This window comes from Cupriavidus sp. 2TAF22 (assembly GCF_052115045.1).
Classification (GTDB): Bacteria; Pseudomonadota; Gammaproteobacteria; order Burkholderiales; family Burkholderiaceae; genus Cupriavidus.
In genome coordinates, this window is sequence record NZ_JBFRFX010000023.1 from 54681 (window position 1) to 166531 (window position 111851).

The 111851-nt window shown below is 65.6% G+C and carries 103 protein-coding genes, 2 pseudogenes and 1 riboswitch (2 of these 106 cut by a window edge); of the genes and pseudogenes, 49 read left to right on the forward strand and 56 right to left on the reverse strand.

What is annotated here, in order from left to right; all coding sequences use genetic code 11:
- From AB4Z48_RS25305 to hpaH, 5 genes are all read left to right on the forward strand, one after another.
- Positions 1-201: the end of a fumarylacetoacetate hydrolase family protein gene (locus tag AB4Z48_RS25305; protein WP_441619030.1), read on the forward strand. It extends 561 nt beyond the left edge of the window; only the last 201 of its 762 coding nucleotides appear in the window; its start codon lies off the left edge, out of view; the stop codon is at positions 199-201.
- A 41-nt stretch (positions 202-242) separates the two neighbouring features.
- A complete protein-coding gene (gene hpaE, locus AB4Z48_RS25310) occupies positions 243-1703 on the forward strand; it encodes a 5-carboxymethyl-2-hydroxymuconate semialdehyde dehydrogenase (protein ID WP_441619032.1) in 1461 nt (486 codons plus the stop codon).
- 63 nt (positions 1704-1766) lie between these two features.
- Entirely contained in the window at positions 1767-2615 is an 849-nt protein-coding gene (gene hpaD / locus AB4Z48_RS25315) for a 3,4-dihydroxyphenylacetate 2,3-dioxygenase (RefSeq protein ID WP_441619034.1), read from the forward strand.
- Between the two features lie 54 nt (positions 2616-2669).
- Entirely contained in the window at positions 2670-3062 is a 393-nt protein-coding gene (locus AB4Z48_RS25320; RefSeq protein WP_441619035.1) for a 5-carboxymethyl-2-hydroxymuconate Delta-isomerase, read from the forward strand.
- A gap of 49 nt (positions 3063-3111) precedes the next feature.
- A complete protein-coding gene (hpaH, locus tag AB4Z48_RS25325) occupies positions 3112-3915 on the forward strand; it encodes a 2-oxo-hept-4-ene-1,7-dioate hydratase (protein ID WP_441619037.1) in 804 nt (267 codons plus the stop codon).
- Positions 3916-3999: 84 nt separating this feature from the next.
- Here the strand turns inward: hpaH and AB4Z48_RS25330 are convergent, their stop codons facing one another.
- Complete coding sequence (locus tag AB4Z48_RS25330) at positions 4000-4788, reverse strand: SDR family NAD(P)-dependent oxidoreductase (protein WP_441619039.1); 789 nt, start codon at positions 4786-4788, stop codon at positions 4000-4002.
- Between the two features lie 112 nt (positions 4789-4900).
- Here AB4Z48_RS25330 and AB4Z48_RS25335 point away from each other — a divergent pair, with 112 nt between their 5' ends.
- The gene (locus tag AB4Z48_RS25335) at positions 4901-5470 is read left to right on the forward strand and encodes a TetR/AcrR family transcriptional regulator (protein WP_441619041.1); all 570 of its coding nucleotides are present in this window, start codon (positions 4901-4903) and stop codon (positions 5468-5470) included.
- 95 nt (positions 5471-5565) lie between these two features.
- Positions 5566-5841 (forward strand): hypothetical protein, encoded by a 276-nt coding sequence (locus AB4Z48_RS25340; protein WP_441619043.1) that lies wholly within the window; start codon positions 5566-5568, stop codon positions 5839-5841.
- Between the two features lie 142 nt (positions 5842-5983).
- Here the strand turns inward: AB4Z48_RS25340 and AB4Z48_RS25345 are convergent, their stop codons facing one another.
- The gene (locus AB4Z48_RS25345) at positions 5984-6223 is read right to left on the reverse strand and encodes a hypothetical protein (RefSeq protein ID WP_441619044.1); all 240 of its coding nucleotides are present in this window, start codon (positions 6221-6223) and stop codon (positions 5984-5986) included.
- Between the two features lie 552 nt (positions 6224-6775).
- Here AB4Z48_RS25345 and AB4Z48_RS25350 point away from each other — a divergent pair.
- Complete coding sequence (locus AB4Z48_RS25350) at positions 6776-7147, forward strand: BON domain-containing protein (protein ID WP_441619046.1); 372 nt, start codon at positions 6776-6778, stop codon at positions 7145-7147.
- A 70-nt stretch (positions 7148-7217) separates the two neighbouring features.
- Here the strand turns inward: AB4Z48_RS25350 and AB4Z48_RS25355 are convergent, their stop codons facing one another.
- Positions 7218-7850, reverse strand: a complete 633-nt coding sequence (locus tag AB4Z48_RS25355; protein WP_441619048.1) for an AraC family transcriptional regulator — start codon at positions 7848-7850, stop codon at positions 7218-7220.
- A 110-nt stretch (positions 7851-7960) separates the two neighbouring features.
- Complete coding sequence (locus AB4Z48_RS25360) at positions 7961-8707, reverse strand: Crp/Fnr family transcriptional regulator (RefSeq protein ID WP_441619050.1); 747 nt, start codon at positions 8705-8707, stop codon at positions 7961-7963.
- 149 nt (positions 8708-8856) lie between these two features.
- Here AB4Z48_RS25360 and AB4Z48_RS25365 point away from each other — a divergent pair, with 149 nt between their 5' ends.
- Positions 8857-10494, forward strand: a complete 1638-nt coding sequence (locus AB4Z48_RS25365) for an acyl-CoA synthetase (RefSeq protein WP_441619052.1) — start codon at positions 8857-8859, stop codon at positions 10492-10494.
- Between the two features lie 41 nt (positions 10495-10535).
- On the opposite strand, the gene AB4Z48_RS25370 is transcribed toward AB4Z48_RS25365, so the two are convergent.
- The 3 genes from AB4Z48_RS25370 to AB4Z48_RS25380 all read right to left on the reverse strand — a co-directional run bounded on the left by AB4Z48_RS25370 (position 10536) and on the right by AB4Z48_RS25380 (position 16365).
- On the reverse strand, positions 10536-11852 hold the full coding sequence (locus AB4Z48_RS25370) for a D-amino acid dehydrogenase (RefSeq protein ID WP_441619054.1): 1317 nt from the start codon (positions 11850-11852) through the stop codon (positions 10536-10538).
- A gap of 48 nt (positions 11853-11900) precedes the next feature.
- A riboswitch (glycine riboswitch) is annotated at positions 11901-12027 on the reverse strand.
- Positions 12028-12310: 283 nt separating this feature from the next.
- Complete coding sequence (locus AB4Z48_RS25375; RefSeq protein WP_441619056.1) at positions 12311-14032, reverse strand: GTPase domain-containing protein; 1722 nt, start codon at positions 14030-14032, stop codon at positions 12311-12313.
- Positions 14029-16365, reverse strand: a complete 2337-nt coding sequence (locus AB4Z48_RS25380) for a hypothetical protein (protein WP_441619058.1) — start codon at positions 16363-16365, stop codon at positions 14029-14031. The genes AB4Z48_RS25375 and AB4Z48_RS25380 overlap by 4 nt, the downstream gene beginning before the upstream one ends.
- A gap of 747 nt (positions 16366-17112) precedes the next feature.
- Between AB4Z48_RS25380 and AB4Z48_RS25385 the strand changes: the two genes are divergently transcribed.
- On the forward strand, positions 17113-17754 hold the full coding sequence (locus AB4Z48_RS25385; RefSeq protein WP_441619060.1) for a CoA-transferase: 642 nt from the start codon (positions 17113-17115) through the stop codon (positions 17752-17754).
- Positions 17755-17931: 177 nt separating this feature from the next.
- Here the strand turns inward: AB4Z48_RS25385 and AB4Z48_RS25390 are convergent, their stop codons facing one another.
- Positions 17932-18213 (reverse strand): transcriptional regulator, encoded by a 282-nt coding sequence (locus tag AB4Z48_RS25390; protein ID WP_441619061.1) that lies wholly within the window; start codon positions 18211-18213, stop codon positions 17932-17934.
- A 657-nt stretch (positions 18214-18870) separates the two neighbouring features.
- Here AB4Z48_RS25390 and AB4Z48_RS25395 point away from each other — a divergent pair.
- On the forward strand, positions 18871-19767 hold the full coding sequence (locus AB4Z48_RS25395; protein WP_441619063.1) for an alpha/beta hydrolase: 897 nt from the start codon (positions 18871-18873) through the stop codon (positions 19765-19767).
- Between the two features lie 198 nt (positions 19768-19965).
- On the opposite strand, the gene AB4Z48_RS25400 is transcribed toward AB4Z48_RS25395, so the two are convergent.
- Positions 19966-20121, reverse strand: a complete 156-nt coding sequence (locus AB4Z48_RS25400; RefSeq protein WP_441619065.1) for a hypothetical protein — start codon at positions 20119-20121, stop codon at positions 19966-19968.
- Positions 20122-20963: 842 nt separating this feature from the next.
- Between AB4Z48_RS25400 and AB4Z48_RS25405 the strand changes: the two genes are divergently transcribed.
- From AB4Z48_RS25405 to AB4Z48_RS25430, 6 genes are all read left to right on the forward strand, one after another.
- On the forward strand, positions 20964-21296 hold the full coding sequence (locus AB4Z48_RS25405; protein ID WP_441619067.1) for a hypothetical protein: 333 nt from the start codon (positions 20964-20966) through the stop codon (positions 21294-21296).
- A 121-nt stretch (positions 21297-21417) separates the two neighbouring features.
- The gene (locus tag AB4Z48_RS25410; RefSeq protein WP_441619069.1) at positions 21418-21810 is read left to right on the forward strand and encodes a hypothetical protein; all 393 of its coding nucleotides are present in this window, start codon (positions 21418-21420) and stop codon (positions 21808-21810) included.
- Between the two features lie 1329 nt (positions 21811-23139).
- Positions 23140-24099, forward strand: a complete 960-nt coding sequence (locus AB4Z48_RS25415) for a GlxA family transcriptional regulator (RefSeq protein ID WP_441619071.1) — start codon at positions 23140-23142, stop codon at positions 24097-24099.
- 377 nt (positions 24100-24476) lie between these two features.
- Positions 24477-24728, forward strand: a complete 252-nt coding sequence (locus AB4Z48_RS25420; protein WP_441619073.1) for a hypothetical protein — start codon at positions 24477-24479, stop codon at positions 24726-24728.
- 491 nt (positions 24729-25219) lie between these two features.
- Positions 25220-26491 (forward strand): dicarboxylate/amino acid:cation symporter, encoded by a 1272-nt coding sequence (locus AB4Z48_RS25425; protein WP_441619075.1) that lies wholly within the window; start codon positions 25220-25222, stop codon positions 26489-26491.
- A 212-nt stretch (positions 26492-26703) separates the two neighbouring features.
- Entirely contained in the window at positions 26704-27432 is a 729-nt protein-coding gene (locus tag AB4Z48_RS25430) for a DsbC family protein (protein ID WP_441619077.1), read from the forward strand.
- 607 nt (positions 27433-28039) lie between these two features.
- On the opposite strand, the gene AB4Z48_RS25435 is transcribed toward AB4Z48_RS25430, so the two are convergent.
- The 4 genes from AB4Z48_RS25435 to AB4Z48_RS25450 all read right to left on the reverse strand — a co-directional run bounded on the left by AB4Z48_RS25435 (position 28040) and on the right by AB4Z48_RS25450 (position 31653).
- Positions 28040-28312: a hypothetical protein gene (locus AB4Z48_RS25435; protein ID WP_441619079.1), complete on the reverse strand. Its 273-nt coding sequence runs from the start codon at positions 28310-28312 to the stop codon at positions 28040-28042.
- A 106-nt stretch (positions 28313-28418) separates the two neighbouring features.
- Positions 28419-29036, reverse strand: coding sequence for a hypothetical protein (locus AB4Z48_RS25440; RefSeq protein WP_441619081.1), 618 nt, complete (start codon positions 29034-29036; stop codon positions 28419-28421).
- A gap of 401 nt (positions 29037-29437) precedes the next feature.
- The gene (locus tag AB4Z48_RS25445) at positions 29438-30397 is read right to left on the reverse strand and encodes a GlxA family transcriptional regulator (RefSeq protein WP_441619083.1); all 960 of its coding nucleotides are present in this window, start codon (positions 30395-30397) and stop codon (positions 29438-29440) included.
- 266 nt (positions 30398-30663) lie between these two features.
- Positions 30664-31653, reverse strand: coding sequence for an SLAC1 anion channel family protein (locus AB4Z48_RS25450; protein ID WP_441619085.1), 990 nt, complete (start codon positions 31651-31653; stop codon positions 30664-30666).
- Positions 31654-32393: 740 nt separating this feature from the next.
- On the opposite strand from AB4Z48_RS25450, the gene AB4Z48_RS25455 reads away from it, so the two are divergent.
- Positions 32394-32720 (forward strand): DMT family transporter, encoded by a 327-nt coding sequence (locus AB4Z48_RS25455; RefSeq protein WP_441619087.1) that lies wholly within the window; start codon positions 32394-32396, stop codon positions 32718-32720.
- Positions 32721-32769: 49 nt separating this feature from the next.
- On the opposite strand, the gene AB4Z48_RS25460 is transcribed toward AB4Z48_RS25455, so the two are convergent.
- Entirely contained in the window at positions 32770-33774 is a 1005-nt protein-coding gene (locus AB4Z48_RS25460) for a GlxA family transcriptional regulator (protein WP_441619089.1), read from the reverse strand.
- A 532-nt stretch (positions 33775-34306) separates the two neighbouring features.
- Between AB4Z48_RS25460 and AB4Z48_RS25465 the strand changes: the two genes are divergently transcribed.
- Positions 34307-35539: a class I SAM-dependent methyltransferase gene (locus AB4Z48_RS25465; RefSeq protein ID WP_441619091.1), complete on the forward strand. Its 1233-nt coding sequence runs from the start codon at positions 34307-34309 to the stop codon at positions 35537-35539.
- 218 nt (positions 35540-35757) lie between these two features.
- Complete coding sequence (locus AB4Z48_RS25470; RefSeq protein ID WP_441619093.1) at positions 35758-36159, forward strand: C40 family peptidase; 402 nt, start codon at positions 35758-35760, stop codon at positions 36157-36159.
- Between the two features lie 214 nt (positions 36160-36373).
- On the opposite strand, the gene AB4Z48_RS25475 is transcribed toward AB4Z48_RS25470, so the two are convergent.
- From AB4Z48_RS25475 to AB4Z48_RS25485, 3 genes are all read right to left on the reverse strand, one after another.
- The gene (locus AB4Z48_RS25475) at positions 36374-37174 is read right to left on the reverse strand and encodes a MipA/OmpV family protein (protein WP_441619095.1); all 801 of its coding nucleotides are present in this window, start codon (positions 37172-37174) and stop codon (positions 36374-36376) included.
- 92 nt (positions 37175-37266) lie between these two features.
- Positions 37267-38574 (reverse strand): ATP-binding protein, encoded by a 1308-nt coding sequence (locus tag AB4Z48_RS25480; protein ID WP_441619097.1) that lies wholly within the window; start codon positions 38572-38574, stop codon positions 37267-37269.
- Positions 38575-38579: 5 nt separating this feature from the next.
- Positions 38580-39284 (reverse strand): response regulator, encoded by a 705-nt coding sequence (locus tag AB4Z48_RS25485; RefSeq protein WP_441619099.1) that lies wholly within the window; start codon positions 39282-39284, stop codon positions 38580-38582.
- A 622-nt stretch (positions 39285-39906) separates the two neighbouring features.
- On the opposite strand from AB4Z48_RS25485, the gene AB4Z48_RS25490 reads away from it, so the two are divergent.
- Entirely contained in the window at positions 39907-40302 is a 396-nt protein-coding gene (locus AB4Z48_RS25490; RefSeq protein ID WP_441619100.1) for a CoA-binding protein, read from the forward strand.
- Between the two features lie 414 nt (positions 40303-40716).
- Positions 40717-41712: a GlxA family transcriptional regulator gene (locus tag AB4Z48_RS25495; protein WP_441619102.1), complete on the forward strand. Its 996-nt coding sequence runs from the start codon at positions 40717-40719 to the stop codon at positions 41710-41712.
- A 112-nt stretch (positions 41713-41824) separates the two neighbouring features.
- Here the strand turns inward: AB4Z48_RS25495 and AB4Z48_RS25500 are convergent, their stop codons facing one another.
- The 8 genes from AB4Z48_RS25500 to AB4Z48_RS25535 all read right to left on the reverse strand — a co-directional run bounded on the left by AB4Z48_RS25500 (position 41825) and on the right by AB4Z48_RS25535 (position 53611).
- On the reverse strand, positions 41825-42577 hold the full coding sequence (locus AB4Z48_RS25500) for an alpha/beta fold hydrolase (protein ID WP_441619104.1): 753 nt from the start codon (positions 42575-42577) through the stop codon (positions 41825-41827).
- A 269-nt stretch (positions 42578-42846) separates the two neighbouring features.
- Complete coding sequence (locus tag AB4Z48_RS25505) at positions 42847-44271, reverse strand: HDOD domain-containing protein (RefSeq protein WP_441619106.1); 1425 nt, start codon at positions 44269-44271, stop codon at positions 42847-42849.
- An 8-nt stretch (positions 44272-44279) separates the two neighbouring features.
- Positions 44280-46061, reverse strand: coding sequence for a putative bifunctional diguanylate cyclase/phosphodiesterase (locus AB4Z48_RS25510; protein WP_441619108.1), 1782 nt, complete (start codon positions 46059-46061; stop codon positions 44280-44282).
- A gap of 345 nt (positions 46062-46406) precedes the next feature.
- The gene (locus tag AB4Z48_RS25515; protein ID WP_441619110.1) at positions 46407-46997 is read right to left on the reverse strand and encodes a DUF1294 domain-containing protein; all 591 of its coding nucleotides are present in this window, start codon (positions 46995-46997) and stop codon (positions 46407-46409) included.
- 93 nt (positions 46998-47090) lie between these two features.
- A complete protein-coding gene (locus tag AB4Z48_RS25520) occupies positions 47091-47501 on the reverse strand; it encodes an FKBP-type peptidyl-prolyl cis-trans isomerase (protein ID WP_441619111.1) in 411 nt (136 codons plus the stop codon).
- A 140-nt stretch (positions 47502-47641) separates the two neighbouring features.
- Positions 47642-49087 (reverse strand): short-chain fatty acid transporter, encoded by a 1446-nt coding sequence (locus tag AB4Z48_RS25525; RefSeq protein ID WP_441619113.1) that lies wholly within the window; start codon positions 49085-49087, stop codon positions 47642-47644.
- 49 nt (positions 49088-49136) lie between these two features.
- Positions 49137-50075, reverse strand: coding sequence for an ornithine cyclodeaminase family protein (locus tag AB4Z48_RS25530; protein WP_441619115.1), 939 nt, complete (start codon positions 50073-50075; stop codon positions 49137-49139).
- A gap of 71 nt (positions 50076-50146) precedes the next feature.
- On the reverse strand, positions 50147-53611 hold the full coding sequence (locus AB4Z48_RS25535; RefSeq protein ID WP_441619117.1) for a molybdopterin-dependent oxidoreductase: 3465 nt from the start codon (positions 53609-53611) through the stop codon (positions 50147-50149).
- 96 nt (positions 53612-53707) lie between these two features.
- Between AB4Z48_RS25535 and AB4Z48_RS25540 the strand changes: the two genes are divergently transcribed.
- From AB4Z48_RS25540 to AB4Z48_RS25550, 3 genes are all read left to right on the forward strand, one after another.
- Entirely contained in the window at positions 53708-54619 is a 912-nt protein-coding gene (locus AB4Z48_RS25540) for a LysR family transcriptional regulator (RefSeq protein ID WP_441619119.1), read from the forward strand.
- Between the two features lie 169 nt (positions 54620-54788).
- Positions 54789-56516, forward strand: coding sequence for a ubiquinone-dependent pyruvate dehydrogenase (poxB, locus tag AB4Z48_RS25545; RefSeq protein ID WP_441619121.1), 1728 nt, complete (start codon positions 54789-54791; stop codon positions 56514-56516).
- Positions 56517-56938: 422 nt separating this feature from the next.
- Entirely contained in the window at positions 56939-58171 is a 1233-nt protein-coding gene (locus AB4Z48_RS25550; RefSeq protein ID WP_441619123.1) for a bifunctional alpha/beta hydrolase/OsmC family protein, read from the forward strand.
- Between the two features lie 87 nt (positions 58172-58258).
- Here the strand turns inward: AB4Z48_RS25550 and AB4Z48_RS25555 are convergent, their stop codons facing one another.
- A complete protein-coding gene (locus AB4Z48_RS25555; RefSeq protein ID WP_441619125.1) occupies positions 58259-58660 on the reverse strand; it encodes an OsmC family protein in 402 nt (133 codons plus the stop codon).
- Between the two features lie 420 nt (positions 58661-59080).
- Here AB4Z48_RS25555 and AB4Z48_RS25560 point away from each other — a divergent pair, with 420 nt between their 5' ends.
- The gene (locus tag AB4Z48_RS25560) at positions 59081-59983 is read left to right on the forward strand and encodes a glutamate/aspartate ABC transporter substrate-binding protein (RefSeq protein WP_441619276.1); all 903 of its coding nucleotides are present in this window, start codon (positions 59081-59083) and stop codon (positions 59981-59983) included.
- 49 nt (positions 59984-60032) lie between these two features.
- On the opposite strand, the gene AB4Z48_RS25565 is transcribed toward AB4Z48_RS25560, so the two are convergent.
- Positions 60033-60926, reverse strand: coding sequence for a MurR/RpiR family transcriptional regulator (locus tag AB4Z48_RS25565; protein ID WP_441619127.1), 894 nt, complete (start codon positions 60924-60926; stop codon positions 60033-60035).
- 200 nt (positions 60927-61126) lie between these two features.
- Between AB4Z48_RS25565 and AB4Z48_RS25570 the strand changes: the two genes are divergently transcribed.
- The 8 genes and pseudogenes from AB4Z48_RS25570 (at position 61127) to AB4Z48_RS25605 (ending at position 67427) form a co-directional block, all read left to right on the forward strand.
- Complete coding sequence (locus AB4Z48_RS25570; RefSeq protein ID WP_441619128.1) at positions 61127-62452, forward strand: aspartate aminotransferase family protein; 1326 nt, start codon at positions 61127-61129, stop codon at positions 62450-62452.
- Positions 62453-62648: 196 nt separating this feature from the next.
- Entirely contained in the window at positions 62649-63299 is a 651-nt protein-coding gene (locus tag AB4Z48_RS25575) for a VTT domain-containing protein (protein WP_441619130.1), read from the forward strand.
- A 226-nt stretch (positions 63300-63525) separates the two neighbouring features.
- Entirely contained in the window at positions 63526-64362 is an 837-nt protein-coding gene (gene phnC / locus AB4Z48_RS25580; RefSeq protein ID WP_441619132.1) for a phosphonate ABC transporter ATP-binding protein, read from the forward strand.
- Between the two features lie 97 nt (positions 64363-64459).
- On the forward strand, positions 64460-65455 hold the full coding sequence (gene phnD / locus AB4Z48_RS25585; RefSeq protein WP_441619133.1) for a phosphonate ABC transporter substrate-binding protein: 996 nt from the start codon (positions 64460-64462) through the stop codon (positions 65453-65455).
- Positions 65456-65474: 19 nt separating this feature from the next.
- Positions 65475-66089 (forward strand): annotated as a pseudogene (gene phnE / locus AB4Z48_RS25590) (phosphonate ABC transporter, permease protein PhnE); the annotation flags it as partial.
- A 67-nt stretch (positions 66090-66156) separates the two neighbouring features.
- On the forward strand, positions 66157-66699 hold the full coding sequence (locus AB4Z48_RS25595) for a phosphonate degradation HD-domain oxygenase (RefSeq protein ID WP_441619135.1): 543 nt from the start codon (positions 66157-66159) through the stop codon (positions 66697-66699).
- A gap of 22 nt (positions 66700-66721) precedes the next feature.
- Positions 66722-67222 (forward strand): GNAT family N-acetyltransferase, encoded by a 501-nt coding sequence (locus tag AB4Z48_RS25600; RefSeq protein WP_441619137.1) that lies wholly within the window; start codon positions 66722-66724, stop codon positions 67220-67222.
- Positions 67223-67274: 52 nt separating this feature from the next.
- Entirely contained in the window at positions 67275-67427 is a 153-nt protein-coding gene (locus AB4Z48_RS25605) for a hypothetical protein (protein WP_441619139.1), read from the forward strand.
- Positions 67428-67461: 34 nt separating this feature from the next.
- Here AB4Z48_RS25605 and phnN read toward each other — a convergent pair whose 3' ends face one another.
- The 4 genes from phnN to phnF all read right to left on the reverse strand — a co-directional run bounded on the left by phnN (position 67462) and on the right by phnF (position 70932).
- Complete coding sequence (gene phnN / locus AB4Z48_RS25610) at positions 67462-68085, reverse strand: phosphonate metabolism protein/1,5-bisphosphokinase (PRPP-forming) PhnN (RefSeq protein ID WP_441619141.1); 624 nt, start codon at positions 68083-68085, stop codon at positions 67462-67464.
- Positions 68082-68828: a DUF1045 domain-containing protein gene (locus AB4Z48_RS25615; RefSeq protein ID WP_441619143.1), complete on the reverse strand. Its 747-nt coding sequence runs from the start codon at positions 68826-68828 to the stop codon at positions 68082-68084. The genes phnN and AB4Z48_RS25615 overlap by 4 nt, the downstream gene beginning before the upstream one ends.
- Positions 68829-68839: 11 nt before the next feature.
- Positions 68840-70033: an alpha-D-ribose 1-methylphosphonate 5-triphosphate diphosphatase gene (locus AB4Z48_RS25620; RefSeq protein ID WP_441619145.1), complete on the reverse strand. Its 1194-nt coding sequence runs from the start codon at positions 70031-70033 to the stop codon at positions 68840-68842.
- 164 nt (positions 70034-70197) lie between these two features.
- Positions 70198-70932, reverse strand: a complete 735-nt coding sequence (gene phnF, locus AB4Z48_RS25625) for a phosphonate metabolism transcriptional regulator PhnF (protein WP_441619278.1) — start codon at positions 70930-70932, stop codon at positions 70198-70200.
- 198 nt (positions 70933-71130) lie between these two features.
- On the opposite strand from phnF, the gene phnG reads away from it, so the two are divergent.
- The 7 genes from phnG (at position 71131) to AB4Z48_RS25660 (ending at position 77273) form a co-directional block, all read left to right on the forward strand.
- On the forward strand, positions 71131-71643 hold the full coding sequence (gene phnG, locus AB4Z48_RS25630) for a phosphonate C-P lyase system protein PhnG (RefSeq protein ID WP_441619147.1): 513 nt from the start codon (positions 71131-71133) through the stop codon (positions 71641-71643).
- 73 nt (positions 71644-71716) lie between these two features.
- On the forward strand, positions 71717-72295 hold the full coding sequence (gene phnH, locus AB4Z48_RS25635; RefSeq protein WP_441619280.1) for a phosphonate C-P lyase system protein PhnH: 579 nt from the start codon (positions 71717-71719) through the stop codon (positions 72293-72295).
- 1 nt (position 72296) lies between these two features.
- The gene (locus tag AB4Z48_RS25640; protein ID WP_441619149.1) at positions 72297-73448 is read left to right on the forward strand and encodes a carbon-phosphorus lyase complex subunit PhnI; all 1152 of its coding nucleotides are present in this window, start codon (positions 72297-72299) and stop codon (positions 73446-73448) included.
- The gene (locus AB4Z48_RS25645) at positions 73445-74422 is read left to right on the forward strand and encodes an alpha-D-ribose 1-methylphosphonate 5-phosphate C-P-lyase PhnJ (protein WP_441619150.1); all 978 of its coding nucleotides are present in this window, start codon (positions 73445-73447) and stop codon (positions 74420-74422) included. Before AB4Z48_RS25640 ends, AB4Z48_RS25645 begins: the two co-directional genes overlap by 4 nt.
- A complete protein-coding gene (phnK, locus tag AB4Z48_RS25650) occupies positions 74419-75201 on the forward strand; it encodes a phosphonate C-P lyase system protein PhnK (protein ID WP_441619152.1) in 783 nt (260 codons plus the stop codon). Before AB4Z48_RS25645 ends, phnK begins: the two co-directional genes overlap by 4 nt.
- A gap of 2 nt (positions 75202-75203) precedes the next feature.
- Positions 75204-76001, forward strand: coding sequence for a phosphonate C-P lyase system protein PhnL (gene phnL / locus AB4Z48_RS25655; RefSeq protein ID WP_441619154.1), 798 nt, complete (start codon positions 75204-75206; stop codon positions 75999-76001).
- Between the two features lie 42 nt (positions 76002-76043).
- On the forward strand, positions 76044-77273 hold the full coding sequence (locus AB4Z48_RS25660) for an alpha-D-ribose 1-methylphosphonate 5-triphosphate diphosphatase (RefSeq protein WP_441619156.1): 1230 nt from the start codon (positions 76044-76046) through the stop codon (positions 77271-77273).
- Positions 77274-77420: 147 nt separating this feature from the next.
- Here AB4Z48_RS25660 and AB4Z48_RS25665 read toward each other — a convergent pair whose 3' ends face one another.
- On the reverse strand, positions 77421-77693 hold the full coding sequence (locus tag AB4Z48_RS25665) for a hypothetical protein (protein ID WP_441619158.1): 273 nt from the start codon (positions 77691-77693) through the stop codon (positions 77421-77423).
- Positions 77694-78084: 391 nt separating this feature from the next.
- Here AB4Z48_RS25665 and AB4Z48_RS25670 point away from each other — a divergent pair, with 391 nt between their 5' ends.
- Positions 78085-79248 (forward strand): AGE family epimerase/isomerase, encoded by a 1164-nt coding sequence (locus tag AB4Z48_RS25670; RefSeq protein WP_441619160.1) that lies wholly within the window; start codon positions 78085-78087, stop codon positions 79246-79248.
- On the opposite strand, the pseudogene AB4Z48_RS25675 reads toward AB4Z48_RS25670, so the two are convergent.
- The 8 genes and pseudogenes from AB4Z48_RS25675 to AB4Z48_RS25710 all read right to left on the reverse strand — a co-directional run.
- A pseudogene (locus AB4Z48_RS25675) lies at positions 79239-79654 on the reverse strand (porin); the annotation flags it as partial. The gene AB4Z48_RS25670 and the pseudogene AB4Z48_RS25675 overlap by 10 nt on opposite strands.
- Positions 79655-79662: 8 nt before the next feature.
- Positions 79663-80373: a YoaK family protein gene (locus AB4Z48_RS25680; protein ID WP_441619162.1), complete on the reverse strand. Its 711-nt coding sequence runs from the start codon at positions 80371-80373 to the stop codon at positions 79663-79665.
- A 1-nt stretch (position 80374) separates the two neighbouring features.
- The gene (locus tag AB4Z48_RS25685; RefSeq protein ID WP_441619164.1) at positions 80375-80647 is read right to left on the reverse strand and encodes a XapX domain-containing protein; all 273 of its coding nucleotides are present in this window, start codon (positions 80645-80647) and stop codon (positions 80375-80377) included.
- A 37-nt stretch (positions 80648-80684) separates the two neighbouring features.
- Positions 80685-81131, reverse strand: coding sequence for a DoxX family protein (locus AB4Z48_RS25690; protein WP_441619165.1), 447 nt, complete (start codon positions 81129-81131; stop codon positions 80685-80687).
- A 40-nt stretch (positions 81132-81171) separates the two neighbouring features.
- Positions 81172-83037: an amidohydrolase gene (locus tag AB4Z48_RS25695; protein ID WP_441619167.1), complete on the reverse strand. Its 1866-nt coding sequence runs from the start codon at positions 83035-83037 to the stop codon at positions 81172-81174.
- A 136-nt stretch (positions 83038-83173) separates the two neighbouring features.
- On the reverse strand, positions 83174-83860 hold the full coding sequence (locus tag AB4Z48_RS25700; protein WP_441619169.1) for a hydrolase: 687 nt from the start codon (positions 83858-83860) through the stop codon (positions 83174-83176).
- A 525-nt stretch (positions 83861-84385) separates the two neighbouring features.
- Positions 84386-85408, reverse strand: coding sequence for a helix-turn-helix transcriptional regulator (locus tag AB4Z48_RS25705; protein WP_441619171.1), 1023 nt, complete (start codon positions 85406-85408; stop codon positions 84386-84388).
- 16 nt (positions 85409-85424) lie between these two features.
- Positions 85425-86156 carry a Crp/Fnr family transcriptional regulator gene (locus AB4Z48_RS25710; RefSeq protein ID WP_441619173.1) on the reverse strand — a complete coding sequence of 244 codons (732 nt, stop codon included), beginning with the start codon at positions 86154-86156 and terminating at the stop codon, positions 85425-85427.
- Positions 86157-86500: 344 nt separating this feature from the next.
- Here AB4Z48_RS25710 and AB4Z48_RS25715 point away from each other — a divergent pair, with 344 nt between their 5' ends.
- A complete protein-coding gene (locus AB4Z48_RS25715; RefSeq protein WP_441619174.1) occupies positions 86501-87022 on the forward strand; it encodes a copper resistance protein CopQ in 522 nt (173 codons plus the stop codon).
- Between the two features lie 63 nt (positions 87023-87085).
- Here AB4Z48_RS25715 and AB4Z48_RS25720 read toward each other — a convergent pair whose 3' ends face one another.
- Positions 87086-87946 (reverse strand): LysR family transcriptional regulator, encoded by an 861-nt coding sequence (locus tag AB4Z48_RS25720; protein ID WP_441619176.1) that lies wholly within the window; start codon positions 87944-87946, stop codon positions 87086-87088.
- A gap of 181 nt (positions 87947-88127) precedes the next feature.
- On the opposite strand from AB4Z48_RS25720, the gene mdtD reads away from it, so the two are divergent.
- Positions 88128-89531 (forward strand): multidrug transporter subunit MdtD, encoded by a 1404-nt coding sequence (gene mdtD, locus AB4Z48_RS25725; protein WP_441619178.1) that lies wholly within the window; start codon positions 88128-88130, stop codon positions 89529-89531.
- Positions 89532-89540: 9 nt separating this feature from the next.
- Here the strand turns inward: mdtD and AB4Z48_RS25730 are convergent, their stop codons facing one another.
- From AB4Z48_RS25730 to AB4Z48_RS25745, 4 genes are all read right to left on the reverse strand, one after another.
- A complete protein-coding gene (locus tag AB4Z48_RS25730) occupies positions 89541-89924 on the reverse strand; it encodes a hypothetical protein (RefSeq protein ID WP_441619180.1) in 384 nt (127 codons plus the stop codon).
- Between the two features lie 125 nt (positions 89925-90049).
- Positions 90050-90733 carry an alpha/beta hydrolase gene (locus tag AB4Z48_RS25735; RefSeq protein ID WP_441619282.1) on the reverse strand — a complete coding sequence of 228 codons (684 nt, stop codon included), beginning with the start codon at positions 90731-90733 and terminating at the stop codon, positions 90050-90052.
- Positions 90734-90900: 167 nt separating this feature from the next.
- Positions 90901-91188 (reverse strand): hypothetical protein, encoded by a 288-nt coding sequence (locus AB4Z48_RS25740; RefSeq protein WP_441619182.1) that lies wholly within the window; start codon positions 91186-91188, stop codon positions 90901-90903.
- A gap of 182 nt (positions 91189-91370) precedes the next feature.
- Positions 91371-93137 carry an FAD-dependent oxidoreductase gene (locus tag AB4Z48_RS25745; protein WP_441619184.1) on the reverse strand — a complete coding sequence of 589 codons (1767 nt, stop codon included), beginning with the start codon at positions 93135-93137 and terminating at the stop codon, positions 91371-91373.
- Between the two features lie 607 nt (positions 93138-93744).
- On the opposite strand from AB4Z48_RS25745, the gene AB4Z48_RS25750 reads away from it, so the two are divergent.
- From AB4Z48_RS25750 to treF, 3 genes are all read left to right on the forward strand, one after another.
- On the forward strand, positions 93745-94272 hold the full coding sequence (locus AB4Z48_RS25750) for a hypothetical protein (protein ID WP_441619186.1): 528 nt from the start codon (positions 93745-93747) through the stop codon (positions 94270-94272).
- Between the two features lie 556 nt (positions 94273-94828).
- The gene (locus AB4Z48_RS25755; protein ID WP_441619188.1) at positions 94829-97015 is read left to right on the forward strand and encodes a putative bifunctional diguanylate cyclase/phosphodiesterase; all 2187 of its coding nucleotides are present in this window, start codon (positions 94829-94831) and stop codon (positions 97013-97015) included.
- Between the two features lie 234 nt (positions 97016-97249).
- Entirely contained in the window at positions 97250-98932 is a 1683-nt protein-coding gene (gene treF / locus AB4Z48_RS25760; RefSeq protein WP_441619190.1) for an alpha,alpha-trehalase TreF, read from the forward strand.
- Here the strand turns inward: treF and AB4Z48_RS25765 are convergent.
- The 9 genes from AB4Z48_RS25765 to AB4Z48_RS25805 all read right to left on the reverse strand — a co-directional run bounded on the left by AB4Z48_RS25765 (position 98929) and on the right by AB4Z48_RS25805 (position 109457).
- On the reverse strand, positions 98929-99702 hold the full coding sequence (locus AB4Z48_RS25765) for an alpha/beta fold hydrolase (RefSeq protein ID WP_441619191.1): 774 nt from the start codon (positions 99700-99702) through the stop codon (positions 98929-98931). The two genes, treF and AB4Z48_RS25765, sit on opposite strands and share 4 nt — an antisense overlap.
- Entirely contained in the window at positions 99699-100727 is a 1029-nt protein-coding gene (locus tag AB4Z48_RS25770) for a M14 family zinc carboxypeptidase (protein WP_441619193.1), read from the reverse strand. The genes AB4Z48_RS25765 and AB4Z48_RS25770 overlap by 4 nt, the downstream gene beginning before the upstream one ends.
- A 165-nt stretch (positions 100728-100892) precedes the next feature.
- Complete coding sequence (locus AB4Z48_RS25775) at positions 100893-101579, reverse strand: HAD family hydrolase (protein WP_441619195.1); 687 nt, start codon at positions 101577-101579, stop codon at positions 100893-100895.
- Positions 101580-101701: 122 nt separating this feature from the next.
- On the reverse strand, positions 101702-102571 hold the full coding sequence (locus tag AB4Z48_RS25780; RefSeq protein WP_441619197.1) for a LysR substrate-binding domain-containing protein: 870 nt from the start codon (positions 102569-102571) through the stop codon (positions 101702-101704).
- Between the two features lie 130 nt (positions 102572-102701).
- Positions 102702-104834, reverse strand: coding sequence for a phosphocholine-specific phospholipase C (locus AB4Z48_RS25785; protein ID WP_441619199.1), 2133 nt, complete (start codon positions 104832-104834; stop codon positions 102702-102704).
- An 80-nt stretch (positions 104835-104914) separates the two neighbouring features.
- Positions 104915-105094, reverse strand: a complete 180-nt coding sequence (locus AB4Z48_RS25790; protein ID WP_441619284.1) for a hypothetical protein — start codon at positions 105092-105094, stop codon at positions 104915-104917.
- 24 nt (positions 105095-105118) lie between these two features.
- The gene (locus tag AB4Z48_RS25795; protein ID WP_441619201.1) at positions 105119-107149 is read right to left on the reverse strand and encodes a hypothetical protein; all 2031 of its coding nucleotides are present in this window, start codon (positions 107147-107149) and stop codon (positions 105119-105121) included.
- 317 nt (positions 107150-107466) lie between these two features.
- Positions 107467-108786, reverse strand: coding sequence for an MFS transporter (locus AB4Z48_RS25800; RefSeq protein ID WP_441619203.1), 1320 nt, complete (start codon positions 108784-108786; stop codon positions 107467-107469).
- Positions 108787-108860: 74 nt separating this feature from the next.
- Positions 108861-109457 (reverse strand): TetR/AcrR family transcriptional regulator, encoded by a 597-nt coding sequence (locus AB4Z48_RS25805; protein WP_441619205.1) that lies wholly within the window; start codon positions 109455-109457, stop codon positions 108861-108863.
- A gap of 138 nt (positions 109458-109595) precedes the next feature.
- Here AB4Z48_RS25805 and AB4Z48_RS25810 point away from each other — a divergent pair, with 138 nt between their 5' ends.
- Positions 109596-110360 (forward strand): SDR family NAD(P)-dependent oxidoreductase, encoded by a 765-nt coding sequence (locus tag AB4Z48_RS25810; RefSeq protein ID WP_441619207.1) that lies wholly within the window; start codon positions 109596-109598, stop codon positions 110358-110360.
- 107 nt (positions 110361-110467) lie between these two features.
- Complete coding sequence (locus AB4Z48_RS25815; protein WP_441619209.1) at positions 110468-111472, forward strand: D-cysteine desulfhydrase family protein; 1005 nt, start codon at positions 110468-110470, stop codon at positions 111470-111472.
- 130 nt (positions 111473-111602) lie between these two features.
- Here AB4Z48_RS25815 and AB4Z48_RS25820 read toward each other — a convergent pair whose 3' ends face one another.
- Together AB4Z48_RS25820 and cydB are read right to left on the reverse strand one after the other, a co-directional pair.
- On the reverse strand, positions 111603-111758 hold the full coding sequence (locus tag AB4Z48_RS25820) for a DUF2474 domain-containing protein (RefSeq protein WP_441619211.1): 156 nt from the start codon (positions 111756-111758) through the stop codon (positions 111603-111605).
- Positions 111758-111851 carry the 3' portion of a cytochrome d ubiquinol oxidase subunit II gene (gene cydB / locus AB4Z48_RS25825; RefSeq protein WP_441619213.1) on the reverse strand. The gene runs 914 nt beyond the window's last position, so only the last 94 of its 1008 coding nucleotides appear in the window; its start codon lies off the right edge, out of view; it ends in the stop codon at positions 111758-111760. Before cydB ends, AB4Z48_RS25820 begins: the two co-directional genes overlap by 1 nt.

A 111851-nucleotide genomic window follows, 5' to 3' on the forward strand; every position in this document is an offset into this window, starting at 1 on the left:
CGCGACATGATCTTCGGCATCCCGTGGCTGATCGAGTACCTGAGCAGCTTCATGACGCTCGAGGCGGGCGACATCATCCTCACCGGCACGCCCGAGGGCCTGGCCGATACGCAGCCGGGCGACGAGGTGGTCACCGAGATCGAAGGCGTGGGGCGGCTGGTCAACACCATCGCCAGCGCCAGCGAATACCGCAACGAGTAAGGCCGCGCGCAACGACGCGCGCCACTACGGAGACAGCAGACATGATCAAGCACTGGATCGACGGTAAGCAGGTCGGCAGCCAGGACACCTTCGTCACCTGGAACCCGGCCACCGGCGAGGAGATCGCCACCGTGGCCGCCGGCGGCGAGGCCGAGGTCAATGCCGCCGTGGCCGCCGCCAAGGCGGCCTTCCCCAGGTGGGCCGGCACGCCGGCCAGGGACCGCGCCCGCATCATGCGGCGCCTGGCGGACCTGATCACCCAGCACGTGCCGCAACTGGCGGCGCTGGAAACCCAGGACACCGGCCTGCCGATCGCGCAGACCGGCAAGCAGCTGATCCCGCGCGCGGCCGAGAACTTCAATTTCTTTGCCGAAGTCTGCGTGCAGATGAACGGCCGCACTTACCCGGTGGACGACCAGATGCTCAACTACACGCTCTACCAGCCGGTAGGCGTGTGCGCGCTGATCTCGCCGTGGAACGTGCCCTTCATGACCGCCACCTGGAAGGTCGCGCCGTGCCTGGCGCTGGGCAATACCGCGGTGCTGAAGATGTCGGAGCTGTCGCCGCTGAGCGCCGACCAGCTCGGCATGCTGGCGCTGGAGGCCGGCGTGCCCGCCGGGGTCCTCAACGTGGTGCAGGGCTACGGCGCCACCGCGGGCGACGCGCTGGTGCGCCATCCCGATGTGCGGGCGGTGTCCTTCACCGGCGGCACCGTGACGGGCAAGCGCATCATCGAACGTGCCGGGCTCAAGAAGTTCTCGATGGAGCTGGGCGGCAAGTCGCCGGTGCTGGTGTTCGACGACGCCGACCTGGAGCGCGCGCTCGACGCCGCGCTGTTCACCATCTTCTCGATCAATGGCGAGCGCTGCACCGCCGGCTCGCGCATCTTCGTGCAGGAAACCGTCTACGACGACTTCACGCGCAAGTTCGCCGAGCGCGCCAAGCGCCTGCGCGTGGGCGATCCCACCAGCGAGCAGACCCACGTGGGCGCCATGATCACGCGCCAGCACTGGGACAAGGTGACGGGCTATATCCGCCTGGGCGAGCAGGAAGGCGCCACCGTCCTGGCCGGCGGGGCGGAGCGGCCTGCCGACCTGCCCGCGTACCTGCGCAACGGCAACTTCGTGCAGCCGACCGTGCTCGCCAATGTGGAGAACCACATGCGCGTGGCACAGGAAGAGATCTTCGGGCCGGTAGCCTGCCTGATCCCGTTCAAGGACGAGGACGACGGCCTGGCCATGGCCAACGATACCGAGTACGGCCTGGCCTCCTACATCTGGACGCAGGACGTGGGCAAGGTGCATCGCCTGGCGCGCGGCATCGAGGCCGGCATGGTCTTCGTCAACAGCCAGAACGTGCGCGACCTGCGCCAGCCCTTCGGCGGCACCAAGGCGTCCGGCACCGGGCGCGAGGGTGGCGAGTTCAGCTTCGAGGTGTTCGCCGAGGTCAAGAACGTCTGCATTTCGATGGGGGACCATCACATTCCCCGCTGGGGAGTCTGAGGGCAGCAAAGCGAGAGCGCCGGCATGCATGCCGGTGCCAACCAGAACCAAGGAGACACCGCCATGGGCAAGCTATCGCTCGCCGCCAAGGTCACGCACGTGCCGTCGATGTACCTGTCCGAACTGCCCGGCAAGCATCACGGCTGCCGCGAGGCGGCGATCGCCGGGCACCGCGAGATCGGCCGGCGCTGCCGCGAGCTGGGCGTGGACACCATCGTGGTGGCCGACGTGCACTGGCTGGTCAACGCGGGCTACCACGTCAACTGCAACGCGCGGTTCGAGGGCGTGTACACCAGCAACGAGCTGCCGCACTTCATCAAGGACATGGCCTATGCCTATGACGGCAATCCGGCCCTGGGCCGCCTGATCGCGCAGACCGCCTGCGAACACGGCGTGATGACGCGCGCGCACGAGATCGCCAGCCTGGAGCTGGAGTACGGCACGCTGGTGCCGATGCGCTACATGAATGCCGACCGGCATTTCAAGGTGGTGTCCATCGCGGCATGGTGCGCATGGCACCAGCTCGACGAGAGCCGTCGGTTCGGCGCCGCGCTGCGCGAGGCCATCGAGGCCAGCGATGCCAACGTGGCTTTTCTCGCCAGCGGTTCGCTGTCGCACCGCTTCAACGACAACAACAGTCCGGAAGAAAGCATCCACCAGATCAGCCGCGAGTTCTTCAGGCAGGTGGACCTGCGCGTGGTGGAGTTGTGGAAGCAGGGCGACTGGGCCACCTTCTGCCGCATGCTGCCCGAGTACAACGAGCATTGCATCGGCGAAGGCGGCATGCACGATACCGCCATGCTGCTCGGCCTGCTGGGCTGGGATGCGTACGACCGTCCGGCCGAGATCGTCACCGACTACTTCACCAGTTCGGGCACCGGGCAGATCAACGCGGTCTTTCCCGTGCGCTGAGCGGCGCCCCTGAACTGCGTCCCCGGGCGCACCATCCACGAAGCGAGGCACTGCATGCCCCACATCATCGTCGAGTACACCGACAATATCCGCGCCGAGGCGCGCGTGCCGGCGCTGCTCAAGACCCTCAACGACGTACTGATCGCGCAGGACGGCGCCTTCCCCATCGGCGGCATCCGTTCGCGCGCGCTGGCGCTGAGCGACTACCGCATGGCCGATGGCGAGGCGGACTATGCCTTCGTCCACATCACGCTCAAGATCGGCGCGGGGCGTGACGAGGCCGTCAGGAAAAAGGCGTGCGACGCGCTGTTCGATGCGGTCAAGGCGCACTTCGCCGAACTCTACGCGCGGCGTTACCTGGCGCTGTCGATGGAGCTCGTCGAGTTCAACGAAGGCGGCACCTACAAGCACAACAACGTGCATGCCCGCTTCAGGAAGGCCGGCTGATATTCGCGCCCGGTCACCAGACACGCTACCACGACCCCACGGAGACCCTATGCTCAGCCCTGAGCTGATCGGCCAGATCGCCCGGCGCCTGGACGGCGCCGAACAATCGCGCACGCAGATCCGGCAGATTTCGCTGGACCATCCCGACATCACCATCGAAGACGCCTATGCCATCCAGCGCGAATGGGTGGCGCACAAGCTGGCGCAGGGCCGCACCGTCAAGGGCCACAAGATCGGCCTGACCTCGCGCGCGATGCAGATGTCGTCGCAGATCGAAGAACCCGACTACGGCACGTTGCTCGACGACATGTTCTTCCAGGACGGCGCCACCATTGCGCCGGGGCGCTTCATCGTGCCGCGGGTGGAGGTGGAACTGGCCTTCGTGCTGGGCAAGCCGCTCAAGGGGCCGCACTGCACGCTGTTCGATGTCTACGACGCCACCGCCTACGTCATCCCCGCGCTGGAGATCATCGACGCGCGCAGCCATTCGATCGACCCCGAAAGCAAGCGCCCGCGCAAGGTCTTCGACACCATTGCCGACAACGCCGCCAACGCAGGCGTGGTGATGGGCGGCCGCCCGGTGCGCCCGTTCGACGTGGACCTGCGCTGGGTCTCGGCCATCATGTCGCGCAACGGCGTGATCGAGGAAACCGGCGTGGCGGCCGGCGTGCTCAACCATCCGGCCAATGGCGTGGCCTGGCTGGCCAACAAGCTCCATCCGTTCGGCGTGGGGCTGGAAGCGGGCGAGGTCATCCTCGGCGGCTCGTTCACGCGGCCGGTGGCTGCCAGCCCGGGCGATACCTTCCAGGTGGACTATGGCGCGCTGGGCACCGTCGCCTGCCATTTCGCGTAGCGGCGCGGCGCGGGTGCCGGGCCGATCTCGGGCCGCGCCCGGATCGCGCCGGACTGGCCCGGGCTACCGGGCTACCAGGCAGGCTCAGGAGACGTTGCGGTACCGCTCGGCGGCATGGACCTGCGCGAAATTCGGGAACATGGCGAGCCGGGCGGCTTCGTAAGCGTTCCATTGCCCCACGTCCGGCAACGGCGGGATCGTGACGGTTTCGCGGCGGTCGTAGCCGACGAGTGCCGCATCCACCAGTTCATCCACTTCCATGACGGCCGCGAGGCTGTTCACATCCTTGCCCGAGCGCGCCCAGATTTCCGTGCGGGTGGCCGATGGCAGCACGGCCTGCACGTAGATGCCCTTTGGCCCGAGCTCGAGGTGAAGACCCTGGGTCAGGAAAAGCACGAAGGCCTTGGTCGCGCCATAGACCGTCAGGCCGAATTCGGGCGCAAGTCCCACGACCGAGCCGATGTTGATGATGGCGCCGCCGCCGGCCTGGACGAAGCGGGGCGTGACGGCGCTGGCAAGACGCGTCAGCGCCGTGGTGTTGAGGTTGATGACCGCGGCCACGTCATCCGGGCTCTGATCGGCAAAGCCGCCGGCAGCACTAGCGCCGGCATTGTTGACCAGGACGCCGATGCGGGCGTCGTCGCGCAGCCGTGCCTCGACCTGGGCCAGCTCCGCCGGCCTGGTCAGGTCTGCCTGGAGGATATCGATGGTGACACCGGTTTCGCTGCGCAACGTCTGCGCGATGGCTTCCATGCGGGCGCGGTCGCGCGCTACCAGCACAAGGTTATGTCCGCGCCTGGCGAACCGGTCGGCATAGACGGCGCCGATGCCAGTGGATGCGCCGGTAATCAGGACGCTGGGCTTTGTGGTCATGCTGTTCCCCTTCAGGATGTCGGTACGTTTGCTCGCGTATTCATGACGGCCGTCATGAATGGAATCATGATGTACGTCATGTATAATGTCAAGCGATGATGGAGAGAATCAGATGAAGGTCAGTCGCGAGCAGGTTGCCGCTAACCGGCAGAGGATCCTGGAGGCGGCCAGCCGCCTGTTCCGCTCGCTCGGCTTCGAGGCCGTGACGGTGGCGGAAGTGATGAAGGCTGCCGGCCTGACGCATGGCGGCTTCTACGGGTACTTCAAGTCCAAGGACGACCTGATCGCCCAGACGCTGGCGCATGTCATGGCTGCCGGGGCCCAGGGCGAGGTCGACGTGGCCCGCTATGTCGCCGATTACCTTGCGCCGAGCCACCGCGACGACCTCGCGGGCGGGTGCCCGACGGCTGCCCTTGCCGCGGAAACCATCCGCCAGGCGCCGGAAGCGCGGGCGGCAATGACGGCTGCGCTACGGCGCCAGTTCGAGCGGTTCGGCGAAAGCGCGCCGGGTGGCAACGCGGCCCAGGCACGCCAGGCCGCGATCGGCAACTGGTCGGCCATGCTGGGCGCCGTGATCCTGGCGCGCCTGGTCGACGACCCGGACCTGTCCGACGAGATCCTGGCGCAGACCCACGCCTGGATCCGCGGCAAAGGCAAGCCGGCGGCCGGACCCGACACCTGAGCGGCAAGGGGCGCAACCGGCGCCCGGGACTGGCATGGCGATTGCGGCAGTACCGGATCGCGCCGCCGCCGGCGGCGATCCCGGAGGAGACAGCCATGCATTCGACGCCCCGCAAGGAACACAAGGAAGACAGCAGGGCCGTCCGGCCCGATGACCAGCCGGTGCCCGGCCGCACTGGCACCGCCACGCGCGCGCAGGACCAGCAGGGCGAACCCCAGCCGCGCCTGCCGCACGAACACGACGAAAGCCATCACAGCCAGCGCAGCGGCCCGCGCAAGGAGGTGGAGCAGGCCGGTCGCGATATCGAGCGCGGGCTGGAAGACACCGATCTCTACGCCACGCGCGGCAAGCGCGCCGGCGGGCAGAAGTAGACGTAGCGGTCCCCGGACAGGCGTGCCCGGGGACCGCTACAAGACGACTCTCAAGATATTTCCCAGAACAAAGCCGCCTCCACGCTTGCGCGCGGAGGCGGCTGGCGGCGCCGTGAGGTGCCGCGCTCGTCAAAGCAGGCTGTCAGCGCTGTCCGCCTTGCTGCCCACCTTGCTGGCCGCTCTTCTGGCCTTGCTGGTTCTGCTGACCGGCCTGATCGGTCTTCTGGCCCTGCTGGCCTTGCTGGCCCTGGCCGCGATCCTGTTGCTGCTGCTGGCCGCCCTTCTGGTCCTGGCCTCCGGACTGCTGGCCCTGTTGACCAGACTGCTGCTGTTGCTTGTCCTGGTCTTGCTGGCCTTGGCCGGGTTGCTGTTGCTGTCCCATCGTGCTCTCCATGGCGCGGCGGAATGCCGCGTTATGGCATGGGCGCAAGGCGCGTGCCACGCACGGTGGCGGCTGCTGCGCATGGCGCATCCCGGTATGGCGCGCGTACCCGCCAGGGCCTGCCAGGCAAGGGCCCCAGCGCCCTGGCGCATCGATCCGCGCGCACCGGCAGAGACCGCCCGACCCCGTGGAAGTCGATGGCGCCGCATATGCGCCGGCGCGGCGCGGCATGAGTTGGCGCCATCCACCCGGCGTTTTTTACAAGCCCGTCATTTATTTACAGGCGCCGCAGGGGCCGCACCGCCGGTTCGCTTGCGGCACCGGCCAGCGCGCCCGGCCAGCGCTGCCGGACGCGCTGGCCGGGCGTCTCTCCTTGCGGCGGCATGGGGGCGCCGCGCGTGCCTGTCCCGGAACGGTCCTTGCGGGAGAGTATGCAGAAGCCAGCACACGGCACGCGTCCAGCGACGCGCGGACGTGGATGCCAGGCCTTTCTGTTCCTTCCGGCTCCCTGCGCAATCATCGGAGCCATCGAACCATCATCAGGAGATCGCCATGAACACACATGAGACGTTTCGCGCCGTTTGCCTCGCTGCGCTGCTGGCAGCCGCCGGCGCCGCCCAGGCCGCCACCGCCACGGACACTGCGCCTGCGGCAAACAGCGCGCCGGGTATGACGGGCCATCCCGAAACCAGCAGCGCCAGGCAGAAGATGAGCGACAGCGCCGTGACCACCAAGGTCAAGGCGGAACTGCTGGCCGCAAAGGGCCTGAAGTCCACCGGCATTCACGTCAAGACCCGGGACGGCGTAGTGTCGCTGGACGGCGTGGTGCCTTCGGAAGACCAGCGCACGCTTGCCGCGCAGACCGCGCGCAACGTGGATGGCGTGGCGTCGGTCTCGAACTCCCTGCAGGTGGTCACCAGGTAGCCGCCAGTCGGGCGCAGGCGCCCGGAGCCCGACGCCCGGCGCCGGACGGGCTCGGGCCATGGCACGGGCACTACGCCGCGAGATTGATGCCCGTCAGGGTGAAGGCCGTGCTCGCCCGCATGGATTCCGGCAGGTTTTCATTGAGCAGCCGGACCGCGCCGGGGCCCACGGTATTGGCGCAGGCGCTCGCCAGCGCACTTGCATGCGCGAGGCCGGCCTGACGCGCCAGCCTGTCGCCGGGGATGCGCCGGCCGGTAGCCAGCAGGTATAGCGCGTGCGCTACGCGCTGCTCGCGCAACAGTACCCGCAGCGCCTCGCCCTCGGCAAACAGGCGGGCGCGCACCAGCCTTGGCGCTACCTGCCACCGTTCCGACACCAGCGCGGCATTCCACGGCAGCCGCGGCAGCTCGAACATCGCGCCAGCCAGCGCACGCGACCAGTATTTCCCGGTGGCGCCATGGTCGCGCGGGCAGGCCGCATCAGGCACCGCGCGCAGCACGAGCGCCGTGTCGCGTCCGGTCCTGGGCAGGAAATCGCAATCGAAATAGGCAAAGGCAGGCACCACGAACGGCTTGCCGGGCGATACCTCGCGCCGCGCATTGGCATCGCGCAGGCATGCGCTGCCCCGCAGGGCGTCCACGTGCACGGCAAAGGGAAAGCGCAGATGGGACAAGCGCAGCTCGGTGCTGCTGACAAGGGCCATGCGAAGCTCAGGGGGCGCAACCGGCGCGCGGGTATCGCGCCGCTTGGGAAAAGAGGCATTGTACGGTGTCGCGGCACGCCGGACCATCATCGTGCCGGCCATTGCCTGCGCTACAGCTCCGACAGCCCGACGTGGCGCAGCCGTTCGAGGTCGGTCACGCGGATGCTCTGGTAGGAAAGATCGACCATGCCTTCGGCCGCCAGCCGGCGCAATGCCTGGTTGACGCGCTGGCGCGAGAGCCCCGTGAGCAGGCCGATTTCTTCCTGGGAAAGCTCCAGTACCGCGCTTGTGCGCGGGTAGAGCGCAGCATGGAACAGCTGCGCGATGGCCTGCGCCACGCGCGCATCCGCACCCAGCAGCCGGTCGTTCTGCACGGTTGCGATGAACTGCCCCATGCGTTCGTTGAGCTGGCGCACCACGAAGCTGGAGAAGGGCAGGCTCTCCGCCAGCAGGGTGTGGAACACCGTATCGGGCACCAGCGCGATGCGCGAGTCGCGGATGGCGATCACGTCGTAGCGGCGGGCCTCGCGCTTGATGACGCTGCCTTCGCCGCACCAGCCGCCGGCCGGCACGCCGGAGAAGGTGCAGCCGCGCCCGTCCGGCGTATACACGGCGAGCTTGATGAGTCCGTTCTCGACCCCGATCCAGTAGCGCGACGGCTCGCCCCGGCGCGCCACGAAGGCGCCCGCGGCGAAGTCCTGGACCACCACCTGCCGTGCGGCCAGCGCCTGGTGGGCCGGCGCGAGCGAGGCGTACCACTCGTGCCTGGACAGCAAGGCAGCCGGCGACGCAGGCGTGGCAGCGGGGGGTGGTGCGGGAAGGCCGGGCTGGGAGGACGCGGGTGGATGGCTGGACATTGATCTGGATTCAACCCGGAGAGCGCGCCCCGGCGGGGCACTGTCATCCGGACGACAAAGCTTTGTCGTGTGGGATGATAGCCTTGCCCTGCAAAAAGTAACAGCGACCGGCGGCGCCCGCAGCGCCAGGCGCAAGCGGAGACCAAGCAATGCCAAGCGATTTCGACACCGGCCTGGGCAAGAACCCGGCCAACCACGTTCCCCTCACGCCCATCGATTACCTGGCGCGCGCCGCCGAAGTCTATGGCGAGCGCCTGGCCATCGTGCATGGCCCGCTGCGCCAGACCTGGCGCGAGACCTACGCTCGTGCGCGGCGCCTGGCCAGCGCGCTGGCGGGCCTCGGCATCGGCCGGGGCGATACGGTGGCGGTCCTGTTGCCCAACACGCCGGCCATGGTGGAAGCGCACTTCGGCGTGCCGATGGCGGGGGCGGTGCTCAATGCGCTGAACATCCGGCTCGACGCCGCCAACCTGGTTTTCATGCTGCGTCATGGCGAGGCCAAGGTGCTGCTGGCCGATACCGAGTTCGCCGAGCTCGCGCGCCAGATCGGCAACGAAATCCCCGGCCTGAAGGTGGTGGCGGTGGCAGATGCGCTGGGCCCGCAGGACGCGCCGCGCTTTGGCGAGACCGACTACGAAACCCTGCTGGCCTCGGGCGATCCCGACTACGCCTGGCAATGGCCCGCCGACGAGTGGGACGCCATCGCCCTGAACTATACCTCGGGCACCACCGGCGACCCCAAGGGCGTGGTCTACCACCATCGCGGCGCAGCCATCAATGCCGTGTCCAACATCCTCGAGTGGGACCTGCCCAAGCACGCGGTCTACCTGTGGACGTTGCCCATGTTCCACTGCAACGGGTGGTGCTTTGCCTGGACCATCGCCGCGCGCGCCGGCATCAATGTGTGCCTGCGCAAGTTCGAGCCCAAGCTGGTGTTCGACCTGATGCGCGACGAAGGCGTGACCCATTACTGTGCCGCGCCCATCGTCCACACCGCGCTGGTCAACGCGCCGCCGGCCTGGCGCGAAGGCCTGCGCGGCCCGGTGCGCGGCATGGTGGCCGGTGCGCCGCCGCCCGCGGCGGTGCTGGCGCAGATGGAAGAAATGGGTTTCGAGCTGACCCACGTCTACGGCCTGACCGAGACCTATGGCCCGGCCGCGGTGTGCGCGGAGCAGGACGACTGGGCCGCGCTGTCGCAGGAAGACCGCGCCACCCGCAAGGCCCGCCAGGGCGTGCGCTACCACTTGCAGGCCGGGGTGGCGGTGCTCGATCCGGATTCGATGCAGCCAGTGGCCGCCGACGGCGAGGAGATCGGCGAGATCATGTTCCGCGGCAATATCTGCATGAAGGGCTATCTCAAGAACGAGAAGGCCACGCGCGAAGCCTTCGCCGGCGGATGGTTCCACACCGGCGACCTGGGCGTGCGCACGGCGGACGGCTACGTCAAGATCAAGGACCGCAGCAAGGACATCATCATCTCCGGCGGCGAGAACATCTCCAGCGTCGAGGTGGAAGACGCGCTCTACCGCCATGCGGCCGTGCTGGCCGCGGCGGTGGTGGCGCAGCCGGATGCCAAGTGGGGCGAAACGCCCTGCGCCTTCGTCGAGCTGAAAGACGGCGCCAGCGCCACGGCCGAGGAACTGATCGCGCATTGCCGCACCTTGCTGGCTGGCTTCAAGGTGCCCAAGGCCGTGTATTTCGGGCCCTTGCCCAAGACTTCGACGGGCAAGATCCAGAAGTTCGAGCTGCGCCGCAAGGTCAAGTCGGACACGGCCATCGACGTCTAGCCACGCGCGGTGGCGCCGGCCGGCGCCACCGGGGCCGGGGGCTAGTGGACGGCCCGCTGCGCGGACGCCAGCGTCGCCGGCCGCGTCGTGCCACCGGCGGGCAGCGCGCCCGTAAAGGCGAAATCCACCTCCGGCACGCGGCCGCTGACGATGTCCGCGATCGCACGGCCCGAGCCGCAGCCGTGCGTCCAGCCAAGCGTGCCGTGGCCGGTGTTCAGGTAGAGCCCGCCGATGGCGCTGGCGCCGATATAAGGTACGTTGCCCGGCGTGGCAGGGCGCAGCCCGGTCCAGAATTTCGCCAGCTCCGGTCGGCTCATGCCCGGGAACACTTCCAGCGTGCGCCGCACGATGGCCTCGCAGCGCACCGGGTTCAGATCCATCGCATAGCCGTTGAGTTCGGCTGTGCCGGCCACGCGCAGGCGGTCGCCAAAGCGCGAGAACACCAGCTTGTACTCGTCGTCGGTCAGGCTCACGCTGGGCGCGCGCTCGCTGTCGAGCACCGGCAGCGTCACCGAATAGCCCTTGGCCGGATAGATGTCGAGCTTGACCCCGAGCGGGCGCGCCAGCATCGGGCTGAAGCTGCCCAGCGCCAGCACGTAGGCGTCCGCGCTCTCGATCTGGTAGCCGCCAGTCTCGTCGGCAATCTCCACCCCGTGCATGCTGCCGCCCTCGGCATGCAGGCGCTGCACCCGCACGCCATAGCGAAAGCGCACGCCCAGCGCTTCGCAGCGCGCGGCCAGCGCGGTGGTGAAGCGGTGCACATCGCCCGATTCATCCTCGCTGGTATAGGTGGCGCCCGCCAGACGCGGCGCGATATTCGCCAGCGCCGGCTCCAGCCGCACCACTTCGTCCGGCCCGATCACGCGGCGCTCGCAGCCCAGCTCGCGCATGATGCGCGCCGGCTCGACGGCCGCGTCGAATTCCTTCTGGCTGGTATAGAAATGCAGGATGCCGCGCGTGAGGTGGTCGTACTCGATGCCGGTCTCGGCGCGCAGCGCCTGCAGGCTGGCGCGGCTATAGGTGCCCAGGTTGAGCAGCTGGATCATGTTGTGGGTGGAGCGACTGGCCGTGCACTCGCGCAGGAACTTGAGTCCCCACGACCACTGCGCCGGATCTGCGCGCAGGCGGAACAGCAGCGGAGCATCCTCGCGCCCGAGCCAGCGCAGCATCTTCAGCGGCGCGGCCGGGTTGGCCCAAGGCTCGGCATGGCTGACCGAGATCTGCCCGCCGTTGCCAAAACTGGTTTCCCGGGCCGCGCCCGCATTGCGCTCCAGCACCACGACCTCGTGCCCGGCACGGGCCAGGTACCACGCAGACGCAACGCCGATCACGCCGGCTCCCATCACGATGACTTTCATTTCTCAGGCTCCGGATAGCAAAAAGGGGCAGGCAAGCCATCTGGCCTGCCTGCCCCCACTGTCCTTTTGCCTGAGAGATTCGCCGCACCCACCACGGGTACCGGCTTGCCCCTTCGGCGGCCGCGTGCCGCTTACCTGGTCGGTGTGCGGTCCGGCGCTCTCCAGTTTGTTCGGTTTCCAGTCTTTTGCACCTGAGCGTTTCAGGGGTACGCCTTCGGTAGAGACACCCACCTGATACGGCGGAGGTGTCTCGTTCTCCTGGAAGCCGCAACATAGCACGCGTTGCAGAGAGACTGCAAGGGCAGTATGGCGGCCCGGCGGCGCCCCGCCGCCGGGCCGCGCGCTGTAGCAAGGTTCTGTAGCAGTCTGGCCGGCCAATTTTTGGAGCCGGCGAGCTCGGGAGCAGGGCACGAGTAGCGCAGGCTTTTACAGGTGGCGGACCAATATGGCAATAGGGTTCAAGGTGCAGTGCCTGGTATCCGCGGCGTGGCACCGTTGAGTGCATCATGCAATTGCTGCTTCAGTGCTTTGCAGCGGTCGGCTACCTCTTCCGACTGCTTGCCAAGCCCGATACTGATGGCCTGGCGTTCCAGCATATCCTTCAGTTGACCAGTCAGATTTGCCGCGATGTTGTCCAGAGCCGTGTTTCCGAACCTCTCGATGGCATTGCTGGTGCCTAGCGCCGATGCTTCGGCGTGCTGTCTGAATGCAGCGCGAAGCGAGCGGCGCAGGTCCGTAACGTAGCGCCGTTTGGCATCCTCGATTTTCTCTTCCCGAAAATGCAGATAGAGGTCGAGGATGGTTGCTAGCAACGGGCTGAATGCCGCTAGTCTTCCCGATGCTCTTGTGATGAGGCCAGCTCGACGGAGAGCCTCCGTCCTGACCAGCCTTATCCCGGTGGACCCGGCAATTTCGTAGAGGAGATTGCCGAGTGCCTTTGTGCTTATCGAAGCGGCTTCCAGTCCGCCTGCTATTGGCCCGGTTGCGCTATTGACAAGCCGCGTCAGACGCAATGCCGGGCTAGCTGGGATGCGGATGGCATCCAGTGAGCCGGGTGTGCCTGGCGCGAAGCTGCCGCCGGACCACGGCATGTGGAGCGCCTGCGTTGTGCGATTCTCGAGTTGCTTCCCCGCGCCGCCAAGGATTTCGTGCAGCTGTCGCTCCATTTCGCACCAAAGCTTGCTCAAGTCCTCCTTCATCTGGTCAAGCGTGGAGGTGAAGAACGCCTGCACCTCCGGAGCCTCGGCGGTGCCGTCCAGACGTTCCATTGCTTTCGCGGCACGCCCCAGTACTGTTGAATAGACTTGCCGATGCCATAGGCGCGCGAGCGAATGCAGGTGTTCCCTTGCCTGTTCAAGCTCGGCGATTTCCTTCTGGACGCAGGCTATGCGTGCTTGCAGGCAGGGCTCGTCGCCGGATTGCATGACATCCCGCATAACGCCTTCCACAGCGCTGATGGCTGCAATCGCCCGGCTCGCCTGACCGGTCTGGTTTCCCCAGGCGGAAAGGCTGGTCACCAGCGCCGACAATCTGCTTTGCCGCAGCAGTCGCTCGCGGAAGCCGGCCGAGGCCTGCCTGGCATGGAAGTACTTTGCCACCGAGCAGTGGAGCACGGGAATGCCGATGCGTCTACCCAATACCGCCTCAATCCGCTGTTGCATGCCGGCGCCTCCATTGCGGTCCCGGTCTATTTTGTTGACCACCAGGCAGCATGGTCTGCCGAGACAGAGGTTGTCTTGGTCTAGCAGCCTTCTCAATATGCCTGCCTGGGCCCGATAGGGAAGTTCGGGTGTAACGACGAGCAATATCATGTCGGCCTCCATGGCCGCACTGAGTGCTGCCCCGCCCACGAGTTCACTGGGGGAAAGATAAAGGCCTGGCGTATCCACAAATACCATCCCGTGCCAGTCATGCTCGCCTACCGCCGCAGTTGGCTCATCCGTTCCGAGGTGCGCTTCGTCGTTCCCTGACACCGCCCGGATGAGGCTGGTTTTGCCAACTCCCGCCTCGCCGAGTAGCGCGATTCTCCATGGGGCCTCAGCCTTTAACGTTTCCTGCCAGTATTGCAGGGTCGCGCGCAACGATTCCGAAGATGAAGTTGGCCAATGCGAAATGATTGAGGCCGCGTCGCGGATGAGGTGGCGGACGGCGTCGCGAGTGTCTTGAAATCCAGGCGTCACAACAGCACTCCAGTGTGAATTGAGATGCCAAGCAATTGCTCCGCCAGCTGAATGGAAGTCGACCCAGCCCCGATTGCTTGTTCCCACTGCATTTCGCTAAGCAAGACGGTCGCCGCCTCCCGGCCCGGGGCTATCGCCACTGACGCAATCGCCGAGCCGCAGTTGTCTATCCCGAGTGCCTGGCGCACTTGTCGTTCGAGCGGGGCGAGCCGGTCAACCAGCAGAAGCCTTTCACCGCCCAGCCACTCGGATAGCTGCTTCAGCTTGCTGCCGTCAGACTCACCGGGAAGCTTGAATGCGTGGTCGAGGCTGCGGGAAAATGCCACACTTGCAATCGCCAAAACGCCGGGTCGCCGCGCAACGGTGACAATATCAATGTGTTCGCGGTGCAAGTCCTGGGCAACGAGCTCGAAAGCGTGACTCAACAGGCAGCCATCAATTTTCGATGCGATGCGCTCGAGTCGCTTCGTCTCCGCGTCGAGGGAACTGCGGACGCATGCGAGGTGCTCTGAGATAGAAGCGGCCAGTTGTCCTTGCGCGCCTCCATCGTATCTACTCCCCGATAAAGCGTGTAGCCATTGATGCATCCGCCGGTGGTGTTGCCCCAGGACATCCCGCAGATCTTTCTCAAGGGAGGCGCGCCGCTGCTCCAGCACCAGATTCGCTTCGCCGATCCACCGGCTGGTGACCCGGCATACCCCTTTGTCGACGCCGAGTCCTACCGCCATGGAGAGAATCGTCGTGGCGGCAATCGTCCAGAGCGTGTCATCCACGACCGCGGAGATTAGCCATCCCGCGACGATGGCCGCTGCTGTGGATGAGATGCTTCGGAACAGAAGACGTGCGTGACGGTGCGACTTGACACGATGCCTGGCAAGCTCGAGTTGAGATACGTCAATTGAATCGTTATCGAACTGCCGTGCCCCGATGTCTGAAGCAGGAGGAAAGCTGGCCATATCGTTCGTTGTCGCCTCATTTGCCTGTAGCGCCAGGGGAAGCCATCCGGCGGCGTCGGTAAGCCCGTGCTCATCGAGCATGCCTCGCCAACCACGGCTAATAGCGTCTGCTGGAGAGGGCTCCGACAGCGCGTCGTCTATGAGACTGGCTATTGAATCCGCCGCAGCTTCAAAGCGGGATTGAAGCAAGTCAAGACTCCGGGCAAGCAGCCGGGCCGCCGTTGACCTCTGCAGTTCAAGGGAGTTTACGGCCGTCATCGCGGCATCGCGAAGTTGCCGGACGGAATCAGAGGCCTCGTCGATACACCCTCGGGTCAACTGAACATACATGTGGAGAAGGCTGGCCGGGGCCTGGAGGCGAGCCGATGCGACGCCTGAGGTCAGCAGGCGCAGAACGGCGGACTCTGCGGCCATCACATTACTTGACCGTTCGAGTGACGCGGCGGATACGCCAGGCGGTAGCACTGCGCCATGCCGTGCCAGCCACGCGGCCCGTGCGTGTATCGGAGTTACCTCGATGGCATCGATGCAGAAGCGTTGATAGATTCGCTCTGCGATGCGAGCGCCCAGTTGAGCGACGTTCCGGTTGCCCGACGCATGTCCATCCCCGCCAATCAACAGGTCAAGATCTTCATCGTGCCGCTTCACATTCAACAGTACCGCCAGGCGGCCCCGCAGCGGACCAGCTTGCGCAAGGCTGTCGAACGCCCCCGGTGCCATATCGTCATCCGTTAGTACCAGGACGAGCGTGTCGGGCCACATTGATCTGTCCCACCGCTGCGCCATGACGCCGGCATCATTGGGAGGGCTCTTCGCTACGCTTGCTTCCTGGACAAGGAGACACGCCGGGGTGTTTGCGATGGCACGGTCGGTTGGGTTCTCGCGCCGTGCCGGCGCCAGCTCAAGTGCTTGTGCCTCTCGAGCAAAGAATGCGGGCGAGCCGAAGAGGGCTTCCCTGGTGGTTGTCTTCCCGGAGCCCTCCGGCCCGACGAACAGGACAGATGGGGGATAGCCGGCGTCGGCAATACTTTCATACCCGCGCTCGAGCGCATGGGAAATGCCATCAACCTGTGAATGCAGTGTTCTGGCCCATATGCGGGACCGTTCAAGAAGTTCACTTGACGGCATTGACCCCGCCAAGGATAAGTCGCCAAGCGTATGTGCAAGGTTGCGGGAGACGTCGCCGAGCCGGCTCAGCACGGCGCGAATCGAGTCACGCTGCGCCTCCTGGAACTTTGCTGCCGCGGCACCAACGGCACGTGCGGTTGATAGTGCCGCATCGAGTTCTCGTTTGGCACAAATTGAACCGCTTGTCAGCAAATGGCGAGATGCGGCATCGGGTTCGGGCACGCCGCCAATACCGAGTTGAATAGTCATAAACGAGCCTGGCCACGAGAGATAGTCCGCGCATGCCTCTGGAGTCGTGGTTTCCAACTCGGGGTGGGGCTGGCGCGTGAAAGGTCACTCCATACGGCCCTCGGTATCTCGCTGCCGAAAGCATAGTCGAGTGGGGGCACGGATCAGGACGAGCGGGCGTCAAAGGCGGCCTTCGAAAAAAATGACTGCCTGATGCTGCCGAGGAATCCAAAGTCGAACGCGTTCTTTTTCCCAGGCAAGAAAAGCGGCGCGCCTCCCATGAGAATGCGCGCCGCGAAAGCAGCAGATGTCCAAGCTACTCGCCGCCCTGGCGTCCAATACAGGGCTCTCATGCTGCCGGCAACGGGAGGCGGGGGCCCCCAATTGCATTGCGAGGAGCGCTAGTCTAATGACAGCGCTGGCTACTTATCGGTCTTTCTGGTTTCAGATTCAGCCAAGGCATGGCTGAAAAGCCGCTACATCGCCCGCCGACTCGCGGAGCGACCACGCGGAACGTTTGGCCTTCGGCCGCCCAATGCTGGCGGAGCGAGAAGGCAATGCGACGATGGCTGGCCGAACGACGCCGGATGTTGGCCTGTGATTCATCAAATCTGCGGGGGCTAACGAGGCATTGCGCTGCTACAGTGATGCCGACGGGAATCGGGTGGCGTGTGGACTCTACAGATGTGTCAGCGAGGTCCCAGGAGGCCACGGGCCGAAACCCGTCTGGAAAGGGCAACACGGCCTTTGTGACTGAGGAAGAGTGCAATGAGTTGGACGGTAGACGAGATGGCAGAGCGCGCGGCAAGAGAGTTGCGCGATGGCGAGTTCGTGGAGTTGGGCCCGGGCTTGCCTGCCTTGGTGGCAAATCATATCGATGTCGCGAAGGAGGTTTGGGTTCATTCCGACGATAGGCTGCCAGGCATGGGCCTATACCCGACGGACGACTACATGGATGCCGATATCCTCGACGCCGGGCGAGGTGGAAAGCGCGTTGGACGGCAACTCACTCCCTTCCATTCGACGCAATCCTTCGCGGCAATGCTGAGTCCTACGGCGGATGTCGCAATCCTGGAGGCTCTCTGTGCCAGTAGCGCGGGCGAGTTCATTGAGCCAGAAAATACCATCGCCCGGCGTAAGACCGGCGGCGCACTGGGCAACGCGACATATGGCGCGGGACGCATCATTCTGCTCGTCCGAGAGTCGGGACTCGTGCATGGCTGCGGTGGGCCGTCACATATCGTCGACGCCCTGGGCGGGCATGGAATGGTCGAGCGGGCTGCGAATCGAATTATTACCGAGTGGGCCGTGCTTGATGTAACGTCTGGCGGACTGCGGTTGGTCGAGGCGGCGAGTGGCGTCACTCGCGGAGAAATACAAGCGAAGATTGGCTCGCGACTGCTTGATTAAACCGAGTGTGGAGGTGGCGAACCGGAGGCGCTTCGGCGTGCCGAAACCATTGTCCGGAACGCCAGATGCGAGTCTCGCCACGAACCGCCGCAAGAGCGATGCGTGGCGAAACCCGGGTCTTGCGCTAAGTAAGTCCAGGGGCGAATGCGCCCTTCATCGGCGCGGCGCTCCCGCTGCTCATGAGGTGACCGGGTGGCCTGGAGTGAATGCGCCAAAGGTACCCGCATGCACATCCTTGCTGAAATGTTCGAGCCAGTCGGATTCGTCACCAATAAGATACTCGCGCGAAGTGCCGGCCGAGAGACGGCGAATCGTAATCCATCCCTGCAGGCCAAATATTTCGTCGCTCTTCGGGTCGGTGGTGTCGACTTCGACAAGCACGAAGTCATGCTGAGGCAGGCTGTGCCGCTCCAGGAAGGAGAGGAAGCGCGAATGCTCGGACGGGTCGATCAGTTCCATGGTTGAATCCTTCATACATTTGTGACTGCAGGCCAGCCGGCAAGCGCGGCCCCCGGTTATCCCACGCCCCGCAAGCTTCATGCATAAGGATCGAAGCGCGGCGGACCTGAGTGCTTTAACTCTAGCAATCCCAAGCCGATGGAGACAGCCCGTAGTTCGAGCGGATGAAGACAACCACATTGTAGTTTCGGCCAAATGCCGAAGTCGACGCCTGTGATGGGGAGTCAGCAAGTGGCGGGCCGGAGGTAGCCGCGTTGCGTTGCAGCGTGCGTTGCTGCCGAGAGCGGGAAGACGAGCGTACCGTGAGGACAACACGGGCATGCGCCAATTCCGCAGCAAAAGCAGTCAACGGTATGAGGTAGCAACGCAATCGCGCCAGGAGGCCTTGTAGCCGTGGGTTCGGAACACTCGCTTGACTCTCGACCGGGCCGGCCGCCGCCGTGTCGTTTTCCATCTGGACCACGGGCCGTGTGCCCTCGAGGCGATCAGCGAGCCACCATGGCCGAAGCGTTCACTTGTATGGCAGATACTTGGTGCGCTGTGAGCCTATCCTGTTCCAAGACCGATCGCGCGCTCTCCTCTTGGCAAGGTCCACCAAGTGCTATCCGGCAGGGCCGACTGGCAGTTCTCCCAGGTAGCGCGCTGCATGGAGCAGCCATGGCATCGCAGCAGTTGAAAGATATCGTTCAGTTCCTTCGGGACCGTAATTCACAAGTCCCGGCTCAGCCAACGCTGGAGCAACTCCGAACGCACGCGGACAGGATCTACAACGAAATCGACGTCCCGCAAGGCGTTCGCTTCCTTGACGGCAACGAACTGCCGGGGACGTGGACGGCGTCCTACGGAGCGCAACGCAACCAGGCTGTCCTGTATCTCCACGGCGGCGGCTATGTCATGCATACCCCAGCGCAATACCGAACGCTGACGGCGGCCTTGTGCATCGAGACGCATCGGGATGTCTTTGCGGTTGACTATCGGAGGGCACCTGAGAACCCTTTCCCTCTCGCACTGCGCGATGCGCTCAACGCCTACCAGTGGCTGTATGACCGGCTTGGTGAGGACCCTTCCATTGTCGTGGCAGGAGACTCGGCTGGCGGCGGTCTCGCCGTGGCTCTAATGCTGCTGTGCAATCAGCGGGAGATACCGCTACCGAAGGGGGTCTTTCTCATCTCCCCCTGGACTGACCTCACCATGAGCGGTGACTCGATCCGCGCAAAGGCGGACGTCGACCCCATCATTTCAATGGAAGGGCTCCAGGCGTTCGCGCGTAGTTACCTGCAAGAGGACAATGACCCGCGGAACCCTTTGGCATCGCCCCTCTTCGGCGACCTGGCGGGCCTGCCACCAATGCTGATTCACGTCGGAGGAGACGAAAGCCTGCTGGATGATGCGACGAGGCTTGCGGCGCGAGCCGGCGCCGCCGGCGTCGATGTCACCCTCAAGGTCTGGCCTGGGATGTTCCATGAATGGCATATGTGGCACACGCGCTTACCGGAGGCAAGATCTGCGGTTCTCGAGGGTGCCGCGTTTATCCGTGGACGATTCGACGCCTGAGTGGCAGCGGTGCGCCGCACCGTGAAGTGCGGCGAGGTGAAAAGAGCAGCGGCGGACAAGGCGAATGCAAGAAGGCCCCGGATGGGGCCTTCTTGCATGTCTATCGCGATGTGGTCAGGCTGCCAGGATCCGGTGAGGAGGCCCCGCTGGGCAGGGTGAGGACAATGCCGGCGATGAGAGTCAAAACCCAGGAGTCTGCTAAACAGCGTACTTCAGCGCTGCGTTCAGCACGACAGCCATTGCGAAGCTGATGGCCCACCAGGAGACGGCGAAGGGAATCAGATTCACCAGGAGATGCCTCACCGAGTTGTGCTGCTGCTGCATGGACGCAGCGTGGATGGCTGAAGTGTTCATGATGTCCTCGTCTGTCCGATACGGCCTGTTCTTCTGTTTTCGGCCGACTTGATTACTTGGCATTGGCGCCGCACGTACAGTGCTGCGGCGGTGAATTCATTATCGGAGATGAAGGCCCGTGCCGTTAGTTATGAGATGCAGCAGTTTCAGCCAAACTGCTCGCTACCGAAGCCACTTACAGGAGAGGGCCCACCAATGCACATGGCCGAGATGGGGCGCGAGGGTTGTCGAGCTTTTAATTGGGCCTGATACGGTACCTTGGTGCGCGAATGTGTAACTGGCTGCTGCGATTGCGAGCAGCAGCGCCAGGAGATGGAGAGCCTGCATGGCGTCCTCATGACACCTGAGTTGTGTGGACGCACGGTAGTCCGACCATTTGGACACCACCAGCCTCCTGGCAGTTATCGAATCAGGAATGGACCTTCCTGCTGGTTTGGACAGCCCACACTCATCTCCCCATGGCGCAGCGTGCCGGTTCAACGTCTCATGGTTTATCAGGGGGATTTCCTGCGTACACCTGCATGGAACTCAAAATGAGAGACGACGCTAACGGCCAATATTGACAGCGCTACGGCCAGGGCCGCTCGCGCATGGCGATTACTGTCTAGACTCTGCAACTGGAACTAGTGCTGGGCAATGAGTAGCGTACGCGTGCCTGCCGATGCCTCGGTGCGCAGGCTGCCATGGATAGCGCTAGTCAGAGCAAGCCCCGGACAACCGGCGAGGGCGCCGGCGAGTCATGGTTAAGGGACCAGTGGGGACAAAAGGCTAACGACGGGAGCATTGCCTCAGCTCGCGGTTGAGTGTGCGCCGCCAGCGGTCCCCGAGTTGGGAGTAGAAAGATGATTGAACTGATAAGTATGCATGGCACGGCAGGAACCGGCATTCTGGAAGTCCGCTGCAATGATGATACGCCGCAAGATGTCTTCCTACGGTTCGTGCGCGCAAAGGTCAGCATGGAGAATCTCCTTTCAGCCTCCGCGATACTACAGACCTCGAGAAGAATGGCGCTGGACGGCGCATCGCTTCGATGGGAAGTGAAGCTTCCCGACATGCCTGCCCACCTTGCGCTTGCCCGCGCGGCACTCGACGTCATGGGAATTGCCTACCTGGATAAGGCTGGCCCCTTGCTGCAGGCCGCGAATGGAAGGAGACCGCCGCCAATTTCCCGGTAGCGATTGTTGGCAATCCGATGGCGGCAAAGCTCATCCTACAAATCGAGTGGCCCATCTCGGGAGAAACTCACCGGAAAGTCGTCGGTTGCTTATGTGGCCGACGCCAATATCAGGATTGTTCATGCGGAAGAGAGGCATTGTTGTTTTGGTCGCATTGATGCTGATGGCATTGAGGCTTCCGCTGGCGGAGGCCCTGACACTCGGAACTGGACTGCGGGAAGTCGATGCCGACTTGGCCAGCGTTGTACAGCGGCCCATCGAAAGGCGAAAGGAAGGCCGCAGTGATGACAAATCTCATATCGTCCTGGAGCGGCGCTCAATTGTCGTTCCCAACGGGCCGTTCGCACATCGCTTTCTTCAACTCGAAATTGACCGCGCCGTCACGCGTGCTGGAGGGGACGCGGCAATTCGCGTTGGAGAGAGGGAAGAGGAGGCGTATACAGAGGTGGTGGACGGTGTTACTTATCCAGCCATTAATCTGGTAGTCGACATCCTTATCGTAAAGCACAGGTAAGCGCTCCGGTCCTCCGATTTCCTGAGGAAATTGGTGGCGGTTGCATCCTTTAAAGAGCCTAGGGAGTCGCGCATTGCAAGACCAAGCATCAATAAACTACGTTCTGACCTTGAAAGACCCTCGCATGCTCCGCGAGTTGACCGCGAGCCTGGCCGAGGCGTGGTCTGACCTCCAAAACCCTTTCTCGCTCATCTACGACGAAATGCTCGCCTGTGGTCTCTCCGCCAGCGTATCGTCCTGCTTGCTGCGGAGTTCACTTTCTGTCGACATAGCGAGCGCCGGCAGTTGTGGGGAGAAGGCTCAGCTACGCGTATCGGCACGCATTGATGCGTCTGCGATTGAACGCAACCGCGAGTGCCTCGAAGGCATACTCTTGAACGTGGTCTTTCCCAGCTTAAGGCCGACGTGCGATTTCGAGGTACACGAACTCGACAGATGATGTCCGGGCGCACCGGAGAAAAATCGAGGTGACAAAATCGCCCGCATTGTGCGTGACGGCCTATTTGCGATGGTCGCGCTAATTTAATTATGGACTCTTATTATTAATATCATGAGGCTGATTGGTAAGTCGCTATTCAGGTGTTCGATTTTCGTTTCCGCGGCCTGCGTCGGTTTGGCTGCTTGCGTAGCTCCGATTCAACGATACGAAGGTACGCCGGAGGTCCGGTATGGAACCGGTGGTGCCAGAGAGGTTGTCGACGGTGTGGATGTATGGACACATGGGGAGCCTCCCAGAGCATACGAGAGAATCGGCTACACAAGCGTGGAAAGCCCAGAGGGGTGGATTGGGAACCGTATTCTTCTGTCTCGCATAGCGGGGCGAGTGCGCGAGGCAGGGGGTGACGCTGCCCTGCTTGGAGAGGCGCGAACAAGGCTCGAATCGCTTCATAAGGCCGGTGGCCAGATGCTTGCGGAGAATCGGCGCATCGTGGAAATCACTATCATTCGCTACCGATAAGTTCCGGTCGCCGGTTCGGATGTCCTGCGGCGCAATGAAGGTATCCGCGCCCAAAGCCGTGCCACGGATAGCACGTGCGTCGGCCGTCGCAGTGCTTCGCACCGGCACTGAAGCTGCACCCCGCTGCGGCATCGGGAGCCGGCAAGTGTCTCTGAGTTAACAGCCCATGGCAGGCTGAGGGTGGCACAGAGTCAGGCCTGCCCGGCATCTCCGGCAGGAGCTAGCGGCAGCAGGTCGTGTAGATGCGAGATGGCTGTTTCTGCACATGCATTCAGATGCAGCCAATCGAGTGGCACTTCAAGCCAGGGCGCGCGCGCGTTGGCCGGAATTGACTAAAATAAAGTATCCGGTCATCTACGTCTGTTGTTGCCATGAAAATCGCTGTACTTGCTTTCCCGAGCGTCCAGATGCTCGACTTGGTGGGGCCTATCGATGTCTTCAATGAGGCTGCGCGTCAGGCAGGAAATCCAGGTGCGTACCAGTTCGAGATTGTGTCGCCAACACCCGGCATTCTGACTGCCTCGAACGGAATGACGATTACCCCGGATGCTACGCTTGATACCAGCAGCCCCGATATAGACACGCTTCTGATCGCGGGTAGTCCTTTGGTGAATCTTGTTGAGAAAGACACCGCGATACGAGATTGGATTAATCGCTACGCCAAGACGGTTCGTCGGATTGGCTCGGTCTGTTCGGGAGCGCTTCTCCTGGCGCACACAGGGTTGCTGGATGGAAGACGTGCTACAACGCATTGGAACTCAACCGCCAGGCTGGGCCGAATGTTCCCCAAGGTAAAGGTGGAGCCGGACCAGATCTATGTGAAGGATGGAAATATCTACACATCCGCCGGCGTCACGGCAGGGTTGGACCTCGCGCTTGCCATGGTAGAGGAGGACTTTGGGCGGGCGATTGCCCTGAAAGTTGCCCGTGAGTTTGTGATGTTCCTCAAGCGGCCTGGCGGGCAATCCCAGTTTAGTGCGCATCTGGCTGCGCAGACTGCAGAAAAGAGCGCGATTCGGGATGTTCAGAATTGGGCGGTGGAGAATCTGAACAAGCAACTCTCGGTGGATAATCTGGCCGCCCATGCGGGGATGAGCACACGAAACTTTGCCCGCATCTTCAAGCAGGAGTGCAACGTGACGCCTGCGGACTTCGTTGAGGGAGCGCGACTGGATGCCGCACGCAGGATGCTCGAAGAGACTAGGAATCCGCTAAAACGTGTGGCTGCCCTTACGGGCTTCGGTGACCCGAATGGCCTCAGACGAGCCTTCCTCAGGCGACTTGGCGTCTCGCCGGCCGAATACAGGCGCCGCTTCCGCATTGCGGCGTGATTGCCAGCGCCGCGGCATTGGGTGCTGGCATCGCCCGATGCCAAAGCAATTGCCTTCATCCAGCTCGCCCTCACATAGCTACTTTCGTAGCGCCTGAAGCGCAGTGAAGGAATCAACGCGTCATCGCGCGGGGCAGCGCATTACGTCATGGACAGCGCGTGGGTGATGGCCCTGAATCTGCCGACCCAAAGCGGGCCGCACCTGGCCTCCGACGCTACGGTTGTGGGGCTGGCTGGAAGCGTCACTGAATTGGCAGGAACAGCGCCCTCGTCAAGGTTTTCACTAGGGGTATGGACACCGATAATCCAGTAGCCAAACGACCCGCACCCGCTGGTACTGCAGTGAGCGCGGCGCAACTGAAGAACTCGGAGAATGCCATGAACCGCGAAGCTATTCTTTATCACGATGGCTGCAAGATTTGTCTTTCCGTTGTGGAAACGATGACAGGCCTCTTTGACAACGACCGACATTCCCTGACTGTTGTCAATCTCGAGGAACACGGAGAGCTAACCGCCTCCGCGGAGGCAGCGGGGGTGAAACGACTCCCGAGCCTGGTGATTGATGGGAAGGTCCTGGAGATTCAGCCACACGCCCCGATTGCGGAGTTCCGCCGGCAGTTGGTGTCCTGAGTCGCTCCGGACGGGGGCGCAGTCGGAGCGCTGCGCCCCGCTGGCGCGCTCAAGCCTCGCGTCCAAGCTGGTGGGAAGACTTCCGGTTCCCCGTTGGCGCATGAAGGCACAGGATGTGCGCTCCCTCGGCTTGAACTGATGGTATAGCGCCACGCGTTGGCTTTTCCACGAAGTCAAACTAGTTCACGTGGGGCGCCTGCGCAAGCGCGCGGCCCAAATCGTGGCATCAGCTCTGCTCTTCGAAAGTGCCCGTCAGGAAGGAGAGGCAAGCCTTCCCGGCGTCCGCCGAGCGTTCCTTCGGTGCCCAATCAGACCTCGCGGGAACCCGCCTACATCGACCTTGCCGGCGCGACTATCTCGTCAACAGTGTTTGGCCAATCAGTTCCTCGGTGCTTGCCGAACGGCGGAATTGTCCCCGTTCGCTTCCCTGGGGCTCGCAGTTCATCGCCGATGCGCTTGTATCGGCTGTCCTCTTCAAGAATAGCGTCATCATGAAATCAAACAGGTTGCCCCTATACATATTTGTGGCGATGGTACTCGGCGTGCTCGTCGGCACGGCCGTTCACTTCTTGGCCGGCGCGGAAGCGGCCAAGTCGATTAGTGGATATCTCTCCATCCTCAGCGACGTCTTTCTCCGTCTGATCAAGATGATCATTGCACCGCTGGTGTTTGCGACGCTTGTAGGCGGTATCGCGGGCATGGGCGACGGGAAGGCGGTGGGTCGCATTGGTCTCAAGGCGATGGCATGGTTCGTTGTTGCTTCCATCACGTCGCTGGTGATCGGCCTCGTTATGGCAAACGTCTTGACGCCGGGGCTTGGCATGGATCTGCCGCTGCCAGCCGCGGACGCCGCCTCGAACTTGAAAACCAATGCTTTGAACTTGAGAGACTTCATCGCTCATATGTTCCCGAAGAGCGTCATTGAATCGATGGCGACGAATGAGATACTCCAGATTGTGGTCTTCTCCGTGTTCTTCGGTGCCGCACTTGGCACCATGAAGGATGGCGTCGGCAAGCCGCTACTCCTGTCCATCGACGGACTCGGGCACGTGATGCTCAAGCTGACCAACTACGTGATGGCCTTTGCTCCGGCCGGCGTGTTTGGCGCCATCTCCGCGGTCATCTCTACCCAGGGTGTCGGCGTGCTCCTCGTCTATGGAAAACTGCTCGGCAGCGTGTACCTGTCGCTGGCGATACTCTGGGTCATTCTTATCGGTGCAGGCTACTGGTTCCTCGGGCGAGATGTATTCCGGTTGCTTGGCGAGATTCGTGCTCCGCTTCTATTGGGCTTTGCTACGGCAAGTAGTGAGTCGGCTTACCCGAAGGTGGTCGAGCATCTCGGGCACTTCGGCGTAAAGGACCGTATTGTCAGCTTCGTCCTTCCGCTTGGTTACTCGTTCAATCTTGATGGCTCCATCATGTATACCTCGTTCGCGGCGCTGTTTGTCGCGCAGGTCTATGGCATCGAGTTGTCCCTGACGAAGCAGATTACGATGCTCTTGGTCTTGCTCGTGACAAGCAAGGGGATTGCGGGCGTTCCCAGGGCCTCCCTCGTTGTCGTCGCGGCCGTATTGCCGATGTTCGGACTGCCGGAAGCCGGCATCTTGCTCGTGCTTGGCGTTGACCATATCCTCGACATGGCTCGCACGGTTACGAACGTCCTTGGGAATGCGTTGGCTACGGCCGTGGTCGCAAAGAGCGAGGGAGGACTGCAAAGCTCCTCCGCTGCGCGGTCGAGCCTGGATACCCCCAGGACGGCGTAGGGCCCCAGGCGGGGTGTAGAGAACGCCGCGACTCGCGCTTCGAATTTCTGGTGAAAGCTGCGGCCGTTTGGAGAGTCGTCGAGGGCAACCCGTCCGACTCGCAGGCGTGCCGGCCAACCTATTCCGAATTACTCACAGCGGCCTGAAAGGCCACCTTCAAAGATATGCTCGAAAAGAAACCAGGGCGACCGTCCGCGTTCATGACGGCGTGCATGAGCACAGGACTGTTCTTCGCCATGGCAGCGGTTACCTGCGCCGCATCCGCTGCCTCAGCCAATGCGCCAGAGGACCCGGACAGTAACAGAATTGCCGCGGAAATGAAGAAAATGCTGGACGGCCGTGCCGAAGTCAAGGGAGTCGCAAAGACACCGATTCCCGGCTTGTTCGAGGTCAGCATTGGTGGTGGCTTGGTGTACACGGATGGCTCCGCGAGATACATCATCAACGGCGTGATGGTTGATGCAAAGAGCGGTGCCAACCTGACGGAAGAGCGCCTTGCCGACTTGAATCGCATCAAATGGTCTGACCTGCCTCTCGCCGACGCGTTGAAGTGGACCAAGGGAAATGGAAGCCGGCAGATGGCCGTATTCTCGGACCCAAACTGCCCGTACTGCCGCCGGCTTGAGCAGAATTTGCGTCAGATTGACGATGTGACCGTCTACACCTTCCTTATGCCGGTGTTATCCGACGATTCGGAGCTCAAGGCCCGGCAGATCTGGTGCGCGGCGGATAGGACCAAGGCCTGGCGAGACTGGATGCTTGGGAAAGTTGCCCCGGCAGGGAAGGCCAACTGCAAGACACCTATTGCCGACAACCTTCGGCTGGGCAGGAAGCTGAACGTGACGGGCACGCCCGGCGTGTTCTTTGCTGACGGCACGCGGCTGGCCGGTGCTGCCGACGTGGTCACGCTCGAGCGCAGGTTGAGCGCCGAAAGGAGATAGCACTTACAGTTCGCGCAGGCCGAGTGCGCCTACAGATCAACGCTACGCGCGATTGGTGTTCGATAGCGACGAGGGGTGTCCGTTGCGTGGAAGGAATCGCGAAGCCAGCCGGGAATGGCGTCTTTCCGGGAAGAGGGCAACACAGGCCGGACAGTCGGAAGTGCTACGGGAAACTGGATAGACTCGTGCCCAGTTGGTTTCGTTCAGCGCGGACAGCCGCCAAAGTGCGAGCGCAGCGCAATTTGTCTCCGTTTATGACATCGACACAAAATACTCATACACATCGCGCTTGCGGACCGAGATAACCTCCACGGCGTCAAGAACTCGTATGAAGGTAGAAATTGTGAAGCGCGCCGTTGTAGTGGGTATCAGCTCGGTGGTTCTGTTGAGTGCATGTGTCATCGCTCCTCCGCGCGAGGAACACCGGCATCGGGATTGGGAAAGGGAAAGGGAAAGGGAAAGAGAGAGGTTCTCTCGATGGGAGCAGCCGCAGGAGATGCCTCGAGACTTCACCATCGAGCGTCACCAGCAGCGCTGATGAGACAGGTGGCGTGTGCCCTGGATCAGGCTCATTCCCGAGGCCGCCTTCAGTCCTTCTCTGAGGGCGCTAACGAATAGCTAGCGGAATGCCTACGAATGCGAAGACCGCTCTGAAAGCTTCCATGTAGGCAGTGCGATACTCCGCCTCGAATCGCCAGCGAAATAGACAACCATCCGAGGCCAGCGGGAGTACTTCGAGATACATGGTCTCGGTCACCAAGCTAACGGCCTGGGAAATTAGCCGATAGTCACTGGCATCGACGATTCTGTTGGCGTAGATGCCAAGCCATGCCAAACCGCCGGCGCCCGCATCGTCCGCGGTACGAAGTTCGCAGTCCATCTTGTAACCATCCTAAGCAAACGTACAGCCTGGTCTTCCATTCGGGATATTCTCCGCCGATGCAAAAGCGGGCTACCGAGTGCCCGCTCCAAGCATGGAGAACCTATTACCTGCACTCGGGTTGCAAGCAGCCGTCAAGCGCAAAGTCGGCCCTCCTGTCGAGCATGATATTCAGGGCCTGAATCGCAGCTCGGGCCGAGCCGCGCCCAAGATTGTCCAATCGCGCAGCAAGCAACCCGCTTTCCTCGGAGCTTCCCGGCAGGCAGTAGAGTTCCAGGATGTTGGTGTCACTGACTTCGCCTACGGCGATGCCGTCGGCTGGGGTGGCGCCTCGTGTCACCCTGACGTGACATGAATCAAGGTACCAGCGCTCCAGCAAGGAGTACGCGTCCTCCAGCGTGTGATGCGGCGTGAGGTTGGATTGGAACAGTGGGATGTGTACGGCGGTGCCACGCGCAAAGTTTCCTATGCTTGTGGCAAGCTGTATCGCTTGCGGGGGACGGGTCCATCGCTTGATTTCCCGCAGTTCACGGTCAATGGAGGTTGTCTGCAAAGTCCGGAAGACGGCGCGCTCCGCGCGGGCCGCGGTTTCCGCGCGCGACCTGGTCTCGCTAGCCTCCAGTGCACTATATCCTTGCACCGCATGGATACTTATCGGCAGGCGGGGGGCCAGGTATCCAGCTTCAAACAGGGGGTGCAACAGCGAAATGGAGGCACTTGCCACAGCGTTCGGAATCCCTACAACGCGTGCTTCGCGAATGAGAGCAGAGTTTTCCCGGAAGAACTCGGGGAGACCGCACACTACGTCACCACCTGAGAGATATGCTCCACTGGTATCGATGATTCGGGGCCCCTCGTGCAGATGTCCCAGAAGCTCGAGGGAGGAGGAGGCATTCCCACAGAGGATAGCGAAATCGGCCTCTCGGGCGATGTCAATCCGCGACACACGCCCCTCGTGGACGAAGGGCTCATAGCATGATAGTTCCAAATCGGACCTGTTCCGCAATAGCCCCCACAGGGTAAGGCCAACGGGAGTTTCCACTCCATCTACAAACACCTTCCGTTTGAGCATTTGAAATCCGATTCGTGGGGCCGCTTTGAGTGAGTACGCGGTGTTGGGGCGAGCTAGGTGGCAGTCCGAAACCGGCGCCTGTAGTCTGCCGGTGTGACGCCGAGGCGACGAACAAATGCGCGGCGAAGGCTATTGGGGTCGCCGAATCCGCAGAGTGCCGCGACCCGCTTCAAGGGATTGGCAGTTTCCTCCAACATCCGCCTCGCGGCGTCCAGACGAGCCCCTTCGACAAATTCGGCCGGTGTCGTGTTCGACTCGCGCTTGAACATGCGGGCAAAGTTCCGCGTGCTCATTCCTGCGTGCAGCGCAAGATGGTCTACGGAAAGGGGCTTCTCAATGTTCTCAAGCACCCAGTTCTGCACGTCGCGAATAACGCTCTTCTCAGCGGTCTGGGCCGCCAGGTGAGCGCTGAATTGCGATTGCCCACCTGGCCGTTTGAGGAACATCACGAACTCTCTTGCGACTTTCAACGCCACACCGCGACCGAAGTCCTCTTCGACCAAGGCCAATGCCAAGTCCATGCCCGCGGTAACGCCTGCGGATGTGTAGGTAGCTCCATCCTTGATGTAGATACGGTCAGGTTCCACGGTTACGGCGGGAAATGTGCTCGCCAGGCGGGTCGATGCGTTCCAGTGCGTCGTAGCCCTCTTTCCATCCAGAAGACCGGCACGGGCCAACAAGAACGCCCCCGAACACACGGCGCCAAGCCTGCGCACCCGTTTGCTTTGCTGCACGAGCCAGGAGAGCAGGGCCGCTTGCTCCTCGATTTCGCGCATCTTCGGGCTGCCTGCAACAAGAAGCGTGTCAATGTCACCACTCGCTGATGCGATGCCAGCGTCGGAGAAGAACGTCATGCCATTTGATGCCCGGACTTCGCCGCGCTCCGGCGTGATGATTTCGAACGTGTATGCGCCCGGATTTCCAGCCTGCCTGGCGGCTTCGTTGAACACGTCAATTGGGCCAACCACATCAAGCATCTGGACGCCCGGAAATGCAAGTACGGCTACTTTCATGGTCGCTTATTGGTCGAGGCCTGTTGCGTGCTGTTTAATCAGAAAAGGTCAACCGGCCTTTGGGGGTCCGTGTTTGCGCCATCATTGGCTGTATTTGGCGCGGGAGTCTGGTTGCCATCTTTCTTGAAACTACGCTGCCTTCCCCTTGTACGGAGGCCGTGCGTTTCCCGTGCGGAGCACCCGGGGAATTGCCCTCTGCCGCGGGTTGCCGGGCCGCCGTCTATCGGGGGCCCGGCTCGGGAACGTGCGGCGCAGGTCTAGCGACTTCAGCCAAGCAGCAAGCGGCCGCTGAAGAGCAGGTGAAGCGTGCGAATGAACAAGATGCCAATCGCAATCGTAAGGATGGCGAGGATGAGGCCGGCGATTAGCGTCAGCGGCCAGGTATTGGCAAAGAGTGCATATTTCAGTGCGGCATTCGCCAGGGCAGCCATCGGGAAGCTAATCGCCCACCAGGACGCAGCAAAAGGAATCGAGCGGCGGAAGACTTTGAAGCCGAGAACGATAAAGAGGAAGAAGCCGAAGTAGAAGAGCAGCGACGCGAACATATCGACATGCTGAGCGACGTTCACGTATGCAAGAAATCCAACTTCGAACGGCGCAATCATGATGATGAGCGAGGGAACCATCCCCTTGGGGAGCGGCTCGTGGTGCACGACACGCGAAAAGATCATGGTGAAGAAAACCATCGCCATCATCGTTCCGACCGCGACCGCAAACATGTTCACTTCGTGTGCCCAGGCCATCGGCATCGTCCCGCCCGCAACGGCGATATCCAACGTCGCAACACCGGGGATAAGCCACGCCGGGGCTGCATGCGTAGGGTCCTGCTTACCCTTGAAAAGGCGGGCAGTGATGATAAAGCTCAGAACAATGGTAAGAACTGCGCCCACCCCCCAGACTACCTGACCCAGCGACTCGCTATAGAAGCCCAAGACTGAGGAAAGCAGGAGTATGCCAATGGTAATGGTTCCAAAGAAGTTGCCGGCGATAGGATGAGTGAATTCGCCGTGCACGGTCGCCGGATACTTAATCCATTTGGCTATGTAGCCGATAGACAGAACCACGAACGTGAGAATTGCGACAATTCCAATGACTTCAGCAATGACCGGGTTGACGCCAAAGGCCCGATGAGCCAATCGCCACGCTAGAGACAGGCCAGAGATACCCATTACCGCGCCAAAAAGGTTGACGGGCAAATGCCTGACCGAGTGTGTTTTGACCTCTGCTCCAGCGGAATGACTTACAGTCGTACTCATCTCAAGCTCCACGAAAAATTGTCTGATTTTGCAGCGTACCCAGGAAAACGGGTCCGGCTAGCCGTATGCTTCGGCTCGCAGATTTGTTGGCCCGTTGGGAATGACTGAATTATGGTAGCCGGAGTGCGCGACTGAAAGATGCAAGATGTGGCAGTTTCGGCCAACCTTCGATCTGGTTTCTGCCAGCCAAAACAGCATGGCCGAATTTGTCGTATTTGAGGCCGGATTGGCCTTCCCAGGTGCAGCACGCTACGCGAAAGTCGCCAGCCAGCGGCCTCGCAAATCACACGCCCTCTCGGAACCAGGCCCTCACCCCTGGACGGACTACACCGGCTCGCCGGCCCGCCCCCATACGAGCGCAGGGGACATCGTTTCCTCCAGCGTGCAGCGTACGCTGCACGGCGCCGCAAATACGGACAGTGGCAGATAGCCCTTTCAGTACGGCCGAAATTGCAGGTTTGCCTACGCCGAGCAGCGGGTTGTGATTCCATCCGCGTTGACGCGTAGACCAGGCTCAAAGAAAGAGCGGTCTGGCCGGAAGTGAACTCAAGCTGTCCGTCAAACGGAGAATTAGTAGTACAGAATGCTCGGTACTCATCGCGCGAGCGGAAGGCTACCCCGTCCTCCTTATCCTGGAATCCATGCGCAATGCACCATGGCACGCCTGCACATTATTCCGGGCCGTTGCCCAGGGGGAGGATAGCGCCTGTCATTTCGGCGCCACTTACATTGGATTAAATATGGCTTGGACTATTCTATCTATTGCTGGACTACTGGAAATAGCTTTCGCGTTTGGGATGAAGTGGTCGGAGGGGTTCAGTCGACCAGGGCCCAGTTTGTTCGCCATCGCCACGGGCCTGACGAGTATTGTTCTGCTGACGCTGTCTCTGCGTAGCCTCCCGGTTGGCACCGCATACGCCGTGTGGACGGGTATTGGCGCGGCGGGTACCGCGGCAGTGGGCATGGCTTTCCTTGGGGATTCAATAACCGGCGCTCGAATCCTTTGCCTGGCGCTGATTCTCTGCGGCGTGATTGGCTTGAGACTGGTTGGAGGGGAGGCGGCCTAGCACGGCGCCCGCCGCCCAACCCCGGGGCGGCCTTGGCTTGCTGGACGCCCTATCCCTGCATGCCATCGTGGCCACCCGTCGGGTCAACGGACTTTGCCTGCCCGGCGAATTGTCTGCGGTAGGCGAGCGGGCTCTCCCCATAGTGTCGCCGAAAGACGAACCGGAACTCCTTGGAATCCGAGAATCCGCACATCGTGCAAATCTTTGCAATCGGGTAAGTGGTCTCCCTCAGCAGTCTGCTTGCCTCGGTTGCACGGGCAGACTCGACAAAGATGCTTGGTGCCACCTTGGCCTCCTCCTCAAATTTCGCCTGGAAGTTCCTCGGGCTCATGGCAGCCTGCAGGGCTAGTTGCTCAATCGTCAGCGGCTTGTCCAGGTTTCGGCGCACCCATTCCTGCACCTCGAAAATCTCACCGTGCGGCCGCACCCGCGGGCCACATGAACGCCCGCTGAACTGGAGCTGCCCTCCGAGCCTGCGCGGGAAGATGATAAGCTCCCGCGCCACTTTCATCGCGACGGACTTCCCAAAGTCTTCCTCGACCATCCCGAGAGCCAAGTCCATTCCGGCGGTAACGCCAGCGGATGAATAGACCTGCCCATCCTTGATGTAGGGCCTATCGGGCTCGACCTGAACACGAGGGAACCTGGCGGCGAGCTGGTTTGTGGCGTCCCAGTGGGTCGTGGCACGCTTCCCGTCCAGCAGCCCTGCGTTGGCCAGCACCATGGCGCCAGAGCAGATGGAGCCCAGCCGGCGCACGACTTTTGCCTGGTCTTTCAGCCATTGCACGGTGATCTCCCCGACCGCCATTGCCGTCCTGTTCTGCATCCCGGGTACCAGTAGCGTATCAATGTCCCCGAGGTAATCGGCAATGGTCATGTTTGGCGTAACACGGATGCCGTTGGAAGCGATGACAACGTTTCCGTCGATTCCCACCAAGCTGATTCGATACGCGTGAGGGCTTCCTGCCTGTCTCGCCGCCTCGCTGAAGACATCCATTGGGCCGACGACATCGAGCAATTGCACGCCCGGGAAGATCAAGATAGCTATGTGCATGATGGGAAAATTCCGGTCTTGGATGATACGAAACGAGTCTATTATTTAAACCAAACAATGTCGCTAAGATGGCCGTATGTCATGCATCAAAGTCTGAATCTGTTGCCGGGCAGATCATGAAGATGGAATTAACGTAATGTGCATCCACAAGTCGCGTGCGAGGTAACTATCGTCTCGGGTTGTGGAGCTTTTCTGGTTTCAACTCACGGGGCATTGATGACCGTAGTTGAAATTTCGGTTAGACCGATGTGCGGTGGATCGTTCTTTGCAGGCGGCTCAAGGGGCCGCCTAACCGTAGTGGCGGAAACTGTCCCAAGGTTGGCGGGCCATGCCGCGTGGGGACTCTTTACCCGGAAAGCACCGCAATCGAGAATGTTCCTGGAGTTAATCGGCTTGGCGTAGCGTCGCAGATGAAGCGATCCGGCGGTCCGGTTAGCGATGGCTCTGAATGAGAGAGCGAAAGATTCATTGGAGAAATGGACCGATTCGTTTGCTGGGGATTTGCTCGATTCGGTTCAATGAAGGGATATGTATGCTGCGAATGGCTGTTGATGCAGGGTTGGAACGGTGGGTTGCTCGGGTCAGAAAAGATGCGGACGTCCCGGTGCGGATCAAGCTATGGACCGGAAGCGCCTTCGACCTGGGACGCTTCGGGAACCCGAAAGTAACGTTGTCGGTACGCGACTCAAGAGCGTTGCCTTACCTTGTATCGCCAAGCTTGGACAGTCTTGGTGAAGCGTATGTGCAAGGAAGAATCGATGTTGATGGCGACATCACCGACATTATCCATATGGGCTATCGCCTCGCGGAATTGGGCTCGGACGATGGGGGCACGTGGGACCGATTGGCCCAGACAGTCCGGCGATTGGGGCATTCCAAGGACGAAGACAAGGCCGCCATTGAATATCATTACGATGTCTCCAACGAGTTCTACAGTCTCTGGCTGGACGAGAACATGGTGTACTCGTGTGGCTACTTCGAGGATGGAAGCGAGACCCTGCATTCCGCCCAGTTAAAGAAGATTGACCACATTCTGACGAAGATTCGCGTCCAGCGAGGGCAGACTTTGCTGGATATCGGTTGCGGATGGGGTGCCCTTGTCATTCGCGCCGCCCAGAAATACGGGGCGAAGTGCGTTGGCATCACCCTCTCCGAGAATCAGTATCGCTTTGCCAAAGAGCGGGTGGAGAGGCTCGGTCTAGCGTCGTCGATCGAAATTCGCCTGCAGGACTATCGCGACGTTGCGGGTACCTTTGACCGGATTACCAGTGTTGGCATGTTCGAGCACGTCGGCCTGGAGAATCTGCCGCGCTATTTCGGGAAAGTCGCCTCCTTGCTGTCGGAGGGTGGGGTCGTGATGAATCATGGCATCACATCAAGCGATGCCTCTAGTGCAGACTCGCCCCATGGCGGTGGCGGATTCATCGATAAGTATGTCTTCCCGCAGGGTGAGTTACCTCATATCTCGTTGGCACTTAAGGCGATGCAAGAGGGCGGAATCGAGGCGCTCGATATCGAGAATCTGCGAAGGCACTACGCACAGACCCTGTCTATGTGGACCGAGCGTTTTGAGGAGAAGGCCGCGGAGATTCGCGAGGCCATCGGTGAGAAGAAGTATCGAATCTGGCGCGTATACCTGGCGGGTTGCGCGTTTGCGTTTGATGTCGACAACGTGGCCATCTACCAGGTCGTTGGGCAGAAGGCTCGTCGCAACGCGGGGTCCATCCCCTGGTCGCGGAAGTACATGTACCGAAAGACGGAGTAATAGTCAGGTCCCACGGCTAGCGACTTGCTGTCGTGGCGACCTGATCTTGCGAGTCGCTCAACTCTCGTCTGGCCTTCGGAAGCCATATGACCATGCGCCAAGGATTTCGGGAAACTGAAGCGGAGGGAGGCGCAGTGCGGGCTGAGAGCATGAATGCGAAATACTGGCACGGTCGCTTCGACCAGGCCAGGCGCGTTGATGTTCCTGTGTAAGGGGGCATGGTGCGCCATAGCAGTAACCCGATTGCCAATTACGCCGAGAACATGGTCGGTCATCGCTGCGTCACGGGCCTGGGAACGTTGGAAAGCGGTTTCGGCGCCTTCAGCTTTGTCCGCCACGTGATTGAGCAGACAACGGAACGAGCGTTCCCCGCGAACTTGATGATGGCGGCAGAACTGCTCCCGCGCGTAGAACTGTCCGAGGCGTTGCCGGGCGACCTCGTCTTCTTCAATACCGAGATGAGAGCGTTCTCCCACGTGGGAATCCTGTTGTCCGAAGGCGCCTTCGTTCACGTACTCGGCAAGTGCGGGACCGTCGAGTACGGGTCGATTCGTTCCTTCCGGTGGCGGTCGATCGTAAACGGTGTCAGGCGCTGTCCTCAGTGTGTCTGCGGCCCGTGAGGCCTGCATCTGGATGCCGCGATACGGCCGCGAACACCTGAGGGGCCGTATCTGCCAACGGAAATTTCAATGAATGCAATCTTTGATTGACCGGAGGTCTTGACGGCGGTCATAGGCTGGAAGCGTTTCGCGGTGTCGTCGTCACCGATTCGCTTCCAGACGGTTTGTTTCGCTTCGAGCCTCATCAGACTCGCACGGACAGGCCGAAGCCTGTTTAGAAAGTGTAGTTGACTGACGATAGCGCGTACACAGCAAGGCGTCGCTGGACAACTGGGCTTCGCGCCGTATCGCCGAGCAAGCCAGTAACCGAAACTGCGCTGGTGATAGCCCAATTGCTTGTCAGCTTATGGGTCCAGACGAGTCTCGAGTCGGCGCCATATACGCCGGAATGGGCGGCGTATTCATTGAAGCCCGAAGTGAGAGCTTGCGACCCCGTTACTCCAAAGAAGGTCTGGTTGTACTTGCGGGTTCCGGCGAGCACGCCGACATCAAGGGAAACAACATCCCGGTCAGTCTTTGCCAAGTCGAACTTCGCTGCGGTACGAGAAGTGATTCCGCGCTCGCGGTGCGTGAGCGGAACCCTGAAAGTTGAGGTGAGGGAGATCTGCGGGGTCAGGGAAAAGCCCAGTTGGAGGACGCTGACAGCGGAGCCGCTGATGTCACCCATGCCGCGCAGGTGGTCGGAGCCCGGGAGCCCAGGTCGATTCTCGTCCTTTCGTCCCAGATCGTAGGTCAATGCAGCACTGCCAAAAAAGCCACTGGATGAACTGAAACGGGCTCCGATGCCGTCTGTCGCGGAGGCAAAGAGTCCATTCGGCAAAGTCACGGCGAAGGTAGGAAGTGCCACCGCGTGGTAGTCTTTGCTGCCCAGGTACCTCGGCACGACACCCCCGGCCAGGCCGACGCTGTATGACGTCGTCGACGATGGAGATTGACTCCCAGTCTGATTATCCACGGTGGATGCGGCGGCGAAACCGAAGGTACAGCAGCCGAGGAGTAGTAGTAGATTGCGCATGGTAAAAAACAGGCAGGTTGATAGTGCATCCGACTATACGAATGGAGCCTGCCTGCGTGGGTCATGGCTTTGTGTAGATTTGTCTCCAGTTGTCAGGCCATCTTGCGTCCGTCGGCGGACGCTCCAGGAAGAAGCATGACGAAGCGAGCGCCCCCCAGTTTGGACTGCTCGCATACGGCGGACCCATGGTGTGCTTTCACGACCTGCATGACGATAGAGAGGCCGAGGCCATGGCCACCCGTGCGTCTGTCGCGACTGCTGTCAAGACGATGAAATGGCTGAAAGACCAGCACTCTCTGACCCTCAGGGACGCCGGGCCCGTCATCCTCCACGGAGATGGTGACCGTATGACCTGACGTCTCAAGGACAGTGATCACCACACTGCTGGTGGCGTAGCGTATGGCATTACGAAGAAGATTCGCGAGGGCGCGGCCAATGCCGTGCGATTCGCCGCATAGACGGGAAACGCCATTAAGCTGGGCGTGGACAGAAATGTTCGCAGCGGCGGCCTCAGGCCTGGTTGCCTCTATCGCCATCTCGATGACGGGTTGGACATCGAACGGTGCGCGAGTTACGCCCGGCAGCAGGTGCTCCAGGCGGCCGAGTTCAAGAATCTCGGCTACGAGCGACTCCAGTTCCTTGATATCCCCATGCATTGCTTCCGCGCGCGCATGTACCTTGCTTAGAGAGGTGGATGACTTCAATAGCTCTAGCTCAAAGGCGACGCGAGAGATTGGCGTGCGGAGTTCGTGGGACACGGCGTTCATCAGATGCTTCTGCGCCTCAAAAGAGAGTTCGATGCGATCGGCCATCTGATTGAAACGGCTAGCTAGTCCGGATATGTAGGATGTTCGGGGGAGCTGCGAGCGCGCGGACATGTCGCCGTGCCCGAACTCTTCGGCGACAGAGCTTAGTGAATCCAGTTCAGTCCAATGGCGACGCACCCATAACAAGCTTGCGGCGAGAACCAGCGCTGCGACAATTCCGTACGCGGCGTAGAAGACGGCCTGTGTTCTGAACTTTGTTTTTCCAACGCGGGCGGCTAACGTTGTCGAGCCAAGGCGCAGGTAGAAAGCGTTGCCGTCGGCTGCGAACACCGGGAGACCATCGTGCAGGTCTGCGAGGTCCTGCTCGTGTATGAGGTCGGACGGAGGAATTGATACCAGCGAAAGCCGGTTGCGGCTGCGTAGATTCAGATCGTCGATGACATGCGGCCACTCGGCGTATGGATGGGAGAGGATGCGTTGCGAGAGTAGGTCGGAGTACCCTTGAACGGCCTCCCGCTGCATCTCGGTGTACCGGCTATGGAAGACCCGCGGCAAGCCAAGGTCCACCAATGCAATTGCGGAAAAAGTGGCAACCAGGACAAATACATACAATCGGATAAGGAAGCGTCGCACGGTTGCTACCAGGCCGAAGGGCTTAATAAATAGCCTTGGCCCCAAATGGTCTTGATGCGTTCAGGCTTATCCCATGAGTCCTCGAAGTGACGTCTCAGCCTGCAAATGTAGTTGTCAACCGACCGGTCGAAGCCGTCAAAGCCAAAGCCACGCAGCTCCTTAAGAATTTGGTCTCGATCTAGTACAGTTCCGGCCTGCCGCGCCAGCACAAGAAGGAGGTTGAACTCCTTGGTGCGAAGTGGGATGGTCTCCTCACGCCAGACGACTCGGCGGTCGCTCAAGTGAATTTCCAGACCCCCAATCTTCAAGTTCTCGTGTCGAATGGAGGCGGAGTTTTGTTCACTACGTCTCAGCAGGGCCCGAACCCGTGCCAGGAGGACTCTCGGCTCGACGGGCTTGGCTACGAAGTCGTCGGCACCCAACTCCAAACCTACGATCTGGTCGTAAGGGTCTTTACGTGCCGTCAGCATGAGAATCGGAACCGACGAGATTTGCTTTAGGCGACGGCAGACTTCCATTCCGTCCAGCCCAGGTAGCATCAGGTCTAGAACAACCAGGTTTGGCTTCAGTTCCTGATACGCGGCTATGGCCTCGTCCCCGCGATTGCACGTGCTCGTCGCAATGTCGAATTCACTCAGATACTCCGAGATGAGTTTCGCTAGCCTATTGTCATCCTCTACGAGCAGTAGTCTGCGCTTCGTACTGTCCATCCCCACATCCATCGTCTAGGCCTTGGCGCGCGTACCGAGTCTCGCAGCGGCAAGCGCCATATTCACCTATCAAAATCGGCACCACGGCATGCAGTGCCGCAGAAGAGAACATCTGCATCACTTTATGAGAGCCGGCGCGCCGAATTTGCCATTCTGCCTAGCACACCAGCAAGGTGAAAGCTGGCGTGTGCTACCACCAGCATATATGGCTGGATTTGCCATAATTTTGGCTAAGTTTGAGTGCAGACCAATCGAGCTCGAAAGTGATGAAAGGCTCGGCGCGTAGCCCAGGCTCCCGGTGGGATGGTCTTTTGCGACGCCTCGTCCCTCGGCGGGGCGCGGCATACGATGCGCATCGTTGCGCCCACCGTTAAAGTAGCCGTTGAATACACATTATATTTTTCGACAAATTCAAACAAAGTTGTGAAAAAAATCCTGGAAGGAAAGACGTAGAGTTTGAGGCATAGATACGGTTGGGAGGATGTCATGACCATGCTGATGCAGAGTTACGGTACAGGCGAGGCCAACACATGTTGATATCGATTTTTGGAGGGAGAGCATCTCGAAACAAAGGAGGGAAGTATTCAATGGGGGAATATGTGAAGTTCGCGCAATACTGGCAATGAAAACCGTCGCAATTGTCGGCCTCTCCACCATTCCAGACACAGCTAGCTATGAAGTAGCCAGATTTCTGCAGCGCGATGGCTTTCGCATCGTGCCCGTCAATCCCCGTCACGCGGGCCAAAGAGTATTGGGCGAGCTATGCCATTCCAGCCTGACTGATGCAGCGGCAAAGCTGGCGGAGGTGGGCGAACGGATTCAATGGGCTCATATTTGCCGGCAAAGCCGTGATGTCCCGCCGGAGGTCGTAGAGGCAGTTCTTCTTGGGCTTCGTGGGGTGTGGCTCCAGCTTGGCATCGTTAATAGCGAGGCGGTGAAGTGGGCCCGTATGGGGTGGCTGCTTGCAGTGCAGAATCGCTGTCCGAAGATTGAGCTAATGAAGCTGTGGGGAGAATAGCCGCTCCGGTCCTCCGATTGTTGCATCTTCTCAAGAGTCTGGGGAGTCGCGCATTACAAAACCAAGCATCGAAGAACTATGTTCTGACTGTGAAAGATCCCCGCATGCTCCGGGAGCTGACCGCGAGGCGGGCCGTGGTCTGGTTTGGCCTGGCCTGCAAAACCCTTTCTCGCTTATGTACGACGAAGTGCTCGCCTGTGGTTTCTCCGCCAACGTATCGTCTTGCTTACTGCGGAGTTCACGTTCTGTCGACACTATGAGCGTCGGCAGTTGCGGAGAGAAGGCTCGGTTACGGATATCGGCACGCGCTGATGCGTCTGCACGTTACCGATTGCCGACTGGCGGGAGCGGTATCGCTCTCTTTCTCTCTCTCCCTTTGAGGCGGTCGCCCGGCCATCTACGTCTGTTGTTGCTATGAAAATCGCTGTACTTGCTTTCCCGAGTGTCCAGATGCTCGACTTGGTCGGGCCTATCGATGTCTTCAACGAGGCTGCGCGTCAGGCAGGAAATCCAGGCGCGTACCAGTTCGAGATTGTGTCGCCAACGCCCGGCATTCTGACTGCATCGAACGGAATGAAGATTACGCCGGATGCTACGCTTGATACCAGCAGCCCCGATATAGACACGCTTCTGATCGCCGGTAGTCCTTTGGTGAATCTTGCTGAAAAGGACACCGCAATACGAGATTGGCTTAATCGCTACGCCAAGACGGTTCGTCGGATTGGTTCGGTCTGTTCGGGACCGCTTCTCTTGGCGCACACAGGGTTGTTGGATGGAAGACGTGCAACAACACATTGGAACTCAACTGCCAGGCTGGGCCGAATGTTCCCCAAGGTAAAGGTGGAGCCGGACCAGATCTATGTGAAGGATGGAAATATCTACACATCCGCTGGCGTCACGGCAGGGTTGGACCTGGCGCTTGCTATGGTAGAGGAGGACTTTGGGCGAGCGATTGCCCTGAAAGTTGCCCGTGCGTTTGTGATGTTCCTCAAGCGGCCCGGTGGCCAATCCCAGTTTAGTGCGCATCTGGCTGCGCAGACTGCAGAGAAGAGCGTGATTCGGGATGTCCAGAATTGGGTGGTGGAAAATCTGAACAAGCAGCTTTCAGTGGATAATTTGGCCGCCCATGCGGGGATGAGCACGCGAAACTTTGCCCGCATCTTCAAACAGGAGTGCAACGTGACGCCTGCGGATTTCGTTGAGGGAGCGCGACTGGATGCCGCACGCAGGATGCTCGAAGAGACCAGGAATCCGCTAAAACGTGTGGCTGCCCTTACGGGCTTCGGTGACCCTAATAGCCTCAGGCGAGCCTTCCTCAGGCGACTTGGCGTTTCGCCGGCCGAATACAGGCGGCTTCCGCATTGCGGCGTGACCGGGAGGGTCGGGGCATTGGGAGTTGACATCTCCTGATGCCAAAGCAACACAAGCGGTTCACCCTAGCTACCAATGTACAGGTCTATTCTTGCGATTCGCAAAGCCCATGGCAACGTGGCACTAATGAGAGCTCGACACATTGCCTTTGTTAGCCAAGCAGGCTGTCCAATGCCTGGAAGTAGTCGTCCGCTTGTTCAACTACCGGGAAATGTCCAGACCGGCTGAGCTCAACGAACCGGCTACCCGGAATGAGGGAAGCGCAGGCTGCGCCCTCCTGCGGCGGATTGAGCCGGTCGTGCGCTCCTGAGATAACGATGGTCTTTGCACTGATCTTGGGGAGAATTCCCCGGAAGTCGAAGCCGACGAGTGCGCCCCCCGCCGCGGCCATCTCGTCTTCTGATAGAAGAGAGCGCATAAGCCTCTTGATATGAGCATCCTTCTTGATAGGGTCCACATAGGGTCCGAAGGCGAACCCAAGAAGGAACTCTTGCGTTTCCCGATGTGTCAGGTGCTCCACCTCGAGCTTGTGCTCCTCAAGGATGCGGGCGGAAGAGGACGTTGCACCATTGCTCTTGGTCACAATCAGGGCCAACTCCTTGACCCGCTGCGGATATGTGGCGGCGAAGCCTTGGGCGATGTAACTGCCCATGGAAGCTCCCATCACGGTGCAGTGATCGATCCCGAGTGCATCCAGCAGGCACCTGAGGTCTTCGACATGATGTTCGAGACCGAACTTTCCTCCGCGACTTGACTGTCCATGCCCGCGGGCGTCATACGCAATCGTGCGGTGCTGCTTTGCAAAGTGCGCTACCTCTTCATCCCAGCTTTCGAGACTTGCTCCCAGTCCGTGAATGAAGACAATGGGGGCTCCTTCGCCTCGTTCGACGACGTTGAGATTCACTCCGTTCACTCCGTTCACCGCAAAGCATTTCACAGTCGACTCTCCACAGATGCGCATGCATCTCGTTGCCGCTGTACGGTGAGCCAGGATCTTCCTGGCGACACTCCCTCACCACAGCATCACGATTCTATGTCCCCAGGCGGGATATCTCACTGCGAGGTGGGGGAGGTGTCCCTTCCTGACTGCGCATTGTCCGGGAATTGCACAAGATGTCCGGGCATCCCGCCGACCTTTCGCAAGTGCCGCCGGGGACTGCGCCGCTTGAAGGGTCAGGCAGACCTGAGGAAGCTCGATGAGATTTCTCGTGTCAGGAGTTCCATCGCTTCCAGTTCCTCCTCCGACAAGCCGCCCACGCAAGCGGTCGTGCCCCAGTCTCCGTAGATCAGTGCGACGCAGCGATTCCTGATGGTCACCGGGGCCAGCAGGATCGAGGTGGCATCGGGCAACTGTTCACGGTACCAGCGGGGCACGCGGTGGGCAATTTCCTTGTCGAAGGAATCTTCGATCACCAGCGGTTTGCGCGCGGTGGCGGCAAAGTGGAATATATCCGGGACAAAGCCCTCCTCGAACGATAGCGCCTCCAGTTTCTCTCGCATGCCGTCGCCAAATCCGATACGCGCCCCGAAGCGCTTTGCCTTCGGGTTCAGCAGCATGAGAAAACAATGCGAGAAGTTCAGTGCCCGCATGGCGGATTCGAGAACGAGCGGGGCCAGTTCGGAAATTGGCAGCTCGCCGCCTTCGCGTTGTATCTCGCCAAGGCTCTGCCGCAGGCGCGCGAGAGCGTCGTGCGGTTTGGCTGAGTTCGTTGGCGCGACCGCCTCGGCGGTGTCCGCGGATGCGGCGTCGCGCATCGAGGCATTGAGTGTCTGCGCCTGCGCTACCGCGATTTCGATGGCCTCGGGTTGCAGGCCCAGCGTTTGCGCGAGCTCCAGTATCGCGGCCTGGACGACATCCTCCGGTTCCCCGCTGCAGATCAGCGCCGCGGCCTGCGATGAAACCTTGGCCATTGCACCCAGCCAGTCGGCATGGGACTCCAGCGGTGTCTCTTTGTCGAAGCTCGCCCGCGTCATCGAGGTCGCGATCAGGGACGGCAGCCGCCATTTGATGGCGGCCGCCTGCGCGATGTCTTCCAGCGTCACGCCCAGCACACGCTGGATTGCGTCGCTTTCCCCGGCAGCGTCTTCCTGGCAGGAATCCTGGATCTGATTCCATTCTTCAGGAAAGTAGAAGACCAGGAGCAGGCGGCTCATGTGATGCATCAACGTGCAGACCACGGCCTCTTCCGCCTGGCCTATGCCCTGCGCGTTGCTCAGGGCCCTTGTGAGCTCGCCGGCAATCAGCGTTTGCTGCAATGCCTTGGCAGCCTGCGGGCGGTTGGCGGCGACCCCGGAAAAATACTCGAGAAGCTGGACCCCCAGCGAGAGATGGCTTATCGCATCGACACCCAGCACAAGGATGGCGCGCGATACCGTCGTCACCTCCCCGCCGAAAGTGCGGTACATGGCGGAATTGGCCAGCCGAATGACCTTCTGCGACAGGCTGAAGTCAGACAGTACGCCGGCGGCCATCTCGCCGACGCTGCTGTCGCTGTTCAGCGTCTTGAATATGTTGTCAATGCTGAACTGCAGTGTGGGGAAGTCCCCTTGCTGAGCCATTCGGCTCCAGAGCATTTCGAAGAACTGTTTCTTTGACATGATGGCATCTATTTCGCAAATGCCTGGGAATCGTCAAATAACAATTGACCGGCCCGAGTCATGCTCTCAAAATCCGGCGCGCTGAGCGCCTTCGAATATAGCCACCCCTGAACCAGCGCACATCCGTGCCTGGCCAGCAGCTGATTTTGCTCTACCGATTCCACGCCCTCCGCGATTGCCACCAGGCCGAGTTCCCGCGCCAGCGAGAGCACGGCCGATACGATGGTCCGCGCATGCGGCGAGTCCATCATGTCGGCCACGAAGCTCCTGTCGATCTTCAACGCGGATAGCGGGAAGCGCCGCAGGTAGGACAGGCTTGAGTAACCGGTTCCGAAATCGTCAACCGCGAACCGGACGCCCAGTGCGCGTAATTCCATCAGCAATTCCTGTGCTGCCTCGGGGTCAGTCATCAATACGCTTTCCGTGATCTCGAGAACCAGGCGTTCGGCGCTGATGCCGGCGTCGTGAATTGCCCTTCTGACGCTGGCGGCGAATCCCGGATGCTTGAACTGAACGGGCGAGACATTGACCGATATATATCCCACCTGCATCCCCTGGGCGTCCCATCCCGCGAGCTGCGCACAAGCGCACCGAAGCGCCCACGCTCCGAGGTGATTGATGAGTCCGTTATGCTCGGCAATTGGAATGAATACGTCCGGCGGGATGGGCTCGGCCTTTCGCTCCCATCGCATCAGCGCCTCGACCGCGCAGACCTTGCCGGATTCGGGCCACACGATAGGCTGGTAGTGGAGAACGAACTCGCCGTTCTGGATAGCCTCGAATATGGCCTGCTCTATGCGGAACTGCTCGTCCTGGCGATGGCCGAGTTCCGGCGAGTATACGCAGTAGCGATTCTTGCCCTGGGCCTTTGCGTCATACATGGCCAGGTCTGCATGCTTGAGCAGTTGCGACTCGGACTGGGATGCGTGTGTGCCGAAGGTCAGGCCGATGCTGGTGGTGACACGGACCTGGCAGCCCGCGAGATGAAACGGTTGCCTGCAGACGTGGATGATTCGTTCCAGTGTGGCGACGGCAGCCGCTTCCGATGCGACCCTGGACAGCAGGAGCACGAATTCGTCACCACCCAGCCGCGCCACCATATCCCCCGGACCCACGGTGCCCAGCAGGCGCAGGCTGACCTGTTTGAGCAAGGCATCGCCGAATTCATGGCCCAGCGAGTCGTTCACCCGCTTGAACCCGTCGAGATCCATCAAGGCAACGGCGAAGGGCGCCGTTCCTGCCCCGGCTTGCGCAAAGCATTCGGCAATGCGCTTGCTCATCAATGCGCGGTTGCCTACGCCCGTCAGGGGGTCAAGGAAGGATTCGTCGATGAGCCGTCGTTCGTTACTGACCCAGTGGGTGACGTCGTGCCCGAACAAGGACAGATACGCGTTGCCGTCGTCGTTCGCGCAGGGGGCGATGCGGAGGTCCAGCCACCGGCTTTCGCCAATTCCGCCCAGGAACCTGACCTGGCCGCATTTGACGTCGCCGTCGCGCTCGCAGGCCGTGAGCATCGCCGCGAGCTGTTCGCACTGCTCGAGCGAGACTAGGTCGAGTACCGACGATTTGAGTAGATATTCCCGGGGGTACGCCAGCAGCTGTGCCGAAGCTTCGGTAGCGGACAGGATTCTCCCCGCGGTGTCGACCTGCAAAGCCAGTCCACCGGAGGTCTCGAGCAGTGCCCAGGCGTCCTGCGCCGATACATCAGACGATACGTGCGGATTCCCGACGGAAGATAGCGAATGCGGAGGTACGTCCGTCAGAACAGCATCATACGTATACGATGTCATGGGATCTTTAACTCGTAGTCCTTTGTGGGCTAGCCTCAGCCTGAAACTAATACCATAATCACCCGAATAATGGGAATCGGCTTTGGCGGGCAGCGCGTTACGGCCAGGCCCGATTCTAAAGACCGCGACACGGATTTTCAGGTATTCCGGCTATTCGGGCCGTGCCTGCCCTCGTATGCGCAGCGTTGGGCGGGGAAAATACCGGAGCCGCCCGGGGACTTGCTTCGCGCCAGCTTTTTGTTGCTTTTGTACGACAGTCCGGAGTTCCGCCGGAAGCCCGGGCCTGAACGTTCAAACAGCAGGTGGCCCGGGCATCCGGCGGGCCATTCGTCCGGAGCGCGCGCTTCATGCACGGACTGCCGTGATCCAGAGGATCATCGCCCCGACATTCAGCGCCACGGTGGCCCGGAAGATGAACTGGAATTCCCGCTTCTGGTTCTTGTGCCGGAACAGGTGCTGGGCCGCAAGCGCGCCCGGCCAGCCCCCGAAGAGGGCGAGCAGATGCAGGTTTGCCTCGGGAACACGCCACTCCCTGCGGGCTGCGCGGCCCTTGTCCATGGCGTAGAGCGCGAACACCGTCACACTGAGGGCAAGGCTGAGGAGCGCCACGCCGCGCGGCAGGTAACCTGCGAGGGCAATGCCGATCACCGTGGCCAGGGCGAACGCGCCCGTCACCGCTGGAAGCAGGCTTGCCTGCGCTGATGCCTGCGCTGCTGCCTGCCTCGGGGCGCCCGCTATCGAAACCCGGCTTGCCTGCGGGCGGCCTTCCTTGCTCGTCGTGATCTCAAACGATACCCGGTCGCCAGCCCGGGGCACGGCGCTGCGATTCTGCAGCGAGCTGACATGAAGGAAAACATCTTTCGACTGGGCGTGAACCTCAATGAAACCGTAGCCCTTGTCGGCATTCCAGGATTTGATCCGTCCGGCTTTTCTCATCCCTGTTATTCATATTCCGAGATGGCCAAGTCTAACTGATGCGGGAACGCATCACGCATGGCCGGCGGTGGCAGGCCATGCGTTCTTGTCCGTTCAGCCGCCGATGCCCAGCAGCTCCACCTCGAAATTCAGCGTGGCATTGGGCGGGATCGTGCCCGGCACACCGCGCGCGCCGTAGGCGGTCGGGCCCGGGCAGACCAGCTTGGCCTTGCCGCCGACCTGCATTTTCTGCACGCCTTCCGTCCAGCACGGGATGACCCGGTTGAGCGGGAACGAAATCGGCTGGCCGCGCTTGTAGGAACTGTCGAACTCGGTGCCGTCGGTGAGCGTGCCGCGGTAATGGACCTTGACCGTGTCGGAGGCCTTGGGCGAGGGGCCGGTGCCCTTGACCAGGTGCTGGATGGTCATGCCGGAAGGCAGGGTTTCCGCGGGGCCGGCAGGCGCTGCGGCGTGAACGGCGCCGGCGCAGGCGAGGGCGGCGAGGAGCAGGGAGATCTTCTTCATCGTTGGCTTGGCTGGGTGGGAAGTCGGATGCGCCGGCCGGGCCGGCCGCAAAACCAGCATCTTAAACCGGGACGGGGGCAGTCCCGGTTTTTACGCTTCCTGCCAGGCCACACCAGGCCACACCAGGCGGCAAGCGCAGCCTATGGCATCACGGGCGGGCGATAAGGCAAGGTCGCGGCGAACGCCCACAGCATGAACAGCACCAGCGGCGCGTGCACCAGCAATTGGGTGAAGGTGAAGCCGACCACGTCCTTGGCCCGGATCCCGAGCACACCCAGCAGCGGCAGCATCCAGAAGGGGTTGATGAGGTTGGGCAGCGCCTCCGCGGCGTTGTACACCTGCACCGCCCAGCCGAGGTGGACCTGCAGCTGGTTGGCGGCCTGCATCACGTACGGCGCCTCGATGACCCACTTGCCGCCGCCGGAGGGTACGAAGAATCCCAGCACCGCCGAATAGACGCCCATCACCGCCGAGAACGACTCCCTGGTGGCCACCGAGACGAAGGCCGACGCCAGGTGGTGCGACAGGCTAGCGCCATCCACGCCCGCCGCCTTGGTGAGCATGAAGGCGATGCCGCCGTACAGGGGGAACTGGATCAGCACGCCGGCGGTGGATGGTACGGACCTCGCGACAGCCCGCAGGAAACGCTTGGGGCGCCAGTTCAGCAGCATCCCCAGCATGAGGAACAGGAAGTTGTACGTATTGAGGTTGGAGATCGCGAGGACCGGATCCTTGGTGGTGAATTCGTGCACCAGCCAGCCGGTCCCGAGCGCCACGATCAGCAGTGTCAGTAGCGGGCTGTATTCGAGCCATTCGCCGGGGCGCGTCGGGCGCCCGGTCACATCGCCGGCATCGTCCAGGTCCACGCCCATGTCTTTCGCGGTGCGGGCGCGCTCCCCGGTGGGCGCGGAGAAGTAAGCCACCAGCAGGGAGGCCACGATCAGCACGGCGGTCATTGCCATCGATTGCCACAGGAATATCGTCTCGGCGAACGGAATCACGCCGGTGATATCGAGGAGCGACCTGGGCAGGCTGGCCGGATTCGCCTGCAACTGCGCCGCGGACGAACTCAGGCCAAGCGCCCAGGTGGCGCCCATGCCCAGGTAGGCGGCCGCGCTGGCGGCCCGGTAGTCCACGCGCAGCCCGGTGCGCCGCGCGATGGCGCGCACCAGCAGGCCGCTGAAGATCAGGCTGACGGCCCAGTTCAGCAGGGAGGTCAGCAGGCTGACCAGTGCCACGAAGGCGACGGCGCCGCGCGCCGTCCCGGGCAAGGCGGCGAGGCGCGCGATCAGCAGCGACGCGGGCGGCGACGCCGCCACCACGTACCCCGCGATCGCCACCACCGCCATCTGCATGGTGAACGGTATCAGGCTCCAGAAGCCATCGCCGAAGGCCTGCGCCACGCTCTGCGTGGACGCGCCGATGCCGATGGCGCCGAGCGCCACGACGACCACCGCGATGGCGGCGAAGATATACGAATCGGGGAACCAGCGCTCGGACCAGTCGGTGACCTTGATGGCCAGCCGTTCCAGTCCGCCGCGGCTTGGGTTGTCCCCGTTTTCCAGGGATAGGGGTGCGCTTTTCATTTACTGTCTCCTTGCATTGCCATGGCTTTGCGCGCGGCACGATGCCGCGCTAGCCTTCGAATCCCTCATAGGCCATGACGGCGGCCGCCAGATCTTCCAGCGCGGTGCCGACTGCCTTGAAGACCGTGATTTCCTGCTCGTCCGCGCGGCCCGGATGGGCTTGCCGGCACAGGTCCGCCAGCGTCGCCCGGATGTCGGCCGCCCGCAGCACGCCTTGTTCGATGGGGTGCAGCAGGTCGCCCGCCTTGAGGACCGCCTCGCCGGTGTCGACGAACACCGAGGTTGCGTCAAAGCAGGCATCGTCCGCTTCGCGCATGGCTGGCGTGAAGCCGCCGATCAGGTCCAGGTGCGTGCCGGGGCCGAGGCAGGTCCGCCGGACGATGGGCACGGTGGAGAGCGTGGCCGCGGTCACGATATCGACGCCTTCGCAGCCGTGCGAAACCGATGCGGCAAAGCGGGCGTCGAAGCCGTCGGCCCGCAGCCTTGCCGCCAGCAGCTCGCCCTGGTGCGCGTTGATGTCCCATACCGCTACGCGTTCGATGGGCCGAACCGCGCGATACGCATAGGGCAGCAGGCTCGCCACCCGCCCCGCGCCGATCACCAGCATCGACGACGCATCGCGGCGGCTCAGGTACGACGCCGCCAGCGCCGACGCGGCGGCGGTGCGGCGGGAGGTGATCTCGTTGCCGTCGATCATCGCCAGCGGCTTGCCGGTGCGCGCATCGTGCAGCAGGTAGGTCGAGTACAGGCCCGGCAACCCAGCCTGCGTGTTGCCCGGATAGATGGTGACCGTCTTGACGCCGAGGTAGGCGCCGGGCTGCCAGGACGGCATCAGCAGCACCGTTCCTGCCGCCTCGCCGGGCGTGCCGATGGCATGGCTGTGGCGCTGCGGGACCTCGCAGCCGCGGATGAAGGCGTCGCGCAAGGCGGGCACGAGCGCATCGAACGGCAGCAGCGCGCGGGTGGTGTCGGAGTCGAGTATCTGCATGTTTTACGTGATGGAGTTGGGGAGGGAACGTGTGATGGCTTGCGGGCCGCTCGCCGCCGGCGCGGATGAGATCAGGCATCCAGCACGATGTCGCTCGCGGGGATCGCCTGGCATGCCAGGCACACGCCGGCATCCTCCGGCTCTTCGCCATGCAGGTGGAGGACGCGGCCCGACACGACCGGCACGGCGCAGCTTTCGCACTGTCCGACCCGGCATCCGCTGGGCAGCGCCAGGCCCAGCCTTTCGGCGAACCCCAGCAAGGGTCCGTCGGCCGAGCGCCAGACGCGCGCGGTGGCGGATTTCGCGAAGACCACGTTGAACTGCTGCTCGGGACCGGACACCGTGCGTTCGGGGGAGCGGAACACCTCGCGGAAGATGTCGGAGCGATGCATTCCCCTGGCCGCCAGCGCATCGGCAAAGGCGCTCATCATCGGCGCCGGGCCGCACATATAGACCAGCGGACGGGCGCCGAGCCATTCCGGCGGGACATGGCCGGCGCTGACACGCCCGGCCACGTCGTAGTCGATGCCGGGCCGATCGCACGCGTCGGGGCGGTCGTAGAAATCGATCACCTCCAGCCCCGTGATGCACTCGCGCAGCGCGCGGATGCGCGAGCGGAAGGCGTGCGCCTGGCCGTTCTGGTTCGCGTACAGCAGCAGGATCCTGGGCCGATCGACCGGATCGACCGGATCGACCGGATGGCCCGGATCGCTGGCGGCCGCGAGGGATTCCAGCAGCGAGATGAACGGCGTGATGCCGATCCCGCCGGCCAGCAGCACAAGCGGCCGCCGGGAACGCACCGGCATCACGAAGTTGCCGGACGGCGCCCGCAGCGATACCACATCGCCCACCGCAAGGCTCTGGTTGATATACGAGGATGCGCGCCCGGACACGGCTTCGCCGGTAGCCGTCATGCCGGTGGCGCGGCGCACGGAAATCGAGTAGCCGCGCCGTGCCGGCACCGTGGCCGGGCCGGTGAGGGAATACGAGCGCACCACCTCTTCGCCGCCCGGCCGCATGGCGAGCCTGATCGTCACATGCTGGCCGGGCTGGAAATCCGGCAAGCCGCCGCCATCGGCGGGCTCCAGGAAGACGGAGGTGACCTCGCGTGCTTCCCTGGCCAGGCCGGCCACGCGGAAGGCGCGATAGCCATCCCACCTGCGCCGCGCCTCGTCGAGCCCGGGCTCGCGTTCCACATTGCAGCGAAAGGCGCGCAGGGGCACCGAGCCGCTGACCGGGTCGATGCTGTCCGCGCTGATCAGTGCGTTGTAGTTGCTGTTGCCCTGGCCGGATACCGGCAAGGGACCCTGGGCGAGGGCGTCGCAGCGTTGCCACCAGCCGAACTCGCCCACCACCACGCGCGGATGCAGTCCTTCTCTCACCCTGGCGATAAAGCGGGCGCTGCCGGCGGGCGTGGTCACGCGGATTGCATCGCCGCTGGCAATGCCGCGCGCGGCCGCCAGTGCGGTCGGGATTTCCGCTTCCGGCTGCGCGGCCTTGCGCCTGAGCGAAGGCAGGCCGCGATGCTGGCTGTGGCAGTAGTAGCCGCTCTTGGCCGAGGTCAGCACAAAGGGAAAGCCCTCGCCTGCGGGGCCGGCAGCTTCGCCGGCAGGCTGGCCCGGGCGCGGCAAGGCGGGATAGCCGTGGCGCAGCAACAGTTCGGAGTACAACTCCACCAGGCCGGTCTGCGTATCGAAGGCGCGCTCGCGCGGCCTTGCCGCGTACTTCCGTTCCATGTCGGCCACGGGCACGCGGATGCCTTCGGGCTGTGCGCGCAGCCGCTCGACGCTCAGCCCGGAGGGGGCCAGCATATGGTTCCAGCCCGCTTCCAGGCTGCCGCCGAAGAAGGCCTCCGACAGCCCGAGCCTGGTCGCGAGGTCGAACACGATGTCATTGTCCGAGCGCGATTCGCCGCGCGGCGAGACCATGCGCTGGCGCAGTTGCACCAGTTGTTCCGCCTCGGCGGAGATTTCGAAGCCGATGCGCAGGCCTTCGCGCTCCCACGGCGTATTCACCGGCAGCAGGATATCGGCGTAGCGCGCGCTCGGCGTCTCGAACAGGTCGCAGTGCGCATAGAAGTCGAGGCTGCGCAGCGCCCGTTCGCCATCTTCCACGTCGGCCTGCGACAGCAGGGGATTGGTGCCGAACGCCACCAGCGTGCGCACGCTGTAAGGCTGTGCATGCAGGATGGCCCGGTAGAGATCGCGCGCGGTGACCCAGCCCTGCGCGGGCGGGCCCAGCGGCCTTTCGGCATAGCCGAGTGCCTTGGGCTTCTGCCCGGCGGGCAGCAGGCCGGAGCCGCTGACGGGGTTGTAGGGCGGCTTCTGGTAGATGCGGTTGCCGCCGTTGCGGTCGAAGCTGCCGGTCAGGGCGTACAGGCAGGCGATCGCGCGGTCGGTCTGGGTGGCGTTGTCATGCTGGCCGACGCCGGACCAGGCGTGATAGGCCACGCGCCCGGCCGAGGCGAACAAGCTGGCGGCATGGCGAATATCTCCTTCGTCCACCCAGGTCAGCTGCGCGGCCAGGGCTGCCGGGTAGCGGGCGCATTCGCCGGCATAGAGCTCGAAAGCAGGGTGGCAGCCGATGGCTGTGCCCGGTGTATTGGCGTCATCCACGCTGAACGAACCGCGCAGCGCAAGATGCTGGAAATCCTGCGCCGCCAGCGACGATGACGTCTGCGCCCGTGCAGTCTGCGCGTTCCAGACCAGGTAGGCATCGCCATCCGGCAGCCCCAGGTCGCGCCCCCGCAGGAAGCGTCCGTTGTCGCTGCGCACTAGCAGCGGGCCGTTGGTCCACTGGCGGACGAAGTCCAGGTCGAACGCGTTCGCTTCGATCAACAGGTTGGCGATCGCCATCGCCAGCGTGGCATCGGTGCCCGGCCGCACGCGCAGCCATTGGTCCGCCTGGCCGGCCAGCGCCGTTTCCCTGGGGTCGATCACCAGCAGCTTCGCGCCGGCGCGCCTGCCGGCCCCGATTGCCTCGGCCTGCGACAGCCAGGTGTTGGTCGGGTTATGACCCCATAGCACGATGAGCCCGGCATGCCGGTAGTCCGCGGTCGGCATGCCGCAGCCGAAGGTAAAGGCGTGCGCGTAGTCCTTGTGCCAGTTGCAGATCTCCGTGGCGTAGCAGGTGTTGGGGCTGCCGAAGAGCCGGATAAGGCGTTCGATCCAGTCGATGCTGTCGCTCAGCGGCGTGCCGCTGGGCGTGGTCACGGCGAAGGCCACCGACTCGGCACCGCCATCGCGCCGGGCCTGCAGCATGCGCCGGGCGATCTCCGCCAGGGCCTCTTCCCAGGAGATCCGTGCCCAGCCGGGATCGGGGTCGGTCTTGGGATGGGTGCGCCGCATCGGATAGAGGATGCGCTCCGCGCTATGGACCAGCTCGGGCGCCGACTTGCCCTTCAGGCACATGGCCTTGCCGGTGGGGTGGGCGGGATCCGGCCGCACCGATATCAGGGCGTCGTCCGCCACCACGTTCACCGTCCCGCACCGGGAGCGGCACAACGTGCAGTAGCCGTGCTTGTCTTCATTGCTCATTGCTGGTCACCGCATCTTGTCTCCTGACCGGATGCTAGCTAGCATGGCGAAGTATTTCTAATTCTTAATTTTGAAAAAGCAATATCGGAAAAATCGATGCTACCCACATTGAAGCAACTGCAGCATTTCGTGGCCATGGCCGAGTCCGGGCAGGTGTCGCGTGCGGCACTTCGCTGCCATGTGTCGCAGTCGTCGATGACGTCGTCCCTGAAGAGCCTCGAGGAGGCACTGGGCGTCCAGTTGTTCACGCGGCATGCCAGCGGCGTGCGTCTCACCGAAGCCGGCACGCGTTTCCTCCGGCATGCGCAGCAGATCGGGGATGCCGTGCTGGATGCGGTGGAGGCCATCACCGTCGCGCCGGTGGAGATCACCGGAACGGTGCGCCTGGGGGTGACCGAGACCATCACGGCCTATGTGCTCCCGGGCCTGCTGCCGGCATTCGAGCGGAAATTCCCGAAGCTCCGGCTGTCGGTGCTGGAGCGGGAGCGGCACGACATCGAGCAGGGCATCCTGGACGGCGAGATCGATATCGCCCTGCTGCTGGTGTCGAACCTGCCCGGCCTGAATCATGTCACCTGCGAAACACTGCTGCGCTCCGCGCGGCAGCTGTGGGGCCATCCGGAGCATCCCCTGATGACGGCCGAGCGCATCGGGCTGGCCGACGTGGCGCGGCATGACTACATCCTGCTCGACATGGACGAGCACATTTCCACGGTGGGCAAGTACTGGGGCCAATACGGCCTGGCGCCCGATGTTCGCTACCAGAGTTGCTCGATCGAGGCGGTGCGCAGCCTGGTGGCGGCCGGGCGCGGCGTCGCCATCCTCTCCGACCTGGTCTACCGGCCATGGTCGCTGGAGGGCCAGCGCATCGTGCGGCGCGGCATCGCCGACAAGGTGCCGTCGATGGACGTTGGCCTGGCGTGGAGGCGCGAGCCCGCCACGCCGGGCAATGTCGTTGCGCTCGCGGACTTCCTGCGCGGCGCCCTGCGCGAAAAGGCCAGGTTCTAGGTCCGGCTGCGGCATTCGGCGCTAGCCGCCGGAATTCCCGCATGCCGTGGCGAAACGGCAATTGAGCCTATGCCGGCGGGCGCGGCGCCGCCTATCCTGTCTTGTGCCGGTGCACGGCGCCTTGAGCGATACGCGTGCACCCGGGCACACCCACGACAGGAGAACACGCATGGCTGGAACCACGGTGGCGGACATGATGGCGGACATCCTGACGGTGGCCGGCGTCGAGCGCATCTACGGCCTCGTCGGCGATTCGCTGAACGGCCTGACGGATTCCCTGCGGCGCAAGAAGACCATCGAGTGGCTACACGTGCGCCACGAGGAGGTGGCGGCCTTCGCGGCTGGCGCGGAGGCCCACCTGAGCGGCAAGCTGGCGGTATGCGCCGGCAGTTGCGGCCCCGGCAACCTGCACCTGATCAACGGCCTGTTCGACGCGCACCGCAGCCGGGTGCCGGTGCTGGCCATCGCCGCGCACATCCCCAGCTCGGAGATCGGCTCGGAGTATTTCCAGGAAACCCGCCCGCAGGAGCTGTTCCGCGGCTGCAGCCACTATTGCGAGATGGTCAGCAACCCGGAAGAACTGCCGCGCATCATGCAGTCCGCCATGCGCGCCGCGCTGGGCCAGCGCGGGGTGGCGGTGATCGTGGTGCCTGGCGATATCGCCCTGATGGAAGTGCAGGCACCGGCGCTGCTGGAACTGGCCCTGCCCGAAGCGCCCGCGGCGGTGCCGCCGGCCGAGGAACTGGCGGTGACGGCGCGCCTGCTCGATACCGCCAGCAGCGTCACCCTGCTGTGCGGGCGCGGCTGCGAAGGCGCGCACGCCGAAGTGGTGGCGCTGGCGCAGCGCCTGAACGCGCCCGTGGTGCACGCGCTCGGCGGCAAGGAATTCGTCGAGTACGAGAACCCGTTCGACGTCGGCATGACCGGCCTGATCGGCTTCTCCTCGGGCTACTACGCCATGCTCGAATGCGACACGCTGCTGATGCTGGGCACGGACTTCCCGTACCGGCAGTTCTACCCGACCAAGGCCACGATCATCCAGGTGGACATCCGCGCCGAGAACCTCGGCCGCCGCTGCCGGCTGGCGCACGGGGTGGTCGGCTCGGTGAAGGAGACCATCAAGGGTCTGCTGCCGCTGCTTGGGCAAAAGAGCGACCGCGCCCACCTGGACCGCGCGCTCGAGCATTACCGCAAGGCGCGCACCGCGCTGGACGACCTTGCCACCGGCGCGCCGGGCAGCGGGCTGGTGCACCCGCAGTACCTGGCTCGCTGCATCAGCGAAAACGCGGCGCCGGATGCGGTCTTCACCTTCGACGTGGGCACGCCCACGGTATGGGCCGCGCGCTATCTCGCCATGAACGGCCAGCGCCGCCTGATCGGCTCGCTCAACCACGGCTCGATGGCCAACGCCCTGCCGCAGGCCATCGGTGCGCAGGCGCTGTTCGCGCAGCGCCAGGTGGTGGCAATGTGCGGCGACGGCGGATTTTCCATGCTGCTGGGCGATCTGCTCACGCTGCGCCAGCACAACCTGCCGGTCAAGGTGGTGATCTTCAACAACGGCAACCTCGGCTTCGTCGCCATGGAGATGAAGGCGTCGGGTTTCCTCGACACCTATACCGACATGGTCGACACCGACTTCGCCGCGATCGCCACGGCGGCGGGCATCCCCGGCATCCGGGTGGAAGACCCCGGCCTGGTGGCGCCGGCGCTGCAGGAGGCATTCAGCCGCCCCGGCCCGGTGGTAGTGGACGTCAAGACCAACCGGCTCGAACTCGCCATGCCGCCCACCATCACCACCAAGGAGGCCAAGGGCTTCAGCCTCTACCTGCTGCGCGCGATCATCGACGGGCGCGGCGGCGAGATCGTCGACCTGGCGAAGTCCAACCTGTGGCGATAGGGCAGGCGGCAGGGCCACAGGGCGGCAGGGCTTCGCTGCAGGCCATCAGCCGATGCGCGCGCCGCTGGCCTTGACGATCGGGCGCCAGGACTGGTACTCGGCCACCACGAACTTGCCGAACGACTCCGGCGTGTACTGCATCGGCTCCGCGCCCTGCATCACGAACTTCTTGCGGATGTCGGGGCGTCAGCAGACTCAGCCCCGTCAGTCGTAGTCCAGCGCGTCTTCGAGCGGGACTTCACGCTGCGGCATGAGCCGGCGCGGCGGGTGCATTCCGGTGTACAACGGAATGCGCCCGCCTGCAAGCTGGCCGCCAGGGTGGCGCGCCGCGTGCGCCAGACCATGCACGGCAGCGCCACCGCGGCGCTAACTTGCGCTAGAGTGGGAACCTCGTACAGCTTGCGTTACACATGAGGATGTCCATGGAAGCCCAGCGCCTGCAGTTCCCCGGAAGTGACGGCCAGCAACTCGCCGCGCGGCTGGATTTACCGGCCGGCCCGGTCCGCGCCTTTGCCCTGTTCGCCCATTGCTTTACTTGCGGCAAGGACGTGCTCGCGGCCACGCGCATCGCACAGGCACTCACCGCCCACGGCATCGGCGTGCTGCGCTTCGATTTCACCGGTCTTGGCGGCAGCGGCGGCGATTTCGCCAATACCAATTTTTCCTCCAACGTGGCCGACCTGCTGGCGGCGGCCGACTACCTGCGCCAGCAGCACCGCGCGCCCGCGCTGCTGATCGGCCATAGCCTCGGCGGCGCGGCCGTGCTGGCCGCGGCGCAGGGCATACCGGAGGCCAAGGCGGTGGTGACCATCGCCGCGCCCAGCGATCCGGGGCATGTGGTGGGCCTGTTCGGCGAGCACGCCGCGCGCATCGAAGCCGACGGCGAAGCCGAAGTCCAGCTTGCCGGCCGGCCGTTCCGCATCAAGCGCCAGTTCATCGAGGATGTCGGCGAGCAGAAGCTGCTCGATAGCGTGGCCAGGCTGCGCCGCGCGCTGCTGGTCATGCACGCGCCGCAGGACGATACCGTGGGCATCGACAACGCCACGCAGATCTTCATTGCGGCCAAGCATCCCAAGAGCTTCGTCTCGCTGGACCGCGCCGACCACCTGCTCACGCGCAAGGAAGACGCGGTCTACGTGGCCAATACCATTGCCGCCTGGAGCCAGCGCTACCTGGGCAGCGAGACGCTCGACATGCCGCCCGCCGTGGCCGAGGAAGGGCTGGTGCGCGTGGAAGAGACTCACACCGGCAAGTACCAGCAGCGCATCGTCGCCGGCCCGCACCGCCTGCTTGCCGACGAGCCGGTCTCGTTCGGCGGCCTCAACGGCGGCCCCGCGCCTTACGACCTGCTCCTGGCCGGGCTGGGTGCGTGTACCTCCATGACGATGCGCATGTATGCCGAGCGCAAAGGCTGGCCGCTCGAGCATGTGGCGGTGTCGCTGCGCCACGAGAAGATCCACGCCGCCGACTGTGCGGACTGCGCCACCACCGAAGGCAAGATCGACTGGATCGAGCGCGAGATCACCATGCTGGGGCCGCTCGACGAGGCCCAGCGCGCCGCCCTGCTGGAGATTGCCGACAAGTGCCCGGTGCACCGCACCCTGCATTCGGAGGTGGTGATCCGCACGCACGCGGCGGAAGCCGTGCCCAAGTAGGCCGGCGCGGCGGACCCGGACGCACCCCTCTCCCGTGCGCGGGAGGGGGGTGCGCACCAGCGCTGCGCCCCGGCCTCCGGTTCGCGCTCAGACGAAAGTCGTCTCGATCCGCGAAGCCGCCTTCAGGAACAATGTCACCGGTGTGCGCTCGCAGATCTGCGCGAGCCGCTCGCGCTCGGCCTGGCCCAGTTCCGCGCCACTTACCCTGACCTCGCGCTGGATAAAGCGCGCCTCGTCCTTGCCCTGGAACACGGCCGTCACTTCCACATCGGCCACGGGCCATTGTTTGCGCTGCATATACATCTTCAGCGTGATCGCCGTGCACGAAACCAGGCCGGACAGCACGAAAGCGAACGGAGCCGGGCCCTGGTCCGTGCCGCCGAGGCTGGCGGATTCGTCGCCGCTCAGCGCATGGCTGCCGGCCTGCAGGTGCACGAGGTAATTGGCATCGGCCGGGCCGAGCCGGGCGGTGGCTTTGGAATTTGACATGGCTTGTGCGGAGTCGAAGTTGCAGGTGGGTAGCAGGGGCCTGGCCGGGTTTCTGGCTGGCGCAAGCATTTTCTCTTCCAAATCAAGGGCTTGAGCTCTTCAGTCAGCGGCCGGCCGGGAAAGCCGGAGACTGATTGTAACCATGCCGCCGCCGGGCCGCACAAGATATGGCGGAGCAGGGACATGCCCGGGCCGCGCCACGCTCCGGATCGATGCCGGGCTGATCCGTTCGTATCACCATAGTGGTGCAATTGAACCGTCTGTTTCCTTGTTGCGGTGAAAAACACGAGTGTTTCATGGTTATCCATGATGGAACAAATGTTGCTCAGTGACTAGCATCTGAAACGATGACGGATCCCGTATCCGCTAGACAAGGAGCGATCGATGAAAGCAGTGGAAGCGACGAAGGCGACGAAGGCGATGAGGCTGGCTGCGCTGGGCATGGCGATGGCGGCCGCCGCGCTCGGCGCGGGTGCGGCCCGGGCGGCGGACGCGGCGGCCGGCTCGACGCTGGGCAAGATCAAGGAGTCGGGGGCGATCGCGATCGGGCACCGTACCTCGTCGATCCCGTTCTCGTTCTATGACGGCAGCCAGAAGGTGGTCGGCTTCTCGCAGGACATCTGCGACAAGGTCATCGCCGAAGTCAGGAAGCAGACGGGCGTGGCAAACCTGCAGGTGCGCATGGTGCCGGTGACCTCGCAGAACCGCATCTCGCTGGTGCAGAACGGCACGGTGGACCTGGAGTGCGGCGTGACCACCAACCTGAAGGCACGGCAGCAGCAGGTGGCATTCTCGACCACCTTCTTCGTGGCGGGCACGCGCCTGCTGGTCAAGAAGGGCAGCCCGGTGCAGGACTTCGGCGACCTGTCCGGCAAGGCGGTGGTGACCAATGCCGGCACGACGTCCGAGCGCATCCTGCGCAAGCTCAATGACGAGAAGAAGGCCAACATCACCATCCAGAGCGCCAAGGACTATGGCGAGTCATTCCTGATCCTGCAATCGGGCCGGGTGGCTGCCTTCATGATGGACGACGTGCTGCTGTCCGGCGTCAAGACGCTGGCGCCGGCGCCGGCGGACTGGACCGTGGTGGGCACGCCGCAGTCGTTCGAGGCCTACGGCTTCATGATGCGCAAGGACGATCCGGAGTTCAAGAAGCTGGTCGACGGCGTGATCACCGGGCTGATGAAGAGCGGCGAGATCCGGTCGATGTACGACAAATGGTTCAACAAGCCGATCCCGCCGAAGAACGTCAGTTTCGAGTTCCCGATGAGCGCGGCTGTCAAGAAGGCCTACGAGCAACCCAGCGACGAGGCCTTCGAGTAAGGCCCGTTCGCGCGGGGGCGTCCATCGGGGCGTCCACCGGGGCCGTCCGTCACGGCCGCTTGGCGGGCACGTAGGCGCCGGTCTGGTGGAGCTGCCCCTCCGCCAGCTCGAGCGCCTTGATCGCGCCCTTGCCCTTCTTCGCCAGCAGTTGTTCCACGAGCGCCTCGGCCAGCGCCACGCCGGCGGCGATCGAGGGAAAGAACGAGGGACTGTCGAGCGAGAAGAGCAGGGTGCAGTCGGCCTGCAGGGCGATGGGGGCGACGGTGCTGTCGGTCAGGGCGATGACGCGGCAGCCGGCCTCGCGCGCCGCGCTGGCCACGCGGATGCTCTCCTGCGAATACGGCGCGAAGCTGGCGACCACCACCGCATCCTTCGGCGCCAGCGCGCGCAGTTCCATCTCCAGCGTGCCTGCATCGCCGCGGATCAGGTGCACCGGGGCGCGGAACAGCCGGTAGAGATAGTGAAACGTAAAGGCGATCGGATAGCAGGAGCGGAAACCGGCGACATGGACGGCGGGCGCGGCGCCGATCAGCTCGGTCGCGCGCGGCATCGCTTCGGCATTGCCGGCACCGGTGCGGTCCAGGTTGCGGTGCTGGGTCTCCAGCATCTCGGCCAGCATCCGTGTCGAGCCGCTTTCCCGTACCACCTTCCTGGCGCGCTTGGCGTAGGGCTGGGGACCGCCGCGCAGCGACTCCACGAAGAGCTCGCGCAGGCCCTGCCAGCCGTCGAAACCGAGGAACTGCGCCAGGCGCACCAGCGTGGCCGGCTGCACGCCGGCATCCGCGGCGATCTTGCGCATGGAGAGCATGGGCACTTCCTGCGGATGGTCCAGCAGGTAGCGCGCACCGCCCTGGAACTGCGTGCTGAGCGAGGCGAAGGTCTCGCGCAGGTGGGCCTGCAGGTCGTCCAGGCTTTGGGGCGGCAGGGGGCTTTCGGTCGGCATCGGCGTTCTGGAATGAGGAGATGCAACGATTGTTGCACAATCGGTGGCGACGTGCTTCCTGCTTCTGCTTGCGACGGTTCGCGGCGCATGGAATCGAATGAATCTTTCGTGTCGATACAAGAAACATATGTTGCATACGCGGCGACGTTTTCTTATACTTTCCCCAGCCGGCAACTCCGCCTGACTCCGTACCGCACATCATGACCAAAGTCTTCCACCGCAATCCGCGCCAGGCGCTTGCAGTCGCCGTAGCCGGCAAGGGCATCGAACTGACCGACAGCAACGGCAAGCGCTATCTCGACGCTTCCGGGGGCGCGGCGGTGTCTTGCCTGGGCCACGGCCATCCGCGCGTGATCGAGGCCATCAAGCAGCAGCTCGACACCATTGCCTACGCACATACGTCGTTCTTCACCACCGAAGTGTCCGAGGAACTGGCGGATACGCTGGCGCGCGCCGCGCCGGGCGACCTGGACCATGTGTACTTTGTCTCCGGTGGCTCCGAGGCGGTGGAGGCGGCGCTGAAGCTGGCCCGGCAGTATTTCGTGGAGATCGGGCAGCCTGCGCGCCGGCACTTCATTGCGCGCCGCCAGAGCTACCATGGCAATACGCTGGGCGCCCTGGCCATCGGCGGCAACGCATGGCGGCGCGAACCGTTCCTGCCGTTGCTGGTGCCGGCGCACCATGTCTCGCCGTGCTACGCCTACCGCGACCAGCACGCGGGCGAGACCGGCCAGCAATACGCGCAGCGCCTGGCCGATGAACTGGAGGCCAAGATCCTGGAACTGGGGCCGGACAGCGTGGCCGCCTTCGTGGCGGAAACGGTGGTGGGCGCCACCGCGGGCGCGGTGCCGCCCGTGGCCGACTACCTCAGGCGCATCCGCGGGGTGTGCGACAAGTACGGCGTGCTGCTGATCCTGGACGAGGTGATGGCGGGAATGGGCCGCACCGGCTACCTCTTCGCCTGCGAGGAGGACGGCGTGGTGCCCGATATCGTGACCATCGCCAAGGGCCTGGGCGCGGGTTACCAGCCGATCGGCGCGATGCTGTCGACCAGCCGTATCTATGACGCCATCGTCGGCGGCAGCGGCTTCTTCCAGCACGGCCATACCTATATCGGCCACGCCACGGCGTGCGCGGCGGCACTCGCGGTGCAGCGCACGATCGCCGGGGAGAACCTGCTCGACAACGTGCTGGCCCGCGGCGAGCAGTTGCGCGCCCGGCTGCGCGAAGCGCTGGGAGAGCACCCGCATGTGGGCGACATCCGCGGTCGCGGGCTGTTCGTCGGCGTCGAGTTCGTCGCCGACCGCGCCAGCAAGGCCACGCTGGATCCGGCCCTGAAGACGCACGCGCGGCTCAAGTCGGCCGCCATGCAGAACGGCCTGCTGGTGTACCCGATGGGCGGCACGGTGGACGGCGTACATGGCGACCACGTCCTGTTCGCGCCGCCGTTCATCTGCTCGGCGCAGGACATCGACAGCATCGTCGAGCGGTTCGCCGAATCGGTGGCGGCGGTCCTGCCGGGCTGAAGCAGGACGTCCGGCGCGGCCCCGCGCAGGCGCCTTGCCTGTGCGCGGGACGCCGCTTGCCGCCGCCTGCGCCTTGTCTGTCGGGCGCGAGGCACGTCCGAGGCACGTCCGGGGCACGTCCGGGGCACGTCCGGGGCACGTCCGGGGCAAGGGATGCGGCTACACTGGACACACACTTCGCCCGCCGGGAGCGGCCATGGACGCCACCCAGGTCTTGCCTTTGCTGCTGCACTTCGACCAGCATCTGGGCAGCGCCATCGCCGACTACGGCACGCTGGTCTACGGCATTCTCTTCGCCATCGTCTTCTGCGAGATCGGTCTGCTGCCGCTGTTCTTCCTGCCGGGCGATCCGCTGCTGTTCATCTGCGGCGCGTTCTGCGCTTCGGGCGCGCTGCAGTTGTGGGTATTGCTGCCGCTGCTGCTGGTTGCCGCGGCGGCGGGCAGCCTGCTGAACTACGCCATCGGCCGCGCCATCGGCACGCGCGTGCTGGCCGGCCACCATCGCTGGATCCACCGCGACGCGCTGCGCAGGACACATGATTTCTACCAGCGCCATGGCGGCCTGACCTTGCTGATGTCACCGTTCGTGGCCGTGGTGCGCACGTTCGCGCCCTTCGTGGCGGGCGTCTCCGCCATGCCGGCGGCGCGCTTCGCGCTCGCGGCAGGCACGGGCGCGGTCTTGTGGGGGGTCTCGCTGCTGGTGGGCGGCTACCTGTTCGGCAACGTGCCGCTGGTGCGCGATCATATGAGCGCGCTGGTGCTGCTTGGCCTCGCGCTCGGCCTCGGCTCGCTGGCGGTTGCCGGCCTCTGGCGCGCCGTGCGCGGGCGCCTGGGCGTGCGCGGCTGAGGCGTCCCGCAGCCTGGCGCTGAAGGCGGACGCTGTCCTGCATGGCCGGGCCCGCGCGGCGGTCCGGCCGGCGCGATGTCGGCCCGGAGGCCCCAGGACCCATCGATTTCCTGTCCGGTCTTCTTCCCGTCTTCTTTTGGTCTTCTTCCCGTCCACTTCGCCACCTTCATCGTTTTGTCATCAGCGCCACCCAGAATGCGCTCACTGTTTATGCAAGGAGAGTGGGATGACGCATGCAATCGAAGTGCGCGGCTTGTCCAAGGCGTTCCAGGCGGGACGCAAGGCGCTGGACAATGTCGGCCTTTCCGTCGCCCCGGGTGAAATGGTGGCGCTGCTGGGCGCCTCCGGCTCCGGCAAGTCCACGCTGCTGCGCCATGTGGCCGGTTTCGTGGCCGGCGATGCCGGCGCCGGCGAGGTGCTGGTCAACGGCCGCGTCATCCAGCGGGATGGCCGCCTGGCGCGCGACGTGCGCGGCGCGCGCGCCGAGATCGGCTTCGTGTTCCAGCAGTTCAACCTGGTGGGGCGCCTGCCGGTGATCACCAATGTGCTGACCGGCATGTTGCCGCGCATACCGCTGTGGCGCAGCCTGGTCCGGTATTTCAGGAACGAGGAAATCGACGCCGGCCTGGAAGCGCTTGCCCAGGTTGGTATAGACGACTATGCGTTTCGACGGGCGTCGACCCTGTCCGGCGGACAGCAGCAGCGCGCGGCGATTGCCCGCACGCTGGTGCAGAACGCGCGCGTGATCCTGGCCGACGAGCCCATCGCCTCGCTCGATCCCGAGTCGGCGCGCCGCGTGATGGAGTTGCTGGCCCAGATCAACCGCACGCGCAAGGTGGCCGTGGTGGTGTCGCTGCACCAGGTGGACGTGGCGATGCGCTACTGCACCCGCGTGGTGGCGCTGCGCCAGGGCAGGGTGGTCTACGACGGCCCTTCGGCGGCGCTGACCCCCGGCATGCTGCGCGACCTCTATGGCACCGAGGCGGCCGAGTTGCTGCCGCACGGCGCCGGGCTGGAAACCGAGGCTCCCGGCCTCGTTCCGGCCGGCCTCGCCATCGCCTGACATCGCGCGCTTCGGCATCGATTCCCGAGCTTTTCTCGTAGCGCTTTCGCAAGTCTCACCGCAAGCAACCCTAACCAAGCATCCCCCGGAGCTATTCATGCTGCGCAGAACCTTTGTTGCCCTGATCGTCACCGGCGCCGCCGGCGCCTTCGCGCTGCCCGCCCTCGCCCAGGAAGGCAAGACCATCAACATGGGCTTTATCTCGACCGAGACGTCGTCCAACCTGAAGTCGGCCTGGCAGCCCGTGATCGACGACCTCAGCAAGCAGCTGGGCGTGCAGGTCAAGCCCTTCTTCGCCTCCGACTACGCCGGCATCATCGAAGCCATGCGCTTCAACAAGGTGCAGGTTGCCTGGTTCGGCAACAAGTCGGCCATCGAGGCGGTGGACCGCGCCAACGGCGAAGTGTTCGCCTCGGTGATCGACAAGGACGGCAATCCGGGCTACTGGTCGCTGCTGATCGTCAACAAGGACAGCGACCTGAAGTCGGTCGAAGACGTGATCAAGAACGGCAAGTCGCTGAGCTACGGCGCCGGCGATCCGAACTCGACCTCCGGCACCGCCGTGCCCGGACACTACCTGTGGGGCGCGCGCAACCTCGAGCCGAAGACGCTGTTCAAGACGGTGCGCGTGAGCAACCACGAGACCAACCTGCTGTCGGTGATGAACAAGCAGGTCGACGTGGCGGTGAACAACACCGAGAACATGGAGCGCTATCGCATCAATACCGGCAAGAACGCCTATGACCAGGTGCGCGTGCTGTGGAAGTCGCCGCTGATCCCGGCCGATCCGCTGGTCTACCGCAAGGACCTGCCGGCCGACGTCAAGACCAGGATCAAGGCCTTCTTCGTCAACTACGGCAAGGGCGCCGACGCTGCCCGCGAGAAAGCCAACCTGGCGCCGCTGACCTACCAGGGCTTCCGTGCCTCCTCCGATGCCCAGCTGGTGCCGATCCGCCAGATCGAGCTGGCCAAGGAAAAGAGCAAGATCGAGTCCGACACCACGCTGGCTGGCGCCGACAAGGACAAGCGCCTTGCCGATGTCACCCGCAAGCTGGCCGAGCTGGACAAGCTCGCAGCCACCAGCGCCCAGTAAGCGCGCAAACGGCGGCGGTCCGCCGAGCTTCCGCGACTGGCGCATCTACCTCGACGAGATGGTGGTGACCGTACAGATCGCCATCTGGGGCACCTTCATGGCCGTGGTGGTGGCAGTGCCGCTGGGCCTGGCCTGCTCGGCCAATATCGTGCCGGGCTGGGTCTACCAGCCGATGCGCCGCGTGATGGACTCCTGCCGCGCCATCAATGAAATGGTGTTCGCCATGCTGTTCATCGTCGCGGTGGGGCTGGGCCCCTTCGCCGGCGTGCTGGCGCTGTGGGTGCACACCACCGGCGTGCTGGCCAAGCTGTTTTCCGAGGCGGTCGAAGCGATCGATCCGCGCCCGGTCGAAGGCGTGCGCGCCACCGGCGCCGGCGCGCTGGAAGAAATCGTCTACGGCGTGATCCCGCAGGTATTGCCCCTGTGGATCTCGTATGCGCTGTATCGTTTCGAATCCAATGTGCGCTCCGCTTCGGTGGTGGGCATCGTTGGCGCCGGCGGCATCGGCACGGTGCTGTGGGAAATCATCCGCAGCTTCCAGTACGCCGAGACGTGTGCCGTGATGATCATCATCGTTGCCTTCGTCACCGCCATCGACCTGCTGTCCGCCCAGATCCGCAAGGCGCTGGTCTGACTCCGGCATCACCGCGCGCGGCGCAGCAGGGCGCCGGCGCGGGCTTTTCCACACGACACCTCTGTTCATGACCATCCTCAGGCGCATCGAAATCCTCTTCTCCGGCCACGGCGCCAGCTTCTACGGCGGAGAGTCCATCACCCAGACCGAGCACGCGCTGCAGTGCGCGCACCTGGCCGAGCAGGCCGGCGATCCCGAGCCGCTGGTGGTCGCCAGCCTGCTGCACGATCTCGGCCACCTCGTGATGGCGGAGGACAGCACCACCGACATGCGCCACCAGGAAGTCGGCGCCGACCTGCTGGCGGTCGGCTTTGGCCCGGACGTGACCGAGCCGATCCGCCTGCACGTGGCCGCCAAGCGCTACCTGTGCGCCATCGAGCCCGCCTACCAGGCCGCATTGTCGCCGGCCTCGCAGCAAAGCCTTGCGCTGCAAGGTGGCCCCTTCGATGCGACCCAGGCCAACGCCTTCGCCGCGCATCCCCATGGCGCGGCGGCGGTGCGCCTGCGGCGCTACGACGATCTCGCCAAGGTGGTTGGCCTCGTCACGCCGCCGCTGGAGCACTATCTGCCCATGGTCGAGCGCTGCATCCGCCGGCCTGCCCAGGCTTGAAACACGCGAGGAAAAACCGGATATGGACAAGCCGGATATGGACAAGCGGGATACGGACAAGCCGGCCGGCCACCTGACGCTGCACGAGGTCAGCGGAACCGACGCCGAACTGGAACAGGTGGCCGCCTTGCTGTCGGAGATGGACGGCGAAGCACCGCTGCCCCTGGCGCGCATGCGCGCGCTGTTTGCGCGGCTGCGGACCATGCCGGATTACCGCTGCTATCTGATGCTCGGCGCCGGCGGCGTGCCGCTGGGTACCTTCTGCCTGCTGGTGTTTCCCGTGCTGGCGCACCAAGGGCGCAATGAAGCCATCGTCGAGAGCGTGGTGGTCACGCAGGCCGCGCGCGGCGGCGGAGTCGGGTCGGCGATGATGCACGCCGCGATGCGGCTGGCGCGCGAGGCGGGGGCGGACAAGCTGGCCTTGTCGTCGAATGCGCGGCGGCTGCAGGCGCACCAGTTCTATCGGCGGCTGGGGTTCCGGGAGCACGGGATCAGCTTCAGCATCGAGTTGGCGGGGGATTGAGGGGGGGCCAACCGCGGAAGTAACCTTGCCGCCATGCGGCAGATCATCCCGGATGCCCATCCTTGCGCTTGCGCTCAAGCTCTGGCGAAACCGGCCGCGCGGCAACAATGTGCCTTATGTCCCGGCGTGGCGCTTCGAGGGCGACATCGAAGACACGGCGGCACTGCGGGGCTGGCTGCTGGAACGCGCCGGCACCTTGCCGTAGCCTGGCGCGCGCGGCACGCCAGCGGCGGCCCGGCTCAGGAACGTCTGGCCGCGGCCAGTTCGTCTTCGGCGGCACCCGCATAACCGGCATCGCGCACGATCTCCGCCAGCACAGCCGCCGCCGCCTCCAGCGGCCCGCTATTGTCGAGCCCGGTAAAGCGGCATCCCGCCGGCACCGCGAACGGCTCGGCGGCGCGCGCCAGGCGCCGGGCGATATCGTCTTCGTCTTCGCGTCCGCGCTGGCGCAAACGCTGCGCCAGCACCTGCGGGCGCACGCTGACCTGCACCGCGTGCAGGGCGGGATAGCGTGCGCATGCATCGGGCAGGTATTCGCGCGAGCCGTTGACGACCACGCACATGCCTTGCGCGAGCCAGCTGTCGAGTTCGATGCCGATGCCGTAGCGCAGGCCGTGGCTGTCCCACTGCAGAGCGAAGCAGCCGAGCGCGGCACGGCGATCGAATTCGGCGGGCGTGATCGGCACGCTGGCTTCGTCTGCGTTGCTGGCGCGCGTGATGTAGCGATGTGCGATCAGGACGCGCTCGTCGGGCCGGAGCCGGTCGCGCAGGGCGCGCAGCAGCGAATCCTTGCCGCTGCCCGAAGGCCCCATCAGGTAGATCAGCTGCCGCCCGGCGCGGCAATCCGGTGGCGCGGCGGTCATGCCGCCTCCGGCCGCAGGGCGGCACCGGCGGCGTCGGTCGTGCTGCCGTCGAAGCCGTAGTGGCGCGCGGCCACGAAGGGCGCGTCCGGAGCCGGCTGGACGAACAGGCTGATGTCGCGCACCGGCATCGGAACGTCCAGCAGGTGGCTGGCGTGCGCTTGCAGCAGCGCGGCGGCGGCAGCCTGGTCCGGCTCGTCGAGCATGCCGCTCAGCGTGATATGGAAGATAAAGGTCTCGAAGGCATACGGGTAGCCCCAGGCGGCGAGCATGCGGCGTGCTTCGGGCCCCAGCGCCTCGGGCCTGCGGCGCGCGATTTCTTCGCCGCTGGGCGGGGCGCGGAACGCGTCGAACTCGCGCACGGCGGCATCGGCCAGCGCGTGCATGCGGGCGTTGGCGCCGGTGTCGTCGCCGAGGCACCAGGCCAGGAAGCCGCGCAGGTTGCGCAGCGCCAGCGGCACGGCGAACGGCTGACGTCCGGGCGCGAAAGCGCGCAGGGCGGCGTCCAGTCCGTCAGGGGTGCGGCCGGGCGCGAGCCGGAACGGGGCCTTGAGCGTGGCGTGCAGGCCGTATTGCGCGGGAGCGCGGGTCCATTGCACCAGGCGGGGATCGTCGCTGATGCGGGCCACCGGGGCGCAGGTCTCGGCGCTGCGGCCGAGCCAGCGGGCGCCGAAATCGCGCCACGGCGCGGCCGGGGTGAGGTAGATGGCGTAGCGGTACGCGTGCGGCAACTGGCTCGGCGTCATGGGCAAGGGCCTCAGGCGGCGCGCCGTTCGCCGCTGGCCTGGCGCAGCGGGAAGGCACGTGTGGCGTGATGCAGGATCCCGCCCACGATGGTGGCGCAGACCTGGGGCAGGGCAGGGTTGCTGTCGTCGACAAGGATGGCGTCGGCGCGCAGGCCCGGGCCCAGCGCGCCGCGGTCGCCCAGGCCGGCGGCGCGGGCCGGATTGCGCGAGACCAGGTCCCACGCGGCCGGCAGCGGCAGCACGCCGAGCTGCGCAATGCGGAAGGCGGCCTGCAGCGGCGCGGGGTAGTAGTAGTCGGAGGCAAGCACGTCGCACAGGCCGGCGGCGACCATCTCGGTGGCATCCGGCGCGCCGGTGTGGCTGCCGCCACGGATCACGTTGGGCGCGCCGAACACGGTATGGTTGCGCAGCGCGCGCGCGGCGCGCGCCACCTCCACGGTGAGCGGAAACTCGGCGACGGTGCAGCCTTGCTGGTGGAAGCCCTGGCGCGTGGCGGCGTCGCCGTCGTCATGGGATGCCACCTGCAGGCCGGCGGCGCGGGCGGCGGCGATCAGGCGGCCCACCGCCGCGGGTACCTCGTGGCCTTTTGCCCGGGCCTGCTCCAGGCGCTGGCCGAAAGTGGCCGGGTCGCACTCGGCGCGCTCGGCGTAGGCGGCGAGCTTGCGCGTGTCCTGCATGCGCCTGAGCATCTGCGGCAGGTGATCGTTGATGGCCAGGAAGCGCACCTTGCCGCTGGCGATCCACTCGAGCGCGATGTCGAGGCCGGCCAGGTGGTGCGCCTCGAAGCGCAGGTGCACGTGATGCTGGGCGCCCAGCGCGCCACGCATGCGTTCGAGTCCTTCGAACATGCGCTGCGCATAGGCCTCGCCGCGCAGCCCGCCTTCCCACGACAGCGTGACGCCGTGCAGTTCGGTGGTGATGCCGTGCGCCAGCAATTGCCGGTCCACGTCGAACAGGGCGCCGTCATAGGGGAAGCTGACCCCGGGGCGCGGCATCACCGCGCGCTCGAAGGCGTCGCCGTGGATGTCGACGATGCCGGGCAGCACCAGCAGGTCGCCAGCATCGAGCGAGGGGCCGGCGGCGCCGGGCATGCCGATGCAGCCGTCGCGGAACGCGAGGTCGGCCGGCGCGATGCCGTTGGGGGTGAGGACGCGCCGGCCGCTGAGGCCGGCGAGGGTGGGGTGCAGTGCGTGATTGGAGTTCATGCTGGCGACCTTAGCGCGGGCAGATGACAAGCGGATGTCTAGACCAATTGTGTTGTGCTGGCAATGCGTTCGTGGTGCTGTCGGCGGCCATGCGCAATCGGGCATTGGCCGCGCGGATCGTGCAGATTATGCCGTTTATGCAGGCCATGTGGCTGGCGCGGCCGTCAATCCTGGTCGGCCACCGTCAGCTGCACCCAGTCACCGGCGAAGCGCGCCACGCTGTAGTGCAGCGGCACGCCGTCGGCATCGACGTTGAGGGCCTCCACCTGCAGGATGGGCCGCGTCTTGGGCTGGCTGAGCTGGCGGGCCACCGGCGCCGACGGCATGGCCGCGGTGATGCGCGACCATTTCCGTGTGTAGTCGGCGACGCCGAAATGCGCGAGCGCCTTGGAGATCGACTGGCGTGCGCGCAATTGCGCTTCGAGTTCCGGGAAACGCGCGGCGTCGAAGTAGTGCTCGGCCACGTCGATGGTGCGGGCCTCGGCCTTGCCGAGCATCTGCACGCGCAGCACCGGGGCGTTGCGCGGCAACCCGAGGTGCCTGGCGATCTCGGGCGCGCGCAAGGTCTGCGACTCGATCACCTCGATATGGCCGCGCATGCCCTGGCTGGCCAGGTTCTGCGAAAAGCGCGTGCGCCGCCCGATGGCGTAGTCGATCGCGTGTTCCTGCACGAAGGTGCCGCGGCCTTGCTCGATGCGCACCAGGCCGTTCTGCTCCAGTTCGCCCATGGCGCGCCGGATGGTGTGGCGGTTGACGGCGAAACGGCTGGCCAGCTCCGGCTCGGGCGGCAGGCGCTCGCCCGGCTCATAGAGCTTGTTGCGGATGTCGAGGGCAAGGGCCTCGCCGATCTGGCGCCATACCGCAACTCCCGAACCCCGTTCGACTTCCTGTTCCACCATCTTGTCCTGCCCCTTCGTCATCCTGCGTTCATCATCGGCATGCTTCAATGGGATGCGATTGTGCCTCAACGGCGCCGTCCCGTGCATGGTACCGGGCGGGATGGGCGGCCGTCACGAAAGCTTCATCTGGCTGTGTTCTAGTTCGGCCCATGGATGGTATTCTACATCTAAACGTATAGACGTATAGGGGATGTACAGATGGATCGGACCGAGACCGGAAGCACCGCCCGCGCCGCAGGCGACACCAGCCCGGCCCATGCCGGGCACGCCGCGCGCGCCGCCTGGCTGCGCGAGCTGGCCCTGGCGGCGCCGGAGGCGCTCGAGCAGGCATTCGGACAGCTAGGCACGGTGCCCGCGCACCGCATGCTGCGCAAGCCCGAGAGCGGCATGGCCATGGCGCGCGCACGCGCCGGCGGCACCGGCGCCCAGTTCAACCTGGGCGAAGTCAGCGTCACGCGCTGTGCGGTGACGATGGAGTCGGACACCGGCGGCGTGGTCGGCGTGGGCTATGTACAGGGCCGCACGCACCGCCAGGCGGAACGGATCGCCGTGCTGGACGCGCTGCTGCAGTTGCCGGGCTGGCACGAGCGCGTGCAGGCGGCAGTCATTGCGCCGCTGGCGCAGGCTCGCGTGGCGCGCAGCGCGCACCAGGCGGCGGTGGCGGCACAGACCAAGGTGGAGTTCTTTACGATGGTGCGCGGAGAAGACTGAGATGCCAGGCCAAGCAAATGCCGCAGCTGCGGCAGGTTACGACAACGCGGCCGCAGGCCGCGCCGGCGCGGCGATGCTGCTGCCCGGCTTTGACGATGCCGTGCAATCGGCGCAGCGCATCTTCCGTGCCGCGCTGGATGCGATGTCGCGTCCCGGCACCGTGCGCGAACTGGCCGAGCCCTGCGGCGTGCCGCAGGGCTTGTCGCCGGCGCTGAGCGCGCTGCTGCTGACGCTGGCGGATGCCGATACGCCCGTGTGGCTGCCGCCCGGCACGCCCGATGCCGTGCGCGCCTTCCTGCGTTTTCATTGCGGCTGCCCGCTGGTGGACGACGCGGGGCAGGCTGCCTTCGTGGCGGTGCCGGCCGGCTGCGTGGCCCCGGCGCTGGCAGCCTGCGCGCAGGGCGATCCGGCCTACCCGGACCGCTCGGCCACGCTGCTGCTGGAAGTGGCATCGCTGTCGGACGGCCCGGCGGTGACGCTGCGCGGCCCCGGCATCGAGCATGAGGCCACGCTCGCCGCGCAAGGCCTGCCGGCGGACTTCTGGACCCAGTGGCACGCCAACCAGGCGCGTTTCCCGCTGGGCGTCGACGTGCTGCTGACCAGCGGCCACGCCCTGAGCGCGTTGCCACGCACCACCCAAGCGGAGCTCTGATATGTACGTAGCCGTCAAAGGTGGCGAACGCGCCATCCTCAATTCCTATCGCATGCTCGACGACTACCGCCGCGGCGACCGCGCCGTGCCGGAGCTGACGCTGGCGCAGGTGCGCGAGCAGATGCCGCTGGCGGTGTCGCGCGTGATGGCCGAGGGCTCGCTGTACGATCCGCACCTCGCCGCGCTGGCCATCAAGCAGGCCGCGGGCGACCTGATCGAAGCCGTGTTCCTGCTGCGCGCCTACCGCACCACGCTGCCGCGCTTCGGCTATAGCGCGCCACTCGATACCGGCGCCATGCGCCTGCAGCGCCGGATCTCGTCCACCTTCAAGGATGTGCCGGGCGGCCAGGTACTCGGGCCGACCTACGACTACACCCAGCGCCTGCTCGATTTCACGCTGGAGGCCGAGCGCGACCACGCGCCGCTGCCGCCCGCGCAGTCCACGCTGGACGCGCGCATGCCGCGCGTGACCGACCTGCTGCGCCAGGAAGCGCTGATCGAGCCGGAGACCGTGCCGGCCGGCGACCCCGCGCCGCCCGACCTGACGCGCGAGCCGCTGGAACTGCCCGCGGCGCGCCCCGCGCGGCTGCAGAACCTGGCGCGCGCCGATGAGGGCTTCCTGCTGTCGATGGGCTATTCCACCCAGCGTGGCTACGGCAACTCGCACCCGTTCGCGGCGGAGATCCGCTACGGCGATGTCGAGGTCGAGCTGTTCGTGGAGGAACTCGGCTTTGCCGTGACCATCGGCGAGATCGAGGTCACCGAATGCCAGATGGTCAGCCAGTTCGCCGGCAACGCGCAGGAGGGACCGAGTTTCACGCGCGGCTACGGCCTGGTGTTCGGCTACGGCGAGCGCAAGGCCATGTCGATGGCGCTGGCCGACCGCGCCATGCGCGCCGCCGAGCTGGGCGAGGCTGCCGACGCGCCCGCCAATGACATCGAGTTCATGCTTTACCACAGCGACAACGTGGAAGCTTCCGGCTTCACGCAGCATCTGAAGCTGCCGCACTACGTGGACTTCCAGACCAATCTCGAACTGCTGCGCCGGCTGCGCGCCGAGCGCGCGCAGGCGGCGCCGGCCCGGGCCGAAGCGGCGCAAGCCGCCGCGGCTCCCGCCGACGGCACGCAAGCGCAGGAGGCACTCGCATCATGACCAACGCCAGCACGAACACAACCACGAACACGAACACGAACACCAGCGCCACGGCCGACGCCGCCGTGCGCGACGAGCACTACAACTTCGGCTATCTCGACGAATCCACCAAGCGCATGCTGCGCCGCGCGCTGCTCAAGGCGGTGGCGATTCCCGGCTACCAGGTGCCGTTCGGCAGCCGCGAGATGCCGCTGCCCTATGGCTGGGGCACCGGCGGCATCCAGGTCACGGCTTCCATCATCGGCAGCGACGACGTGCTCAAGGTGATCGACCAGGGCTCGGACGACACCACCAACGCCATCAACATCCGCCGCTTCTTCGGCCGCGTCACGGGCGTGCGCGCCACCGAGCGCACCGCCGAGGCCACCATCGTGCAGACCCGCCACCGCATCCCCGAGACGCCGCTGGCGGCCGGGCAGATCATGGTGTTCCAGGTGCCGATCCCCGAGCCGCTGCGCTGGCTGGAGCCGAGCGAGACCGAGACGCGCACCATGCACGCGCTGGCCGAGTACGGCGCCATGCACGTCAAGCTGTACGAGGACATCGCGCGCCACGGCCGCATCGCCACCACCTACGACTACCCTGTGATGGTGAACCAGCGCTACATGATGCGCCCGTCGCCGATCCCCAAGTTCGACAACCCCAAGCTGGACAACAGCCCGGCGCTGATGCTGTTCGGCGCGGGGCGCGAGAAGCGCGTCTATGCCGTGCCGCCATACACCAGCGTCAAGAGCCTGGACTTCGACGACCATCCGTTCGCCGTGGAAACCTGGGACGGCTGCTGCGAGCTGTGCGGCTCGGCCCACAGTTATCTCGACGAGATCATCACCGACGACGCGGGCGGGCGCATGTTCGTCTGCTCCGACACTGAATACTGCGCCACGCGCCAGGAGCAGGGCATGAGCGGCCCGGCCGGCGTGGCCCCGAATAACACCAGCAGCATCACCAGCACCAGCAGCAAGGAGCCAGCATGAGCCGTACCGACCAGCCGCTGTTGTCCGTGCGCGGCCTGACCCGCACCTGGGACGGCGTGCACGGCTGCCACGACGTGAGCTTCGACCTGTTCCCGGGCGAAGTGCTGTGCGTGGTGGGCGAATCAGGCTCCGGCAAGAGCACGTTGCTGCAGGCGGTGTCCTGGCAGGCCGCGCCGGAGGCCGGCAGCGTCTGCTATGACACCCGCGAGCAGGGCCTGGTGGACCTGGCCACGCTGTCCGATGCCCGCCTGCGCCTGCTGGCGCGCACCGACTGGGGCTTCGTGCGCCAGAATGCGCGCGATGGCCTGCGCATGCGCGTGAGCGCCGGCGCCAATATCGCCGAGCGCCTGATGGCCGTGGGCGGGCGCCACTATGGGGAGCTGCGCGAGGTCGCCGGCACATGGATGGAGCGCATGGAACTGGACCTCGGCCGGATCGATGATGCGCCCACCAGTTTCTCCGGCGGCATGCAACAGCGGCTGCAGATCGCCCGCAACCTGGTCACGCATCCGCGCCTGGTATTCATGGACGAGCCCACGGCCTCCCTGGACGTTTCCGTGCAGGCGCGCCTGCTGGACCTGCTGCGCCGCCTGGTGGCCGATCTCGGCCTGGCCGCCATCATCGTCACCCACGACCTCGCCGTGGCGCGCCTGCTGGCGCACCGCACGCTGGTGATGCAGGGCGGGCGCGTGGTGGAAAGCGGCCTGACCGACCAGATCCTCGACGACCCGCACCACCCGTACACCCAGTTGCTGGTGTCCTCCATCCTGCAGGGCTGACCATGACGCAAGACTTCGACACCAATCGCGGCAATCCCGGCAATCCCGGCAATCCTGCCAACCCCGCCGACGCGCTGCGCATCCAGGTGCGCGGCCTGGGCAAGACCTTCGTCCTGCACAACCAGGGCGGCACGCGCCTGCCGGTGCTGCAGGCCATCGACTTCGACGCCGCCGCCGGCGAGTGCGTGGTGCTGGCCGGCAGCTCCGGCGCGGGCAAGAGCACGCTGCTGCGCTGCCTGTACGGCAATTACCTGGCCACCGAAGGCAGCATCCGCATCCGCGACGAAGCCGAGTGGGTGGAGCTGACCCGCGCGCCCGAGCAGCGCATCCTGCAGTTGCGGCGCGAGGTGATCGGCTATGTCAGCCAGTTCCTGCACGTGATCCCGCGCGTGAGCACGCTCGACGTGGTGGCCGAGCCGCTGCAGCAGCGCGGCGCCAGTTTCGAGGAGGCGCGCGAGCGCGCCGCCGTGCTGCTGGCGCGCCTGCAGGTGCCGGGCCGGCTGTGGGCGCTGCCCCCGGCCACGTTCTCGGGCGGCGAGCAGCAGCGCGTGAACATCGCGCGCGGGCTGATCGGCGGCCATCCGGTGCTGCTGCTGGACGAGCCCACGGCCTCGCTCGATGCCGACAACCGCGCGGTGGTGGTGGCGCTGATCCGCGAGGCACTGGCCGAGGGCCGCTGCCTGGTCGGCATCTTCCACGACGAAGCGGTGCGCGATGCCGTCGCCACGCGGCTGCTGCCACTGCATCCGGCACCGGCCGCGCACGCCCCGGCCGGCAAGCTGGCCGCCGTGCCGGCCTGAACCCGCCGTTCCATCCGTTCCTAACCGTCCCCGGAACCGACCATGCTTCCTGCCTACCTGACCCGCGCGCGCATCGTGCTGCCCGATGGCGTGCTCGCCGACAGCGCGCTGTTGATCGAGGATGGCCGCATCGCGGCCATCGAGCCCGCCGCCGCCGATGTGCCGCGTGCCGCCCAGGTGATCGACCTGTGCGGCCAGACCCTGATGCCGGGCCTGATCGACCTGCACTGCGACGCCATCGAGAAAGAAGCCGAGCCGCGCTCGCGCGTGATGTTCCCGCTCGACTTCGCCGTGGCCCAGGTCGACCGCCGCAATGCCGCCGCCGGCATCACCACGCCGTATCACGCGCTGTCCTTCGCCAGCACGCAGTTCGGCGTGCGCAACAACGAGACCGCCGCGCAGATCGTGCGCACCGTGGCCGCGTTCCGCGACCACAGCCTGGTGGACAACCGTATCCACTGCCGCTACGAAGTCACCGACGCAAGCGCGCTGCCGGTGCTGGAGCAACTGCTCGAAGCCGGCGTGGTGGACCTGGTCTCGGTGATGGACCACTCGCCCGGCCAGGGCCAGTTCAAGACGCTGGAAGCCTACGTGGCCTACATGATCGGCAACCACGACATGAGCCGCGAGGAAGCCGTCGCGGCGGCCGACAAGAAGGTGGCCGAGCAACAGGGCGCGCTCGAGCGCGTGGAGCGCCTGCTGGCGCTGGCCGCGCGCCTCGGCGTGCCCGCCGCCAGCCATGACGACGACTCGGTCCAGCGCATCGCCACCATGCAGGCGCTGGGCGTGCGCATGAGCGAGTTCCCGATCAACCTGGAGACCGCCCGCGCCGCCGTCGCGCAGGGCCTGCCGACCATCCTGGGCGCGCCCAATGTGCTGCGCGGCCAGAGCCAGAGCGGCTCGATGCGCGCCATCGATGCCATCCGCGCTGGCGTGGCCGACTGCCTGTGCTCGGACTACCAGCCGTCCACGCTGATCGCCGCTGCGTTTGCCGCCGAGCGCGAAGCGGGGCTGACGCCGTCGCAGGCGGCCGCGCTGGTCGGCGCCAATCCGGCGCGGGCCTGTGGCCTGACCGATCGCGGGCGGATCGAGCCGGGGCTGCGCGCGGATCTCGTGTCGGTGGCCATGGTGGCGGGGCAGCCACTGGTCTCGCACACGTGGTCGGCGGGCCGGCTGGTGTTCGCTGCCGCCTATCCGGCGCACGCCACGGCGCAGAGCGCCAATGGCGCCGCGCAACCGGCGGCGCGCCGCGAAGGGCGCGTAGCGGCATGATGGCCGGTGCCGGTGCCGCCTGGCGCGCAAGGCCGGCATCATGGGCATCGTGCTTGCCGCTGGCGTGGTGCGGGCGGAGGACACCGTCCGCGTGACGTTGCCGCCTCCGCCTTACCGGGGGCTGGAACGGGTCCGAGCGGTGCGGTGCTAGTGGTGCGAGGCGTGGCCGGCGGTGTGGCGGGGGGCGTGCCACTCGCCCGGGATATCGGGGACCACTTCGCATTCGCCGCGCACGATCAGCTCCACCGTGGCACAGACGCCGTTCACGCCGCGCGGGCCGACGCAGACCAGGCTGCGGGGATGATCCGTATGGTTGGGAATGGCGTACACGCGCATGCCTTCCTGATACAGAGGATGGGCGGGCAGTCTTGCGTTCAGTAGTTCAACGAAACGCAGCGGGCTCACAATCGGCTTTTCCATCGCGCTCTCCCATGGAGAGTGGGCTCGGTATCCGGCAGCGCCGGATGGCCCGAAAGTGCCTCGCTGGCGGGAAACGGGGCGCTTTCCGTCCAGTCTGGAGGCACAGAACAGGGTATGTGGCCCGGGAGCCGCGGCGGGGGCGGAATGCGGCTCGATAGCCGCTTGGCGCGTAACACAATGCCAGGGGCCACGCGGTAAGGTTAGGCGATCTGGCGGCAGGATCAAGGATTGTGGCTGTTCGAAGCGGGAGAGGGGTGCGTGCGGCACTCCGGATGCGGGTGCCGGTCTCTTTCGGGTCGCCCTTGCGCCGCCCTGAGGTATATTTGCGGCCATACGAGCATCCGTGCCGCGGCATGCCGCCACCGGAGCGCCTTACCGACATTCCATCCGCATGAACGCCACCCCGAGCCTTGCCCCCGACGAAGCCGCGTCGATCGCAGTATCCGTCGCCGCCCTGCGCACGCACTATGATGCCGCGGTCCTTCCCCTGTGGCGCGGTCCCGGCTGGAATGCGGACATGGCCTTGCCATACGAGGCATTGGGCGGCGCGGACCGGCAGCCCTTGCCGGTGAGCCGCTACCGCGCGATGGCCTGCGCACGCCAGCTTTACGTGTTCTCGCAAGATGCGAGCGCCGCCGGGGCTGCCCATGCCGGGCAGCTGTTCTCGTCGCTGCGCCGCTGCTTTGCCGATGGCGCGCACGGCGGCGTCGTCTACAGCATCGATGCGCAGGGGCGTGTGCTCGATGGCACCAAGGACCTGTACACGCACGCCTTCGTGGTGTTCGCCTGCGCGGCCTACGCCGAGCGCACGGGCAGCGCCGAGGCGCGCGCCTTGCTGGAGGAGACCACCGAGCTGGTCGAGGCGCGCTTCGCCACCGGGCACGGGCTTTATCACGCTGCGCTGACGCAGGATTTGAGCCCGGCCGGCACACCGCTGCAGAACCCGATCATGCATCTCACGGAAGCCTACCTGGCGGCCCACGCGCTGACCGGCGACAGCTTCTACGCCACGCGCCTGCAGGCAATTGCCGCGGCCGTGCTGGCCGCGTTCGTCGACCCGGCCACCGGCTGCATCGCCGAGCTGCCGTTGCCGGCGCAGATCGCCGGGGCGGCCGCGCCTGGGGACAATCGCGTGGAGCCGGGCCACCAGTTCGAGTGGTTCTCGCTGCTGGCATCGGCGCCGGACTTGTTCGGCGGCTCCGCGCTAGAGCATGCAATGGCGCGGGCGTTCGGATTCGCCCTGCAGCATGGCGTGGACAAGCAAACCATGGGCGTGGCCGCCGCGCTCGGCCTGGATGGCTCGCCGCGCGAGGCGACCCAGCGGATCTGGGCACAGACCGAGTTCGCGCGGGCGCTGGCGGTGCGCGGCGATGCCACGGCGCTGGCGCTCCTGCGCGCATGGCTCCAGGCCTTCCCGGCGCGTTTCCTGCATGCGGGCGGCTGGCACGAATGCCTGTCGCCGGCAGGCGCCGTGGAACGCGCCGAGATGCCTTCGACCACGCCATACCACCTTGCCACCGCCTACCAGGCGCTGGCCGAAGCCTGCGGGTGGTAGGGGTCATAGCCCATGGTCGACTCGGTATAGGGCGTATGCCAGTGGCCCATGAAGACCAGGCCGTATGGCCCTGCCAGTCCTACCCGCGAATTGCGCCCGGCGATACCGCCCTGGCCGTTGTCGACCGACAGGTTGCTCTCGATCTGCCAGACCGCCTTGAAATCGCCGCCGAGGGGCTCTTCGCCACGCAGTCCGAACACCGAGCGGTAGTTGGTCATGCGGGCGGTGCTGCCAGTGCGGTGCCGTCGGTGGCGGTGCTGGCGCGCGCGTATTCGAGGGCCGTGTTCAGGCGGCCATAGACGGTGACCGTACTCTGGGCAAACGCTGCCGGGCAGGCCAGCCCGAGCAGGACAAGGAGGCTGGCGTGCCGCAGTCTTGCCGCAATGTCGCGCACGGGAGTTTCCATGGCGGGGGCTAGGCGCGCACGAGCCTGGCCTGCCATGGCTGGCAGCACAGCGTTGCCAGCAAGGCCACCGGCAGCAGCACGCACCAGAAGCTGACGGCGGTGAAGGCCAGCGCGCCCAGCACGGCGCCGGCGGCAAAGCCGGCGAGGGCGGGGACCATCTTGCGCAGGCGGGCCAGGATGGCTTTCTTCTGCTCTGGCGTCGCCGCGGCCAGGTCCACCATGTCGATCACGATCTGCGTGGTGTTGCCGGTCATGATGGTGGTCGGGCCCAGGTCGGCGAGCGCGGTGCGCGACAGTGCGTTCTGTATGCCCATCGCGGTCACGGCAAGCAGCCCCGCCACCGTGCCCAGCGCCGCATCCGCGCCGGCGTGGGGGGCCTCCAGCCCGGCGCCCATGAACAGCAGCAGGAAGGCGCATTCGAGCGCAATCAGCACGGTGACCACCGGCTGCTGACGGCCCTGCAGCCAGCGTTCCAGCAAGCGCGTGGCGCCGACCGCGACCACGAAGGTGGGCAGCGCGAGCAGCTTGGTCATCAGCCCGTTCGAATGGCCTGTCAGTTCCACGCCGATCATGATGAAATTGCCGGTCACGTGCGCGGTGAACAGCCCGAACAGGGCGGTAAAGCCCACCACGTCGACATAGCCCGCCACGAACGAAAGCAGGCAGCCACGCGTGCCTGCGGCGAGGTCCCCGAACCGGGGTGTTGCGCCGGCGCTCATCCTATTTCTCCTGCCCGGCCGCGGGCTGGTTCTCGGCCAGCGTCTTGGGCGGGGTGCCCGTGATCTTGGGCACGCACTCCGAACTGAACCATGCCACCGTGACCGGCTCGCCGGCGATCATGCGCTTGATGGGTGGCACGACCTGTTCGCCGATCAGCATGCCGAGCAGGCCGATCAGGGCCACCACCGGCGGCGCGGGCGAGCGGACCTGCAGCAGCGCGTAGATGATGCCGACGAGGATGCCGACGGCGAGGGAGACGAGATAGAGCTTCATCGATGGCTCCAGGGTAGTAGGAAGAAAAGCAGCGGCCTTACCGCGGCACGGGCCTGCCGTGGCGGATGTCTTCCCAGGCCACCAGCAGGAAGCCGCCGGCCAGGCCGATATGCTCGAAGAAGGCGTTGGCCATCATCAACTGCTCGCTGGGCGGCGCATCCCAGAAGCGGTTCGCGAGGAAGCTCGCCATCAGCGTGAAGCCGGCCAGTGCGAGGGCACCGAGCCAGCGCAAACGGCCGCTGAGGATCAGCACCGACGCGCCCAGCTCCAGCGCGATGGTGGCGGCGGCCAGCGGTGCCGCCGGCGCCAGGCCGAAGTGCTGCATCTCGGCGATGGCGCCGGCGAAGTCGGCCAGCTTGACCAGGCCGCCCTGCAGGTAGGCCGCGCACAGCGCCAGCAGCGCGAGCCAGCGTACCCAGGGCGGGGCAAGTCGCGCGCGCGCGCCGGCGGGGCGCTGCCCGGGCATGGAGGTGGTCTTGGTCATGGCTGGCCTCCGCGATCCGGCAACACGTCAGGTCCCTGCATCAGAATGCCCAGCACGAGCAACCCAGCGCGCCCCAGAACGCGCTTTCGTCCGTGGCTGGCACGCCGGAAGTCCAGGCCCTGGCGTGCGCGTGGCCGTGCACGCCACAGGTGCTGGCGCAGGCGCAGGCGGTGTTCAGCGCCTGCTGGCGTGCCGCCGGGCGGGGCTGGTAGCGGCTGCCGTGGCGCGCCGGCGACCAGTCCGGCATCGCGGGCGGCAGCGCCGGCGCGAGCTTGCCGAAGTCGCCGTCGCCGTACACCACCTTGCCGCCGAGCAGCGTCAGCACCGAGGTAATGTCCTGGATCTCGTCGCCGGGCACGGCGAAGTAGTCCGCGGACAGGACCGCCAGGTCGGCAAGCTGGCCCGCCTTGATCTCGCCCTTCTTGCCTTGCTCGGACGAAAACCAGGTGTTGGCCTCGGTCCACAGCCGCAGCGCGGTGTCGCGGTCGAGCAGGTTGGCCTGCGGGTACAGGGACATGCCGCCCACGGTCTTGCCGGTGGTCAGCCAGTACAGGGAGACCCACGGGTTGTACGAGGCCACGCGCGTGGCGTCGGTGCCGGCGCCCACCTTGACGCCGCGCTCGAGCATGCGCTTGATCGGCGGCGTGGCTTCGGCCGCGCGCGCGCCATAGCGCTCCACGAAATACTCGCCCTGGTAGGCCATGCGGTGCTGCACGGCAATGCCGCCGCCGAGCGCGGCGATGCGGTCGATATTGCGGTCGGTGATGGTCTCGGCATGATCGAAGAACCAGTGCAGGCCATCGAAGGGCACGTCCCGGGCGACCTTTTCGTAGACGTCGAGCGCGCGCGAGATGGTTTCGTCATAGGTGGCATGCAAGCGCCACGGCCAGCGGTTCTCGGCCAGCAGGCGGATCACCGGTTCGAGATCAGCTTCCATCGAGGGCGGCATGTCGGGCCGCTCGACGCGGAAGTCCTCGAAATCGGCCGCCGTGTAGACCAGCATCTCGCCGGCGCCGTTGTGGCGGTACAGGTCGTCGCCCTGGCCCGGCCTGACCTGCCTGGACCAGGTGCTGAAATCGCTCAGTTCTTCCTTGGGCTTCTGCGTGAACAGGTTGTAGGCCAGGCGCACCGTCAGCTGCCCGTCCTTGTGCAGTTCCTCGATGATGCTGTAGTCCTCGGGGTAGTTCTGGTAGCCGCCACCGGCATCGATCACGCCGGTCACGCCAAGCCGGTTGACCTCGCGCATGAAGTGGCGCGTGGAGTTTTTCTGGTACTCGGGCGGCAGCTTCGGGCCCTTGGCCAGCGTGGCGTAGAGGATCGTCGCGTTGGGCTTGGCCAGCAGCAGTCCGGTCGGGTTGCCGGCGCTGTCGTGGACGATCTCGCCGCCCGGCGGGTTGGGGGTGTCCCTGGTGTAGCCCACGGTGCGCAGCGCGGCGCCGTTGAGGATGGCGCGGTCGTACAGGTGCAGGATGAAGACCGGCGTGTCCGGCGCGGCCGCGTTGAGTTCTTCGATGGTGGGCAGGCGCTTCTCGGCGAACTGGTGCTCGGTGAAGCCGCCCACCACGCGCACCCATTGCGGCGCGGGCGTGCGCGCGACCTGCTCCTTGAGCATGCGCATGGCGTCGGCCAGCGAGCGCACGCCGTCCCAGCGCAGCTCCATGTTGTAGTTCAGGCCGCCGCGGATGATGTGCATGTGGCTGTCGATCAGCCCGGGGATGGCGCGGCGGCCCTGCAGGTCGACCACCTGCGTGGCGGGCCCGGCCAGCTGCATGATCTCCTGCTTGCTGCCGACCGCGGCGAACCTGCCGTCGCGGATGGCGACGGCTTCGGCCTGCGGGTTGGCGCGGTCGAGCGTGGCGAACTTGCCGTTGATGAGGATCAGTTCCGGGGTGGCCGGTGCGTTCATGGCAAAACTCCTGCGGGATGGCGCCGCGCGTGGCAGCGCAACGACGGCGCAACGACGGCGGTGCAAAGGCAACCTGGCGCGGGTGCGGCGAGGCCCGCTGGCCGTTGTGGCCGCGCGGGCGCTCTCACGCTGGCTTCTACTTCGCGGGCACGGGGGCCAGTACTTCGTGCTTGCCGGCCGCGCGTTGCGCTGCCTTGTGGACCATCGTGTAGGCGTAGTCGACGCCCATGCCGTAGGCGCCCGAGTGTTCCTTCACCAGTGCCATGACAGCGTCATAGGTGTCGCGGCGCGCCCAGTCGCGCTGCCATTCGAGCAGCACCTGCTGCCATGTCATGGGTACCACGCCGGCCTGGATCATGCGCTGCATGGCGTAGTCGTGCGCTTCCTTGGAAGTCCCGCCCGAGGCATCGGCCACCATGTAGATTTCATAGTCGCCCTCGGCCATCGCGCACAGGGCAAAGGTGTTGTTGCAGACTTCCGTCCAGAGGCCGGCCACGACCACCTTCTTGCGTGCGTTGGCCTTGAGCGCATCGCGCACCTTCTGGTCGTCCCAGGAGTTCATCGAGGTGCGCTCGAGCAGCTTCTGCCCGGGGAAGACATCGAGCAGTTCCGGATAGGTATAGCCGGAGAACGATGCCGACTCGACCGTGGTGATGGTGGTGGGGATATTGAAGATCTTGGCGGCCTTGGCGAGGCCGACCACGTTGTTCTTCAAGGCCTGGCGGTCCATGGACTGCACGCCGAAGGCCATCTGGGGCTGATGGTCGATGATGATCAGCTGGCTGTTCTGCGGGGTCAGGACTTCAAGCTTCGGATTGGTCATGGCGATTTCCGGTTAGGCTGCATGGCTGGGCGGGTTCTGGCAGGCACGGACGACGACATCGAGGTCAATCACGGGGGCGATATCGGCGTGCGGCATAAATATGCTTGACATGACGGCAAGCATTTCATTCTCCACAGGGCGGCGTGGCGAATCTGGCGGCAACGATGCCTCAACGAATCTAGTGCAAGTCGCGCGAATTTTCAAAAAAGAAAAAAGGAAGGTGAAAATATTCGATGCCCTGCCGAAGCCATTGCGAGGAATTGCCATGTATGCAAGGGCAAGGAAATAACGAGACCGATATTATCGGATTGCGCCGGTCTCGTCTTGTAGGATAGGACGGAAAATTAGCGAAAAGTACGCCCGCTCCATGTTGATGAATCAAGCACTGCGCCGCCGCGCCAGGACGGCAAACGGCCGCTGGCCTTCGCTCTGCGGATGCCGAGCGCCATCGCCGCCGGCGCTCGTGCCGGCAGCCCGTGCAATCCGATTGCGGCCTTGCGGGTGCCGCGAATGATCATGAATGAACTATAAGTCGTTCCGGTTGCGCCATTTTGCCGGGGGAACACCGACAACCCCGCTGAATACCCGCGTGAAATGGCTTTGATCGGAAAATCCATAGCGCACCGCGATTTCCGCGATGGATATTCCCTGGCGCAGCAGTATCTTGGCTTGATCGATGCGATATTCCAATAGCCAGCGATAGGGCGTAATTCCCGTATTCTGCTTGAATGCCTTGATGAAATAACTGCGCGACAGATTGCAATGCGCGGCCACCATCTCGATCGATACGTCTTCGCCCATGTGGGCGACCAGATATTCCTTGGCCAGCGCTTCCTGGCGGCGCGACAGCGCCGCTGTCTTCAGCAGATGCACCGAGGCGCTGCCGTAGTGGGCGATCAGATGCGCAAGCACGGCACCCGTCAACTGATCCAGGAAGAGCTGCGAGGCCTGTCCTGGCGCCTCCAGCGATGGCAGGAACGCGCGCGCGAGCGACTCGATCACGGCATCGTGCTCGCCCGCGGGGTTGCGCAGGGACAGCGATGCGCGCGCGCCGTGTTCGCGTGCAAAGGCCTGCAGTTCGTCGCAGCTGAACTGGATCCTCACATTGTCGAAAGACGCGCGATGGTGGCATCGCCAGCCTTGCCGCAGATCCGTGATGGCCAGCGCGCCAGCGGCATGGCCGCCGGCAAATACCTGCCTGCCGTCGCGCCACAGCGTATGCGCGGCGAACGGGCGCAGTTGCACGATGGCGGAAAACGCATCCTGAGACGCAATGGCGGGAGCCGGCGGCAGGCCGCCGGGCAGGTCGCAGCGCATGCGCATGATGCTCGCATGCGCCGTGCCGAGCCGGTCGATGACCGGCACCGCAGACGATGGCGGCGGTGAGGCTGGCCGTGCTGCGCTTTGCGTCATATGTCTGGAATGTCTTCGGCGAGCGAACTCGGGCGGGCGACGGTGACGAGGCCCGGAAGACGCCAGTGTGCTATTGCAGTGCGGCAAGCGCAATGGGGTGCGGAGGATTGCCTGGCGCCGTGCCGCCGCCGGCACGCGCCGGATTCCCGCGCTAGCCGGCCACGGGACTGAGCAGCCGGTCGAACTCGTTGCGCACGATGCGGTAGGACTCGCCGGAGAAACCCTCCAGGCCGGCACGGTCGATCACCGTGATCTGGCCGCGGCTGTGACGGATCATGCGTAGCGCCTCGAGTCGTCCCACGGCTTCGGTCACACCTTCGCGGCGCACGCCGAGCATGTCCGCGATGGTCTGCTGGGTAAAGTTGAGCGCGTTGCAGGGCGAGCGGTCCAGGGCCAGCAGGAGCCAGCGGCACAATTGCGTGGTCAGCGAGTGATGCCGGATGCAGACGGCGGTTTGCGCTACCTGCGTCAGCAGCACCTGCATATACAGCAGCGCCTTGCCCTGCAGTGCCGGCAGTTGCGGGTAGATCTCGCGCAGGTCGGCCGCGCCTATGCGCAGCGCACCGCCGCCGCGGCGTACCTCGATGCGGTTGGGCATGGTTTCGGCGCCGGTGAGGGCCGGCAGGCCGACCAGGCCTTCGCGGCCAACCGAGGCCAGTTCCACGCTGGCGCCGCTTTCCTGCAGCGACATCATCGAGATGACGGCCGTGCACGGAAAATACAGGTGCAGGATGCGCTGTCCGGAATCGCTGAGCAACTGCCCTTCGCTCAGTCTTACCCTGTCGAGGCGCGGCACCAGCAGCCGCCGCTCGGGCGCAGGCAGCGCCGCCAGCAAATGATTGCCGGCCAGGTCCAGTTCTCTATCGATTTCCGTTTCGGTCATGCATTTCTCCCCAAGGCGAATGGTCTGCGTGCCGTGTGTCCGGCTATCCCGGTTCTGTGCGCGATGCAGGCAGGGCTCGATCCCTTGATGTATTAAGGACGGAAAGTGCGCTTCCCGACAGTGGCCGGAGGTTTGAGATCGCCCCGGGATTCGGGCGGATAGGGCGGGTTCATGTCTTCGACCGGATTCATCCTTTCGGCGGGGGGCGGATCAGGCGCACGGCGTGCGCCAAAGCGGTGCGTCGGCTGGCATGCCTTCGCGCAGGCGGGACGACGAAAAAAAGCTGTAAGGTCGGCCAATGACGGGCGACGAATGGGCTCATTCCCCCCAAGTTGGAGACAGCCATGCACCCGAATCTCACCAAGTCGCTCTTCGCCGCTGCCGTACTTGCCGCCGCCGCATTCGCCGCGGGCAGCGCCCAGGCAGCCGGAAACCCGGGTGTCTCCGGGGGGTCCGGGGCCGCCGGCACGCCCCAGGTTCAGGCGCAGCGCCAGGCCGGCGCGCGCGACATGTTCAGCGATGGCGCGCGTAGTGGCAGGCTCGATGCGTTCACCGATGGCGCCCGCATCGCCGGCCTGGACCGCAGCGGTCCGTCCGCCGATCCGGCGCGCCGCATCGACCCGTTCAGCGATGGCGCGCGCATGGCCGATCCCTATACCGATGGCGCCCGTATCGCCGGCCTGGACCGCAGCGGGGTTTCCGCCGAGCCGGGCCGCGCTATCGATGCCTTTGCCGACGGCGCCCGCACGCGCGGTGCGGATCCTTTCTCCGAGCGCGTGCAGAGGCTGGCCGGGATGGACACGCGTGGCGTGTCGGCGCCGCCGGCCCGCGCGCTCGACCCGTACCTGGACGGCGCCCGCGCCTGAGGCAGGGGGGATACAGCGGATACAGCGGATACAGCAGCCACGGTGAATGCGCGCGCGCGGCGCTTATTCGTCCAGCCAGGAACCGCGCAGATCGCTCTTTTGCAGCAGTTGCAGCAGCGTCTCGGCAGGGCGGCTCAGGCGCCCAGCGCGCAGCGAGATGAACTCCACCTCCGGCAGCGCGGGCAGGGCCTCGCTGTTGACCAGCGGTACCAGGCCGCGGCCGGAGAGGTATTGCGCGCGGACGGTGATGCCGAGGCCGCCGCGCGCCGCGGCGATGCACCCCGAGTGACTGCTGCTGGTGCAGACGATCTGCCAGCGCATGCCCGCCTTGGCCAGCGTGTCGAGCACGATGGCGCGGGTGACACTGGGCTCGGGCACGAGGATCAGCGGCAGGGGCTGTCTCAGGTCGGCCACCGTGCCCGGTCGCGCCAGCCACTCCAGCTTGCCGCGGAACAGCGGGGTGCCGCGGCGGTCGCCTTCGCGGCGCTTGCCGATCATCAGGTCCAGCGCCCCGGCATCCATCAGCTCGTAGAGCTTGCCGGTCATGCCGATGGTGATTTCGAGTTCCACGTCCGGATGCGAATTGCGAAACGCAGCCAGCACATTGGGCATGGGGCCGAGCACCAGGTCGTCGGAAGTGCCCAGCCGCACGCGCCCCTGCAGGCGCGGCGCGTTGAACTGGGATTCGGCGCGTGCGATGGCCTCCAGGATCAGCCGGGCGTGTGCGAGCAGCGCCTCGCCGTCGGCGGTCATGGTCAGGGTATGGGTGTCGCGCACAAAGAGCCGGCGCCCCACGTGCTGCTCCAGGCGTCGGATATGGTCGCTGACGCTGGACTGCGACAGGCCGAGCTGGCGCCCCGCGTCGGTGAAGCTGTGCGCGGCCGCCACGGTGGCGAAGGTCTTGACCCAGACAGGATTGAGCATGCGCGCATTGTCATCGGATTCTCCGATCACAGTCAATATGTCCAGCGGGGTTCCCGATTGGCACCATAGTCATTAACATCGACAGCATTCGTGGCACCGCCGCTTTGCACGGGTCCCTGCCGGGTGATCCGTCCGGATGCCACGCCGGCCCAGGCCGGTTCTTGCCGTGAGATGTACCAGAATGAACAATCAATCCTCGCAGAAATCGCATACGGCCATGCTGTGGATCGTCGCCGCGGGCTTTTTCATGCAGACGCTCGATACCACCATCGTCAACACCGCGCTGCCCGCGATGGCGCGCAGCCTCAACGAATCGCCCCTCGACATGAGGCCGGTGGTGGTGGCCTACACGCTGACCATGGCCATGCTGACGCCGGCCTCGGGCTGGCTGGCGGACCGCTTCGGCACGCGCCGCGTGTATTTCGCGGCGATCCTGATCTTCGTGCTGGGCTCGCTGTTCTGTGCCGGCGCGCAAAGCCTGGACCAGCTGGTGATCGCCCGCGTGGTCCAGGGCATCGGCGGCTCGATGCTGCTGCCGATCGGACGCCTGGCGGTATTGCGCAGCGTGTCCGGCGAGCAGTACATCGCGGCGCTGGCCTTCGTCTCGGTCGCGGGGCAGGTGGGGCCGATCTTCGGCCCGGTGCTGGGCGGCTGGATCGTGCAGACCGTGGCATGGCACTGGATCTTCCTGATCAACGTACCGGTGGGCGCGATCGGCCTGCTGGCCGTGCTGCGCTATCTGCCCGACAACGCGCTTGAGCGCCCGCCCGCGTTCGACTTCATCGGCTGCGGCTTGCTGTCGTTGTGCATGGTGGCGTTCTCGCTGGCGCTGGACGCGCCGCACGAAGCCAGCCACGCCGCCTGGAGCGGCAGCCTGTTCGCGCTCAGCCTGCTGTCGGCGCTGCTCTATATCCCATATGCCCGGCGCAGGCGCGATCCGCTGTTCCGGCTCGCGCTGTTCCGCGAGCCCAATTTCAGCGTGGGCCTGGCGGGCAACCTGGTATGCCGCATCGGCTCGGGGGCGGTGCCGTTCCTGATGCCGCTGCTGCTGCAACTGCAGCTCGGCTACTCGCCGCTGCATTCGGGCATGATGCTGTTGCCGGCCGCGCTGGCCGGCGTGGTGGCCAAGCGCGCGATCGTCCCGCTGGTCAAGCGCTACGGTTACGACAACTTCCTGCTCATCAACACCATCCTGGTGGGCGGCTCGATTGCCTCGTTCGCAGCGATCTCGCCAGGCTGGCCGCTGGTCTTTTCGATCGCGCAGCTGGCCCTGTTCGGCGCCACCAACTCCATGCAGTTCGCCGCCATGAACAGCGTCACGCTCAAGGGCTTGAGCGTGGAAGACGCGGGCAGCGGCAACAGTCTGTTCTCGATGGTGCAGATGCTGGCCATCGGCCTTGGCGTGACCATCGGCGGCGGTCTCGTGAGCCTGTTCTCCGCGCAGCTGGGCATGTCCGGCACGGCCTACCGGCTGGCGTTCTTCAGCGTTGGCATGATCACGCTGATGTCCGCGCTGGTATTCCGCAGGCTCGACGTGGAGCAGTTCGACAAGGGCCGCCGGACGGCCGGCGTGGCCAGCCGCTGAGCCGGCGGCTCAGTCGGTGACGCCGTTGTCGTGGAGCAGGCGTGCGCATTCGTCGAGCATGTCGTGGGCGAAGGCGGACTGGTAGTTGGGATCGAGCGCTTCCATCATCTCGTGCGCTGCGTACAGGCCGGCCTCGCGCGACAGCGTGGCGGCAAGCTGGCGCGCGAATTCGTCGCTCAGCTGGGACAGCAGGCGGCGCTCGGCCAGCGCGAGCTGCAGCTTGGAGCGCGACAGCCACAGCCCGGCCAGGGTCGCGCCCTGGGCATCGGTCATCCACTGGCGGTGTTCGTAGAAGGCCGACAAGCGTTCGGCGGCGAGGGCGAACAGCAGCGCCTTGCGCGTATCGAAGTCGATCCTGGGGAGCGGCGCGGCGCCGGGCGGCGTGGTTTTCATCGGGCAGGCAAAAAATGCAATGGGCGCGAGACTACCACGTTGTGGGTTCGCCCCCGGACTTCGGGGCCGGGCGCAAGACCGGCGCACCGGGCCGATGCGCCAGGCGGATGCGCCAGGCGGATGGGTCAGGCGGATGCGGCAGCGAAACGTGCCTTGAGCCAGGCGCCGATCGCCACGATTTCTTCCATGCAGACCGAATGCGGCATGCGGTAGGTGTGCCATTCCACCTGGCAGCCGAGTTGCTGCGCCGTGTCGCGCGCCAGCATGCCGAGCTGCACGGGTACCACGTCGTCCTCGCTGCCATGCGCGGCGAACACCGGCGCGGCGCGGTTGGCCTCGCTCAGTTCCGCGGCCAGCAGTGCCGGCGAGGGGATATAGGTGGACAGCGCGATGATGCCGCCCAGCGGCTCGGGATGCGTGAGCCCCGTGGTGTAGGCGATGGCGCCGCCTTGCGAGAAGCCCGCCAGCACCACGCGATGGCTGGGCACGCCGCGCTGGTTCTCGCGCGCGATCAGCGCGCGGATGGCCGTGCGCGAGACGCGGATGCCGGCCTCGTCGCAGTGGCTGCGCGCGTCGTCGAGCGAGGCGATGTCGTACCACGCGGGCATGACATAGCCGCCGTTGCAGGTGACGGGAATGGCCGGCGCGTTGGGAAAGACGAAGCGCACGGCAGGGGCGGCCGCGAGGCCAAGTTCCGGCACTACCGGCACGAAATCGTTGCCGTCGGCACCCAGGCCGTGCATCCAGATCACGGACCACGTTGGCGCCGGGGCGCTTTCGATTTCAATGCAGGGCAGCAGTTCGCTCATGTCGCTCATGGGGGGATTCCTGTCGGGGCCGTGCCGGCATGCGCGCGCGCCGGCGATGGCGCGGGCTTGCCGCGCGAGGCGGACAGTATCTCATGGCGGCACGCGACACAGCCGCGCGCCGGACGGCGCGCGCCTGTACCACGGCAAGACACGGCGCGCCTTGCGTGTCAGGCGGCGGAGGGCACCGCGGGTATGGTGACGAGACCCGGCGCGCTGCGCGGGCCTTGCGCGTGCTCCGCGCTGGGGGGAGCACGCCGCTTGTCCACCACGTTTTCGACGCCGGTGGCGGACACATCTTCGAGGAACGCGACGAGGTCGCGGTAGTAGTCGACCTGCATCTGCGCTTCCAGCAGTCGACGCTCGGCCTGGAACAACGTTAGCCGCATTTGCTGCAATTCCCTTGCTGCGATTTTCTCCGGGGTGGGCGGACTAAACATATCTGCAAGTGAACGCATGGCATACCTCCCAAAAAACGGCCTCGAATTGAAGCGCCTGCCATTGCTTCCAATATAGTCAAGAAATGCGCACTTTAGGTTTTGTCGCATGCCGTCCACACGGTCGATTGCGGACGACTTGCGGCTGGGGTAGATTTGTTGGCCGGCGATGGGCTCACCGGCGCGGCCCCGGCCGCTGCGGCCTACATCGCCAGCGTGCCCGGCTCCGGCTGCTCCAGCTTTGCAAGGTAGGCGTGGATCTGCGCCACCACGGCCGCGCCTTCGCCCACCGCGGCGGCCACGCGCTTGGTGGAGTTAGAGCGTACATCACCGATCGCGAACACTCCCGGCACGCTGGTCTCCAGCGCCGAGGCAGGGCCCATCCCTTCATGCGGCGTGTCGGTGCCGGTCAGGACGAATCCCTTCCCGTCCACGCGCACATTGCACGTGCGCAGCCATGCCGTGTTCGGATCGGCGCCGGTGAACAGGAACAGGTTGCGGATCGGCACTTCGGTGATGCGGTCCGAATCGCGCTTGCGGTAGCTGACGCTGGCCAGGTGCTCCTCTCCGGCCAGGGCCGTAATCTCGGTGCCCGTATGCAGCTCGATATTGGGCTGGGCCGCGATGCGCTCGATCAGGTAGCGCGACATGCTGGCCTCCAGGCCTTGCCCGCGGATCAGGATATGCACCCACTTTGCATGCGCGGCGAGGAAGACCGCTGCCTGCCCGGCGGAATTGCCGCCACCGACCAGCATCACCTCTTCGCCACTGCACAGGCGTGCTTCCACCGGCGAGGCCCAATAGTAGACGCCGCGGCCTTCGAAGCGTTCGAGCGATGCGATGGGCGGGTGGCGATAGGCCGCGCCGCTGGCGATGACCACCGTGCGCGTCGGGATCTTGCGTCCGTCGCACAGTTCGATGCGCTGCGGATGTTCTCCGCAATGCAGCGCCGCTACCTGTAGCGGGATCGCAACGTGCGCACCGAATTTCTGCGCCTGCACGAACGCGCGTCCGGCCAGCGCCTGTCCGGAAATGCCGGTGGGAAAGCCGAGATAGTTCTCGATGCGCGAACTGGCGCCGGCCTGGCCGCCCGGGAAGAGGGCGTCGAACACCGCCACGGACAGCCCTTCCGATGCGGCATACACCGCGGTCGCCAGCCCGGCTGGGCCGGCGCCGACGACGATCACGTCGTAGATATGGTCTGGATCGAATTCGGGCAGCAGTCCGAGGCAGCTGGCAAGCTGGCCGGTATCCGGAGCGCGCAGCACCCGGCCGCCCGGACAGATCACCAGCGGAAAGTCGCCGGGCACGGCGGCGCTGAATTCGAGCAGGGCGCTGGCATCGGGATCGGTATCGGCGTCGACCACCGTATGTGGATAGCCGTTGCGGCGCAGGAAGGCTTGCAGGTGCAGGACCTTCGGCTCGCTGCCGCGGCCCAGCAGGGTCAGGCCCTTGCCGCGTTCGATCAGGCCCACGCGCCGCAGGATCAGCGCACGCATGATGCGCTCGCCCAGCTCGGCCTCGGCCACCAGCAGGGCACGCAGCCGCTCGGGAGGAATCGCGATGGCTTCGACATCATCGATCGCCTCGGCGTCGACCAGCGCGGGTTCGCCGGCCAGCTGCCCGACCTCCGCGAGGAAATGGCCGGCACCGTGTTCGCCGATCAGGGAGGTGCGCTCCAGCGCGTCGCGCTGGGACACGCGCACGCACCCGCACAGCAGCACCAGCATGCCGTGGCCCGCGTCGCCCTGGCGGAACAGGAATTCGCCGGCACGCCATTTCCGCACCGTGCCGAAACGATGGAGCCGCGCGATCTCGGCTGCGGCCAGTTGCGGATACATCTGGTGGCGGCGCGTTTCCAGCGGAGAGAACGCCGCGGGCGCGGTTTCCGCTTCGGCGGGAGGATCAGACGGGGACATCAGCTGCGGCCCGCTCGCGGCGATATTGCCGCCGGCATTCTCTGCGCTCATCTTTGGCTCCCCGAGTGCACCGCGCCGAAAGGCAGGTGCGGATGGATGCGAGTGCTGCAGCTACTACGCGCGCGGGTGGCACCGCCGCGCGGCCTCGGGGAGTTTGCACGCGATCCCGCGCTGCGGCAATCCCCGTCCTTTCGATGTCTGTCGGCGCGCACCTGCCGGGCGCCGCGCGGCGATGCAGCTTGTGCCAGCCAAGCCTGCTGCAAGCCGCTGGCCGTGGCCGCGCCGTTGCTACGCTGACCGGGCAACGGTGTCACGCGGGCCGGCTCCGGGCTGCGTGGCGTATCCGGGTCGGGCTTGCGGGGTGGTGCTTGCACTACCTTATAAGAATCTTGTAGAACGATAGGTAAAAACCCTTGACTATCTATCTACAGGTAGATATTATTGGGTCCATGGATGCAGCGATGCGGCAAGGGCAGGAAAGCAAAGCCCACACCGCACCGGTTCCAGTGCAGCAAACAGCAACAAAGACGGAAGTCATTTTTTTTGCCCCGTTTCTCTACCTAGTGGTAGGTAAAGCAAAAAAGAGGACATCCTTAACAAATCCAGGTCCCCGCGGCCAGTGCAGACCCCCGGACCCACGCTTCGATTGGAGAACATCATGAACGCCAAGCTTCTTGCCAAGTCCCTGCTCACCGCCGCCACCCTGGCCGCAGCTTTCGCCGCGGGCGCCGCGCAAGCCGGTACCGTCCCCGCCGACAAGTACGGTTACAACTACCGCGCGCGGGATGCCTACACCGACGGCGCCCGTACCGGCAAGTTCGATTCCTTCAGCGAAGGCGCGCGTGCCGGCAAGGCTGATCCGTTCACCGACGGTGCCCGCATCGGCAAGTTCGACGTCTTCACCGATGGTGCCCGCATCGCCGGCCTGGACCGCAGCGGCGTCTCGTCGACCCCGGCCCGCAGCGTTGACCCGTACACGGATGGCGCCCGCGTCGGCAAGACCGACCCGTACACCGATGGCTATCGCACGGTAGCCGGCCTGGATCACAGCGGCGTTTCGTCCGCCCCGGCCCGCAGCTTCGACCCGTACACGGACGGCGCGCGCGGCAATGACAAGCGCAATCCGTTCTACGACGGCGCCCGCAGCGGCCGTGCCGATCCCTACACCGACGGCGCCCTCGCCTGAGGCAGTTGATGGCGAGCCCCGCAAGCGTGCCCGGCGTGGCTTGCCATCATCATCGATTCACCCCGTCGCGCCGCATTGGCGGCGCGCGGATACCAGGAGCGCATCATGAGCCGTTGGCAGAGTTTCCGTCTGCTGGCAGGCTGGGTCCTGGTCTGCGTTGCCAGTGGCTCGATGGCCACCCTGGCGGCACAGACGCTCCCCGCCTGACAGAATTGACGACAGTTGTAGTCGTACCATCGCAGCGCTGGCGCGTTGCAGCCCGACGGCGTGCCCCTACCGGCACGCCGAATTTTTTTGCGGCTTGTTTTTCGCGCCGCGAACCGATTGCGCATCCATTGCGTATCCGGCCGCCTCCTAGCCTCCGAGGGTCTTCCTCGTTATCCGAAAAGGCGTGGCCCGGCCAAGGGTAAATTTCAGCGCCCCGTTGCCGTTATAGCGGTAGACGTTCCAGCGCAAAGTAGCGCTGGCGCGTCTGCACGCCTGCGCGCGCAAGGGGCTCTCCCGACAGGGATGAGCGCGTGGCCGGGCGGCATATAAAACAAGGCCGACACCATCCATGCCGCATATCCAAGGTCCGCCAGCCGAGACCGAACTCTTTCGCTTGCTGATCCTGGGCGTGACCGACTACGCGATCTACGCGCTCGATCCGTCGGGAAGCGTGAGCAGCTGGAATGCGGGTGCGCAGCGGGCCAAGGGATATACGCGCGACGAGATCCTGGGCAAGCATTTCTCGTGTTTCTACACGCCCGAAGACCGTGCCGCCGGGCACCCCGAGCAGGCGCTGCGGCAGGCGCGCGAGCTGGGCCGCTTCGAGGCCGCCGGCGGCTGGCGCGTGCGCAAGGACGGTACCCGTTTCTGGGCGCACGTGCTGGTCACCCCCATCCACGACCGCACCGGCAGGCTGCTCGGCTACGCCAAGATCACGCGCGACATCACGCAGCAGAAGGCCGATGCCGAGCGCACCGCCGCGGTCGCGCGCAAGCTGGACCTGGCGCTCGAGAACATGTCGCAAGGCCTTTGCATGTTCGATCCGGACGGCAGGCTGGTCCTGGCCAACGGGCGCATGGAGGAGATCTTCGGCGCTGCCGCCAAGGGGCTGGAGCCGGGCACGGATTTTCTCGAAGTCTGCCGCGCCATGGCCGGCGCGCGCGCGCGGGAGGCCGCGGCGCCCGGCGCCCTGGCGGGCCGGACCGGCCGCGACCACGCCGCCGAAGCGGGGCAGCCCGAAGCCCGTGCCGAGCAGTATGCGCAGTCGTTGTCGGAACGCCACCGCGATATCCTGCGCCGCCACAAGAACTGGCGCAGCGTGGAAGCGCTGCCTGACGGGCGCGCCATCGCGCTGTCGCACAGCGCCATGCCCGACGGGGCGTGGGTGACCACCTGCGAGGATGTCACCGAGCAACGCCGTATCGAGGCCAAGATCCACCACCTGGCGCGTCACGACGGCTTGACCGGGCTGCCAAACCGCAGCTTCCTCGATGCCTACCTGGACGATGAGCTACAGCGCGCGCACCTGCAGGGCTGCCAGGTGGCCACGCTGGGCATCGACCTGGACCGCTTCAAGGAGGTCAACGACCTGCACGGCCGCGCCGCGGGTGATACCGTGCTGCGCACGCTTGCCGCGCGTATTGCCGCCCAGATGCAGCCGGGCGAGTTCATCGCCCGCATCGACGGCGACGAGTTCATGGCCGTCAAGCGTTTCACGCGGCAAACCGAACTGAGCGATTTCACCGCGCGCCTGGTGACCTGCCTGAGCGAGCCGGTGCGGCTCGATGGCTACGACCTCACCACCAGCGCCAGCATCGGCATCGCGATCTATCCCGGCGACGGCACGCACCGCGACCAGCTGGTCGGCAATGCCGGCCTGGCCATGCGCCGCGCCAAGGGCAGCCTGTCGGAATCGATCTGCTTCTACGAACGCCGCATGGATGAGACGGAGCGCGAACGCCGCGCGCTGGCCGGCGAGCTGTGGATGGCCATCGCCGCCAACCAGTTCGTGCTCGACTACCAGGTGCAGACCGCGATTGCCAGCGGCGAGGCGATCGGCTGCGAGGTACTGCTGCGCTGGGAGCATCCCGAGCGCGGCCTGATCCCGCCCGACAGTTTCATGCCGCTGGCCGAGGCGTGCGGCGCCATCCTGCCGATCGGCGAGTGGGTGCTGCGCACCGCCTGCAGCGAGGCCGCGCGATGGACCTTGCCGCGCAAGATCTCGGTCAACCTGTCGCCGGTGCAGATCACCCACGGCAACCTGGTGACGCTGGTGGCGCGCCTCCTGGAGGAAACCGGACTGCAAGCCGGCCGGCTCGAACTCGAGATCACCGAATCCACCATCACCGGCGACAGGGAGCGCGCGCTGGACATCCTGCGCGGCATCAAGGCGCTGGGCGTCAGCATCGCCATCGACGATTTCGGCACCGGCAATTCCTCGCTGGATACCCTGCGTTCTTTCCCGTTCGACAAGATCAAGCTGGACCGCAGGTTTATCGCCGAGATCGCCGGGAACCAGCAGGCCAAGGCCATCATCCGCGCCATCCTGGCGCTTGGCCAGAGCCTGGCCATCCCGGTGCTGGCCGAAGGCGTGGAGACCGCCGAGCAGCTCAAGCTGCTGCAAGCCGAAGGCTGCGACGAAGCGCAGGGCTATCTGCTCGGCCGCCCGCAACCGCTCGCGCTGTTCCGCCGCGACCATGCCGTGCTCGTGGCGCCGCAGGCGCAGGCAGACCCCCGCTCCCGATCGCCAGGGTGACGCACGAGGCGCGCGGGCGCGCGGCGAACCCCATCTCGCCCGGGAAGCGCGCGGAACTCGCCTGCCGGGCCGCACTCTGATCCCTTATCGGCGGCCGCCCTGGCCGCCGCCCGGACCAGAACAGGGAGCGGCAGTGCCAGCACGGATCACCCGCATCCAGGCGGGCATCGGCGGCGTCATCGAAGCCGATGGCGACGATGGCGGCGATGGCGGCCATGGCGGCTCAAGCCCGTCATGAAGGACCTGCCCCGCGTCGCCGCATGCCAGCCACCGGGCCCCGAGGCAGGGTCCCCGCACCCGGGACCGGTGCGCGAGGTGGGCGATCGCAGCGGCGGCCACCATGTCTCTCCCCATCGGCTGCCCGGATGCGCGCACGCTGATCCGCTCACGCCCGCCGACCGCTACCAGGAACTGTTCGTCGCGGTGCAGATGGCCCGCGTCTTCAGCGACAGCAAGACCTTCACCGATGCCATCCCGCGCCAGGACCCGGAATCGATCCTGACCGCATACCGGGCCAGCGCGGGCGCTGCCGGATTCGACCTCGCGGGCTTCGTGCAGGCGCATTTCACGCTGCAGGAAGTGCCGCGCAGCCGTTATGTCTCCGATCCCCACCAGACCCTGGGCGACCATATCGACGCTCTGTGGCCGGTGCTCACGCGCCATCCGGCGGAGCACCCGCCGCAATGCTCGCTGCTGCCGCTGCCCAATGCCTACGTGGTGCCGGGAGGGCGCTTTACCGAACTCTATTACTGGGACTCCTACTTCACCATGCTGGGCCTGACCGTCAGCGGCGACGCCAGCCTGCTGCATGGCATGGCAGACAATTTCTCCTACCTGCTCGATACCTATGGCGTGATTCCCAACGGCACGCGGACCTACTACCTCAGCCGCTCGCAGCCGCCCGTGTTCGCGTTGATGGTGGAGCTGTTCGATGACCACGGCGTGAAGCCCGAGCTGGCCTACCTGCCGCAGCTTCGCAAGGAGTATGCGTTCTGGATGCGCGGCGCCGAGCACCTGGCGCCGGGACAGGCTTGCCGGCGCGTGGTCAGGCTCGCGGACGGCAGCCTGCTCAACCGCTACTGGGACGAGCGCGATACGCCGCGCGAAGAAGCCTTTATCGAGGATATCGGCACGGCCGCCGCCTCGTCGCGCCCCGCGCCCGAGGTCTACCGCGACCTGCGCGCCGCGGCGGAATCGGGCTGGGACTTCAGCTCGCGCTGGCAGGAGCCCGGCGGCGGCCTGGAAACGATACGGACCACGGCCATCCTGCCGGTCGATCTCAACAGCCTGCTGTACAAGCTGGAGACGAAGCTGGCCGAGCTGGCGGCAGCCGCGGGCGAGGCGGACGCGCCGGACTTCCTGGCACGCGTGCAGGCGCGGCGGCATGCCATCGACCACCTGATGTGGAACGAGGCCGAAGGTGCCTGGTTCGATTTCGACTGGCAGCGCCACCAGCCCCGCGCCAACCTCACGGCGGCCACCGTGATGCCGCTCTACGTGGATGCCGCCAGCCCCGCGCAGGCGGCGCGGCTCGCACGCACCGTGACCGCGCGCCTGCTGCAACCCGGCGGCATGGCCACCACCGAGCGCATCAGCGGCGAGCAGTGGGACCAGCCGAATGGCTGGGCGCCGCTGCAATGGCTGGCCATCGGCGGGTTTGCGCGCCACGGCCAGCGTGCGCTCGCGCGCGAGATCGCGCACCGCTGGCTGCATACCGTGGCCAGCCTCTATCGCCGCGAGTACAAGCTGGTGGAGAAATACGCATTGCGGCATGCGCCGCATGGGGCCGTGGGCGGTGGCGGCGGCGAGTATCTCCTGCAGGACGGCTTCGGCTGGACCAACGGCGTGGTGCGCCGCCTGCTGCAGCAGCATCCCAGCCACGCGGCCTGCGCCTCGCGCGCGGGAGAGCCGGGCTAGCTTGCCCCGGGCTCGCGCATCCAGTGCGCCACGGTGGCGGCCAGCCAGGCCGGGTCGTCGTGCGGCAGGTCGTGGCCGGCCCACGCGTGCCTGCGGTGTGCCACGGCCCATGCCGCCGCCAGGCGGGCCGAGCACTCCGGATCGACCAGGCGGTCGGCCGCCGAGGACACCACCAGCGTGGGGCAGCGCGGCGCCGCCGCCGCGGCGCGGTAGCGCGCCGCGGCCCATAGCTGGCGCAGCGCATTGCCTCGGCTCACCGGCGCGCTCGCGCGGATCGCGCTCCATGCCGCCACGTCGGCAGCCAGGGCGGCCCTGGTATTGCAGGTGAGGCGATGGATGGTGCGCTCGCAATAGGGGCCGTCCTGCCAGCGCAGCGCCATGCCGGCCAGCGCCGCCCAGTTGCGCGGGCGCAGGCGCTGCGCCACGCTGCCAAACGGCCGCATGCTGGTGTTGACCAGCACCAGCGCGCCGATCTCCTGCGGGTAGCGCCGCGCCCATTCCGCCGCCACCATGGCGCCCAGCGACATCGCCAGCACGCGGTAGGGCGGCGCCAGGGCCTGCCGGCGCGCGCTGGCGCGCATGTGCTCGACCATCGCCGCCACGCTCGGTGGTGCGCGCCGTGCCGCCTCCGTGCCGTTGCCGGGCAGGTCCAGCAGGGTCAGGCGCGTGATGCCGCAACGCGCCCGCAGCGCGGCGGGCAGCGCCCCCCAGTGGCGCGCTTCGCGCGTGAGCCCGCGCAGCAGGATCCATTCGTTGAGCCGGGCGTTCATCGGAGCCGGCCGCCCTGCCATTGCGCCGTGGCCTGCGCCAGCAATTGCGCGCGCCGCTCGCCGCGCGGCAGCCAGCGCTCGGGCGCGTAGGCCACGCGCCCGAGGAAGTCGAGCAGGTTGGCGTGACGGCGCAGCACGCGCTCGGTGCGGTGCGCCTTGACCGGATTGAAGAAGCCATGGCGCGAGAACAGCTGCCGCGGATTCTTCTTGATCCACAGCCAGGAACCCAGCTCGAGCGTCATCGGCAGGAAGATGTTGGCCGGCGGCGTATGGTCGTAGGCCCAGTCCCACAGGTCGCCATGCAGCAGGTACTGGTTGCTCTGCGGCTCGAACGCATAGCCGTGGTGCGGATGCGCCTGCTCGAACATCGTCTTGAGCGCGAACATTTCGGGCAGGTGCGCCATCGGCGCGGCCGTGCGCGCGTACGGAAACCAGATACTGTCGCCCCAGCCGTAGCCGGAGTGGCAGTCCAGCGCGAAGCTCAGGGGGCGTTGCTGCAATTGCTCGGAGACCACGCGCAGCATGGCCGTGCTTTCCAGCTCCATCGGTGCTCCCAGCCTGCCGCGATACCACGGCAGCCACGGGCCCAGCCGCTGTCCGCCGGCCAGCGGCGGCACGCGGCCAACGGCGTCCTGCGGCGCGTTGCGCATCAGGTCGACGCCGTTGGGGTTGGCGCGCGTGGACGCCCACATGCCGCCCGGGTTGACGATGGGCATGAAAAGCAGCCGCACCGATTGCAGTTGCCGCTCGAGCAACTCGTCCCACTCCAGCCGCCACAGCAGCATGCGCATGTAGTCGAGCAGCAGGTGGGTGCCGATACGCTCCAGGCCGTGGATGCCGGCAAAGAACCCGATGGCGGGTGCGCGCGGGTCGTCCGAGCCGATGCTGGCGGTGTAGAGGGGGAAGCGCTGTGCGCCTGCGCTGACCTCGCCGACGCAGCGGGCGTCCAGGCGATGCGCGCCGGTTTCGAGCAGGGCTTCCAGTTGCCGCATTTCAGCGAAACCGTCGGCGGCGGGCAGGGGCATGGGCGAGGGCAGATCCGGGGGCGCGGTCCAGGCAGACGGGGTTGCGCCCATCATCGGCCGCCAATGTGAAATCCCCGTGACGGCGGATGAGGTTGTCCGTGCACCGGCTTCGAATCCGGCTTCGAATCTGACTCCGAGGCACGGACCGTGCCGGTGCGCGGGCGCCTACCCGGCCATCCCGGGTGCGAACAGTTCTAGTATCGTCCACCCCCGCGCCGTCGCCAAGGCGCCAAGCGCGGCATCCGGATTGGTCGCCACGGGATGGCTCACCGCCTCGAGCAGCGGAATGTCGTTGCGGGAATCGCTATAGAACGCGGTGCGCTCGAACCGGTCCCACCGCAAGCCCAGCGAAGCCAGCCACTGCGCAACCCGCTCGATCTTGCCCGCGCCGAAGCTCGGCACGCCGGCGACGGCGCCGGTGAACCCGCCGCGCGCGTCGCACGCGGCCTCCACGGCCACCAGGTGCTCCACCCCCAGCGCCGCCGCAATCGGCTCGGTGACGAACCGGCACGTCGCCGTGACGATGCAGCACAGGTCGCCGGCATCGCGGTGACGGGCCAGCAGCGCGCGGGCTGGCGGGCGGATGGCAGGCACGATCACCTCGCGCATGAAGCTCGCGCGCAGCGCCTCCAGGCGCGCGCGCGGATGGCGTGCCAGCAGGCCGAGGGCAAAGGCGGCATGGCGCCGGAAGTCGAGTCGCCCCGCGCTGTACTCGGCCAGCCACAGCGCGTTGTTGGCTTCGACTTCGCGCGCGTCGGCGGCGCCGGCCGCCACCAGGTAGCGAGCCCATTCGTATTCGCTGTCCAGCGGTAGCAGGGTGTGGTCGAGGTCAAACAAGGCAAGGCGGGGCATGCGCCGTCTCCGGTCGGAAAACCGCACAGGATGGGCAGGCGCGGTGACCCGCGCGTGATGCGCGGCGCAAGAATTCCGATACCGTTATCGGCGAATTTCCGCCGCCGCGGGAAAGCGCTCGCCTAGGCGGCTGCGCGGGGGGCGAGGCATTCGAGGAAGGCGCCGATCAGGCGGGTATGCGTGCGGCCCTGGAGACAGTACAGGTACTCGTGCAGTACCGGCGGGTGGCTGGCGAACGGTACCACGCACAGCCCGGCATCGCGCGGGACTTCGCCGAGCGGCACCACGCTCGTTCCCAGGCCCTGGCGGATGGCTTCGTAGATGGCCTCGCGGCTGCCGATCACGGTGCTCGACGGCAGCTTCAGCCCGGCATCTTCCAGCGCCGTCTCGACCGCCTTGCGGGTCATCGAGCCATGTTCGCGGATCAGCAGGTGGCAGCCGGAGATCTGGGCGAGGGTGACGCTGGGCGCGCGCGCCAGCGGGTGGCCGGGGTCGACCACCAGCACCATGGGATCGGACGCCAGGGTGATGCGGGCCAGGCGATCGTCGTCGACGGCGTGCGACGAGACCGCGACGTCGATGCGGTACTCGAACAGCGCGTCCAGCATCTGTTGCGAGTTGCCGATGTCGAGGCTGATCCCGATGGCCGGGTAGCGTTCCCGGAACGCGGCCACGCTGGGCAGGATGTAGTAGGGGCCGGTAGCGCCCACGCGCAGCTTGCCCAGGTGCAGGTTGCCGGCGTTGCGCAGCAGGAAATCCGCGCTGCCCTCGTGCTGCATCAGCTGTTCCACCACGGGCATGAGGGCCACGCCGACATCGCTGAGGTCGACCCGGCCGCCGCGGCGGTAGAACAGCTCCACGCCGTAGCTTTCTTCCAGCTGCCGGATGCGGCCGGTGACGGTGGGCTGGCTCACGCGCAGCTGCTTGGCGGCGGTGGTGATGCTGCCCTGGCGCGCCACTTCATAAAACGTCGTCAGCAGGTCGCCGAGCATGGGAATCCGGGGGAAGGAAGCAAGCGCGCCAGTCTAGCGGCGCTTTGTGACAGTTCCGCGCAGCGCCGCCACGGGGGCGGCGGCGCTGCACGCGGGGCCGGGCGGCCAGGCCCGGGGCCACTCCCCGCGCCTACTTGCCCAGGGCGGGATCGGACTTGCCGTCCGCGCCGGTTTCCACGCGCCCGGCGAAGCGGCGCTGGAAACCGCCCTGCGGCACCGTGACGGCGAAGTCGTACCAGTTGTCCTGCAGGCCCAGCGGCCAGTGCTGGTCGAGCTGCTTGCCGGCGGGGATGTCGAAGCTCCAGGGCCCGTCGGTGCGGTAGGCCTTGGGTGTGACGGTGAAGGTGCAGGGCGCGGGGCCGGTATTGATCATGGTCAGGTAGACCGCGGCATTGGCGACGTCGTAGCACACGCGGATTTCCGGCGCGGTGCCGCCGGCCGCCGCCACGGCGCTGACGTCGCCCTGGAAGCTGCGGTGGAAGCCGTTCGGGCCGAGCACCCACAGATCGTACTTGCCATTGTCGGCGGCGTAGGCGTCCCAGCTATCGTGCAGTTCCTTGCTGGGCTCCACCACGTAGCGGCGGGGCACGCGGTCCAGGTGCAGGCGGTCGTACACATGGAACACGGCGGCGGCGTTGCCGGTGTTGCTGAACAGCAGCCACATGACGCGCGAGCCCGGATCCTCGCGCCCGCTCACGTGCAGCTCGTACGGCAGCGCGCGGGACGGGCGCTGGCCGGCTTGCTGGGTGGCGGGCGCAGCGGCCTGCGCGCTCTCGGTGGGCAGCGGCACCTGCGCCTTGGCCTCCTGTGCGGTGCGCACGGCATCGGCGGCGGTCTTGGTGCGGCTGGGCATGCCCGGCAGGGCCGCGCTGTTGGGGCTGACGAAGTTGAAGGCGGAGCTCAGGTCGCCACAGATGGCGCGGCGGTAGGCGCTGATATTGGTTTCGGCGACGCCGAAGCGCGCCTCCATGAAGCGCAGCACCGAGGTGTGGTCGAACACCTGCGAGTTGACCCAGCCGCCGCGGCTCCAGGGCGACACCACGTACATCGGCACGCGCGGGCCGGGGCCGTAGGGATGCTTGTCGGTGTGGTACTCGCCGTCGGTGGAAACGGTGGACTTGCCGGCCAGCACGCCGCTGGCGTCGTAGGCCGGCGCGCATGGCGGCGGCACGTGGTCGAAGAAGCCGTCGTTCTCGTCGAAGTTGATCAGCAGGACGGTCTTGCTCCAGATGTCCGGATTGGCGGTGAGCGCGTTGAGCACTTCCTGCGTGTACCAGGCGCCCTGCACGGGGCTCGAAGGCCCGGGGTGCTCGGAGTAGTTGGCCGGGGCCACGATCCACGAGACCTGCGGCAGGCCGCCGGCGGCGATGTCGTCCTTGAGCGCCTGCAGGAAGCCGTTGTCCGGCATGGTGTTGCCGATGCCCTTGATGAGCGGGTTGATGGCTTCGTCGGCGACGGTATAGGCCGGGTAGGGACTGCCGCTGGAAGCATTGCCACGCGCTTCGTTGGCCTTGCGGTACTGCACGAAGCCGGCCAGCGGATTGTCGGTGAAGTTGTCCGGCATGTTCTGGTAGACCTTCCAGCTCACGCCGGCGGCCTGCAGGCGTTCCGGATAGGTGGTCCAGCGGTAGCCGCCGGTGGAGGCGCCCATGGAGTCGCCGCTGTTGTCGATCACCGGCCCGCCGTTGGCGCCGGTGGGGTCGTTGGTCCCGGTCCAGTGGAACAGGCGGTTGGTGTTGGTGCCGCCGTGGAATCCGCAGTGATACGCGTCGCACAGCGTGAAGGCGTTCGCCAGGGCAAACTGGAAGTCCAGCTCGGCCTCGGTGTAGTAGCCCATCGACTGGGTCTGCTTGTAGGTGGGCCACTTGTTCATGCGGCCCAGGTCCCAGGCGTTCTGCGCGTCGGGGTAGCTGTGCGGAGTGCCGCTCACGCGCTGGGCGTTGCCCGTGGCGCTGTCCAGGTGATACGGCTGCACGATGCGGTTGGTAAAGGTCTGCTGCCAGACGTTGAGGCCGCCGGCCAGCGGGATCGGGAAACGGTCGCCGAAGCCGCGCACGCCCCTGAGCGTGCCGAAGTAATTGTCGAAGGAGCGGTTTTCCTGCATCAGGATCACCACGTGCTCCACATCGCGGATGCTGCCGGTGGCGTTGTTGGCCGGAATCGCCAGGGCGCGGCGGATCGACGGCGGGAAGGCGGCCAGCGCCGCGGCGGCGGAGGCGCCACCGGCCATCTTGAGGAAGTTGCGTCTGCTGTGAAGGCTCATCTTGATTGGTTCTGGCTAGGCTGTTCGGCTGGTCGGTTGGTGCGGACGTTGCCCGGCGCGGTGCCGGGCCTGCCCATCCATCAGGGCGCGCAGCGCAGTTGCGGCGTCACCGCCGGTTGTGCGCCGGGCTCGGCCGGCTTGGCGGGAGGCTGGGCTGCGTTGTTGTCGCCGGCGTCGCCGCCGCAGGCGCTCAGCACGGCGCACAGCGCCAGCGCCGCCAGCCATGCGGGCAGTGCGTGAATCGAGATCGAAGGCTTCATGGTCACGTTTGCTCTCGTGGGGAATCAGGGGTTGAGCGTGGACAGGGGCTGGCGCGAGCCGGTGATGGTCTGCAGCTCGGCCAGGCTGAGCTGGCGCGTCCACATGGCGAGGTCGTTGAACTCCATCACGCCCTTGAGCGAGCCGGCGTTGTTGGGCACGTAGGCGTGGGTGGCGTCGTCATTGATGCCCCACTGCCTGGTGTTGAGGCCGCCGAGCCTGGTCACGTCGGTGTTGACGATGGCCTGGTTTTCTTTCTTCTGCACCCCCATCACCGGGTCGATGATGTAGGCGCTGAAGGTCTTGGCCGTGGCGTTGACCGACAGGGCCAGGTAGGCCCACTGGCTGGCGCTGAACTTCATGCCCTGGATGTCGTCGCGCTTGCCGCCGCTGCCGATGTTGAAGCGCACCTCGCAGCTGCCGAACAGGCCGATGGCGATGCCGGCGTTCGACCCAGAGACGTAGTTCTTGTTCGACAGGATCGGCTCGCCGGTGCCGTTGCCCTGGGTGCAGTCGGACTTGAACCAGAAGCCGATGGTGAACTGCGGGGACAGCGCGATATCGGCGCCGCTCTGGTTCAGCACGTAGGCGTCGACGTTGGAGTTGACCTTCAGCGACCTGGTGCCGAAGTTGTCGGTGCCGGGCGAGCCGCCGTCGGTGCCGGCCACCCACGGGCCGATGGTGGTGGTGCCCTTTGCGTCGACCGCGGGCAGCGTCTCGAAGCTGTAGTACGCGGCGAGGTTGTTGCGCAGCGTGTCGGCCAGCACGACCGGCTTGACGTAGTTGATCTGCGCCAGCAGGGAGGCGGGCACACCATTGCGCACCAGCGTGTAGTTGTAGCGGTAGACACCGCTGGCTGGCGCGTTGAGGGTCTTGTCCTCGTAGCTGGTGGTGCCGGCGGGCAGGGTGGCGATCTGCACGCCGTCGCGCAGCAGCGTCATGTCGCCGGTGGCGGCGGCAGGATTCTGCCAGGACAGCACCAGCGAATCGCTGAAGGTGCCGACGGTGGATTTCAGTGCGCGCGCGCCGGCGCTGCCGGTCAGCGCGGAGCCGTCGAGCTTGTACGACGCGGCGGGGATGGCCACGCCGCCATGGGCCAGCAGCGTGGGCAGCAGGTCCGTCTCGCCCGGCAGCGCCGAGAGCGCGGCGGCGGTGGCCGGTGCGGCGGGCAGGTTGCTGGCCAGCGCTGCGTTGAACGGCTTGTTCAGCGCGATGAAGGCGGTGCGGTTTTCCACGGTGGGCAGCGTGGTGGTGGCGCCGGTGGCGTCGAGGCCGTGGCTGGTGGTCACGGCCACCAGCCAGTCTTCGCCGGCGTTGGCCTGGCGGCGCGCCTGCACGGCGGCCAGCAGCTTGCCGAGCGCCTGGTCGAAGGCGGCCAGCGCGCTCGCGTAGCCGCCGCCCTGGAAGCCTTGCGTCGCGGCGGCCAGGTCGGGGGCGGCGTATTGGGCAAGGACCACGTCGTAGCCCGACTGCACCAGCTTCAGGCCTTCCTGCGTGACGCAGCCGTCGTCGTAGGCGCAGTCGCGTAGCGAATCGATATTGCCGGTGGCCGCGTCGGCCTTGAGCAGTGCCGGCAGGGTTGCCGAACTGCTGGCCACGCCCAGGCGCTGCCTGGCGGCCCCGGCGCTGCTGGCGTTGGCGGTGCGCAGGTACTGGAACAGGGTCGGGGCCTTCAGGCCGCCGAGGGTCGCCACGTCGTCGTTCACGCCGTGGCGGTCCTGCCAGGTGCCGGTCAGCACGGTGGCCCAGCCCGGGCCGTCCAGCGGTGCCTGCTCGGTGGTGGTGCCGAGCCTGCCGCCGGTGGACGAAGGCGTGATCGCCAGCGTGGCCAGGTTGGGCATGCCGCGCTGGATCATCGCGCTCTGCAGCTGGCTGTAGGTGGCGCCGTCCACGCCGACCAGCAGGATCTTCTTGCTGGTGGCGCCCGCGTTGCCGTTGCCGGCATTGCCCTGGTCCGGGGCAACGGTCGCCGGCGCATCGCTGCCGCCGCCGCATGCTGCTACCGCGCCCGCCAGGGCCAGGCTGCACGCCACGCGTGCCTGCTGTTTCCATGCCATGTCTGCTTCCCTCTTTTCTGTTGTCTCGCTAGCCGCGCGCCGCAACGGCGGCGCTGCCAATCACGCTGCCCGTGACGCGTTGGCAGAGTAAGAAAAGGGGTTGTCAGCCGGGTGACAGGCGGGCAAAGAATGCTGATGCGCCTATTCGCATTCCTGATGGAACAGGCATGCGCGAAGCGCAGCCAGGGCCGGGCGGCGTGGCTGCGGAGCGGAAAATGCGGGGGGATGGGTGAGGCGGGTGAGGCGGGTGAGGCCGGTGCGGTGGGGCAGGAGAGGGACAGGACAGCGCCCGCGCGAGCGGCGGGCGCTGCGGGCGATCAGGCGTTGGCTGCCTGCGCGGGCTTGCCGCCGGCACGGGCGGTCTTGCGTCCGGCCGCCAGCGCCATCAGCGCGGCCACCAGGCAGGCCGCGCCGGCGGCGTACAGGGCCGGCGTATAGGTCAGCAGCAGGGTGCGCGTGAGGCCGGCGCCGAAGGCGGCCGTGGCGGCACCGACCTGGTGGGCGGCGAAGATCCAGCCGAACACCATCGGCGCGCGCTCCTTGCCGAACGCCGAGCCTGCCAGCTTGACCGTGGGCGGCACCGTGGCGATCCAGTCCAGGCCGTAGAACATGGCGAAGATCGACAGGCCGTACAGCGTGAAGGTGGAGTGCGGCAGCCAGAACAGCGACAGCCCGCGCAGGCCGTAGTACCAGAAGAGCAGCTTGCGGCAGTCATAGCGGTCCGACAGCCAGCCCGACAGGATGGTGCCGACGAAATCGAAGGCGCCCATCATGGCCAGCGCGCCGGCGGCGGGCACCGCGCTCATGCCGAAGTCCGCGCACAGCGAGATGAAGTGCGTCTGGATCAGGCCGTTGGTGCTGAGGCCGCAGATGAAGAAGGTGCCGGCGAGGACCCAGAAGGTCTGGCTGCGGGCCGCATCGCGCAGCACCACGAACGGGCCGCGCAGCGTCAGCGGCGCGGGAGCCGCCGGCGGCTGGGCCGCCGTGGCCGGCACCTTCTGCGGCACTTCGCCGAAGGCCGCCAGGCCTACGTCCGCCGGGCGGTTGCGCATGAAGCAGAACACCAGCACGGCCAGCACCGCGCAGGCCAGCAGCACGGGCAGCACGGCGGTGCGCCAGCCCATATGCTCGATCAGCCAGGCCGCCACCGGCAGGAACGCCAGTTGCCCGGTGGCGGAACTCGCGGTCAGGACGCCGATCACCAGCCCGCGCCGCGCGCTGAACCAGCGGCTCGCCACCACCGCCGCCAGCACCAGCGCGGTCAGTCCGGAGCCGACGCCCAGCATCAGGCCCCAGGCGACAAAGAGTTGCCACAGCTCGGTGGCCACCGTGGCCAGCGCCATGCCGCCGGCGATCAGCCCCAGCGCGGCCCACACCACGTTGCGCACCCCGAAGCGTTCCATCAGGATGGCCGAGAACGGCGCCATCAGGCCGAACAGCGCAAAGCGGAAGGCTAGGATCGACGAGATCTGGTCCGTATCCCAGCCCATCTCGCGGGTCAGCGGCTTGAGGAAGGCGCCGGGCAGGCCGAGGGCGGCCGATGTGGTCAGCATCACGCAGAAGGTGATGGCGGCGATCAGCCAGGCGTAGTGGATGCCGCGCCGGTCGAGCCGGCTGGAAAGCGCTTGAGCAAACATGAAGTATCCAGGAGCAGGGTTTCGGTTTCGGTTTCGGTTCGGTTTTGTGAGCGAGGGGTGGGCGTTGCTTGTCCTTACGGTGCGAGTGGGCCCAGCAGCATGTCGTGCGCGGCGGCGAGGATGTCGTCGGACAATGCGTCGCCGGCCGTCGCCCGCGCCAGCGTCATCGCGCCCACCAGCGTGGACAGTTGCGCCAGCGCCAGCTTGCGGCGCTCGGCCGGGTCATCGTGCGCCACCGTCTTCATCCAGTCTTCGACCATGACCTTGAGGCCGTCGATATAGGCCTGCCGCACCGGCTTGTCCGCGGGTTCGCGCGCCACGTCGCTGGCCAGCGCTACCGCAGAGCAGCCCTCGCCGGGGTGCGCGCAGTGATCCTGCGTCAGATAGGGTTCAACCAGGTTGGCGCGCATGGCGCGCTTGTCGTCGCCGCCGCGGCCGATGCGGCCCGCCCAGCGCCGCGCCGATTCTTCGAAGCCGCGCTTGCACGCCAGCTCCGCCAGCGCGTCCTTGGACGAGAAGTGTCCATAGAAGCCGCCATGGGTCAGGCCGGCCCCGGCCATCAGCTCGGCCACGCTGACGCCGTTCAGTCCGCGCTCGCGGAACAGCCTTGTAGATGCTGCCTCGATCGCTTCGCGGTTCTTTTCTGCCTGTTCTCGTGATGCGCGCGCCATGTCCGCTCTCCTGGCAAGTTTTTTCTTGACCGGATTTTATATGACACCCATAATTTATTCAATAAATGTTGCTCATCATTTAAAAAGCTGCTGGCCGCCCTGGCTCGCAGCATCCTTCCGCCCTCAAGGAGGCATTTCATGCAGAATCTGTTCGATCTCACTGGCCGCGTGGCCGTCATCACCGGCTCCACCAAAGGCATGGGCCTCGAAATGGCCCGCGCGCTCGGTGCCTCCGGCGCCGCCCTGGTGGTGTCGGGCCGCGACCAGGCTGGCGCGGCGGCAGTCGCCGCCACGCTCGAAGCCGAAGGCTTCAAGGCCAGGGGAATCGCTTGCGACATCGCCGATGTCGGCAGCGTGCGCGCCTTCGCCGAGCAGGCACTGGCCGCCTTCGGCCGCGTCGATGTGCTGGTGCTGAACGCGGCGGCCAGCGCGGAGGTGGGTTCGCTTCTGACGCAGGGACCGGACCTGTTCGACCAGGCCATGGCCGGCAATGTGCGCGGCAACCTGGTGCTGGTCAACGCCCTGGCGCCGCAGATGATCGCGCGCGGCGACGGCTCCATCACGTTCATGTCGAGCATCGCGGCCAAGCGCGGCTCGGCCATGCTGGGTCTCTACAGCATCACCAAGGGGGCGACCGACCAGGCCGTGCGCAGCCTGGCGCAGGAACTTGGCCCGCATGGCATCAATGTGAATGCCATCAATCCGGGCCCGGTGCGCACCGAGTTCTCGCGCGAGGCGCTGTGGGGAAATCCGGAGCAGGAAGCGCGGCTGGCGGCCGGCATTCCCATGCGCCGCATCGGCGAGGCCAGGGATGTGGCCGGGCTGGCAGTGCTGCTGGCCTCGCCGGCCGGGCGCTTCATCCACGGGCAGAGCATCGGCGTGGATGGCGGCCTGTCGGCGTAAGCGCTTTCGCGTGCGCTGAGCACCGCCGTCGTCGCGCAGGCCGGCGCGAGCGTGCCGTCGGGATTGGCGCTATTCTCGGTGTCTTTCTTTCGGGCAAGACGCAAGACATGACGGCAATCGACCTATCCCGTTTCCCTCGCTACACCCTGCGCGAAGGCGTGGCGCCGATCCAGCATCTGCCACGGCTGAGCCAGTACCTTGGCGGCGCCGATATTTTCGTCAAGCGGGACGATATCGGCGGCCTGGGCGGAGGCGGAAACAAGCTCAGGAAGCTCGAATACCTGGTCGGGGAGGCACTGGCGGACGGTGCCGATACCATCATCACGGTGGGCGGAAGGCAATCGAACCACGCACGGCTGACCGCCGCGGCCGCGGCAAAGGCGGGGCTGGCATGCGAGCTGATCCTTGCACGCCTGGTCCCGCGTGAGGACGCCGACTACGTGAATAGCGGGAACGTGCTGCTCGACGACCTGTTCGGGGCGCGCGTGCATGACCTGCCGGCGGGCTCCGACGCGCTGGGGTATGCCAACCAGCGCGCCGAGGCGCTGCGCGCGCAAGGGCGTCGCGTCTACGTCTGCCCGCTGGGCGGCTCCAGCCCGACCGGCTGCCTGGGCTACGCGGCATGCGCCGTGGAAATCGACGACGAAGCCAGTACGCGCGGCCTGTCCTTCGATCGCATCCTGGTGGCCAACGGCAGCGGCGGCATGCAGGCCGGGCTGATAGCGGGGGAGATCGCCTGCGGCCGTCCGGCAGCGCGCGTTGCCGGCTACTCGGTGCTGGCACCGCTCGAGAAGGCGCGCGAGGACACGCTTGCCAAGGCAAGGCAGACCCTGGCGCTGCTCGATCCGGCGCTCGGCGTTGCGGCCGAATCCGTGGACGTGGACGGCAGCCAGTTCGGACCCGGCTATGGCCAGCCCACCGCAGGCATGGTCGACGCCTTGCGCCTTGTCGCCACGCAAGAGGGCATCTTGCTCGATCCTGTCTACAGCGGCAAAGCGTTTGCCGGCCTGGTCCATGACGTCAGGGCCGGACGATATCGCAAAGGCCAGCAGATCCTGTTCGTCATGAGCGGCGGCGTGCCTTCGCTGTTTGCCTACCGGAGCATCTTCTAGCGCAAGCGCCGCCGCTGGCGGCCGCAGCCGGCCGGATCGCGGCAGGCGCGGACAACCATTGCCATGGCATCGCCCGCGGCGGCAATAGCGAACGCTCGGCCGACGCGTCGCCGCGCCGCGCGGGGCGCACTCATCCGTGCATCCCCGCCAGCCGCATCAGCGCGCGGATCGCCAGGGCCACCAGTCCCAGCCCCGCCACGCTGATCCCCCAGATCGCCAGCATCCAGCCGATCCGCGCCAGCCAGCCGCGCGGCGCCCGCGGGTGCCCGCGCCGTCGCGCCGCCATCAGTGATACCCCTCTCCGTGCTTGACCTTGCCACGGAACACGTAGTACGCCCACACCGTGTACATCAGGATGAAAGGAATGATGAACAACGCC

Bases quoted from the DNA above. Each gene is read 5' to 3' on its own strand.
- hpaE (WP_441619032.1), top strand. From the start codon at position 243: ATGATCAAGCACTGGATCGACGGTAAGCAGGTCGGCAGCCAGGACACC.
- hpaD (WP_441619034.1), top strand. From the start codon at position 1,767: ATGGGCAAGCTATCGCTCGCCGCCAAGGTCACGCACGTGCCGTCGATG.
- AB4Z48_RS25320 (WP_441619035.1), top strand. From the start codon at position 2,670: ATGCCCCACATCATCGTCGAGTACACCGACAATATCCGCGCCGAGGCG.
- hpaH (WP_441619037.1), top strand. From the start codon at position 3,112: ATGCTCAGCCCTGAGCTGATCGGCCAGATCGCCCGGCGCCTGGACGGC.
- AB4Z48_RS25330 (WP_441619039.1), bottom strand. From the start codon at position 4,788: ATGACCACAAAGCCCAGCGTCCTGATTACCGGCGCATCCACTGGCATC.
- AB4Z48_RS25335 (WP_441619041.1), top strand. From the start codon at position 4,901: ATGAAGGTCAGTCGCGAGCAGGTTGCCGCTAACCGGCAGAGGATCCTG.
- AB4Z48_RS25340 (WP_441619043.1), top strand. From the start codon at position 5,566: ATGCATTCGACGCCCCGCAAGGAACACAAGGAAGACAGCAGGGCCGTC.
- AB4Z48_RS25345 (WP_441619044.1), bottom strand. From the start codon at position 6,223: ATGGGACAGCAACAGCAACCCGGCCAAGGCCAGCAAGACCAGGACAAG.
- AB4Z48_RS25350 (WP_441619046.1), top strand. From the start codon at position 6,776: ATGAACACACATGAGACGTTTCGCGCCGTTTGCCTCGCTGCGCTGCTG.
- AB4Z48_RS25355 (WP_441619048.1), bottom strand. From the start codon at position 7,850: ATGGCCCTTGTCAGCAGCACCGAGCTGCGCTTGTCCCATCTGCGCTTT.
- AB4Z48_RS25360 (WP_441619050.1), bottom strand. From the start codon at position 8,707: ATGTCCAGCCATCCACCCGCGTCCTCCCAGCCCGGCCTTCCCGCACCA.
- AB4Z48_RS25365 (WP_441619052.1), top strand. From the start codon at position 8,857: ATGCCAAGCGATTTCGACACCGGCCTGGGCAAGAACCCGGCCAACCAC.
- AB4Z48_RS25370 (WP_441619054.1), bottom strand. From the start codon at position 11,852: ATGAAAGTCATCGTGATGGGAGCCGGCGTGATCGGCGTTGCGTCTGCG.
- AB4Z48_RS25380 (WP_441619058.1), bottom strand. From the start codon at position 16,365: ATGACTATTCAACTCGGTATTGGCGGCGTGCCCGAACCCGATGCCGCA.
- AB4Z48_RS25385 (WP_441619060.1), top strand. From the start codon at position 17,113: ATGAGTTGGACGGTAGACGAGATGGCAGAGCGCGCGGCAAGAGAGTTG.
- AB4Z48_RS25390 (WP_441619061.1), bottom strand. From the start codon at position 18,213: ATGGAACTGATCGACCCGTCCGAGCATTCGCGCTTCCTCTCCTTCCTG.
- AB4Z48_RS25395 (WP_441619063.1), top strand. From the start codon at position 18,871: ATGGCATCGCAGCAGTTGAAAGATATCGTTCAGTTCCTTCGGGACCGT.
- AB4Z48_RS25400 (WP_441619065.1), bottom strand. From the start codon at position 20,121: ATGAACACTTCAGCCATCCACGCTGCGTCCATGCAGCAGCAGCACAAC.
- AB4Z48_RS25405 (WP_441619067.1), top strand. From the start codon at position 20,964: ATGATTGAACTGATAAGTATGCATGGCACGGCAGGAACCGGCATTCTG.
- AB4Z48_RS25410 (WP_441619069.1), top strand. From the start codon at position 21,418: ATGCGGAAGAGAGGCATTGTTGTTTTGGTCGCATTGATGCTGATGGCA.
- AB4Z48_RS25415 (WP_441619071.1), top strand. From the start codon at position 23,140: ATGAAAATCGCTGTACTTGCTTTCCCGAGCGTCCAGATGCTCGACTTG.
- AB4Z48_RS25420 (WP_441619073.1), top strand. From the start codon at position 24,477: ATGAACCGCGAAGCTATTCTTTATCACGATGGCTGCAAGATTTGTCTT.
- AB4Z48_RS25425 (WP_441619075.1), top strand. From the start codon at position 25,220: ATGAAATCAAACAGGTTGCCCCTATACATATTTGTGGCGATGGTACTC.
- AB4Z48_RS25430 (WP_441619077.1), top strand. From the start codon at position 26,704: ATGAGCACAGGACTGTTCTTCGCCATGGCAGCGGTTACCTGCGCCGCA.
- AB4Z48_RS25435 (WP_441619079.1), bottom strand. From the start codon at position 28,312: ATGGACTGCGAACTTCGTACCGCGGACGATGCGGGCGCCGGCGGTTTG.
- AB4Z48_RS25445 (WP_441619083.1), bottom strand. From the start codon at position 30,397: ATGAAAGTAGCCGTACTTGCATTTCCGGGCGTCCAGATGCTTGATGTG.
- AB4Z48_RS25450 (WP_441619085.1), bottom strand. From the start codon at position 31,653: ATGAGTACGACTGTAAGTCATTCCGCTGGAGCAGAGGTCAAAACACAC.
- AB4Z48_RS25455 (WP_441619087.1), top strand. From the start codon at position 32,394: ATGGCTTGGACTATTCTATCTATTGCTGGACTACTGGAAATAGCTTTC.
- AB4Z48_RS25460 (WP_441619089.1), bottom strand. From the start codon at position 33,774: ATGCACATAGCTATCTTGATCTTCCCGGGCGTGCAATTGCTCGATGTC.
- AB4Z48_RS25465 (WP_441619091.1), top strand. From the start codon at position 34,307: ATGCTGCGAATGGCTGTTGATGCAGGGTTGGAACGGTGGGTTGCTCGG.
- AB4Z48_RS25470 (WP_441619093.1), top strand. From the start codon at position 35,758: ATGGTGCGCCATAGCAGTAACCCGATTGCCAATTACGCCGAGAACATG.
- AB4Z48_RS25475 (WP_441619095.1), bottom strand. From the start codon at position 37,174: ATGCGCAATCTACTACTACTCCTCGGCTGCTGTACCTTCGGTTTCGCC.
- AB4Z48_RS25485 (WP_441619099.1), bottom strand. From the start codon at position 39,284: ATGGACAGTACGAAGCGCAGACTACTGCTCGTAGAGGATGACAATAGG.
- AB4Z48_RS25490 (WP_441619100.1), top strand. From the start codon at position 39,907: ATGAAAACCGTCGCAATTGTCGGCCTCTCCACCATTCCAGACACAGCT.
- AB4Z48_RS25495 (WP_441619102.1), top strand. From the start codon at position 40,717: ATGAAAATCGCTGTACTTGCTTTCCCGAGTGTCCAGATGCTCGACTTG.
- AB4Z48_RS25505 (WP_441619106.1), bottom strand. From the start codon at position 44,271: ATGTCAAAGAAACAGTTCTTCGAAATGCTCTGGAGCCGAATGGCTCAG.
- AB4Z48_RS25510 (WP_441619108.1), bottom strand. From the start codon at position 46,061: ATGACATCGTATACGTATGATGCTGTTCTGACGGACGTACCTCCGCAT.
- AB4Z48_RS25515 (WP_441619110.1), bottom strand. From the start codon at position 46,997: ATGAGAAAAGCCGGACGGATCAAATCCTGGAATGCCGACAAGGGCTAC.
- AB4Z48_RS25520 (WP_441619111.1), bottom strand. From the start codon at position 47,501: ATGAAGAAGATCTCCCTGCTCCTCGCCGCCCTCGCCTGCGCCGGCGCC.
- AB4Z48_RS25525 (WP_441619113.1), bottom strand. From the start codon at position 49,087: ATGAAAAGCGCACCCCTATCCCTGGAAAACGGGGACAACCCAAGCCGC.
- AB4Z48_RS25530 (WP_441619115.1), bottom strand. From the start codon at position 50,075: ATGCAGATACTCGACTCCGACACCACCCGCGCGCTGCTGCCGTTCGAT.
- AB4Z48_RS25535 (WP_441619117.1), bottom strand. From the start codon at position 53,611: ATGAGCAATGAAGACAAGCACGGCTACTGCACGTTGTGCCGCTCCCGG.
- AB4Z48_RS25540 (WP_441619119.1), top strand. From the start codon at position 53,708: ATGCTACCCACATTGAAGCAACTGCAGCATTTCGTGGCCATGGCCGAG.
- poxB (WP_441619121.1), top strand. From the start codon at position 54,789: ATGGCTGGAACCACGGTGGCGGACATGATGGCGGACATCCTGACGGTG.
- AB4Z48_RS25550 (WP_441619123.1), top strand. From the start codon at position 56,939: ATGGAAGCCCAGCGCCTGCAGTTCCCCGGAAGTGACGGCCAGCAACTC.
- AB4Z48_RS25555 (WP_441619125.1), bottom strand. From the start codon at position 58,660: ATGTCAAATTCCAAAGCCACCGCCCGGCTCGGCCCGGCCGATGCCAAT.
- AB4Z48_RS25560 (WP_441619276.1), top strand. From the start codon at position 59,081: ATGAGGCTGGCTGCGCTGGGCATGGCGATGGCGGCCGCCGCGCTCGGC.
- AB4Z48_RS25565 (WP_441619127.1), bottom strand. From the start codon at position 60,926: ATGCCGACCGAAAGCCCCCTGCCGCCCCAAAGCCTGGACGACCTGCAG.
- AB4Z48_RS25570 (WP_441619128.1), top strand. From the start codon at position 61,127: ATGACCAAAGTCTTCCACCGCAATCCGCGCCAGGCGCTTGCAGTCGCC.
- AB4Z48_RS25575 (WP_441619130.1), top strand. From the start codon at position 62,649: ATGGACGCCACCCAGGTCTTGCCTTTGCTGCTGCACTTCGACCAGCAT.
- phnC (WP_441619132.1), top strand. From the start codon at position 63,526: ATGACGCATGCAATCGAAGTGCGCGGCTTGTCCAAGGCGTTCCAGGCG.
- phnD (WP_441619133.1), top strand. From the start codon at position 64,460: ATGCTGCGCAGAACCTTTGTTGCCCTGATCGTCACCGGCGCCGCCGGC.
- AB4Z48_RS25595 (WP_441619135.1), top strand. From the start codon at position 66,157: ATGACCATCCTCAGGCGCATCGAAATCCTCTTCTCCGGCCACGGCGCC.
- AB4Z48_RS25600 (WP_441619137.1), top strand. From the start codon at position 66,722: ATGGACAAGCCGGATATGGACAAGCGGGATACGGACAAGCCGGCCGGC.
- AB4Z48_RS25605 (WP_441619139.1), top strand. From the start codon at position 67,275: ATGCCCATCCTTGCGCTTGCGCTCAAGCTCTGGCGAAACCGGCCGCGC.
- phnN (WP_441619141.1), bottom strand. From the start codon at position 68,085: ATGACCGCCGCGCCACCGGATTGCCGCGCCGGGCGGCAGCTGATCTAC.
- AB4Z48_RS25615 (WP_441619143.1), bottom strand. From the start codon at position 68,828: ATGACGCCGAGCCAGTTGCCGCACGCGTACCGCTACGCCATCTACCTC.
- AB4Z48_RS25620 (WP_441619145.1), bottom strand. From the start codon at position 70,033: ATGAACTCCAATCACGCACTGCACCCCACCCTCGCCGGCCTCAGCGGC.
- phnF (WP_441619278.1), bottom strand. From the start codon at position 70,932: ATGGTGGAACAGGAAGTCGAACGGGGTTCGGGAGTTGCGGTATGGCGC.
- phnG (WP_441619147.1), top strand. From the start codon at position 71,131: ATGGATCGGACCGAGACCGGAAGCACCGCCCGCGCCGCAGGCGACACC.
- phnH (WP_441619280.1), top strand. From the start codon at position 71,717: ATGCTGCTGCCCGGCTTTGACGATGCCGTGCAATCGGCGCAGCGCATC.
- AB4Z48_RS25640 (WP_441619149.1), top strand. From the start codon at position 72,297: ATGTACGTAGCCGTCAAAGGTGGCGAACGCGCCATCCTCAATTCCTAT.
- AB4Z48_RS25645 (WP_441619150.1), top strand. From the start codon at position 73,445: ATGACCAACGCCAGCACGAACACAACCACGAACACGAACACGAACACC.
- phnK (WP_441619152.1), top strand. From the start codon at position 74,419: ATGAGCCGTACCGACCAGCCGCTGTTGTCCGTGCGCGGCCTGACCCGC.
- phnL (WP_441619154.1), top strand. From the start codon at position 75,204: ATGACGCAAGACTTCGACACCAATCGCGGCAATCCCGGCAATCCCGGC.
- AB4Z48_RS25660 (WP_441619156.1), top strand. From the start codon at position 76,044: ATGCTTCCTGCCTACCTGACCCGCGCGCGCATCGTGCTGCCCGATGGC.
- AB4Z48_RS25665 (WP_441619158.1), bottom strand. From the start codon at position 77,693: ATGGAAAAGCCGATTGTGAGCCCGCTGCGTTTCGTTGAACTACTGAAC.
- AB4Z48_RS25670 (WP_441619160.1), top strand. From the start codon at position 78,085: ATGAACGCCACCCCGAGCCTTGCCCCCGACGAAGCCGCGTCGATCGCA.
- AB4Z48_RS25680 (WP_441619162.1), bottom strand. From the start codon at position 80,373: ATGAGCGCCGGCGCAACACCCCGGTTCGGGGACCTCGCCGCAGGCACG.
- AB4Z48_RS25685 (WP_441619164.1), bottom strand. From the start codon at position 80,647: ATGAAGCTCTATCTCGTCTCCCTCGCCGTCGGCATCCTCGTCGGCATC.
- AB4Z48_RS25690 (WP_441619165.1), bottom strand. From the start codon at position 81,131: ATGACCAAGACCACCTCCATGCCCGGGCAGCGCCCCGCCGGCGCGCGC.
- AB4Z48_RS25695 (WP_441619167.1), bottom strand. From the start codon at position 83,037: ATGAACGCACCGGCCACCCCGGAACTGATCCTCATCAACGGCAAGTTC.
- AB4Z48_RS25700 (WP_441619169.1), bottom strand. From the start codon at position 83,860: ATGACCAATCCGAAGCTTGAAGTCCTGACCCCGCAGAACAGCCAGCTG.
- AB4Z48_RS25710 (WP_441619173.1), bottom strand. From the start codon at position 86,156: ATGACCGAAACGGAAATCGATAGAGAACTGGACCTGGCCGGCAATCAT.
- AB4Z48_RS25715 (WP_441619174.1), top strand. From the start codon at position 86,501: ATGCACCCGAATCTCACCAAGTCGCTCTTCGCCGCTGCCGTACTTGCC.
- AB4Z48_RS25720 (WP_441619176.1), bottom strand. From the start codon at position 87,946: ATGCTCAATCCTGTCTGGGTCAAGACCTTCGCCACCGTGGCGGCCGCG.
- mdtD (WP_441619178.1), top strand. From the start codon at position 88,128: ATGAACAATCAATCCTCGCAGAAATCGCATACGGCCATGCTGTGGATC.
- AB4Z48_RS25730 (WP_441619180.1), bottom strand. From the start codon at position 89,924: ATGAAAACCACGCCGCCCGGCGCCGCGCCGCTCCCCAGGATCGACTTC.
- AB4Z48_RS25735 (WP_441619282.1), bottom strand. From the start codon at position 90,733: ATGAGCGAACTGCTGCCCTGCATTGAAATCGAAAGCGCCCCGGCGCCA.
- AB4Z48_RS25740 (WP_441619182.1), bottom strand. From the start codon at position 91,188: ATGCGTTCACTTGCAGATATGTTTAGTCCGCCCACCCCGGAGAAAATC.
- AB4Z48_RS25745 (WP_441619184.1), bottom strand. From the start codon at position 93,137: ATGAGCGCAGAGAATGCCGGCGGCAATATCGCCGCGAGCGGGCCGCAG.
- AB4Z48_RS25750 (WP_441619186.1), top strand. From the start codon at position 93,745: ATGAACGCCAAGCTTCTTGCCAAGTCCCTGCTCACCGCCGCCACCCTG.
- AB4Z48_RS25755 (WP_441619188.1), top strand. From the start codon at position 94,829: ATGCCGCATATCCAAGGTCCGCCAGCCGAGACCGAACTCTTTCGCTTG.
- treF (WP_441619190.1), top strand. From the start codon at position 97,250: ATGAAGGACCTGCCCCGCGTCGCCGCATGCCAGCCACCGGGCCCCGAG.
- AB4Z48_RS25765 (WP_441619191.1), bottom strand. From the start codon at position 99,702: ATGAACGCCCGGCTCAACGAATGGATCCTGCTGCGCGGGCTCACGCGC.
- AB4Z48_RS25770 (WP_441619193.1), bottom strand. From the start codon at position 100,727: ATGCCCCTGCCCGCCGCCGACGGTTTCGCTGAAATGCGGCAACTGGAA.
- AB4Z48_RS25775 (WP_441619195.1), bottom strand. From the start codon at position 101,579: ATGCCCCGCCTTGCCTTGTTTGACCTCGACCACACCCTGCTACCGCTG.
- AB4Z48_RS25780 (WP_441619197.1), bottom strand. From the start codon at position 102,571: ATGCTCGGCGACCTGCTGACGACGTTTTATGAAGTGGCGCGCCAGGGC.
- AB4Z48_RS25785 (WP_441619199.1), bottom strand. From the start codon at position 104,834: ATGAGCCTTCACAGCAGACGCAACTTCCTCAAGATGGCCGGTGGCGCC.
- AB4Z48_RS25790 (WP_441619284.1), bottom strand. From the start codon at position 105,094: ATGAAGCCTTCGATCTCGATTCACGCACTGCCCGCATGGCTGGCGGCG.
- AB4Z48_RS25795 (WP_441619201.1), bottom strand. From the start codon at position 107,149: ATGGCATGGAAACAGCAGGCACGCGTGGCGTGCAGCCTGGCCCTGGCG.
- AB4Z48_RS25800 (WP_441619203.1), bottom strand. From the start codon at position 108,786: ATGTTTGCTCAAGCGCTTTCCAGCCGGCTCGACCGGCGCGGCATCCAC.
- AB4Z48_RS25805 (WP_441619205.1), bottom strand. From the start codon at position 109,457: ATGGCGCGCGCATCACGAGAACAGGCAGAAAAGAACCGCGAAGCGATC.
- AB4Z48_RS25810 (WP_441619207.1), top strand. From the start codon at position 109,596: ATGCAGAATCTGTTCGATCTCACTGGCCGCGTGGCCGTCATCACCGGC.
- AB4Z48_RS25815 (WP_441619209.1), top strand. From the start codon at position 110,468: ATGACGGCAATCGACCTATCCCGTTTCCCTCGCTACACCCTGCGCGAA.
- AB4Z48_RS25820 (WP_441619211.1), bottom strand. From the start codon at position 111,758: ATGGCGGCGCGACGGCGCGGGCACCCGCGGGCGCCGCGCGGCTGGCTG.